The organism is Mycobacterium sp. 852002-51961_SCH5331710 (genome assembly GCF_001665535.1).
In the GTDB taxonomy this organism is placed as follows: Bacteria; Actinomycetota; Actinomycetes; order Mycobacteriales; family Mycobacteriaceae; genus Mycobacterium.
Window position 1 is genome coordinate 1 of sequence record NZ_LZSQ01000037.1, and the last position, 115,343, is coordinate 115,343.

Sequence of the window (115,343 nt, forward strand, 5' to 3'; positions counted from 1 at the left end):
ATCACCCGCGAACAAGCCACCGTCGGCGCACTCCGCAAAGCCGCCGAAGGCCACGACGTCTCCATCCAAGCCCTGTCGAAGAAGGAGAAGACCGGCGATGCGTCGGACTGGCAGGCTCAGATGAAGAAGGCCACCGCCAACGTCAGTGGCGATACCGGCGATTGACGAACGGCGGTCGACTCAACCGGCGACGGTGAGGCGGTCGGCGAGTACCCGCGGCCGACCCTCCGAACGCGCCTCCAGGGTATTGCGTTGCACCTTGCCGTTGGCGTTGAGCGGCAGGGGCTCATCCCAGAACACCAACTCCTCGGGCAGCTTGTATTTCGGCATTCCGTCCCCGACGAGGGCATCCGCCACGTCGGCGAGCGATATCTCGACGCCGTCGTCGAGCATCAAGGCAACCGCCAGCCGTTCACCGGTGGTGGCGTCCGGAACCGAGTAGGCCGCGCACTCTCGCACACCCGGGATCCGCGCCACCGCCTCCTCGACTTCCGCCGCGGGGATCTTCATTCCGTTGCGGATGACGATGTCCTTGATCCGGCCCACGATCCGCACGCGGTGTTCGCTGACCTCGGCCACGTCACCGGTCCGGAACCACTCCCCGTCGAACGCGTTCAGATCGTCCTCGGTGTCCGTGTAACCGAGGAAGGCGTGCGGGCCCTTGATACAACACTCGCCCGGGTCCCCCGCCGACCCCACCCGCACGTCGACGTCCTTCAGCGCGACACCGTCATCCGCATGACGTACCGCCCTGCTCTCGGCGCGCAGCCCCGACGTGCTGACCGGCACCTCCGACGATCCGTACGCCCGCATCACGACAATGCCGAAATCGTCTTCAACCCGTTCGACGATGCGTCTGTCGAGCATCGTGCCACCGAGATACACCGCCCGCAGCGGCACGACGCTCCCCCTGGCGACCGCTTCGTCGAGCAGCCGGTCGAGCAGCCGGTCCGGACCGCCGTACCACGTTGCGCCCGAGGACAACAGAAGGTCACACGTCGCGGCGGGATCCCACCGATCCTCGAGCACCACCGGCACGGCGAGCATGGGCCCGATGAACAGAGCCTGCAGCACGCCGGTGACCGAGGCGAGCGGGCTGATGAGGAAGATGCGGTCGTCCCGGCCGAGTCCGGCGGCGGCGATGTAGTTGGCCGATGCCTTGGTAAGGGTGCTCAGCGAATGGATGACGCCCTTGGGCCGAGACGTCGTGCCGGAGGTGTAGAGAACGAAGGACGGCTCGTCGGCGGGCCGCTGGGGCCCGTCGCTCACCGATGTCTCCGACGTGCGGAAGATGTCGATCCAGGTGCACGCGTCCCGCAAGGGTGCGTCACCCGCGGGAGGCCAGTTCGGGGCCAGGCCGAACCGGGCCCCGGTACGGGCGACGATGTCGGCGACCTGTGTCGCGCCCGCGCTGCGCGGCGCGAGCAGTACCACCGCGTCGACACGGATGGCGGCGTGCACGGCGACGACCGAACCGATGTCGTTGCCGACCACGACAACGATGGGCGTCGTCGCGCCGACGCCGGCGTCGCGAAGCGCGCGGGCCGCCCGATCGACCTGCTCATCCAGTGCTGCGTAGGTTAATTCGGCACCGCGATCGATCAGCGCCGGCCGTGCCGGATACCGCTGAGCAGCCGACCGCACGACGTCGAGCGGCCGGTCCGACCAGAAGCCGGCGGCACGGTAGCGGGCCCTGAGACCGCCCGCTCGTTCCCGCGCGTGTCGCAGCAGCTCGATGGCCGCGCTCATGGTGTCCTCCGATGCAAATACAGATTCTCGTCAACGTAAATGTAACCTCTCAAGCATGGCGTCAGATCAATACTCTTCGCGCGAGCGCTCATCGACATTGACCTTCGATGATCAGGTTGCCGTTGTCACCGGCGCGGGCGGAGGGCTCGGCCGCTGTCACGCACTCGAACTCGCCCGCCGCGGCGCCCGCGTCGTGGTCAACGATCTCGGCACCGCCGTCGACGGGCAAGGCGCCTCGATCTCGGCGGCGCAAGCGGTCGTCGACGAGATCACCGCCGCGGGCGGCACCGCGATCGCCAACGGCGACTCCGTCGCGACGGAGGACGGTGGCGCGGCGATCGTCGCGGCGGCGACGGACGCCTACGGTCGACTCGACATCCTCGTCAACAATGCGGGCATCCTCCGCGATGCAGCGTTCAAGAACATGACCGCCGAGCAGGTGGACGCGGTGATCTCGGTCCACCTGGCCGGCGCTTTCAACGTGACCCGGGCCGCGTGGCCCATCATGCGCGAGCAGAATTACGGGCGGATCGTTCAAACCACCTCTGGCACCGGTCTGTTCGGGAACTTCGGACAGGCCAATTACGGTGCGGCAAAGATGGGGCTGGTCGGGATGATGCATGTGCTGGCGATCGAGGGTGCGCGAAACGGCATCGCCATCAACGCCGTCGCGCCGATCGCTCGAACCCGGATGACCGAGGACATCATGGGTGAGGCGGGCAAGGCGATGGACCCGGAGTTGGTGACACCCGTGGTGGTCTATCTGTCCCACCGGGATTGCGATCGCACCGCGCACATCTATTCGGTGGGCGCGGGCAAGGTGTCGCGGGTGTTCATCGGTGTCACCAAGGGAATCGAGAACCGTTCACTCACAGCCGAATTGGTGGCAGAGGCGATCGACGAGATCGACGACAGCACCACCTTCACCATTCGTGGCGGTCCGGCGAACGGGTGATCGTCAGCGGCCCTGAAAGTTCGGCGGGCGGCGCTCTGCGAACGACCGCAGCCCCTCCTGCAGGTCGGCGGTCCACGACACCACCTCCTGCGCCCAGGCCTCCTGCTCAAAAGCCCGGTCGCGTCCCGATTCCGACGACACGGACAACAGGCGCTTGGTCAGTGCCAGCATGACGGTCGGGCCCGCGGCCAGGCGGCGGGCCAGTTCCTCGGCGACCGCGTCGGTCTCCCCCGGCGCCACCACTCGGTTCACCAACGTGAGTCGCTCGCAGGTCGCGGCGTCGACGGGTTCTCCGAGCATCAGGAGTTCGGTGGCCTTGCGCAGCCCCACGATCCTGGTCAGCAGATGTATCGCGCCCGAGTCCGGCAGGATGCCGCGGTGCACGAATGCCTCCACCAGGCGTGCCTCGGTGGACATGACGACCAGATCGCAGGCGAGCATTAGGCTCGCGCCGGCACCCGCAGCCACACCCTTGATCGCGGCGACCACCGGCTTGTCACAATCGAGCACCGCGGAGATCAGTCGCTGATAACCCTTCTGCAGCATTAAAGCGACGTCTCCGGGCTTCTTCTCAGCGGTGGGCTGTGCCGATTGCGGGCCCAAACCCGCACCTGAGCAGAAGTGCCGGTCCCCCGTCGCCCGCAACAACACGCTTCGCACCGAAGGATCGTCATCGGCCTTTTCGAACGCGTCCGTGAGGGCTTCACGTGCCAACGGCGACAACGAGTTTGCGGCATCGGCGCGGTCGATGGTGATCCGACAGACACCATCGGATCCGACCGCGCTCTCGATACCCGACCGCTCTTCAGTCAACTCGCTCACCCCTGCGTTAACGACGTTTCCGTTTTTCGGGTATCTTAATTTCCGCCGACGTCCCCGGGACAATTTGTGCCGAACTGAGGAGGCCCGAACTGAGGAGGCATGCGTGACCCAGTCCTCGGCAACGGGCCAAATCACGGATGAGGGTTTGGCCAGATTGCGCGCCCGCATCGGCGTCGCCGTGCCACACACTCAACCTCCGCACTACCGCCGGCCCAACGAGGACACGTTCCGGATCGTGGCGGAAAGCTACGGCGACGCGAACCCGCTGTGGTCCGATCCCGAGTACGCGACGAAGTCGGTCTGGGGTGAACCGATCGCACCGCCCGCGCTGATCGGCGGCGACACGTTGATCGGCGAGGACGAGGTCACCGAACTCTCCCAGGAGGACCGGGAACCGACCACCGGTGACCCGCTTCGCGGTGTTCACGCCTTCTACGGCGGGTCCTCGCGCGAGTGGTGGGCGCCGCTGCGCGCGAACCGGCGAGTCTTCCGGCGCAACGCCCTTGTCGCCGCGCTGGACAAAAGCAGTGAGTTCGCCGCCCGGGCTGTGCACGAATGGTCGGCACAGGTGTTCGCCGACGACGTCGGCGTCATCCTCGGCGGCCAGTACCGGAACATGATCCGCACCGAACGCAGCAAGGCCAGGGGACGCAAGAAGTACGAAGACGTGGACGTCAAGACATGGAGCGCCGACGAGATCGCCGAGATCGACTCGCGGTACGCCCGCGAGACGCCCCGAGGCGCCGAACCGCGTTGGTGGGAGGACGTCGCCGAAGGAGACGAGATCGGCCCGCTCACCAAGGGTCCGCTCACCGTCACCGACATGGTGTGCTGGCACGTCGGGATGGGCATGGGCATGTACGGCGTCCGGCCCCTGAGGCTGGCCTGGCAGAACAAGCAACGGATTCCGCGGTTCTACACACCCAACGAGCACGGAGTCCCCGACGTCCAACAGCGGGTGCACTGGGACCCGAGCGCCGCGCGCAACGCGGGCAACCCGACGACATTCGACTACGGTCGCATGCGCGAGACGTGGCTCATCCATCTGTGCACGGACTGGATGGGCGACGATGCCTGGCTGTGGAAACTGGATTGTGAGTTCCGGTTGTTCAACTACGTCGGCGATCTGCACACCATCACCGGTACCGTCACCCGCAAGTACCTGGCCGACGGGGACCGTCCGGCGGTGGACCTGGACCTTGCGGCGACCAATCACCGCGGCCAAGTGACCACGCCGGGACACGCCACCATCCTGCTGCCCAGCAGGCAGCGGGGCCCCGTCCGCCTGCCGGAACCGCCCGGCGGGGCGACCGACCTCGCCGATCTGCTGGTGGCCGTCTCAAACCGATTCACCGAACAGTGAGCCGGCCGTGACGTATCCGACCGTTCCCGGACTCCGGGCCGAACAACAGGGCCCGGTTCTGCGGCTGACCCTGGACCGGGCGGACCGCCGCAACGCGGTCAACGACACCATGCTCGACGCGATGATCGGGCACCTGTCCCGTTGCGGCACCGACGAATCGGTTCGCGTCATCCGTATCGACGCCGAAGGTCCGGACTTTTGCGCCGGCGCCGATCTGGTGGCCAACAACGCCAAGTCGGAACGCAAACCGCGCGTGGGGAGCACGCAGCGACGGCTGCCCAACAAGGCCAACAGGCTCATCCCCTTGCTGCTCGAGACCCAGGTGCCCGTCGTCGCTGTGGTTCGCGGCTGGGCGGCCGGCCTAGGTTTCCACCTCGCGTTGGCGTCCGACTTCTGCCTGGCGGCCTCGGGCGCGGTGTTCTGGGAACCCTTCATGGCGCGCGGCTTCACGCCCGACAGCGGTGCGGCCTGGTTGCTGCCTCGACTCGTCGGGATGGTTCGCACCCGCCAGCTGTTGATGCTCGGCGAGGAACTCTCCGGGACCACGGCCGCGCAGTGGGGCATCATCCACCGCGCCTGCCCTGACACTGAACTCGAGGGTGCGGCAACGGATCTCGTCAATCGGCTCGCCGCCGCACCCACGGTCGCGCTCGGCCTCACCAAGTGGCTGCTGCACAGCGGCAACGGCCTGGATCTCGATCGTCATCTCCAGAACGAGGCGATGGCCCTCGAATTATCCAGTCGCAGCGATGACTTCAAAGAAGGCCTGGCCGCATTCCGGGACAAGCGGCCCCCGGAGTTCAAGGGTCGTTGAGGCGAACATGACAGCATTACCGATCAGCGCAGAGACCCCCGCCGATGACGCCGTCGAGGTGGTGCGGCAGTGGGTCGCGGCGGAGGTGCCGGCCCAATGGCGCGCCGCGGCAGCCGAGGGCCCGGCCGCCCTGAGAGCCGCGCGGAGCCCCGCCGATTACCGGCGGTGGTACCCGACCTTTGCCCGAAGCGGCCTGGTGGCGCCGACCTGGCGCCCCGAACACGGCGGCCTCGGTATCGGTAACGACGTGGCTCGCGCGATCGAGAGCGTGCTCGCGCCGCTGCGGCTGACCCGGCTCAATCCGTTGGGCCTCAACAACGCCGCCGCTGCGCTGTTCAGCCACGGAACCGAAGAGCAACGGCGACGCTTTCTACCGCCCATCGTCCGAAACGAGGAGAAGTGGTGTCAGCTCTTCAGCGAGCCCGGCGCGGGCTCAGACCTCGCGTCGTTGGCGACCCGGGCGGTGCGCGACGGCGACCAATGGGTGATCTCCGGACAGAAAGTGTGGACGACCTGGGCGGATGAGGCGGACTTCGCGATTCTGCTCGCCCGCACCGATCCCGATCAACCGAAACACAGGGGCATCACGTACTTCCTGCTCGACATGCACCAACCCGGCGTCGAGGTACGGCCCCTGCCTCAGATCACGGGTGAGGCGGAATTCAACGAGGTCTTCCTCGACCGCGCGCGGGTGCCGGACGCCCATCGGGTCGGAGAGGTCAACGACGGATGGCGGGTCAGCGCGTCGACCCTGTCGAGTGAGCGTCAGATGGTTTCGGGCTCCGGATCGGGCGGCATGGGGAGGCTCGGCGGGTCCGGTGCGGAACGGCTGATCTCACTGGCCAGGGAAACCGGCCGATGGGACGACCCCTTGATACGCAACAGGATCATGCGGCTCTGGGCTCAAGAACAGATCCGCGGATGGACGAACGCCCGTGTGCGCGCTGCACTCTCGGCCGGTCAATCCCCCGGTGCTGCCTCTTCGATCGGCAAGGTCCACCAGGCCACACTCAACCAGCAGATCCAGGATCTCATGGTCGACCTGCTGGGCACCGCCGCAGTGGCGTGGCCTGCCACCGACGACCCGGATGCGATGCCCCGCGAGGTGCAGGGCATGATGCGCAGCCTAGCCAACGGCACCGAGGGTGGCACGACCGACATCAACAAGAACATCCTCGGCGAGCGCGTACTCGGGTTACCCAAGGAGCCGGATCCGTGGAAAGGGAAACCCTGGAAGGAGATTCCGCGCTCTTGACCGAATTTGAGCGGTTGATCGTCGAGAAGTCGGATGGCGTCGGGTGGCTCGTGTTGAATCGGCCCGAGGCCGGCAATGCGTTCGACGCGTTGATGCTGGACGAACTCGAGACCGCCTGGGCACAGCTGGATGCCGACCCCGACGTGCACGTGATCGTCAACGTCGCGAACGGCAAGGCGTTCTGTACCGGGATGGATGTGGTCCAGGTCGCGCGCGACAAGCAGGCCATGCGACGCCATTCACGCCGCACGCGCGACGCCGAGCTGAAGATCTCCTCATGGCACTGCGGTGTGTGGAAGCCGGTGATCGCCGCGGTGAACGGGGTGTGCGCGGGCGGTGGTCTGCATCTGGTCGCCGACGCGGACATCGTGATCGCTGCGCAGGAGGCGACATTCGTCGACCCGCATGTCTCGGTGGGTCAGGCGGTCGCCTACGAGGCCATCACCCTCCTGCGGAAGTCTCCCATGGAAGCCATCACGCGGATGACGTTGAGCGGCAAGGGTGAGCGGATATCGGCCCAGCGCGCATACGAGTTGGGTCTCGTCTCGCAGGTCGTGGCGGCCGGCGAGCTACGGGCGGCGGCCGCCCAGTTGGCGGCCGCGGTCGCGACCAACTCGCCCACCGCCATGCGGGCCACCAAGAAGGCGTTGTGGCATTCCCTGGAAGTCGGGCTGTCGGAGGCCAAGGCTGCTGCCGCAGAGGAGATCTGGCGGTTGCGGAACCATCCCGACCATGCCGAGGGCGTACGCGCGTGGCGGGAAAAGCGCCCGGCCGCCTGGCAACCGCTCGAACCGGTGGAGGCTTCGTGAGCTATCAGAGGTTGATCGTCGAACGGCGCGGCCCCGTCGGCTGGATCATCAACAACCGGCCCGATCGACTCAACGCCTACGACGCGCTGATGCGCAAGGAATTCCCCGCCGCATGGGCCGAGTTGGACGCCGACCCCGAGGTGCGGGTGATCGTGCACACCGGCAACGGCAGGGCGTTTCAGGTCGGCGCCGACGTCGACGATCTCGACGGCGAGGGGATCAAGCAGTACCAGGAGACCATGCAGACGCTGGACCTGAATCTGACCGGCTGGCACTGCAATGTGGGCAAGCCCGTGATCACCGCGGTCAACGGCGTGTGCGCCGGGGGCGGACTGCACTGGGTGGCCGACGCCGACATCGTCATCGCGGCGTCGGATGCCACCTTCGTCGACCCGCACGTCTCCATCGGCCAGGTCAGCGCTCTGGAGACGATCGCGCTGATGCGCAAGATGCCCGCCGAGGCGGTGTTACGGATGGCGCTGGTCGGCAGCCACGAACGCCTCACCGCGCAGCGCGCATATGAGCTCGGCATGATCAGCCAGATCGTCGACCCGCCCGACACGCTTCGCGATGTCGCCCAAGAGCTCGCCGAGAAAGTCGCCAGAAACTCACCGGCCGCGATGCGGGCCACCAAACGCGCACTCTGGGGAGCGCTCGAGCACGGGCTGACCGACGCTTGCCGTGAGGGGGCCAAGCATCTGACGTCGATGTGGGGCCATCCGGATCAGGATGAGGGTCCGAAAGCGTTCGCCGACAAGCGAACACCACGCTGGCTCCCCCTGGAGCTGGACTCGTGAGCCTCTCCGACCTGCTGGACGATCTGCCGGACATCGCGGTGCACACCCTGGCGGTCGACGTGTCTCGGGCAAACCTGATCGCGAGTGCGGACCGCCTGGCGACGGTTCTCACCGAAGGCGGGCTGATGCCCGGTCAGGTGGTCGCGGCGATGCTACCCAACGACGCCACCACGGTCGCGGCGCTGTTCGGTGTCTGGCGTTCCGGTGGTGTCTACACACCGCTCAATCCCAGGGCTGCCGACGCCGAGGTGGCCGCTGCGCTCCAAACCCTCGAACCGGTCGCGGTGATCACGACACCCGAACTGGCCCATCGCTTCGGGGGGTTCGCGCTACCGGTCGTCACCGGGTCGAGCTTGGCGTGGTCGGTAACGCCGCACTCCAAGTCGGCCGACGAGGCTCGGCGGTACGACGACGATGTGGCGCTGTTGCAGTTCACCTCGGGCACGACAGGTCCGCCGAAGCCGGTGCCGCTGCGCCACTCCACGGTGCTGGACCTGATCGACCGGCTGCTGGAGAAGCTTCGGGGGTCGAAGCGTGGCGCCCGGAACACGGCGCCGATGCCCAATCTGGTACCGCTCTCACTGTCTTTGTGGGCGGGTATCTATCAGGTGCTCTTCGCTTTTCGCGCGGGCTCCGGTGTCGTGTTGATGGACAGGTTCTCGGCCGCGGACTTCGCAGCGCTGGTGAAGCGCCACCAATTGCGATCCACGGTCTTGCCACCGGCCGCGTTGACGATGGTGCTCCACGACGATTCGGTCACCGACCTGTCCCCCCTGAAGATCGTCCGCTCGATCACCGCTCCCCTGTCTCCCGTCCACGCGGCCCGCTTCCGCGACAAGTTCGGTGTGCTCGTCCTGAACTCCTACGGCCAAACGGAACTCGGTGGCGAGGTCGTCGGATGGTCGGCCGCCGACGCCCGCGAATGGGGGGAGACGAAACTCGGTTCCGTCGGACGCCCGCTTCCTGGCATCGATGTCACGATCGAGAACGACGAGGTCATGGTCCGCACACCGACGACAGCCGCCCGCAAGATCGACCCCGCGTTCCTCGACAGGCTCACCGATGACGGGTGGTTTCACACCGGCGACCTCGGTTGGTTCGACGACGACGGATTCCTGTGGCTCGACGGGCGCGTCTCGGACATGATCAACCGCGGCGGGCTCAAGGTGTTCCCCGGCACCGTCGAAGAGGTGCTTCTGGCCGCCGACCGCGTGCGCGAGGCGGCTGTGGTCGGCGTTCCCGACGAACGACTCGGCGAGGTTCCGTGGGCATTCGTCGTGCGCGCCGATGACCGGGTGAGCGAGGATGAACTGATCACGTGGTGTCGCGAGCGCCTGACCCCCTACCGTGTTCCTGTGCGGGTGGTCTTCGTCGAACGACTGCCGCGCAACGACGTCGGCAAGGTCGTCAAGCGCGAACTTCTCACCCTCACCGACGCGTAATCCGAGGCCGGAACCGCCGACCGGCGCCTCCTTCGTCTCGGCCGGAAATAGTTCTTCTCGTTTCTGAGAACGGTGCTACTCTCTGTCGGCATTGTGCTTTGGCGGCGGACGAAGGAGCCATCGATGTGGCAGGAACTGGTCCGACTGACCGTGACCTGGGTCGTCATGTGCGGACTCGTCGCGTTCTTCTACTGGATGTTGGGCAACATCGGCACGTTCTGATCGATCGTGTTCTTGATCGAGCACTGTGAGGAGAATCATGGATGATCAGGATCGACGGCGTAAGCGCGGTTTGATCGCGTTCCAGATCTTCATCTACGGCGTACTGATCGCGATGTTCGCGATTCAGGTTCAGATGTTCTTCACCCGGGACTGGTGACCCGATGACATCGATAAGCGGAAATCAGTCGCTCACCATGGATGAGCACGAGGAACAGACGCGGGCGGCCCAACGACGCGCCGATCGATGGTGCATCGCCGGCACCGCGCTCATGGGCACCCTGGTCCTCGGCATCATCGGTCTACCCGTGTTCTGCCGTGGCATCTATCTGTTGCGCAAGGCCCAGCGCGACGGCTTGTCGGTCCGGCCGATGATGGTGACGCTCATCGGCTACGTCATCATCCTCGACGCCGCGCTCAACAGTATCGGCTGGGCTCTGGACCTGTTCGCCAACCACGCCCTGATCACGCGCACGGTCTTCACCGCGTGGGGCAACCTCATCGACGCGGGCTACTTCTGGCATTACAACGAACTCTGGATCGGCGGCGCGGGTGCACCGGGCGAGAAGGCCTGGGTGATGGTGTGTGTGCTGATCGCCTTCCCCATGCGGATCGCGGCCGCGATCGCGCTGTTGCAGATGAAACGGTGGGGCCACCAGTGGACCATCGTGACATGCTGGTTCGGGATCATCGTGTGGACCGGCTACATCCTGAACATGACGATGTACGCAGACGTCCGGTACACAGCGGTCGGACTTCCGGTCTTCGGATGGTGGGCGTTCAACATCTTCTACATCACGCCGTTCCTGGCCATCCCGTACCTGCACACCGTCAACCGCGAAATCTTCTCCGACTAGCAGCCGAGAAAGGACCGTCGTGACCAACTCCGCTGTGGAGCCGAAGGATTCGGCCGAGTCGCTACCGCTGGGCACCACCCCCACCTGGGCGCGAATGCACAAGTGGCTCAAGCGCGGCTTGCTGGTATGCCTGTTCGGCCTGGTCATCGAGGGGTCGCTGACTGTTCCGGTGATGGCGGTCTGGTACGGGTGGCCGACGTTGTCGCTGAACGAGATCTGCAGCGAGCTTTTGAAGGTGCGCTTCTCCGATGACAGTCTGGAGTGCCAACAGCCCTATCCGATCGGCGGCCCACCGTTCGGGGGCGCACCCGAAGCGGCCGGCCAACAGACCGCGCGCGACGAGTGGGGCGTCCAGCCCAAGCCGAGGTACGAAAGCATCGGGTTCCGCGAACTGGTCAGGATTCACGAAGAACGCGTCGCGTCCCAGTCGAGCCGGTGACGTGGCCTCCTCCACAGCGGTGGTGGGCTTGCCGGGTCAGCTCTCACACTCGCTCGCAACGGAACTCGACGCGGTCACCGTGGCGCCCGGAGGCGAACTACCGGCGGATACCAAGAATGCGGTCATCGTCGCGGATCCCTGTCCGCGGCCGGTCGACGCAGTAGCTCTGAGCGGCGACGATTGGAATCGTCTCGTCGACGAAGCGATGTGGCGTACGCTCACCGCCCTGCAACAGGCACGGGCCGGCTTGTCGGCCGGCGGGCGGATCGTCGTCGTCGTTCCGACGATCGGGATGGCGGGTGCGCCGGGGCTCGTCGCGTATACGACCGCGGTGGAGGGTATCCGCGCGATGGTGAAATCGGCTGCCCGGCAGTGGGCTTCGCAGGGCATCGGCGCCAATCTCGTGGCCGTGCCGCTGTCGCTGTTCTCCGGCGAGGCGACCGCGGCCGGGCATCTGACCGCCGCAGCCGTCACCGACGATTCGACCCTGATACATACCATCGCCGAGTCGGTGAAGTTCCTGTTGCGGCCCGATCTCCATCTCGCAGGAGAGACGATCGTCGCCGACGGCGGATCGGTGATGCTGCCGTGAACCTCGATGGGTTGACCGCCTTGGTCACCGGTGCCGGCGGCGGGGTGGGTCGCGGCATCGCGATGGCACTGGCCTCCGAGGGAGCCCACGTCGTCGTCGCGTCCAGGTCCGAGACCGGACAGGCGGTCGTCGACGAGATCGCCGCACGAGGGCACCACGCATCATGGGCGCATTGCGACGTGACCGACGCCGACTCGGTTGCCGAGGCCGTCGACCGCGCCGTGACGACGACCGGACGACTCGACGCGATGGTGCACAACGCCACGAGCAATCTGTCCAGCCAACCGCACCAATTGACCGACGTCGACCGCGCGCTGTGGACCCACCACTCCTCGGTGTCGCTGGGCGGTGCCCACCACTGCGCGGTCTCGGCCTTCCCCGCGCTGCGGGAGGGCGGCGGGACATTCATCGTGATGACCTCGCCGGCGGGCATGGAAGGCAGTGCGACGCTGCCGGTCTACGCCACGATGAAGGGAGCACTGCGCGGCTTCGCCAAGAGCCTGGCGCGGGAGTGGGCGCACTACGGAATAACGGTCAACATCGTTTCGCCCCTGGCCTATTCACCCGCCATGACCGCGGCGATTGAGGCCGAGCCAGCCATGGAAGAGCGGCTAGCGCGACGGATACCGCTGGGGCGCATCGGTGACCCGGAGCGCGACATCGGTGCCGCCGTCGCCTTCCTGGTCGGCCCTGCGGCGCGCTACGTCACCGGACAGACATTGGGTATCGACGGCGGGCACTTCACCAGTCTTTAGCGCGGCTGTCGTCAACTGTCCCCAGCGAGCACGAGGTCGAGTCGCTCGAGTCGACGCACCAACAGGCTCGGCAGCCAGCGGCCGATGTCTCGGGCATCGATGGTGGAGGTGCGCTGGATCAGTTGGCCGATAACGATTCTGGCCTCCAGCCGCGCCAACGACGCCCCCACGCAGAAGTGGGCGCCCTTACCGAAGGCGATGTGTCCCTTGGCGCCCACCCGGTCGAGCCGGAAGGTGTCGGGTTCGTCGAAGTGTGCCGGATCGCGATTAGCCGCACCCCACAGCAGCAACAGCCGCGATCCGGCGGGGAGCTCCGCGCCGCCCAGCTCGGTATCGCGCGCGACATGGCGATAGTGGCCGCGGAACGGGGGCTCGAAGCGAAGGACCTCCTCGAGGAACGCCCCCAGCAGTTCGGGCCGGTCTCGCAGCTGGTGTTGAATGTGCTTCTGGGTGGCGAGGATCCAGGCGGCCGACCCGATCAGTGACGCGGTCGATTCCCCGCCGGCGCTGAAGAGCGTGATCAACATGGCCAACGCCCCGGTGTGGTCCACGACCCCCTCGGCACACGCCGCGGCCAGATCGCCCAGCAGATTGTCCTGCTCGGCCGGCGAGGCCTGGCCGAACTGTTCGGTGATGTACGCGCCGAGCTCCATGACGTCCTTACCCGCTGCCGCCAATTGCTCCTCGGTCACCAACCCCTCGACGAACTGGGTGGCGGAGTAGCCCAACCGGGTGAGCATGTCGACATCGGAGTCGGGAACACCGATGATTCGGCAGACGACCATCATCGGCAGCCGGTTCGCCATGGCCGCCATCCAGTCGATCTCGCCGCCCCGAACGCAGGAGTCGAAGATGCCGGCGGACGTGTCTGCGATGAACGGCTCGAGGTCGCGAATTCGTTTGGCGGCCAGCTGAGGTAACAGCGTCTTACGGTGAATGGCGTGTGCGGGATCGTCAGCGGTCGCCAGTACCTGCATTGGCCCGCCGAGTTCACCCATCGGGAATGCGGATACCGAGCCGTTTTGAAATGTCATCGTCGCCGTCAGATTCGACGAGAAGTCGTCGCAGCGCGCGACCGCCTCGTTCACCGCATCCCAGCCACTCACGGCGAAGAATCCGGAGTCTCCGATGCGGTGGACGGGTCCGGTCTGGTGCATCCGCGCGTACAGCGACTGAGGGTCTTGGATGAACCGATCCTCGAACAGCGCGATCCCGAGCTCGCCATCCACGACATTCATGCCCCAACGCTGAGCGACGACCTCGCATCGCGTCAACGGATGAAGACCAAGTCGAAATGCGCTATCGGCGATCTTGTGCATGAATGTCTCACCGTATTGCCGCACGCTGCGAAAATGCCGAAACCGGATCCGTAGTTTGTCTCAGATCTGAGATCATGGTGGTTCACGGATGAGGAGGCTGGTGCCGGTGCCCGACGACTGGGTGATGGGCCGCGACCGCCGCACCGAGGCGGCGGACCGAATCCATGCCGCCGCCACCGAGCTGGTCATCTCCGACGGGCTCGATGCCCTCGACATCGACAAGCTCGCCACGCGGCTGCACTGTTCGCGGGCGACCGTATACCGGTACGCGGGAGGGAAGGCCGAGATCCGCGACGCGGTCCTCATGCGGCTCGCGGCAGGCGTGATCGAGACGGTCCGGCACGCGGTCGACGGACTCAGCGGTGCGGATCGCGTCACTGCCGCTATCGACGTCGCCCTCGAGCAGATCAGATCCGACCCGATTCGCAAGCTCGCGCTCCACGCACCGAAGGCGCCGGGATTGACCGACCTCCACTCGTCTCCCATGCTCGGCCAGCTCGCCGCCGACCTCACCGGCATCACCGGTGACGATCCGCTGGCGGCGCAATGGATTGTGCGCATCGTCGTGTCGTTGGCGTTCTGGCCTCCCTCAGACCCCGGCACGGAGCGGGAGATGCTCAGACGGTTCGTGGCTCCGGCCTTCACCTGAAGTAAACGGTTTCCGTCGCCGAACCAGCCCGGTGAGAATCTGTCTTCTCTTTCTGCGATAACATCGTTACCGTTGATGGATGCATGGTGCGATAGGAGCCGACGGGTGAGCGTCAAACAGTTCGAGGTGTGGGATGCCGACAACCACATGTACGAGACCATCGACGCCTACACGCGGTATCTGCCCGAGAAGTACTCAGAGGCATTGAAATTCGTTGACGTCAAGGGCCGCAAGAAGCTGCAGATCCTTGGTCAGATCACCGAAACCATCCCCAATCCGACCTACGAGGTGATCCCGACGCCGGGGGCATGGGCCGATTACTTCCGGGGCATCAATCCGGAAGGCAAGACACTGAGGGAGCTGGCCGCGCCCATCAGATGTCCCGACGAGTTCCGACGCCCCGACCTGCGCCTGGCGTTGATGGATCGCCAGGGCGTCGATGGCGCGGTGATGTTCCCGACCACGGCGGGCATGCTCGAGGAGCGCACGAAGTCGGACACCGAACTCACCCACGCGATCACACACGCGTTCAACCGCTGGCTGCTCGACGACTGGACGTTCAACTACCAGAACCGGATCTTCCCCGTCCCGGCCATCTCGCTCAACGATCCCGCGCTGGGTGTCAAAGAGCTCGAATGGTGCCTGGACAACGGCGCCAGGACGGTGCTGATCCGTCCGGCCCCGGTCCCGCGCGAAGACGGCACGTCGCGCTCGGCCGCTCTGCCCGAGTTCGATGACTTCTGGCGGCTGGTCGAGTCGTCGGGCATCTCGGTGCAGATGCACAATTCGGACTCCGGCTATGAACGCTACGTCGACGACTGGGAGGACCCGGCGGAGTTCAACGGATTCGCGCTGAGCAAGCTCCGGGGTTTCATCTACGAGGAGAGCCGGAATATCTTCGATACCCTCGCTGCCTTCATCGCTCACGGCGTGTTCGAGCGCTTCCCCGGGGTACGCATCGGGGTGATCGAGAACGGGGGCTCCTGGGCGCACCGCTTGTTAGATGTCTTCGACCGCGTGTACCACAAGCGGCCCTACGACTTCAGCGAGCATCCCAGCGACGTCTTCCGCAGGCACGTCTGGGTGAACCCGTTCCACGAGGAAGACATGTCGCACCTCATCGACATCCTCGGCGCCGACCGCGTGATGTTCGGTTCGGACTACCCGCATCCAGAAGGCCTCGCGGAGCCCGCGGACTTCGTCAAAGAACTCGAGGGTCTGCCCGCAGAGACCACGGCCCGGGTGATGGGCGCAAACCTCAAGCAATTGATCGGCGTTTAGCGGGTACGAGCGGGGCGACGGAACTCCGGGCGCCTGCCGAAGCAGTCGTTCACCGCGCGCCCGCGCCACCCTCCCGCAAGAAGTTGACCGTGTACTGCTGACTGGTCAAACCCTTGGGATCGAGCCCGATGAGTCCCAGCAACTGTTCCCACATATCGGGGTCGACGAACCAGTCCCAACGTGTGACCTCGCCCTTCTCGTTGACCCAGATGTAGTCCCACTCGCGCAGTTTCAACACCGTGCCGTCGGCGAGCGTCCCCGCGTAGGTGTCGCAGGACGAAAAGCCCCATTCTCCGGCCACACATTCGAACGGACTGACGAGGCGATAGTCCGGCATGTGCTTCCACCACATTCGCCATTCCGCTGTGAGCATGTCTCCGTCGGGCGCGTACTTTGCCATGGCCGCCGCCACCTCGTCGGAGAACATCTCGGCCGCCGTCTGGGGAGCACCATCGTTGAAATGGGGGCTCATCATCACGTAATCGGCTGCAAAGACGAACTTCTCACCAAAATTCACATGGCGGCCGCGGTCGATGGGCTTCGCATAGCCCTCCCACTTCTCGAAGGCGATCTGTTCGATGAAGGCCACGCGATCGCTGCTCATGTCTTCCTCTCCACTAGCCCAGCTCGGCGAATGTCTTCAAGTACGGCCACGCAATCGCCGGGGGTATGCCCCCGCAAAGCGGATTGATGTTGAACACCTCGCCCGCGGCGAGGCGCCTTCGCGCTTCGTCTAGCGACAGGATCACGTGAGACGTCGATTCGTGCCGCAACTCTTCGACGGTCTTGGCGGTGGTGATGTTGGCCGAGACGTTGTTGTTGGGGTTCCATTCCGAGTACGCCATCGCATCGTGGAGAAGGTACTTGCCGATCTCGTCCCAGGCGGCGTCGACATCGTCGGCGACAAAGCAATTGGTAGCCGCGTCCTTCTCGGGTATCAGCATGAATCCCGGTTCGAAACCATTCTCCCGGCAAGCACTTTCGTAGGCTTCTTGCATTCCCGGAACTCCACCATTGGCCAGCAGGCCAAGACCGTTTCGGCCTGCGCGACGCGCTGCAGCGAGGCTGGCACCGCCCCAACTCATCATCGGGCCATCTGGTGTGCGAGGTCGTGGTGTCACCTTCATCCGGCGACCCTCGTACTCGACTTCCTCACCGTCCAACAAGCGGCGCAGCATGCCGAGCTTCTGGTCCGCGATCTTTCCACGGTCGGACAACGACAGGCCGAAATGCTCGTACTCCCGCGCGCGGTAGCCGATTCCGAACACATAGGTGGCCCGTCCACCACTGATGTGGTCCAAGACCGCCATATCTTCCGCTAGCCGTGCGACGTCGTAGAACGGAAGGAGGATTACCAAGTTCAGCATGAGCTGCTTGGTCCGGGCGGCGATCGCCGAGCCCAGCAGCAAGGGCGACGGTAGATAACCGTCGTCGGCACAGTGATGTTCGCACACCACCGCCGCGACGCACCCTCGAGTCTCCGCCCATTCCGCCATGTCGCAAGCTGCGGAGTACAACTCCGTCGGGGATGCACCGATCGACGGTGCCCGCATGTCGAAGCGAAGGGTGAACATCTCGGTGGCTAGCTTCCCTGGCAGTCGTCGGTACCCATGACGTCAGTGGACATCTGCATGATCAGTCGGACCACCTCGTTGCGTGACATGGACTTGAAGAGCTCAAAGGCCATCCGGACGTCATCGCCGGTCGCGATCGTCGGACCGTTACCGAGGTTGGCGAACGCCTCGTCGACGACGCTTGCGGCGGTGACCGCGCCCTCGGGGACCTCGTCGACAGACGCCAGGCGCCCGCGCTCGAACTCCAACTTTCGCAACGCCGGGGTGTCTGTCATGCCGAGGACCAGTCCGAGCACATCAACACCCTTGTCGTGCAACTCCGCCCACAAACCCTCGGTGAACACCATGTCGAAGGCTTTGGTTCCACCGTAAGCCACCATGTTTCGGCCACCTGCCAGTGCGGCCCCCGACGTGAAGTTCACGATGCCACCTCTGCGCCGCTCGACCATCTGGCCTGCGAAGTGGTGACACAACCGCATCAATACCAGGCAATTGCGTTGCAGTAGGTCTTCGGCTGTGGACACCGGATTGGCAAGGAAGGGCTGGTAATTGGGATCACCGCCAGCGCAGTACACGAGCATGCCAATCTCGAGGTCATCGGTCGCGTCGATGATCCGTTGCGAAGCGTCAGGGTTAATGAGGTCGACGGCAAGTGTCCGCGTCTCGGCATTGGTGCGCTCGCGGATTCCCTTGGCGACCTCGTCGAGCACATGCTGACGACGAGCCACGAGCATGACATTCACACCGTCATTCGCCAGGCGCTCGGCGAACAGCGCGCCGACACCGTCGGATGCGCCGACCACCAGCGCCCACGGCCCATACTTCGCGGCGATGTCGGTCACGGTGCCGGCACCGCCGCCAGGCGAACGGACGTGTAGGAGCGACGCGCAATTCGCCAGCCGTCGGTGGTTCGCACCGCATGGTCGTCGTAATAGCCGACCGGATTCGCACCCGATCCGTCCTCGAGGAGGATCAAGGCGTCGACGTACGTACGCATCGTGGCCGTGTCGCCGTCGATGTCGACGGCCTGATTGGACACGCGGTGCATGGTGTGGGCCGCCATGACATGCGCCACCTCCATGAACTCGGCGACAGCGGCGCCGCCCGTCCAATGACCGACCTCGCCGTAATCCACCTGCGCGTCGTCGGTGAAAACCTGGGTCAGCAGCGAGTACTGCTCCGTGTCGATCGCGGTCGCATAGCGGACCGTCAACTCGGCGAGGTCGTCGCGGTCACTCACGCGTCATCTCCATTCGGGTGCACGACAATGCGTGGCGGCCCGTCGGAGCGGCGAGCTTCGTCGAGTGCATCGGGTACCTCCTCGAGGCCGATGATTCTGCCGACGCTGGGCATCGGGTCGAGGCGTCCGTCGACAACCGCATCGAGTACGCCGTACCAGTCCTCCGGCATCGGCCCACCGCCGAAACGCAGCGTCAATCCCTGGCGGGTTGCTTCGGTGATGTCCAGTGTGTCCCCCGTATACCAACCGCCCGCACAATAGATGCGGGTGTAGAACTCCGCCTCCGTGACTAGCGAGTTGATGAGGCCCGGGGCTCCCACGCATTCGAACACCACTGCCGTTCCGGACATGTGGCGTTGCCGGCGCACGTCGCGGAAGACGTCGAACACAGACCGTTCGGCGGGATCATGCAGGACGTGTGCGCCGAATCCGGAGCGCGCCACTTCGCGGCGGTCCGCCTTGTAGTCCGAGACGATGATCGGCTCGATGCCGCGAGCAGACAGCGCCGCGACCGCGGACAAGCCGATGGCGCCAGCGCCGACGACTATCGGGATCTCACCGGGTTGAACATCGGCGACACGCACGTAGTACTCGCCGACGGCGAAAGCGTCGACGAGGGCGATTGCGTCGCTGGACACGGACCCGTCGACGACTCTCGCGGTCGCCTCCGACACGACGAGAAGTTCACCGAAGCTGCCCTGCGCCTCCGGATGCTGGCCGATAATGCGCAGGCCACCGGATCCGCCGTCCACCAACCGGATTGGCATTGAGGTCACCCGCGACCCGATCGGAAACGCGTCGCCGCATCCGGGACCGTGTCCGATGACCTCGCCCACGAATTCGTGCCCCATGACGATGTCGCGGTCGGCGTCGTACAGAGAGCGCCCCGTCGGATCGTCGATCGCGAGTTCTGGACGATCCATGAAATGGACATCGGACGCGCAGATCGCTGTGCTCAGCGTCTTCAACAACAGGTCGTTCGGACCCGGGACTGGGTCGGCCGTCTCGCGCACGGTCAATTCGCCGGAACGCAATACGACTGCGCGCAATGGACGCACCCTTCGCCGACTGATAATCTCGAATATCCGAAAACAATTTTTCGGATTACAGAATCACCGTAGGATTCAGCCGAAAAGGAGTCAAGGGTGCAGGGGGCCGGATCAGCTCCGACCGAGCGGGTGCTCGACATCATCGAGATACTCAGCCGCACTGACGCTCGTGGAATGCGGTTCTCCGACGTCGTGCGACGTCTCCACCTTTCTCAGGGGACCGCTCACGCCATCCTCACGAGCCTCCAGAATCGCGGGTGGGTCACCCGCGATCCCGTCTCCAAGGAGTTCAGCCTCGGCCCAGCGATGGCCCTCATCGCGTCCCGGCTAGACGCCGAGCGTCCGACCGCCGCGGTCGCCCGCAGTGCCATCCGACGCCTCGCCGAGAAGACCGGCATGGCAGCCTCTGTCGTGGAGCGCATCGGAGACGACCTGGTCATCACAGCGTTCGAGAATCCGTCGAATTCGCCGCCGGCGGCGCTTCCGAACGATCGGATCCCGTACGCGCCACCGTTCGGTATTGCCTGTGCTGCTTGGGATTCCGTGGCCGAACAGGAGGCATGGGTTCAACGCGGCGCAGCGGGCGATGCGGCTCTGGCCGACCGCCTACGCGCCGCGTTGACCCATACCCGCAGCCGGGGCTACGACGTCGACCGGATGACTCCGGCACTCGCGGAGGCGGTGCACGCCATCGGCACGCTGTCGGATGACTCCGTACCGGGCAATCTGCGGTCGGTTGTCGACCAGCTCCGAGTCGAGTTCATCGCCACCAAGATGCTGCCCGATGAAAGCCTGCGCGGCGCGCATTCGGTCGCAACAATCTCGGCTCCCGTGCTCGACTCCAACTCCCGAGTGCGATTGATCTTGGGTGTGCACCCGCTACGCCGGATGACCATCCGCGAAACGCGCACCACGGCCGAGCCGCTGCTGCATGAGATCGCGCGCGTCAGCGCGGAGCGAAGCGCGCACGCAACTCGTTCTTGAGAACCTTGCCCGTGAGATTGCGTGGGAGCTCGTCGACGACCTCGAGCCGTTCCGGTGACTTGTGTCTACTCAAACCCGAGTCCTGACAGTGCTTTGCGAGTTCGGACAGCGTGACGTCGGTTGTTGCCACCACGACCGCGCATACCCGTTCGCCGGTACGCGGATCCGGCACTCCGATGACCGCGACGTCCTCGACAGCAGGGTGGCTGGCCAAGACGCCCTCGATCTCCAGCGCAGAGATGTTCTCCGCGTTGCGGATGATGGCGTCCTTGATGCGCCCGGTGATCGCGACGTTGCCGTCGTCGTCGATACGGCCTCGGTCGCCGCTGCGAAACCAGCCGTCGGCGTCGAAGGCATCGGCGTCCAGCGACGCGTCGACGTAGCCGAGGAAGCACTGGGGACCCTTGAGGCGCAATTCGCCTTCTTCGCCCACACCTACTTCGCGTTCGTTCTCGTCGACCACGCGTATCGACACCCCCGGCACCGGCCGTCCGACGGTGTGGTCGAGGACCTCGGGTTCGCCGTCCGGCGGCGGCGAAGTCACGACCGGAAACTCGGTCAGGCCCCACGAGTTCGCAATCCCCGCTACCGAAAGCGTCTCACGCACTTGGCGTCCCAGTTCAGGGGTGATCGGCGCACCTCCCCCGACACACCCCCGCAGATCGGGGAAGAGCGGTTCGAGACCATGTTCCCGCTGCGCAGCCATGTAGGCGACGAAGAACGGGGTCGCCGAGCCGAGCATCGTCGGACGGTGCGCGGCCACTGCCTTCGGGGTGGACACCGGATCGAAGGTGTCGAACAGGACAAGGCGCATACCGGTCAGCAGGCTGGCGGCCAACATCGCGGCGCCGCCGATGTGCGAGACCGGAAACGCGATCGGGTTGACATCGCTGTTCGAGGCGCCGAACATGCCCACCACCCCGGCCGACCCGGCGATCACCGAGCGGTCACAGTGCCGGATACCCTTCGGCGCCGCGGTTGTGCCCGACGAGTAGTACACCCACCGCGCATCCTCGGCGTCCGTCGGCGGCGCCGGCAGAAGCGCCGAATCACCCGACGGCAGCCGAAGTCCCCCGGTGAGCGGCGCGCTGTGGTCAACCACCACGACCGTCATCGGGCGTTCGCGGGTCAGCTCGTCGGCGAGCGCGACATGGTCGAATCCGCGCCACACACCGGGAACGATGAAGAACTCGGCCCCGAGCTGCGCAGTGACGAAACGGACTTCGCTTTCGCGCCAGATCGGCAACACAGGGTTCTGGACCGCGCCCAGACGGGTCAAAGACACCATCACGACCATCGTCTCCAGAGTGGTCGGCAACTGCCACGTCACCACGGTGCCTCTGGTGACCCCACGTTCGAACAACGCCGCGGCAGTGCATTCCGCCGCATCGTGCAACTGGCTGTTCGTCAGGCTGCGACCGTAGTCGTCGACGAGTACGACGCGGTCGGGGTGGTTCTGGGCCGCCGCTTGGATCAAACCCCAATAGGTTTGCGCCATTAGTGAGTCGGTAGAAGGAGCCGTCGTTTGGCCAGGATGTTGCGCATCATCTCAGAGCTGCCACCGGACACGGTGTATGCACGGGACCACAGCCAGCATTCTTTCAGACGCTGTTTGGCAAGCGCCACATCCGGATCGGCGGCGACGGTGCAGACCATCGTCGACAGCTGCGCGCCGTACGCCGAAACCCGGTGATACGTCTCGGCGAAACTGAGCTTGGCGATCGAACCGTCGCCAGTCTGCTCGGCGCCGGCCACCAGGCGTTCGACATGGTCGTCGATGAACGCTTTCGCCACCTCGACCTCGACGGCCAGCTCCGCGACGTGGTGCCGGATGTCGGCGTGTTGCAGTGCCGGCATGTCGTCGATGCGACCGTGACGGGCCACCGTGACCAGATCGTCGACGAGAAGTTCCAGGAGGATCACGTTGCCGCCGATGCCGAACCGTTCGAAGTCCAGGCCCGCCATGATGATCGACCAGCCCTGGCCGGGCTCCCCGATCAGGCTGTCGGCAGGGATCGTCACATCATCGAAGAAGACCTCGTTGACCTCGATCGCCTCGTTGATCGTGCGGATCGGCCGGATCTCGATGCCCGGTGAGGCCAACGGCACGATGAACGCGGACAGCCCGTGATGACGCGACGACGACGGGTCGGTGCGGATCAGGGCCAGGCCCATGTCGGCCCAGTGCCCGTCGGTGATCCACGTCTTCTGTCCCTCGATGACCCATGACCCGTCGGGCCGTTGCGTGCCCCTACAGCGCACGGCGGCGATATCGCTGCCCGCATCGGGCTCGCTGAGCAGCTGACACCAGACGTGCTCGCTGCTCCGGATCGGCGGCAGCAGAGTGGATTTCAGCTCATCGGAACCGAAATGCAGTAGCACGTGGGCCGCCAGGTTGACCTGATCGACGGGACGCGGCGCGCGGGCACGCAGGATCTCCTCGGAGACGATCCGATCGTGCAGTGGGTGGTGATCGGCGCGGCCGCCGTATTCGACGGGCCAGTCCGCACCGACGAATCCCGCGTCGAACAGCGAGGCGAACCATGTGCGCAGCATCGCTTCCTGCTCAGCGGTTTCCGGCGCCCGGTGTCCCTCTCGGGCCTCGAACGGTGGTGCATGTTCGGCGATGTGTGCCCTGACGCGGGCTCGGAACTCGGCGAGCTCGGCGTCTGTGGGCCGAACATGCGGGGCGCTCACCAGCCGGCCCTGTCTGCGAAGAGGGCGCGACTGGAGCGCGCCGTGCCGAGTAGACACGCGTTCGTGAACACTCGGCGCAGGTCATGATGCAGCGGGTATTCCCAGGTGAATCCGATGCCACCCGACAGTTGCATGCACTCATCGACGGCCGCTGTGGCGTTGGCCGCGATGAAGGAATGTGCAGCGACGGACAGTGTGACCGCGTCGCTCGGGGCGCTTTCGGCGGACAGCGCACGGGCGGCCTTGGTGAGGACGGCGCGGGCCTTGGCCTCGAACACCAACAGCTCCACCAAACGGTGTTGTACCGCTTGAAAACTCGCGATCGGTGCACCGAACGCGATCCGTTCCTTGAGATAGGTGACCAGCCGCTCGAAGGTGGCCGACAATGCGCCGAGCGAATCCGCACTCAGCAGAATTCTGGCCACTGCGAGTAGTTGCTCCGCTCGCTCGGGCTTACCGATGGGCACGTTCTGTGCTCCGGAGAGGTCGACGCGCCACACCGGCCGGTTGACGTCCAGCAACTCTTCGTCAGCTTCCCGGGGCAGGGTGTTGGCCGCCTCGAACAACTGAATTCCGTTGCCGCCGAACGTGACAATGATGTCCGCCGATTCGGCGCCCGACACTCGCGTGACATCAGCGGCCAAGGCGCAGGCCGCCGCACCGGTTCCATCGAGCATGGCGGGCAACCACCGGTCACGGGCCTCGGGCGGCGCCGAACTCAACGCCGCAGCAGCGAGGACGCTGCCGAGCCAGTGCGTCGAGTTTCCCGCCCGTCCGAGTTCCTCGGCGATGACCGTCGTCTCCACGGGGCGCCACCCGCTGCCGCCGAGATCCTCGTCGACCAGCAGTCCCGTCCAGTCCATCGCCGCGAGGTCTTTGAGAGTGTCGTGCGTTCCACACCCGGCCAGCAAGTCGCGCGCCGCGCCACGTACCAGTTCGATATCGACTGCATCGTCGAGGGCGGCATCTCCCTCAGTGCCCACCGGTGGTCAGCTCCGCAGCAGCAGCTGATCGGCGTTGTCGCGCATGATGCGTCGCTTCGCCGCGTCGTCGAGCGGGTCGAGGAGTTTGAGAAAGTCCGCCGGTTCGGCCAGCCCCTCGGCGTGCGGGAAGTCCGAGCCCATCACCAGCACGTCGTCGTAACCCAGGCTGGTGACGATGCCCGGGATGTCGTCCTCGGGGTACGGCACAACGCGGACGTGTTGCCGGAAGATGTTCGACGGCCGCTCGGTCAGCTTGCCTCCGATCCACGGGCCGTTGCGGCCCATGCCGCGGCTCTTGTCCATGTGCTTGAGGAAGAACGGCACCCACTCGGCGCCGTGCTCGGCGACCAACACGTTGAGTTTCGGGAAGCGGCCGAACAGGTTGTCGAAGATCAACGCCGAGAGCGTGTCCTCGATCGGCCGCTGACCGTAAATGTTCATCCACTGCCATGCCGACATGTGCCAGGACGCCGGGTCGGGGTTGTGCCCCCAGGCAGGCGAGATTGCGTTGAAGTACCAGAACGGCATGATGTGGTACACGAGGACGCAGCCGGCCTCCTGCAGCCGGGCGTACACCGGGTCGAAGTACGGATCGCCCGGCGAGCGCCCATAGGCGGGCCCGGTCGGCAGCATCACGAACTTCGCACCCTCCGCGATGATCGCCTCGGTCTCGGCGATCGCCGAATCGAGGTCGCGCAGGGACAACAGCGCGGTCGCGTAGATGCGGCCCTCGAAATCGAAGCCCCACTCGTCGTCGATCCAGCGGTTGAACGACCGCAGATTCGCGTACAGCGCCGCCGTGTCGTCGACGTAGTGTTCGGCGGCCAGGGCCATTCCACTCGGATAGATCACCATCCGCTCGACGTTCTGCTTGGCCATCACCGCGAGCCGCGCGGACCGTTCGATGTATTCCGGCTGCATGGGCTGTGGCTCGTAGGACTCCTCGGGGTTGCCCGAACCCATCTGGCGCAGCATCTCCTTGAGCGAACCGGGGCGATACGCCACGTCGAGGCCGAGGCCGCCTTCGCTGTTGAACGTCGCGACGCGGTGACCGGCGAGAATCACCTCCACACCGTCAGCGCCCCGCACCGTTGTGATCGCCCGGTCCTTGAACTCCTCGGGTAGGTACCGGGTGAAGGCGTCGCGCGTCTCATAGCAGTGCGTGTCGCAGTCGAAAATGCCGTAATCAATGGTCGTCACCGCGCCGCTCCTTCGTGCGAGAATGCTTATTCTCTCTTTCAGGAAAAGATACTATCTTCGATCGGTAATGCCTATCCGGGGTTGTCTCGAACGAGTACCGCCTCCGTCGGACCCATCGCCGCGGCGATGGTCACCGCGCCAGTGCGGAAGGAAAACATGACTGCAGCAACGGTATTCGCCGTCGTCGCAGTGGGAGGTCGGTATGTCCACCGCTGAGGCGGAGGATCACCGCGACCTGCGCCAAGCAGTCCGCGATTTCCTCACTGCTAGGTCGCCGAGCAGCGCCGTGCGAACCGCGATGGATTCTGTGCCCGGCTATGACGAGCGGGTTTGGCACGAGTTGACCGCCGACCTCGGCCTGGCCGCGATCGCCGTGCCCGAGGAGTTCGGGGGTGCGGGCGCGGGCGTGCCCGAACTCACGGTCGTCTTCGAAGAGATGGGCGCGGCCCTGGTATGCGCCCCGTTCTTCTCCACCGTGGCGCTCGCGATCCCCACGCTGCTCGCCAGCGGTGACACGGCCGCGATGCGGGACTACCTACCCGTGCTCGTCGACGGGTCGAGGACCGCCACCGTGATCTTCAACGGGAGCCTCGATCCGTGGGACCCCGACGCCGTGACGCTGTCGGCGCACAGCGACGGTCCCTCTTATCGGCTCCACGGGAACGCCGCACTCGTCGTCGACGGCCATACGGCCAATACCATTCTGGTAGCGGCGAATACAGCCGCAGGTACATCGCTTTTCGCGGTGGAGGGAGACGCCGACGGCCTGAGCCGCGAACCGTTGACGACGCTCGACCGGACGCGCAAGATCGCGAAGCTGGACTTCGAAGCCGTCCCCGCGCGGCTCATCGGGACCGACGGCACCGCCGCGCCCGCCCTCGAGCGCGCACACCGAGTCGCGGTCATCGCGCTCGCCGCCGAACAGCTCGGAGGGGCGCAGAGATGCCTGGACATGGCCGTGGGCTACGCGAAAGAACGCATCCAATTCGGCCGTGCCATCGGCAGCTTCCAGGCCGTCAAACATCGCTGCGCGGACATGCTCGTGCAGGTCGAGGGGGCGCGATCGGCCGTGCGGCACGCCGCCGGACTGCCCGACGGTGAGGACCGGGCGGTGGCGGCTTCGGTGGCCAAGATGTCCTGTTCGGAGGCGTTTCTTCAGGCGGCGCTGGACAACATGCGGATCCACGGCGGCATCGGGTTCACCTGGGAGCACGACGCACACCTCTACGTCCGTCGCGCGAAAGCCACCCAACTGATCTTCGGCACCCCCGACTACCACGCACAACGCCTGGCAGACCTCGTCACATCATCAAGCCACCAGCCGGAAGGACAACCGTGACCGTTTCATATTCGCTCGAAATCCCCACTCAGCGGGTGGAGGAGGCATCGGAATTCGTCAATGCCGAAGCGATCGCCGAGATAGCGCGCGGCGCCGAGTCCAGCGGATTCGCCGCTGTACACGTCACCGACCACCCGGCACCCGATGCCAAGTGGCTCGACCACGGCGGCCACCACGCCCTTGACCCGTTCGTCGCGCTTTCGTTCGCCGCAGCGGCCACCACCGACGTGAAGCTGCTGACCAATGTCTACATCGCCGCATATCGCAACCCCTTCCTGGGCGCAAAGTCGATTCAGAGCCTCGCCGTCCTGTCCGGCGGCCGCCTCATCCTCGGCACGGCCGCCGGCTATCTGAAACCGGAGTTCAAGGCGCTCGGAATCGATTTCGACGCTCGGGGTGCGCTGCTGGACGAGGCGCTCGACGTCCTGAGCCGGGTGATGACCGGAGATGACGTCGCCTACGAAGGGTCGTCGTTCGCCGCGCGCGGGGTGCGTCTGCGACCGGTGCCTGCGGCCCCGCCCATCTGGGTGGGGGGCAACAGCAAGCCCGCTGTGCGTCGCGCGGTGTCGCGCGCCCAGGGGTGGGCGCCGTTCAACACCTTCGGCTACGCGACGGCGTCACGAACCGCGGAGATCTCCTCCCTCGAGGACCTCGAGGCCGCGATCGTGTGGGCCAAGAAATACGCTGCTGAAGTGGGTCGAACCGAGCCGCTGGACATCTGTTTCTCGGCGGGGAACCTGCTCGACGACAGCAAGTCCGCCGACGAACGCCACGCCACCATCGCGAGGCTCGAAGCCATGGGTGTGACGTGGTTGACCATCGCCCCTCAAGGCGCCGACCGCGCCGAGGTGATCGATCAAGCGCGGGCGTTCGCCAAGGAGTTCATCGCATAAGGCCATCCATCTCGTCGGTGACGTAAACACAAGTTGCCGCTGCACGATAACGTGTGTTCTCATGCCCCAACCACGCCTGCAAGACCTCCTCAATCCCACCACGACCGCGCTGGTCACCCAGGAGTGCCAGGGTGGAGTGATCGGCCCGCAAGCCGGTCTACCGATGCTCGCAGAAGAAGCGCGCCGCGAGGCGATCCCGAACATCGCGCGACTGCTCGATGCGGCCCGCGCGGCAGGGGTGACAGTGGTGCACTGCCTGATCCAGAAGCGCCCCGACAACCGCGGTTCGAACACCAACGCCAGGCTGTTCATGGCGGGTAAGTCCTTCGCCGCAGACCTGACGCCCGGAAGTCCGGGCGCCTCCGTGTTGCCGGAACTGAATCAGGCCCCTAGCGACATCGTCCTCACCCGCCTGCATGGCGTCGGGCCCATGGCCGGCACGGATCTCGACTCCGTCCTTCGGAACCTCAACATCAAAACCATTGTGGGTGTCGGCGTTTCGGTCAACATCGCGATACCGAACTTCGTCATGGATGCCGTCAATCGGAGTTACCAGTTCGTTCTGCCACGCGACGCGGTGAGCGGGTATCCGCGGGAGTACGCGGAGGCGGTCATCGACAACTCATTGGCGCTGCTCGCGACGGTTACGACGACGGACGACGTCGTCCAAGCCTGGAAGGAAATCGGCACCTGAGCCCATATGGATGTCGCCAACGCATGGTGATAACGTCGTTCTCACCAGCCGTAAATGCTCATATCCGCTGCTCTTAGGAGGTCGACCACATGTCACCCCGGTCCCTGCCGTATCCGGTCTTCGACATCGACAACCACATGTACGAGACGACAGACGCGCTCACCAAGTATCTGCCGAAGCAGCACCGCGGCAAGGTCGGCTACGTCGAGGTCAACGGCAGACCGAAGCTTGTCGTCAAGGACCACATCAGCCACATGATCCCCAACCCCACGTTCGAACGCGTCGCTCGCCCGGGTAGCGCGGAGGACTACTTTCTGGGCAACAATCCCGAGGGGCTGAATTTCCGCGAGTTCGTCGGTGAGCCAATGGAAGTGATCCCGGCCTTCCAGGCGCCCGCACCACGGCTGGAACTGATGGACGAACTCGGCATCGACCAGTGCGTCATGTACCCCACGCTCGCCAGCCTCATCGAGGAACGCACCACCGACGACGTCGTCCTGACCCATGCGATCATCCACGCGCTCAACGAGTGGATGCACGAACACTGGACCTTCAACTACAAAGACCGAATCTTCGCCACGCCGGTGATCTGCCTGCCGCTGGTCGACGAGGCCATCAAGGAATTCCGCTGGTGCCTCGAGCGCGGGATGAAGACCTTCCTCGTGCGACCTGCCCCGGTGCCGAGCCGATTCGGGGGATCGCGCTCGATGGGCCTGCCGGAGTACGACCCGTTCTGGCAGGAGGTCGTCGACGCCGGCATTCCCGTGACATTCCACGCGGCAGACAGCGGCTACCAGAAGCACCTCATGGAATGGGAGGGCGGCGACGAGTACCTCTCCTTTAAGCCCAGCGCACTGCGCGAGGTGGTGATGGGCTTCCGGGCGATGGAGGACACCCTGGCCGCGCTGATCTGCCACGGTGCGCTCTCGCGCTTCCCCGACCTGAAGGTCCTCGTGGTAGAGAACGGCAGCGGCTGGGTGCGAAACCTTCTGCGCCTGTTGGACAAGGCCTATCGGACGATGCCCAAGGAGTTCGACGAGCATCCCGTCGAGGTGTTCAAGCGCAATGTCTACATCCACCCGTTCCTCGAGGACGACATCAAGGGGATCGTCGAGATCATGGGTGAGGATCACGTGATGTTCGGCTCCGACTTCCCTCACCCCGAGGGCATCGGCGACCCGCTCAGTTTCGTCGACCGACTGGATGGGTTGTCGGAGACGACGAAAGCGAAGATCATGGGCGGCAACGCCATCGAGCAACTGGGCCTGCAAAAGGTCCCGGCGTGAACCAGACGACCGCGTCGCCGACGGAATACGACGGGATCGCCGCGTTCGAGGAGCACGTGGGCGAACATCTGGGGTACAGCGATTGGCGCGAGGTCACCCAGAAAGAGATCGACCTGTTCGCCGAGGCCACGGGTGACCACCAGTGGATCCACGTGGACGCCGAGAAGGCGGCGAAAGGGCCCTACGGCAAGACCATTGCCCACGGCTATCTCACACTGTCGTTGGTGCCCATCCTCGTCCAACAGATCTACAAGGTGACCGGGTTGTCGATGCAGGTGAATTACGGTGTCGACAAACTACGGTTTCCGGCACCCGTGCCCGTCGACTCCCGCATCCGCGCGGGCGCAGAACTGATCAAGGTGGACCGCACCAACAACGGCGCCAGGGCCACGGTGCGGGTCACCGTCGAGGTCGAAGGATCCGAACGGCCGGCCTGCGTCGTCGACACCATCGCTGCGATGGTCGACTGAAAGCATCACTCCAGCAGGCGTTCGCCGATGACGCGTCGTTCGCGAAGAGCGGCGATCTCCTCCCCGGTCAGCCCCAGCGCGCCGAGCACCTCGTCGTTGTGTTGACCGAGAGTCGGTGAGGGGGTTCGGTGGTGGCGCGACGGTCCCGGCGTGATCCGGAACGGCCACCCGGGGTACCGCTGCCGACCGGCGATCCGATGGTCCAGGTCTTCGTAGAACCCGCGTGCATCGAGTTGGTCGACTTCGTACATCCGGTCGGCGGTCATCAGCCGCTGCGCCGGCACACCGCGTTGAAGCAACGCTTCTGCGAGTTCGTCGGCCTTCCGCGTGGCCGCGCACTCCGCGATCACCTCGTCGAACTCGTCGTAATGCTGTAACCGCGCCTCCACCGACGCGAACCTCGGATCGTCACGCAATTCGGGGCGACCGATCGCGTCGGTCACTACGGCCCAATCGGCGTCGTCGCGCACCGACAATGCCACCCAATCATCCTCTCCGGCAGCGGGATAGACGCCCTGTGCGTATCGGCGGTGCCGATTGCCCTCGCGCTCGCGCACACGTCCCGTCAACGAATACTCGATGACGGGTTCGGCCGTCACCGCCGCCCCGACCTCGATCTGCGCCACCTCGATCAGCTGGCCCTCACCGGTTCGGCGCCGGTGTTCGAGCGCTGCGAGGAGCGCCACCGTGGCGTGAACGCCTGCGATCGGGTCGGCCGGACCCTGCAGGTTGCACGGGGGGCCGTCGGCGTAGCCGGTCACCGCGGACATCCCGGCCAACTGTTCGATATTCAGGGCCCATCCGACGTAGTCCCGCCACGGGCCCTCGAGGCCGAACCCGGGCATGCGAACCATGACCACACCCGGATTGATCTGGGCCAGTGAGTCGTAGTCCAACCCGAACTGTTCGACCACTCGTGGCGAGAAGTTCTCGACCACCACGTCGGCATCGGCGGCGAGTCGCAATGCCAACTCCCGGCCGGCCTCGGTACCGAGGTCAAGGGTGATGTCGCGCTTGTTGAGGTTCGTGCCCTGCCACAACGGCCCGATCTCGTACCAGTCGTCGCTGTTGCGCAATAGCGAACCCGAGTACCGGTGCCCGTCAGGGCGCTGAATCGACTCAACCTTGACGACGTCGGCACCGAAAGCGCCGAGATAGCAGGTGAGATACGCACCGGCCCAGAACGTGCTGAGGTCGAAGACCTTCAGTCCCGCGAACGGTTGCGATGCATCGCTTTCAGCTCCGGCCTTGCGCTGCTCGGGCGCCTCCCACCGGGTGACTCCCGTCGTCCTCAAAGTCGGGGCGGGCCGCGGCGCACCCACTGGCGTCCTCGACAACCGGAACGGTGCCCCCGGCCGTCGAAACCGCGCATCCTCGGGCCCGCCGTCGACGAAGAAGCCGCGGTCGCGGTACTGCGGGCAGTCCTCGATCGACGACCCGTCGTTGATGGGGGCGGCCGGAATCCGCATGGCCTGACTCAGCTCGACGAGGTCGCCGACCGAGATCGAGTCCAGCCAGGGCTGCGCCTTCGCGAAGAACTCATCGCGTTCGGGCCCGCCCAACATGATCGCGAGCTGGTGTTCGCCGAATTCGGGGAGCCCCATCATCGCGCAGACGTCGAGCCAGTGCTGCCCGGTCAGACAGTTGATACCGATCCAGCCGTCGGCCGCGCGGACGATGCCCAGCATCGGTGCGGCCTTCGAATTCGTCGGCAGACCCATACTTTTCAGCCGCTCGGCCATCAGCATCGGGTAGGGCAGCGTGCACAACAACGACTCGAACGCCGAGACGTCGGCCTCCACGAGCCGACCCGGTTCGGCGTCCCCGATGCGCAGGGCGGTCAGCGCCGCGAGCGCCGCGTAGCCTCCCGCGATGTACTCCGGTATGCGCGCTCCGGCCTGCACAGGCGGTCGGCCGAACTCCCTCAGGTTCACCCAGCCCGACGCCGCTTGCAGCGTCAGTGACGTCGACGGCTGGCCGCGCCGGGGCCCCTCCTGCCCGTAGTCCGAGACCCTCACGACGACAAGGTCGCTGTTGATCTGTTGCAGTGAATCGCGATCGAGGCCCCAGTCGAATCGCTCGGCCGATCCGGCGGGCAGATCCTCGACCAGTAGGTCGGCCCCGGAGATCAGTTCGTGAGCTTGTTCAATGCCGGCTGCGGTGCGCAAATCCAGTGTCAGACCGCGCTTTCCGGCGTTGAGGTACTCGAACAACCCGCCGTGCTCCTGCGAGCCCCCGCGAAACGGCCCCCACGCGCGCAGCGGATCACCCGTCGGCGGCTCGATCTTGCACACCTCAGCGCCGAGATCGACGAGAAGTTTTGTGCAGTACGGTGCCGCGATGTCGCCGCCCAGTTCGACGACCCGCAGTCCGGCCAGGGCTTCGCCCGGATCGATGGTTCGCTCGCAAGCGTCGCTCACGCCTCGACTCCTCCCCGCTGCGCTCCTCGCTGCGTTCCTCGTTCCTGCGGTACTCGCTGCGATGCTCGCGCGTCGTCGCCTTCGGGGCTCACGCCGGAACCCCGATTGCCTTGGGCTCCATATATGCGCGCAGGCCCATCACGCCGCCCTCACGCCCGATCCCGCTCTGCTTGAAACCCCCGAAGGGCGCGTCGCCGGGGATGGTGCCGTTGATCGAGACCTGGCCCGTCCTGATGCGTCGTGCGATGCCGACGGCGCGTTCGACATCGACGCCCCATATCGCACCGCCGAGCCCGTACGCCGAGTTGTTCGCCACGGCCACCGCCTCGTCGTCGCCGTCATAGCGCAGGACGGTCAACACCGGCCCGAACACCTCCTCCTGCGCGATGTACGAATCGGGGCCGGTGTCGGTCAGTATCGTCGGCTCGAAATAGAACCCACCCGAGTGGTTTTCGGGACGACCGCCACCCGCCACCACCTTCGCGCCATCGGACTCGGCCCGTCGGACGAAGCCCTCCACCCGCTCGAGGTGCTCCCTGCTGATCAGGGGCCCCATGTCCACCCCGTCGTCGGCGGGATTGCCGACCGTCACGGCGCGCGCCAGGTCGGCGAGCCGGGTGACGACCTCGTCGTGCAGTGCGGAGGGCACCACGAGTCGGCTGTTGAGGATGCACGCCTGCCCCGCATGCAGCGTGCACCCCTCGAACAACAGCCGTTCCAGCAGCTCGTCGGTGACCTCGACATCGTCGAGCAGAACCGACGCCGACTTGCCGCCACATTCGAGCAGGATCCGTTTCATCGTCCTAGCCGCGCCCGCCATCACGTCGCGGCCGACCGCAGAGCTGCCGGTGAAGCTCACCATGTCCACCCGCGGGTCCAGGGTCAGCGCCTTGCTCGCATCGATGCCGGTAGGAGTGATGACGTTGACGACTCCGGGTGGGATGTCGGTCTCGCTGTCGATGATCCGTGCCAGGGCCAGTCCGGCGAGCGGGGTCAGTGGCGACGGTTTCAGCACGACGGTGTTTCCCGCGGCCAGCGCCGCACCCACTTTCATCACGTTGAGGGTGTGGGGGAAGTTCCACGGCGTCATGATCGCCACCACGCCGAGAGGTTCGTACCGCAACAGCGTGGTGCCCGCCGCCCCCCATGCGTCCATCGGCGCCTCGGCCGGCTCGAGCGCGAGCTCGGCGGAGTGCCCAGCCATGAATGCGGGACCGTCGACGTGGATCAGCCGTTCGTTTGCTGTGCAACCCCACTCGGACTGCGCGAGCGCGTAGATCTCGTCGCCGTGGGCGAGCAACGCATCGCTCAACTGCTGCAGGCACCGGGACCGCTCCTGCGGTGTGGCCATCGCCCACGGCCCGGTGTCGAACGCGGTTCGCGCGGCGGCGATCGCCTGTTCGACCTGCGCCACCCCGGGATCGGGCGCCGACGCGATCACGGCCTCGGTCGCCGGATCGATGACGTCGTATCGGCCGCCTTCCGGCTTCACCCAACTGCCGTTGATGTAGAGGTCGTAGTCGTCGACGAGGGTGGATGCGGCCATCAGATCACTGGACCTTCCTGGTTACGGCTGTGGGCCGTCGAGTCATCTCGCCGATGCCCGAAATGCCCTACATCTGCGCCTTGTGTGTACACCGGCCGTAGGCGCGTAGTCAACGTTCAAGCCTATTGTCCTGCGGCGATGTTCATTGACATGGCCGTCTCACGTGCTGTAGACACAGTTTCACCGGACATTCCTGCCTGATTTGTCCGATGCCTGATGTGTTGAGGAGAGTTTGCGTGCCCACTGAATCCACGCCCCGACCGACCTCCGCCCATCCTCTGCATTCGCCGGACTTCTACGCCGGCGATCCATACCCGGCCTACCGGGAACTGCGCGCGACGACTCCGGTGGTGTGGAACGACGTCACGAACTTCTGGGCGTTGACCAAGTACGAGGACGTGCGCTTCGTCTCCGGCCACCCGATGTTGTTCTCGTCGACGCAGGGCATCACCATTCCCGACCCCAGCCAGCCCGAGCCTGTTCAAGAAGGCAACCTGATCTTCACCGATCCGCCGCGGCACCGGCAGCTGCGAAAGCTCATCAACGCGGGTTTCACCCGGCGTCAGGTGTCGTTGCTGGAGCCCACGATCCGGCGGATCGTCGACGGCATAGTCCACGGCATCGACCCCTCCCGCGAGTACGAATTCGCCGAAGAGATCGCGGCTCCCCTACCCACCCGGATGATCGCCGAGATGCTCGGCGCCGCACCGGAAGACTGGGAGAAATTTCGCACCTGGTCCGATGCCGCCGTCGGCACCGCCGACCCCGACATCGAGCTGGATCACCTGGTGGCGCTCGGTCAGCTGTACGAATACTTCACCAAGCTGATCGAGGCCCGGCGCTCCGGCGAGGTCTCCGGACAAGACGATCTGTTGAGCATCCTGGCCGCCGCCGAAGTCGACGGGGAGCGCCTCACCGACGCCGATCTGCTCAACTTCTCCTTCCTTCTCCTGGTGGCCGGAAACGAGACCACCCGCAACCTCATCGCGCTCGGTACGGCTGTGCTGCTGGATCATCCCGATCAGTTCGCACTGCTTCGTTCGGACCCGTCGCTGCTGACCTGCGCTGTCGAGGAGATGCTGCGCTTCACCAGTCCGGTGACGCACATGGCGCGAAGGGCGACCGCCGACGTCGAGATCCGCGGGCAGAAGATTCAGGCCGGCGACACGGTGGTGATGCTGTACGGCGCGGCCAACCGCGATGAGGAGATCTTCGGACCGACAAGCGAGGAATTCGACATCACCCGGAACCCGAACCCGCACATCGCCTTCGGCGCCGGTGAACATGCGTGTCTGGGCGCTCAACTGGCACGGCTCGAGGCCAGGATCATGTTCGAGGTGCTCTTCGGTACCTATCCGAGCATCGAGCTGACCGGGGACGTGACCCGCCTGCGCGCCACCATGGTGCCGGGCGTCAAACGCATGCCGGTGCGCCTGAAAGCGAGTGTGTGATGGACTTCGACTACACCCCCGAACAGGAGCGACTCCGCGCGGAGTTCCGGGAGCGCCTCGAGGCGGTGATGACCCCCGAGCGGCGTGCGGCGGTCTCCGGCCTGATGGAGGGTGGCGCGGCGATGACCGAGTGCAGGCGCGCCCTCGGCGAGGCCGGTCTGCTCGGCGTCGCGTGGCCCGTGGAGTACGGCGGACGCGGGCTGACCGCGCTGGAGCAGTACATCTTCAGCGAGGAGGCGCGCCGTGTGCATGCACCGCTGCCGATGATCACGCTCAACACCGTCGGACCCACTCTGATCCAGTACGGCACCGAGGAACAGAAGCAGAAGTTCCTTCCCGCAATACTCAAGGGCGCCGTTGACTTCGCGATCGGTTACTCCGAGCCAGGCGCGGGAAGCGACCTCGCCTCGCTGCGGACGACCGCGGTGCGCGACGGCAATGAGTTCGTCATCAACGGCTCGAAGATGTTCACCAGCGGCGCGGAGTTCGCCGACTACATCTGGCTCGCGGCGCGCACCGATCCAGAAGCCAAGAAACACAAGGGCATCACCGTATTCATCGTGCCCACCGACTCGCCTGGGTTCTCGTGGAAGCCACTACACACCATGCCCGGCGTGTCGACCTATTACACGTTCTACGACGACGTGCGGGTACCCGAGAGCGCGATCGTGCTGGGCGAGAACCAAGGCTGGAAGCTGGTGACCAACCAGCTGAACCTGGAGCGTGCCGCGCTCGGCAACCTCGGCGCACTCGAGCCGTTGTTCGCCAAGACCGTCCAGTGGGCCAGGACCACGCCGCTGGACGGCGGACGCGTCATCGACCAGCCGTGGGTCCAACAGGCCCTCGCGCGCGTCGAGGCACAGGTCGCTGCCTACCGGTTGTTGAACCTGCGGGTCAACAGCAACATGAGCTCCGGCGCACTCGGTATGGGAGAGGCCTCCGCGGCAAAGGTTTTCGGCACTGAACTGACACAGCAGGTGGCCCGCGAGCTCCTCGACGTCGTCGGTCAGGCCGGCACCCGGAAGGGCTCCGACGCGCCTCTGAAGGGTGAACTCGAAAGCGCCTACCGCCTGGCCGTCATCAATACCTTCGGCGGCGGCGCGAACGAACTGCAGCGAGACATCATCGCCATGGCGGGCCTCGGGATGCCACGTGCACCCCGCGACATGCGAGCGTCCTGAGAAAGGAATCCAGCAGTGACCGACACAGCGAAAGACGAACTGCGAGAGCGCCTCGACGCGCTCATCGGCAAGCCCACCGACGGCGTCGGCAAGCCGGTGCGCGCGCCGGACCCGGTGAACGCCGCGATGATCCGGCACTGGGCGTATGCCCTGGGTGACATGAACCCGGCCTACCTCGACCCCGAGTTCGCGAAGAACTCCCGCTATGGCGACATCGTGTCACCGCCGGTGATGCTGCAGACCTGGACGATGCCGCCGCCGAAGCTAGAGGGTATCCACGACCGCGGCGGTGTGCCGATCGAGATGAAGGGTGAGAATCCTCTGCAGTTCCTCGCCGATGCCGGCTACACGGGCATCATCGCGACGAACTCCGAATTCGAGATCGAGCGCTACCCGCGAATCGGAGACGAGATCACCTCCGAGACGGTCTTCGACTCGATCTCCGATGAGAAGAAGACGGCCATGGGCAACGGGTTCTTCGTCACATGGGTGACCACCTACCGCGATCAGAACGGGGACGTCATCGGCCGCCAGTGGTTTCGCACCCTGCGGTTCAAGACGGGTGGGAGTGATTGATGGCCAGCAGACTCGCCCCTTCGATCAGTCCCGACACGGAGTTCTTCTGGTCCGGTCTCAAGGAGCACGAGCTCCGCATCCAGCGCTGTACCGACTGCAAGACCTTCCGCGTTCCGCCGCGACCGATGTGCGGTGGCTGCCAGTCACTCAACTGGGACTACGTCGTTTCCAGCGGACGCGGCACGGTCTACAGCTTTGTGATGCCGAAGTACCCGCCCCTTCCCTTTCTCGAATATCCCTACGTCGTCGCGCTGATCGAACTCGACGAAGGTGTTCGCATCGTGTCGAACCTCTGCGATATCGAACCCGAGGCGATCGAGGTCGGAATGCCCGTCGAGGTCTTTTACGAGATCTTCGAGGCACTGCCAAGCGGGGAAGAGCTGGTGTTGCACCAGTTTCGGCCGGCGCGCTGAACTAGAGGAAGCCACACATGGATTTCACCTTCACCGAGGAGCAGGAGACCGTCGCCAAGGTCGCCCGACAGCTCTTCGAGCACCGCGCCACACCGGAGCATCTGACCGAGCTCGAAGCCGGCGAGGTGCGGTATGACGCCGCACTGTGGGCCGAATTGGCGTCGGCCGACCTGCTCGGAATCGCGCTGCCAGAATCCGTCGGGGGTAGCGGCGGTGGTTTCCTCGAATTGGGTGTGCTGCTCAGCGAGGTCGGGTACAGCGTTGCGCCGGTCCCGGTGTACGGGACGCTCGCCCTCGGTGCCGATACCATTGCCCGGCACGGTGATTCGGAGCTTCAGCGGCGGTGGCTGCCCGGCGTGGTCGACGGCAGCACCCTGTTGACCGCGGCGCTGGCCGAACCGGGTAGCTCGGATCCGACCGCACCGCGGACCACCGCGCGGGCCGACGGGCAGGGCTGGCGGCTCACCGGCGCCAAAGAGTTGGTGCCCGCGGCGCAGATCGCGTCGGCCATCGTCGTATCGGCCACGACGGACGACGGGCCCGGCTTGTTCGTCGTCGAAACCGACGACACCGGCGTGGATGTGACGCCGGCGTCCACGACCAACGGTGAGCCCTTCGCCGACGTCGAATTGACCGATGCCATCGGGTCACGGCTGACCGAGCGAGCCGACGCCGACATCGTCCGCGCGCTGTACAGCAGAGCGCTGGTGGGGTTGTGCGCGATGCAGATCGGCGTCGCCGACCGTGCGCTGAAGCTGGCCGCGTCCTACACCAGCGAACGTGAGCAGTTCGGCCGCCCCATCGGATCATTTCAGGCCGTACAACAGCGTTTGGCCGACGCATTCATCGACACCGAAGCGATCCGCTGGACCACCTGGCATGCGGCCTGGCTGATCGCCGAAGGCAGGCCCGCCGAGCGCGAAGCGGCAATCGCCAAGTTCTGGGCCGCCGAGGCAGGAGCGCGGGTCACCGCGTCCGCGCAGCAGGTACACGGCGGCATGGGCATCGACGTCACCTACCCCCTGTCCCGCTACTTCCTGTGGGCCAAGCAGATTGAACTCGCGCTCGGATCGGCGTCACAACAGCTGTCCCGGCTCGGCAACGCATACGCGGAAGGACCAAACCAATGACCTCGACCCTGAAACGCACCACCACGCTCGCGTTCAACGACGTCAACGTCGGTGACCAGGTGACGCCGCTCGACGTTCCCGTCACCACCACGTTGATCGTCGCCGGTGCGATCGCGTCCCGTGACTACATGCCGGTGCACCACGACCGCGACTTCGCCAATTCTCAAGGCTCCAAGGACATCTTCCTCAACATCCTGACGACCAATGGGCTGTGTGTGAAGTTTCTACACGACTGGGCGGGACCCGAGGCCATGGTCAAGAAGCTGTCCATCCGGCTCGGTGTGCCCGCCTATCCGAACGACCCGCTGCGGTTCGAAGGCAGCGTCACCGACAAGTCCTCGGCCGACGGCGAGGGGCTCATCGAGGTCACCTTCAAGGGCACCAACAGCCTGGGCGATCACGTCAAGGGCACGGCGGTGCTGAGCCTGCTCGAGGGCGTTGAGGCATGACCAAGGACGGCATCGGCGGCAGGGCCGCGCTCGTCGGCATCGGTCAGACCGAATTCTCCAAGGAATCCGGGCGGACCGAGATGCAACTGGCCTGCGAAGCGGTCAAGGCGGCCATCGAAGATGCGGGCCTGAGCCCCAGGGACATCGACGGCATGGTCACGTTCTCCGTCGACGAGAACGAAGAGATCGAGGTCGCCCGCAACGTCGGTATCGAGAACCTCACCTTCTTCACCCGGGTACCGCACGGCGGCGGTGCCGCCGCGGGCACCGTGATGCAGGCCGCGATGGCGGTCGCGACGGGCGCGGCCGAGGCCGTCGTCTGCTACCGGGCCTTCAACGAGCGCTCCGGGTTTCGGTTCGGCGGCGCCGGACGCCAGCCCGGCGTTACCCCCCTGTGGATGGCCCCGTATGCCCCGTTCGGATTCATGACACCGGCGGCGTGGGTTGCCCTGCACGCTCAGCGCTACATGAGCACGTACGGCGTCACCAACGCCGACTTCGGCAAGATCTCCGTCATCGACCGCAAGCATGCGGCCAAGAATCCCGACGCCTGGTTCTACGACAAACCGATCACCCTCGAACAGCACCAGGAATCACGCTGGATCATCGAACCGGTGTTGCGCCTGCTCGACTGCTGTCAGGAGAGCGACGGCGGGGTGGCCATGGTGGTGACCAGTGTCGAGCGGGCGCGTGATCTCGCCAAGCCCCCTGCCGTGATCACGGCCGCGGCCCAGGGCGCCGCATACGACGGCGAGGTCATGACCAGTTACTACCGCGACGACATCACCGGCCTGCCCGAGATGGGCGTGGTCGGCGACAAGCTCTGGCGCAACTCCGGATTGAAGCCCGACGACATCTCGACCGCCTTCCTCTACGACCACTTCACCCCGTTCGTGTTCACGCAACTCGAGGAACTCGGATTCTGCGGCCGGGGCGAGGCCAAGGACTTCGTCTCCGTCGACGAACTCTCGCTGGGCGGCCGGATGCCCATCAACACCAACGGCGGACTGCTGGGCGAGGCTTACATCCACGGGATGAACGGCATCACCGAAGGCGTCCGCCAGGTCCGCGGCACCTCATACAACCAGGTCGAAGACGTCGAACATGTGCTGGTGACCTCGGGCACCGGCGTCCCGACCAGCGGCCTCATCCTCGCCCCGGACCGCTGAGCGGTTAATGTCGTGCGGTGGCGTCTGACATGACCCAGTCGGTGGAGCTGGACACCCGGGATGCCATCATCTCGGCCGCCTTCTCCTGCTTCCGCACACGCGGGCTGGCCAAGACGACCATCGTCGACATCGCCCGCGCCGCCGACGTGTCGCGCAGCACCTTCTACGAGTACTTCCGGGACAAGGAGACGATCGTCGAAGCGTGCGCCGAGGCGGCGTCGCAACGGTTCTACCGCAACATGGCCAAGGCCATCGACCGCCACGGGGGCAGCACGCTGGAGGGGCGGTTGACACGCGCCGCGGTCTTCGTCGCGCAGGCGCGTCGGGTGGTCGAACCCGAGGCGTACTTCGACGCAGCGGAAGTCAGCCTCATGATGACCAAGAATGCCGCCACGCTCCTGAAAGAATGCGCCGATTTTTTGACCCCGTACGTGACCGCTGCCAAGCTGACCGGCGAGGTCCGTTCGGACCTCGACGTGCCGTCGGCGTGTGAGTGGTTCGCACGAATGTTGTTCTCGCTGTTCACGACTCCGTCAGCAGTGATCGACATGCGTGACGACGACGCCGTGGCCGAATTCGTGCGCGCATACGCCGTGAACGGATTCGTCGACAGCGGTCGACGCCGGCGGTAGCGATAAGGGTTCAGCCCTTGCGGCGCACCGGGACGTTTGAGTAGCCGCACACATTGGACATCGCCACGCGCTCGAGACCGTCACGGTCGACTTCGTATTCGGGGATGAAGTCGAGCAGCGCATCGAGTGCGATACGGCTTTCCATGCGTGCCAATGCCGCCCCGAGGCAACTGTGCACGCCGTAACCGAAGGCGAGGTTGAAGCCCATCCTGCGGTCGCGGTCGATGTCGAGGCGGTCGGGGTCGTCGAACATCCGCTCGTCGCGCAGGGCGGACCCCGTCACGAGCAACACGGCGGCACCCTTCGGAATCGTGGTGCCGTAGTACGTGACATCGCGCGTCGCGGTGCGGACCTGATACTGCGACGGCGCTTCGTATCGCAGTAGTTCCTCGACCGCGGCGGGGATCTTGCTGCGGTCATCGCGAAGTTTGCGCCACTGATCGGGGAAGTCGGCGAACGCCACCATCGCATTTCCCACCAGTTTGGTGACCGTTTCGGCGCCGGCACCTCCCAGCATCGTGGCGAAGCCGGTGATGTCGACATCGGTGAGCTTCTCCACCACACCGTCGCGTTCGATCTCGGTCTCGATGAGACGGCTGATCATGTCGTCCTGCGGCGCCGCGCGGCGCTGCTGCACAAGGTCGTAGTAGTAGAGGCCGGTGTTCATCGAGGCCTCGTATCCCTCTCTGGGAACGGCGATCTCACCGGGACGCCGTTCGAGTAGGAGATCCAGCCAGCGTCGGATCTGGTCGCGGTCCTGCTTCGGCACGCCGAGCATGGTCGTGATGACCTCGTTCGGGAACAGGGCCGAAAAGTCGGCGACTGCGTCGAACTGCTCGGGGTTCAGCGCTTCGATCCGTTCGTAGACCTTCTCGCGCACCATGTCTTCCAGCGCGGCGATCGCGCGGGGGGTGAAGACGTTGCTGACTAAGCGCCTCATCTTCTGATGCTCCGGCGGATCCATCGAGATGATCACCTTCGGCACCGGGATGGCGTCGTCGTGAGCCTTGACCATGTCGAGGGTGGCGCCCTTGGCCGACGAGAAGGTCTCGTGGTCCTTCGTGGCGGGTGCCACGTCGTCGTAGCGCGTCAGCGCCCAGAAATCCCACTTTTTGCTGTAGTAGACCGGCGCCTCGTCGCGCAGGCGGCGGTAGGTGTCGTACGCGCCGTCGAAGAAGTCTTGCGAGAACGGGTCGAATTCGACGGGCCGTCCATCGACCTCGTGCGAGGGCGCATTCACAAAATGGCTCCGGATTCCTTGAGTTCTTCGATGGTGTCCCACTCGATCCCGGCGTCCATGAGGATCTCCTCGGTGTGCTGACCGTGCTCGGGCGCACCACCGGGAGTGACCGACCGCTCGTTGAACTGAACGGGATTGGTGGGCAGCGAGAACGGCACACCGTTGACGGTCTGGGTATGGGCGACATATCCGTTGGCCGTGATGGCGGGGTCGTCGCAGAGTTCACCCGGGGTCTGCACAATTCCCCACGCACCCGAGAGCGGTGCCAGCGTCTCCCGCCACTCGGCCAGGGTGCGCTTGGCGAACGCCTCGTCGAGCAAGGCGATGAGGGCGACCCGGTTCTCGAACCGTGATGCCGGGTCGGCGAATCGCGGATCGTCGATCAGTTCCGGAAGCCCGATCACGCGCATCGCTTCGGCGTAGAACTTGTCGAGTTGCAGCATCATCAACTGGACGTAGCGTCCGTCCTTCGTGCGGTACGTCCCGACGAGCGGGTTCGGTGCATCCGCATGACCGAACTTGGGAATGGCGCTGCCACCGTGGATTTGGCTCACCGCGACGTCGGGGCTGAGGTTCCAGGCCGCAAGTCCGAGCAGCGACACGTCGACGACCGATCCCTCGCCGGTCGTCGCCTTCTTGTACAGCGCCGCGGCGATACCGCCTGCGATGGTCATGCCGCCGAGGAGGTCACCGAATGCCGGGCGGGAGCGGACGAGCTCGTCCTTCTCCTCCGTCAGCGCGGTGGCGATCCCGCCGCGCGCCCAGTACGAGACGCCGTCATAGCCCGGCTTGTCTGCGTCCGGCCCCTTGGGGCCGTGGCCGGATCCCCGCACGTACACAATGCTCGGATTGACCGCCCGGATATCGTCGACGTCGATGCCGAACTTCCGGCGGCGATCGGGCAGATAGCTGGTCAGAAACACATCGCAGGTCTTGGCCAGTGCGTGCACCACATCCCGACCGCCCGGCGTGCTCAGATCGACGCCGATCGATTTCTTGCCGCGATTCGGGATCTCGATCATGTAGTTGACCGAACCACCACCCTCATCGACGATCCCCATGGTGACGAGGCCACGCTGCGGATCACCGCCGTCACGCGGTTCGACCTTGATGACCTCGGCACCCCACTCGGCGAGCACTGCACCAGCCGACGGCACAAATGTCCATGCGGCGACCTCCAGCACGCGAACTCCGTTGAGCACGTTATCGACGGAAATGTCGTCCTCCTACAAGCGTTAACGGACATTTTCAGATTTGAGAATCACACTATCTTGGGGGTTGTATGCGCGCTACGGCCGCCGGGACAGACGCTCGGGGAGCGCCGGGTCACCGCTGTCCCAGAATGCCCGCCAGGTCGGCATCCGGTGGGGCATCTGGGCGCGCAGCGGTACATCGGTGGGCCACCGGATGAATTCCGGCCCGGGCCGCTCAGTCACGTCGACGGAGTACCAGGGATGCTCGCGTCGCTTGACGAAGTACCAGGCGCCGTTACGACGCTCGTAGACGTCGTCGTAGCGCATCGTGATGACATACCACCCGTCGCCGTCCTCATGCTCGGCCCGGCAGTAGGTCGAGCCCGTCGCATGGTCAGGATCGGCGAAGTCGAATACATGCCCGCAGATCAAGTGGATGCTTCGATAGAACCTCCGCAACACGTCGTCGTACCACTGCCTGAGCGCCGCTCTACCGATGCCGTGCGACCCGGCGTGCACGTCGTCGACGAACAACGCCACCAGGGCATCGAGATCTCGCGCATCGAGCGCCATGGCGTAGCGGCTGGGCAGTTGGGCGATCTCGATGCTGGACTCGAGTCGATCCACCCGGTCGGACATCGACATGGCCGGAGTCTAATGGCCGGGGACAACCCGCGAGAACCGATATTCTCGTTTTCGGTGAGGATGGCTATCCTGTTGAGACCAGCCCGTCCCCGTCCGAGCGCAGGACCGCTAAGGAATCCACCCCGTGCCTTTTCCGACACTAACGCCCACGATCCCCGTCCTCGTCAGATCGTCTGCGGCGCAGTTCGGAGACAAGCCGTTTCTCATCTCGGATGGTCAGACGCTGACCTACGCCGACCTGGACCAGCGGTCGGCCCGGTTGGCGACGGCGTTGCTCGATGAGGGCTTCGGAAAGGGCGACCACGTCGGCATCCTGATGCCCAACAGCGTCGACTGGGCGGTCGCCTGGTTCGCGATTACGCGCATCGGCGCGGTCGCGGTGCCGTTGAACACGTTCTACAAGGCGTCTGAGCTGGCCTGGACCGCCCGCCACGCCGATCTGCGCGCAATCCTCGCCCTCTCGAGCTTCCGTGGCCACAACTTCCTCGACCGCCTCGAGGAAGCGCTGCCCGGCCTTGCCGACCAGGGCAGTCCTGGCAACCTGGCCGTCACCGGCGCGCCGTTTCTGCGCACGATCGCGGTGTGGGGACGCTGTGACCGGGCGTGGGCGACGACGCTGTCCGTCAGCGCGGATACGCGATACGGCGCCGACTTCTTGGCGGAGGTCGAGTCGTGCGTGACGCCGGCCGACGACGCGATGATCATCTACACCTCGGGTAGCACCGGAGATCCGAAAGGCCCTGTGCACACGCAGGGTACGTTGGTGCGCCACACGTACAACCTGACCTTCGACTACGGCGTCACGAACACCACCGTGATGTTCACGGCGATGCCGTTCTTCTGGGTCGGCGGCCTGATCACCGGCATCCACGCCGTGATCCACCACGGTGCGACGCTGGTGACCCAGCCCGCGTTCGACGCGGCTGACGCGCTCGAGTTGATCGAGCGTCATCGTGCGACCATCACGCTGGGTTGGCCACAACAAGGCCAGTCGTTGGCCGAGCACCCGGACTTCGCGAGGCGCGACCTCAGCTCGGTCCAGCGCACCAGCATGCCCGCCATGGTGCCCCCCGAGCGCCGGCCGAAAGGTCCCAATGCGCTCGGGATGACCGAACTCTGCGGCAATCACATCGGCGTCGACCCGTATCCACCGCAGCCGGCCGATCGCTCGGTGACGGGCGGCTATTCGATCGAGGGGTTGTCGCATGTTCTCGTCGACCCGGAGACGGGAGACCCTGTTCCCCCGGGCAGCAACGGCGAGATCTGGGTGCGTGGCTACTCGCTCATGCAGCGGCTGTACAAGCGTGAGCGTGAGGACGTGTTCACACCCGACGGCTATTACCGCACGGGTGACTGCGGAATCCAGTCCGACGACGGCTGGATCAAGTTCACCGGGAGGTTGGGCGACCTGATCAAAACCAGTGGCGGAACCAACGTCACACCGGGAGAAGTGGAATCGGCCCTGTCGAGTTGCGACGGCGTTCTCGAGGCGTATGTCATCGGTGCCGAGGACGGCCACAGCGGAACGATCGTCGCCGCGGCGGTGGTTCCGCGGGGCGACGCGCAGCTGGATGCCGAAGCGCTGCGGGCAGATGTCCGTAGCCGCCTGTCGGCATACAAGGTTCCGAAGTTCATCTGGGTCACCGACAAAGAGGCGCTGCCGTTCACTGCCACGGGCAAGGTCAAGAAGTCGGACCTCGCCAAGCAGCTCAGTGATCTCTTGTCAGAGAAGTGAGGCGGCAGCGTCGGCGTTCGGCCCGGACACCGTGGTGCGCCCGGTAGCTCTCGCGAAGATGGTTTTCCATTCTCGGAAACTTGCATTCTCACTCCGGTACATTCGCGACGAGGCATTGGAACCGGGCCACCTCCCCGATCCCCGCTCTGGGATACCGAAGGAGCTCAATCCGTGACTGACAAGCCATTACGGGTCGCCGTCATATCCACCGGTTGGATCAGCAGCCTGTCGATCCGTGCGATCGCTCGCCGGCCACACCTTGACCTGGTCGGGGTGTGGGTACACAGCACCGAGAAGGTTGGAGGCGACGCCGGCGAGATCGTCGGGTTGGGCCCGATCGGGATGATCACCACCGGTGATCTCGACGACATCATCGCCGCGAGGCCCGATTGCGTGGTCTACGGCGCGGCCAGCCCGGAGATGGACGCCGCCGCGGTGCGCGACTACCTCCGTCTGCTCAATGCCGGACTCAACGTGGTGACCACCAACACCCCGGGAATGATGTTCCCCGACAGGTGGATCCCGCAGCTGGCCGATCAGGTCCGTGCCGCCGCGTTGTCCGGAGGAGCCACGATCTACACGTCGGGTATCGAACCCGGTTTCGCCGGCGACCAACTCGCGGTGCTGCTGAGCACGCTGTCCAACACCATCCGGTCCATACGGGCGCAGGAGATCTTCGACTACTCGGCATACCCCAACCGGGACCTCATGATCGACGCCATGGGTTTCGGCAAACCCCTCGATTTCACGCCGCTCCTCGAACTCGACGGTGCCCAACAGTTCGCCTGGGGACCGCCGATCGGGTTGGTGGCCAGAGCTCTTGGTGTTGAGCTCGAGAAGGTCACCGAGTCCTACGAGCGGGTGCTCACTCCGCGAGATCTGCATGTCGCGTGTGGAACCATTCCCGCGGGAACCTGCGGCGCGGTGCGGGCCGAGACCACCGGCATCGTCGACGGCCACCCCGTGATCACCATCGACCACATCAATCGGATGGCGCCCGACCTGGCACCCGAGTGGGCCTCGGCGCCCAACGGCACCTACCGGCTGATCATCGACGGGCAACCCCACATCCGGTGTGACCTGAACCTCGGCACCGAGGACACGCCAGAGTCGGCCAACGCCAACGCGATGGAGGCGACGGCCATGCGGGTCGTCAACGCCATCCCCTACGTCGTCGACGCGGCGCCGGGAATCGCCACGTCGCTGGATCTGCCGATCACGGCCCCCCGCAACGCGCTGGACTTCGGCTAGACCGTGAACATCGGTCCGCGAGGTGCGCCCCGCACCTCATTGCCTCCGTCGATCGCGAAACTCTGGCCAGTCATCCAGCCGGATTCCGGTCCTGCCAGGTAGCGCACGCCGGGAGCGATGTCATCGGAGACACCCAGCCTGCCCAGCGGTACCCGTTCCAGGAAGCTGCTCGTCAACTCCTCGAGGTGGATGTAGCCCTGAGTAGTGGCCGCTTCCGTCAAACCCGGACGTACCGCGTTGACCCGGATACCGCGCGGGCCCAGTTCTGAGGCGGCGACACGAATGAACATCTCGAGCGCGGCCTTGCCCGCAGAGTAGTGACCCAACCCCTCCATCGGAATCTTGGCGGATGTCGACGAGATGAACACGATCGAGCCGCCGTCCGTCATCAGCGGCGCCGAATAGCGCAACGCCAGAAAGTTCGAACGCAGGTTGCCCATCACGAAATTCGTGAAGGTTTCGAGGTCCTGTTCGACGAGCGGCCCGTGCCGCCGCCGGCCACCGTGCCGACGACGATGTTCAACCGACCGTGGACATCGTGGGCGGACTGTGCCGCCGCTTTCACGGTGTCCTCGTCTTCGGGGTCCCCCTTCTGCAGCACGATCTCCGCGTCCGGCGCGGCCTCATGAATTCGGTCGCGCGTCGCTTCGAGCCGCTTCATGGATCGCCCCAGCAAGTACAACGTCGCACCGTCGATCGCCAGCAGTCTGGCTGAGGCCTGGGCGATACCCGCCGATGCACCGAGAACGAACGCCGTCTGACCGTCGAGAACACCCATGATCGGTGAAGCTATCACTTACGCAACGGACGCTCTCCAAAACCGTTAATCCGAATTCTCAGGTGCGGTAGCGTGCGCGTGTGCCAGACATGACCGACAAGGTCGCGCTCATCACCGGGGCGGCGCGCGGACAGGGCCGCGCTCATGCCGAGAGGCTCAGCGCCGATGGTGCCGACGTCATTCTCGTCGACATCGCGGGGCCGCTACCACCGAGTGTCCCCTACGATTCCGCCACACCTGACGATCTGGCCCAGACGGCGAAAATGGTTGAAGCCAATGGCCGGCGGGCGGTGACGGCGGTCGTCGACACTCGAGATCACGACGGGCTTTGCGCAGCTGTCGACAACGCGGTCGCAGAGCTCGGACGGCTCGATGTCATCGTCGCCAACGCGGGCATCTGTGTGCCGGCCGCGTGGGATCAGGTGTCGCCGCGTGACTTCCAGGACACCATCGACATCAACATCGTCGGTACCTGGAACACGGTGATGGCGGGGGCCAAACACATCATCGCCGGCGGGCGGGGTGGCTCCATCATCCTCGTCAGCTCGGCGGCCGGCCTCACAATGGAGCCGTTCATGATCGCCTACACGGCCAGCAAGCACGCTGTGACGGCGCTGGCCCGTTCGTTCGCCGCCGAACTCGGCAAATACCACATCCGAGTCAACAGCTTGCACCCCGGCTCGGTGGCGACGCCGATGGGAAGCGGTCGAATGATCGAGGCGATGGCCGAGGCGGCGAAGTCGAATCCGGCGCTGCGGCCCGGCTTCACAAAGCAACTTATGCCCGACGCGATCACCACCTGCGAGGACATCGCCAGCGCCGTCGCGTGGTTGGCATCCGACGAGGCGAGATTTGTCACGGCCGCCGCCATTCCGGTGGACGTCGGTGTGACGGGCAGCTAAGCGTTCGACTGCCGGGTGACAACCGACGGCCCAGACAGAGGGCTGGAGATCACGCCCGGTGGGGCTTCGACGACGCTCGGAATGGCGTTCACCGCCGCGAGCGCCGTGGCCGCGACACCGGGATTAACCCGGCCCTCGTCCGACTGTTCCAGATGCAGTTCGAGGTTCATGTTGGGATTGCCGTTGACGCGGAATACCATTCCGCCTTGGCCTTCACGCGCCGGTTTGGGCCAACGATCGGGCCACGGCGTGCTGCTGACCGTCGCGAAGTATTGAACCGCGACCGCGGGGCGGCCGCCCACGATCCCGGCGAGCTGCCACCGGTGCGCACAGATCGTTCCCTCCTGGATGACACCGAGCGCCGTCGCAAGGTCGGTCGGTGCGAGCAGCGTCTCCCAATCCAGCTCTATCCCATCGAGTTCGAATCCGAGGATAGCGGCGATGTAAGTCACCACCGTGCTCCAGTCCTTGTCGACCTTCCCCGACGCGATTCGAACCGGCACATGGCCGTCGGGCTTACCGAATCCCATCGACTCATGAAGGACGTCCCATATCGGGTACGCCTTGTCGAGGTCGACCGCGTATTCGTCCATCCGGTACGAGTCGACTCGGCCCGCTCCGGTCAGCAGAGCCGTGGGGATGTTCAGGCTGATGAACCCCGGTTCGCTGCCGGTGGCGTAGAACGTTGAATTGCCCTGAGCTGCAGCCTGTTCCAGGGCTTCTCGCCACGGCGCGGGTGCGGCCGGGGGATAGATCATCGGGATCAGCGAGAAGGTCACCACATTGATCCCGGCTCTGAGGTACGTGGCGATGTCCGCAATCGCCTCTTCTTCGCGTCGGACGGCGGTCGCGCAGTAGGTCACGCAGTCGGGCTTCAGCGCGAGAACAGCCGATAGGTCATCGGTCGCATGCACTCCGATCGGTGGTGCGCCGCACAGTTCTCCCGCGTCCATACCGGCCTTTTCCGGTGACGACACCTTCAGTCCGACGAGATCGAGCGAGGGGTCCTCGATGACCGCGCGCAACGCCTCCCTGCCGGTCAACCCGGTGCCGACGTGGACAACTCGATAGCGACGACCGGACAAGTCGGTCACGGTGTATTACCTCCTCACCCCTGCGGGGCAACAGTTCTCGTCATCGTGGAAGTGACCATGTCAGCGGTAGAACGGTCCTGGCTTGCCGGCTTCCTCGAGATGACCGTATGGGTCGTACAGGTTCACATCCGGATACGGGTTCTGATCGAAGGAGGGCCGCGACAGACCTGCCTCCCGCAGCCCCGCCAACACGGCCAGCGGCAGAGCGAACGACACCAGGCCTACCGTCACCGATACCAACAGCTGCCGAGTCAGGGTCACCTTTGCGCGCCCCCGCCTCGCGGGCAACCAGCGTGCGAGTCGGTTGATCAACATCAGTTCGCCACTCTCGTCCCGCACGCACATCACGGCAACCATGGCGAAGATCGGGGCGTCGTACACCGCCATGATCACGGGAAAGTGGATGTGCCCGATGTGCAGCACCGGACCGACTGCCTCTGTGTAGTAGAAGATTCCGGCTCGCATCCAGGTGAACTGGATGAGGCCGTTGATCGGGACGGCGATGATCGTCGCACCGATGAACACCCGCAGCAGCCTGTGCGGCGCCAACCAGCCGACGCGACGCATCAGCGGATCCAAGAGCCTGTCGTGCAGCTTCAAAAAGCCCAGACCGTTCAGCAGATAGTAAGCGGCGTAACCACCGAGGAATGCCAGCGCCGGTTCGAGATTCGGTGAGATGTTCACGTACGGCCAGGACAGCGGGAAGTGCAACATGCGCGGGTCGAATATTGCGAACGTCGCCCAGTTCGCCAGTGGGTCCAGCGCCCCGGTGATCAGGCCGGCGAACGCGATGATGACCGCCCAGTGCACCTTTCGCTGCCGCCACGACAACCACGCCAGTACGGCGATCAGACCGATCGCCAACGGGATCGAGCTGATGGAGACGGCCAGCGGCCAGTTGTCGAAGCCGAGAAACGGCGGATACGGATCGGGGCCGGGATTCGGGTTCACCTTCTTCGGGTCCCCGTGCAGACCTGTCTGGATGTTCGCGATCGTCACTACGGCGAACGCCAGGTAGGCGATGAAGAACAGCGACCATCCGATCCTGGCAGGCCACGGCGAGAGGTGCGCCTCGGCCGGTTCTCCGGGAGCGGAGTTGGGCGTGCGGTCAACGGTATTGGTCAACTCACACCGCCACCGGAAGCGTGGCCCACCCTCTGACGCTGGAGGTGTGAGCGCGTTTGGCCGCCCCGTAATCGACTTCCCAGTCGGGCCATCGGCTCAGCACCTCCTCGAGCGCCACCCGCGCTTGCATCCGCGCGAGCGCGGCGCCGAGGCAGAAGTGAATTCCGCGACCGAACGACAGATGAGTGGCCTGCCGGTGGATGTCGAACCGGTCCGCGTCCGGGTACTGTCGCTCGTCCCGATTCGCCGAACCGTTGATGAGCAGCATCACCGAGCCCTCGGCGACCGTCTGGCCATAGAATTCGACATCACGAGCGACATATCGTGCCTGCACAGGCGAGGGTGCCTCGTAGCGCAGCACCTCCTCGACCGCCGCGGGGATGAGGCTGAAATCCGCCGCGAGTTCGCGGCGTTGGTCCGGGTGGTCGGACAACAGTTGTCCGGCAAAGCCGATCAGCCGCGTCGTCGTTTCGTTTCCTGCGCCGACGAGTGTGCCGGCGTAGGTCAGCACCTCTCCGCGAGTCAACCGCCTACGGCTACCGTCACGTTCCTCGATCTCGGCGTTGACCAGTTCGGTCATCAGATCATCCGATGGGTGCTCGTACCGCCAGTCGATGAACTCCTCCAGCATCGAGCCTTGCCGAGTCAGCATGTCGTCGGCCGCATCGACGAGTTCGCCGTCTTTGAGTTCGAGGAGCCGGTCGGTGTTCTGACGGATGGCGATCTGCCTGTCCTCCGGTATGCCCAACAGGTATCCGATGGTGCGCATCGGCATCCATGCGCCGAGGTCGGCGATGAAATCGAACGTCTCGGCGTTCTCGAGGGGTTCCAAGGCGCGCCGGCAGAACTCTCGCGCCAGCGGTTCGATAGCCGCCATGCGCCGCGGTGTGAACACACCCGACAACAGGCGCCGATGGAAGTCGTGGATCGGGGGGTCCTCGAACAGGATGATGCCCGGCGGTACCTCGACGCCGTTGAGGATGATGTCGATGGTGGTGCCCTTGCCCGAGCGGTAGTCCTGCCAGTTGGCCAGCTCACGGGCGACGTCGGTGTACCTGCTCAGCGCGTAGAAGCCGTACTTGTCGTTGTAGTAGAGCGGCGCTTCGTCGCGGAGCCTCTTCCATACGGGGTAGGGATCGTCGTCGATGTCGAAGTCGAACGGGTCGTAATACGGCTCAACCTTCACCCTGTAGGTCACACCGTGAGAATAGGCTTTACCGGACGTCATTTTGGCGGATTTCTCCCGCCCCGGGCTCCCAATGGGCGCCGCCGAGCACCCATGTCACGGCCGCCTACCGCCAGAAACACCTGTATGAGAATATGAATTCTCACATCGCGGACCCTCGGGTGCACCTGCGTCAAACGGGATCGAAGGAGGCGGCAATGGCCCCAGCCGCCGTTCGCAGCTTCATCTTCGCCGTCGAGTTCCGGATCGCCGAATCCGAGCGTGTGGGGCCGGTACTCGCGCAGCACGAGGACAGTCTTCGCGATCTCGGCGCGCGGTATGCGTTCGTGTACGAGTCGGTGGTCGACCCCGGGAAGGTCCTGGTCGTCATCGGTATCCGAACCGAGCGGCCGCTGCTGGGCCTGCTCCGTTCGCCGCATTTCTTCGAGTGGTTCGACGCGGTCGGTATCGACGACCTTCCCGCGGTCTTCGCCGGTGAGGTCGTCGAGCGCTTCGACCTCGGCGAGCCACCCGCGCCGGGCACCGAGGTGGTGGTCGCCGCCGTCACCCGGGTCCGGAGCGTCGAGGTTTTCATGGCCCGCGTGCGCGACTCACTAGCCGACTTCGCCCGTTCGGGAATTCGCCGAACACTCGTGTACCGCGCCTTCGACACCCCGCGCGAAGTGCTTTTCCTTCATCAGTTGGCGACGGCCCGCACCGCGTTGCAGTGGGTCGCGGACTCCGACATCGCTTCGGAATGGCTGACATCGGCCGGCGTGGGCGCATATCCGCCGGTCTTCGTTGGGCGGTTCGTCCACGCGATGCGACTGGCCGAGACGGCCGGGACGGATCTGCACTGATGTATGTCTGCCTGTGTCTCGGCATAACGATCGAGGCGGTTTCCGATGCCGTCGCCTCGGGCGCCAAGACATCGCGTCAGGTGTCTGATGCCTGCGGTGCCGGATCGGACTGCGGCAGGTGCCGACGAACGATCCGCTCGATCATCAAATCCGCGGAAACGGAATCAGAATCAGGTAGGAGAAGCACGGCATGAGCGATCGACACTCCAACATCGAGGGCGCGCGGATGCTCGTGATCGGCGCATCCTCGGGCATCGGTCACGCGCTTGCGCGGGCGGCTCACACCAGGGGCGCGCGTGTCGCGCTCGCGGCCAGACGCGTCGAGCTCCTGTCCGAACTGGCCGAAGAGCTCGACGGTTCCGCGCACGAGCTCGACGTCGCCGATCCACGCGCGATCGAGCGGGTCGTAGACGAGGTGGCCACCACGTTCGGTCAGCTCGACGCGGTGGTATTCACCAGCGCCGTGGTTCCGTTCGCGTTGATCGAGGAGACCGACGTCACGACATGGCTGCACGCCTACGCCGTCAACGCGGTAGGCGCATCGCATGTGCTGCGCGCGGCGCTCCCCCACCTCGCCGACGACGCGGTTGTGCTCGTCGCGTCGAGCCATGATGTCGGCAGGCCGCGCGCCGGCGTCGGCGCTTACCACGCCAGCAAGGCCGCGCTGGACGAGATCCTGCGATCATGGCGGGCCGAGCATCCTGAACTGGCCGTCATCCGTGTCAGCGTCGGTCCGACGGAGGGCACCGAAATCCTCCGCGGGGCGGACCGCGACCTACTCGCCGATCTCTACCGGGCCTGGGCCCAGGAGGGTCAGATTCCGGCGAAGATGTCAGCCGTCAACGACGTCGCCAACGCCATGCTGTCGTTGATCGCGATGTCTCGCGCCAACCCCACGGTCGTGAGCGACATCGTGCACCTCGCCCCCCGCCTGAGCGCCGGCCGATAGATGTTGCCAGTCAAGGGATTAGAGTCGCTGCGGTCTGTTAACCAAGGGTGCGCGCGCGCAGTCTTGTACATGGGGACCGGCGTGTCGTGTACAAGACTGCGCGCTCGGCGTGTCCGGGATGCTCAGCTGTTCTTCGACATCTCTGCGGCCGCCGTGTCGGCCCATTGCGCATGGTGTCGGCCCATCGTCATGGCGCCGTTCCAACCGCCATCGGTCCACAGCACCTCACCGCCGACATAACTGAACCGTGGGCTGCCGAGACAGACCAGCGGCCAGGCTTGTTCCTCGGCAGTCGAATATCGTCCCACCGGTCCGACCGCCTGATCGACGGTGTCCTTGCCCATCAGGTCCTGGAAGGCCGGCATCATCGCCGTTTCGGTTGGGCCCGGGTTGATGCAGTTGATGCGAATGCCGCGGCGGCCCAGTTCGGGATACCACCAACCCACCCACGCGTCGATGATGTACTTCGAGTAGGCATAGCCGCTCCACGACCACAACTTCTCGTTCGCGGTCAGCCATTCGACGGCAGCCTCGAAACCCTTCGTCTCGAGCAGCCCGGTGATGACCTTGATGTGGTCCTGCCAACCGATCGCGGCCGACGATGAAATCACGCTGATGGCGGACCCTTCGGCCATCTTCGGCACGAGCTGCTCGGCTAGGTGACGCGCCCCGACGAAGTTGACGAGGATCGTGTCCCATTCGCTGAACGGCGGACCGGGCAGCCCCGCACAGCTGAAGAGCCCGTCGACAGGTCCGTCGATGGACGCCGCGACCTCTTCGATGCTCCTCGGGTCGCGCAGATCAATCTGTAGCGCCCGGGCAACGGAAACGGTCGTGGGTTTGATATCGAGGGCGGTGACTTCCGCGCCGAGATCGACGAGGATCTGCGCGGTCGCCTGCCCCATGCCCGACGCCGCACCCGTTACGACCACCGACTTGCCCCGGTACTTCAGCACATCGTCCATGGCACGCTCCTGTCGAGAATTCCATTTGCCGATTGTGAGAATCTACGTTATCACCGGTGTATCGTCGCACCGTGACGGTTTCGAAGGGGGCCGCCCCGTGACCGCCGGCAGCCGCCCATTGCGCGTCATTCAGTGGGCCACCGGCGGGGTCGGCTCCGAGATGATCACCACCATCCTCGATCACCGCCCCGACCTCGAGTTGGTCGGCGCCCGCGTGTATTCCGAGGCCAAGAACGGGGTCGACATCGGGACGCTCGTCAACAGAGCTCCCATCGGCGTCGCCGCCACCACCGATGTCGCAGCAATCCTCGCGCTGGATGCCGACCTCGTGTTGTACGCACCGTCTTTCACCGACCTCGACGATGTCTGTGCGTTGCTCGAGAGCGGCAAAAACGTGGCAACGCCGTCTTTTCTGTTCCATCCTCGGCGCATTCCCGAGGCCGACAGGGACAAGGTCCTGACGGCGTGCAAGAAGGGCAACAGCACCATCCACGGCAGTGGACTCAACCCAGGCAATTTGTCTGGTGTGCTGCCGCTGGCGCTATCGGGCATGAGCCGCACGATCGAGCGCCTGACCCTCCAGGAGCGGGCTGATTGGACGCTGTGGGAGAGCACCGGAATCACTTTCGACGGAATGTGGTTCGGCCGACCGGTCGACGAGGTGACCCCTACGGCAAACAGCTACCTGAGTTTTCTGACCAAGCTGTTCGTCGAGCAGACCTGGTTCATCTCCGACAGCTTGAACGCCGACATCGACGACGTCTCGGTGTCCCTGGAGACGGTTCCGGCGACCAAAGACCTCCAGGTCTTCGATCACGTGGTGCGGCAGGGCAGCACGGCCGGACAGCGCTGGAACTTCATCGGCCATCGCCGCGGTGAGCCGCTGATCGAATTCGAAACGCTCTGGACCGTCGGCGGCGAATATCCCGACCACTGGCCGCGACCGCTCGATGGCTGGACACTGACCATCGAGGGCGACCCGTCCATGCGCACGCACTTCTTTCCGCTGGCCAGCTTCTCGCGTGAGGCATCGATCTCAGAGCACGTCCGCGCCGGTCTCATCACGGTGGCGATGCAGGTCGTCAATGCCATCCCGGCGGTCTGCGCGGCGCCCGCGGGGTTCGCCACGATGGCGGACCTGCCACTCATTCGCAGCTACACAGGATTCGGAAACAGGAGCGACAGCTAGTCGCTGCGGTTGGTCCAGTGCGCGACGAACGGCGCGACGCCCGACAGGTCGTACAGCCCAGGCTCGGCCGCGACGACTGTGGGTATGGCGTTGATCGCGTGCATCGCGGTGGCCAAGCAGCCCTGTTCGGCGTGGTCCTCACCGGGAGAACCGATTTCGAGGTGTATCCGCATGTTCGGCTCGCCCTCGAAGGCAAGATCGTATCCGATCTCGTTCGGCCAGTGCGGAGCCAGATCGTCAGCCATGCGGGTGAGATGCTCGACCGATATCGTAGTCTCGCCGCAGTCGACGACCACGCCGAACCGCATGGCACCGACAGTGCCCGAAGGGATCTCGCCCGCGGCGACGGTCAACGCGCGCGGCGTCGTCACGACCTCGCGGAACCCTTCGACCGACCGAATGCGCAATCCGAGCGCCTGAGCAAGCACCGTCGCGCTGCCGATCCATGCGCTCGCCGCATACTCGGCGTTGGCAAGCAGTGGGGTGGTGTCATCGGGCGCGTGACCGAAGCCCATGGCATTGAAGATCAGGTCGTGACTGGCGTAGGTGGAGTAGTTGAGCACTTCGCGGACGGTGATCCGGTTCGTCTGCTGGGTGAGCCGCGACAGAAGAGGCGCGATCGACTCACCGAAGAAGCCCGGGTACAGGCCCACCCCGAGGAATGAGGATCTCCCTGCCTCACAGGCATTTTCGATGCCGTCGGCCAGCGATTCGTGCAGTGAGCGCGGATGGATGAACCTGCTGCCCGTGGCGACCACATTCTTACCCGAGGCGAGCAGGTCACAGACGTCGGCGAAGCAGCCCGGGGTGTCGATTTCGACCTTGCCCATGTAGAGCACCACATCGGCATCGGTGGCGATGATGGCGTCGCGGTCGTCGCTGGCGAGGACCCCGGCCTCGCCGACGCCGCACAGCGCGCCCGCGTCGACACCGGCTTTTGCCGGATCGTAGACACGAACGCCGACGACCGTGAGATCGGGCCGGCCGAGGATGTGGCGAAGCGCCATCGTTCCCGTCACACCGGTCGCCCACTGAATTACTCGTGTCATATGCGTGCCACCTCAATCCCACACGACGTCGAGGCGAGGGGGCGAGCGAAACATCGTCCCGGTGATGTAGGGCTCCGGCGCGTCGGGATCGAGCCGGAGTCCGGGCAATTCGTCGAACAGGGCGTTGAAGATCTTCGTGGTCTCGAGCCGAGCGAGATGCATACCCAGGCAGACGTGGGCCCCGTGCGCGAACCCGATGTGCGGCTTGCGTTCCCGGAAGATGTCGAACTTCTCCGGTTCGTTCCACCGCGTTTCATCGTGGTTCGCGCTGCCGAGACTGAGCATCATCGTCGCGCCCGCGGGTACGTGGACTCCGCCGATCTCGGTGTCGCGGGTGACCTCGCGCATGAAATTGAGCAGCGGGGTTTCCCAGCGGATGCCTTCCTCGATGGCCTGCGGCAACAGGCTGCGGTCGGCGCGAACCGCGTCGAGCTGATCGGGATGGGTCAGCAGTGCGTAGGCCAGGCTGGCGGTCGAGCGTGACGTGGTCTCGGCGCCGGCGGGCAGAAGATTGCGCATGAATCCGTAGATCTGCTCGTCGGACATCTTCACGCCGTTGACCTCTGCGGCCGCGAGAATGGACACCATGTCGTCCTTCGGCTCCTTGCGCCGGTCGGCAAGGATCCCGACGAAGTACTCCTTCATCTTCGCCGAGGCCCGCATCGCGCAGTCCATGTCGCCGCGGAAGCCCAGTAGGTCGATCGCCAGTCGGTGGAAGTGCAGGACATCGGAATCGGGAAGCCCCAGTAAGGCTGCGATCACCCGCACCGGAATGGGCATGAACACCGCGTCGACGAGATCGGCGCGCTTGGCGTCCTTGATCTTGGCAAGGGTTCGGTCCACCAGCGGGCCGACGAGTTCGGTATCCCACCGTTTCATCGATGAGCGCGCGAAGGCGAATTCGTGCAGCTTGCGGTATATAGCGTGTTCGGGATCCTGCATCTCGAGGATGGTGGGGCCCTGCAGTGGCCGCACGACGTCCTCGTAACAGCGGGTGCTGAAGGTGATGTTGTCGGTGAAGATCGCCTTGACCGTGTCGAACGTGTACGCCGTGAAAGTCGGCGGGCCGTCTCCCGAATTGCCGATCATGCCCATCTCGGGCCACCCGGCATGCACCGGCGCCTGCGCCCGCAGCTCCTTGAGGAGGGGGTACGGGCTGGCGTCACCGTCGGCGCCCATGCCCGCATTGAATTTGTCCTGAGCGTCTCGAATGCTCTGCTCGAGATCCTCGACGCTCGCCGGCTCGAACATGCGACGACTCCTCACTGCGGATCGGCCGCTATCAACATACACCCTGGTGGTTGCCGACCTCCATCATGTACGTTTGGCCGAGGCCAGGCATAGCATCAGCGAAAAGCACACCGGGAGCGTTCGATTGGCAACTCGAGTCGTCCAATGGGCCACGGGCGCCGTCGGTCGCGCTGCACTGGCCGAACTGATTGAGAACCCCGATTTTCAATTGGTCGGCGTCCTCGTGTACGACCCGGCGAAGGAGGGGCTGGACGCCGGCGCACTGTGCGGTCTGCCGCCGACGACGGGCGTGCTCGCCACCACCGACAAGGACGAGATCTTCGGACTCGGCGCCGACGTCGTCATCCATGCCGCCAGCAAGGCCCATGCCGTTGACACCAACGCCGACGACATCTGCCGACTGCTCGCGTCGGGCACGGACGTCATCACGACGACGTCCTACAACCACCTGCCCACCTACGGTGCCGAGACCGAGGCCGCATTCGTCGAAGCATCCCGGGCGGGACAGTCCCGCTTCCACGCCGCGGGCGAGAACCCAGGGTTCATGTTCGAACGGCTGGTGGCGACCGTGACGGGACTGAGCAAGTCGATCGACCGGATCGACCTCTACGAAGCGACCGATGTCTCGGCGGTCGACAGCCGGCCCATGCTCGTCGATCTGATGGGTATGGGCAGGCCGCCCGAGGACGTCAGCGTCGACTCGCCGATCATCAAGAAGCTCGACATGGCATACCGCCAGGCGCTCAACGCCACCGCCGACGTTCTCGGCGTCACGCTGTCGCACGTCGAGGTTTCCGTCGACGCCACCACGCTTCCGCACGACCTCGAGGTGCCGGCAGGCACTATCGAGGCGGGAACGGTCGTCGGCCAACGGTTCTCATGGGTCGGCCACTGGTCAGGCCGTCCGCTGCTGGCCATCCACGAGGAATGGGTCCTCACGCGGGACCTGCCCCAGTGGGGCCTCACGCCGCTTGCCCCGGGAGAGAAGGCGCCGCTGATCCGCGCCGTCATCAAGGGCGAACCGAGTTTCGAGCTCGCGCTCGACGTCGGCTGGGACGGCCAGGCACCCAGCGGGCAGCACGCGCAACCGGGGCATCTGATGATCGCGATGGGCGCGGTCCGGGCGATTCCCTACGTGAGGGCCCAGCCACCGGGGATCGTCACGGCGCCGGTGTTCGGGGCGATCCAGCTGGGAAGTCAACGCCGAAACTGATCTTCTGCAGGAGATTTCGCGTCATCGTCGCGCACAGGCTCAGTCTCGGTGGGAATTCACCGCGCGCGAGATGTTGTCGCTCGGCGCCGCGTGGAATACGTGTCCGCTTCCGTCCGGTAGCACTCGGCGCGCGATCAGGTAATCGGACCCCAGCCAACCCTGCCTGATGTAACGGCCGAACCGGAGGAACGTCCCCGGAGCTCCGCTCGCCGACGGCACGAGCTTCACCTGCTCGATTCCGTGTTTGACCCCTTCGCCGGTCAGCGGCCTCGCCGCCGCCAGGCCCCGGGCGATCACGGTCGCGACGTCGTGACACAAGCCGGGCATCGAGTGCGCCGGTCGTCGGCCGTAACGCGCCTCGAACCGGTCGAGAAAGGCCTGACCGACACGGTTGCGCTCGTCGTAGCTGTCGAGACCGATCCAGCCGCGCAGGTGGCGCATCCACTCGGCGTTGATGTGCGCCATCTCAAACGCCGTCGTGGTGTAGCGCGGCGGATCCCAGCCGGCGCTCTCGAGAGCGTCCGAGAAGCCCCACAGCCCGTGGCCAAACCCGACGTGCACCAGCGCATCGGGGCCGGCCGCCCTCAGTTCGGCGACCACCGCCGCCTTGTCCGCTTCGACCTGCGGAATGGCCGCCGTGGCCACAACCTTCAATCCCGCTGCGGAATAAGCCTTTTCGGCGAACGCGAGATACTCCTTGCCGATGAGAGAGGCCTCATACGCGATGGCGATACGCGACCTTTCATCGCCGAGCATCACCGCGGCGAGCATGACCGGCTCCTCGGGCATCGACCCGTTGTTGAGCGCGAACGTCCACTCCCCCAGCGCCTCCTCCGATCCCGACAGGATGAGATTCGGGACCTTGCCCACCCGGTTGGCGTGCGCGGACAGCGGCACTGCGTTGTCGGAGACGTACGGGCCGAAGATCACCAGGCAGCCTTCGGCGACCAGCTCGTCGTAACCGCGTTCGACGGCGTGGTACGTCCCGTTGGGCAGGCCGATGACGTCGCGGCGCACCACCTCGATCGGCCGATCGACGAGTCCCGCCGAGACCGCTTCCTCGAAGACCAGCCGCAGCGTGTCCAGCGTGTCGTCCTCGGTGCTGGACCTCGTCGGATAGTCGTTGAGCAGGCCGACTTTCAGCGGGGCGACCGATCCGTACGCGCGAACATCTTCGTCTGCCACATTCAGCAACGTACAACATGCAGGTTGTCCGCAACCGCTAACCTACACGGTGAATGTTGCTAGCATGCTCGGCATGGCCAAGCGTGGTGGCACGGACTCCGAACGACGCGCTCGCGGAGATCAAACCCGGCGTCACCTCATCGATGCCGGGCGCATGCTGTTCGTGGAGAAGGGCTACTTCAACACCAGCATCGGCGATTTGGTCACGACCTCGGGTGTCGGCACCCGCGGCGCCTTCTACCACCACTTCAAAGACAAGGCCGAACTCTTCCGCGCAGTGTTCGAGGAGGTCGAGCGGGACCTCACCTTGCGGTCGCTGTCCTCCCCACCGCGCGGAGCGGACTCGTGGGAGCGACTCTGCGCTGGTCTTCACGGCTTCCTCGAGTCAGCACTCGAACCCGAGGTGCAGCGCATCATGTTGGTCGACGGGCCTGTCGTCCTGGGCTGGCGGACACTGCGCGCGATCCAGGAGGACAACAGCATCGCGTTGATCAACGAGATGGTGCGCAATGCCATCGCAGAAGGCAGCATCGACGATCTGCCCGTTGCCGAGCTCACGCACATGCTCGTCGCATCGCTCGAGGAGGGCGCGCTTCTGGTGGCGCACGCGAAGAGCCCCGGGCGTGCACGCGGTCGTGCGGCACGGATACTCGACCGGCTTTTGCTCAGTTTCGCGACGGAGCCGCGCAAGGTAGTCAGGCGGTAGTAGTGGCTGATTCACGACTCGGAATGATGGCCTACCGTATGGAAATGTGCGTTTCCATTTTTGATTATCGTTCTTCTACCGGGCTGATAATGTTGCTTCGCCCTCGTCTCAAGGAGATCTGATGTCAGACGCGCCATCGCTGCGAGTCGCCGTAGTCGGAGCGTCTGCGGGTCTCGGCCGCTGCATCGGTATCGGGCTCGCGAAGGAGGGCGCCCGGGTCGCATTCCTCGCGCGGCGTCGTGACCGCCTCGAGAACGCCGCCAAGGAGGCGGGCAATGGTGCGGTGGCCGTCGCGTGCGACGTCACGGACGCGGACGCCTGTCAACGCGCCATGACCGACGTCGTCGACGAATTCGGCGGTCTCGACGCCCTCGTCTACACGACCGGCGTCGGCGTTCTCGCCCCGCTGACCGACGTGACGGCCGAGCAATGGGCAAATCTGTTCGCCACCAACGTCACCGGCGCCTCTCTCGTCACCGCGGCGGCTGCACCTCACCTCGCGGCCAACGCGGGCTCGGCGGTCTACCTCTCGTCCCTCAGCGCTTCCTACTCTCCCCCATGGCCCCTGCTGGGTGCCTACGCCGTATCGAAGGCGGCGTTGGACAAACTGGTCGAAGCCTGGCGCATCGAACATCCGAACATCAGCTTCACCCGGCTGGCGGTCGGCGACTGCTTCGGCGGTGAGGGAGACTCCCAGACCGAATTCAACAAGGCCTGGGATCCGCAGGCGCTCGAGAACGCCATCCGGTTCTGGATGGACAACGGTTACATGCAGGGCGGTCTCGTCGAGGCCGATCACCTCGTCGACGTCGTGCACAACGTACTTCGTTGCGGAAACAGCAGTTTCATCCCCTACCTGACATTGGCTCCCAGACCGTCGGGCGCCGTGGCCGAACTTCGACAGTGGTGAAGGACACCCGGTGACACACGAATCGCGCATGCTCATCGACGGCAAGCTCGTCGAATCCGAAACAGGCCGGCAGTTCGACAACATCAACCCCGCGACCGAGGAGGTCCTCGGGGGCACCGCCGACGGCACCCGCGCCGACATGGAACGGGCGGTGGCGGCCGCCCGCCACGCGTTCGACCACAGCGACTGGTCGCGAGACGGTGAAGCCAGGGCCGCAGGACTGCGTCAACTACAGGCGGCGCTGGAGGCCGAGCGCGAGGAGATCCGCGGCGAGCTCATCGCAGAGGCCGGCTGCCCGCTGCTGAGCACGTTCGGGCCGCAGCTCGACGTTCCGCTCAGGGAGGCCTTGACTTGGCCGGCCGACATGATCGCCCAGTTCCCCTGGAAGCGAACGCTTCCCGACAAGGATGCCTTCGGCTTGGGCACCCTCGCCGAGCGCGAAGTGTGGAAGGAACCCGTCGGGGTGGTCGGCGTCGTCACGCCGTGGAACTTCCCGGTCGAGATCATCCTCAACAAGATCGGGCCGATCCTGGCGATGGGCAACACGATGGTGCTCAAGCCCGCTCCCGATACGCCGTGGAACGCCACCCGCATCGGCCGGATCATCGCCGAGCAGACCGACATCCCGCCGGGGGTGATCAACATCGTCACCTCATCGGACCATCTGGTCGGCGAGGTGCTCTCGACCTCTCCCCTCGTGGACATGGTGGCCTTCACCGGGTCGACGGCGACCGGGCGACGCATCATGAAGGCGGCCGCCGACACCGTCAAGCCGACATTCCTCGAACTCGGCGGCAAGTCGGTGTACCTGGTGCTCGACGCCGACGGCGACATCAGTGCGACGGTGGGCGGCAGCGCGTTCATCTCCATGCATGCCGGACAAGGCTGTGCCATGCCCACCCGGTTGCTGGTGCCCAACAGTCGATACGCCGAGGCGGTCGAGATCGTCAAGGTCGCCATGGAGAAGAACAAGTACGGTGACCCCACCGACCCCTCCGTGCTGCAAGGCCCCCAGGTATCGAAGCGCCAGCAGGACAGGGTGATGGGCTACATCGAGAAGGGCAAGCAGGAAGGGGCACGGGTCGTCACCGGCGGCAACATTCCTTCACACCTCGAGAAGGGATTCTTTGTCGAGCCAACGGTTTTCGCCGACGTCGACAACCGGATGACGATCGCTCAGGAGGAGATCTTCGGCCCGGTGCTGTCGGTCATCGGATTCGACGACGACGACGATGCGGTGCGGATCGCCAACGACTCCATCTACGGGTTGTCGGGCGTGGTGTTCGCCAACGACCTGGAGCGGGCCAAGTCGGTGGCCGGCCGGATCCGTACCGGGACGCTCGGGATCAACGGCGGCCTCTGGTACGGCGCGGATGCCCCGTTCGGGGGCTACAAGCAATCCGGTATCGGACGGCAGTGCGGCATCGAAGGCCTCGAAATCTTCACCGAAACCAAGACTGTCGGCTGGCCAAAGGAGTCGTAGATGAAATCTCGAGCCGCCGTACTCCGCGGAGTCGGCATCGACTGGGAAGTGACCGAGGTCGAGCTGGACCCGCCCCGCGCCGGCGAGGTGCTGGTCAAGATGGCCTACGCCGGGATCTGCCATTCCGACGAGCATTTCTACACCGGCGACAGCGTGCCGAGTCCGGAGATGGAAGAACTGATGCGGGCCTCAGGCGTGCCGGTGCCCGAATGGTTCCCGATGCTCGGCGGCCACGAGGGCTCGGGTGTCGTCGAAGAGGTCGGCCCCGAAGTGAAGACGCTCAAACCCGGTGACCACGTGGCGATCTCGTTCCTGCCGGCGTGCGGCAACTGCCGCTGGTGCGCCAGCGGACACACGTACCTCTGCGACGTCGGCGCCGACATCTACAGCAAGGCCATGACCACCGACGGCACCTGCAGGCGCCACATCGGCGGTGAAGACCTGATGGCCATGATGCAGGTCGGCACCTTCTCCGAGTACGTGGTGGCGTCCGAGCGCTCGCTGGTCAAGATCCACGACTGGATCCCGCTCGAGGCCGCATCGCTGGTTTCATGCGGCGTGACAACCGGTTTCGGCTCAGGATCGGTAGCGGCCGGCACCCAGCCCGGCGACACCGTCGTCGTCATCGGTGTCGGCGGCATCGGCATGAACGCCGTGCAGGGCGCCAAAGTCGCCGGCGCCAGACACATCGTCGCTGTCGACCCGAACGAGTTCAAACGCGAGATCGCGCCCACCTTCGGCGCAACGCACACCGCAGTCGACGCCGGCGCGGCCCTGGAACTGGTCAAGGAGATCACCTGGGGTGTGATGGCGGACCGCGTCGTACTGACACCGGGCGTGGTGCCGGTCGACCTCGTGATGGTGGCGTTGATGCTGCTGCGCAAGGGAGGCACCTGCGTGCTCACCGGCATGGCCAAGGTCAGCGACATGATGGTCCCGCTGAGCCTGCCCGACATGGTGAGTTCCTGTAAGACCCTCAAAGGAGTGCTTTACGGCGAGATGAATCCTCGCGAAGCCATGCCACGGCTGCTGTCGATGTACGAGGCGGGCACCCTCAAACTCGACGAATTGGTCACGCAGAAGTACAAGCTGGACGACATCAACGAGGCGATGAAAGATCTGCGCGCCGGGCGCAACATCCGCGGCGTCGTCGCTTTCTGAGGAAGCGGTGCCGCGCCTTTTACAGACGACGTGGAGCCGGTGCAGGGTAGAGTCGGTTTGATCAGGGGCTGAGCCCACGCCTCCCAGCGGTTTTTCCTGTCTGCAGGGGTGTGATGCTTTCGAGTTCGGATGTCGTCTTTCACAGTGACGACTTGAGCGCGACCGAGGACTTCCTCGTGCGCAACTACGCGAAGATGTCGATCGGGGGTCAGGGCGAGCGCCCTTCGACCCGGATCAGTCGAAAGTGGCTCGGCGAGATCAATTACGACGAGGCCCAGTTCTCCTACGAGATGTCCTACGACTCCGAGCCCCTCGACAAGGTCTGCCTGTGCCGCGTCCTCGACGGGCACATCGAGGATGACATCTTCGGCCAGCCCACAGATGTGTTGGCTCCGGGCGACGTGGCGCTGGTGTCGCCCCCGCATCTGCCGTACTCCGGACGGGTCCGCGAGGCCCGATACGACTTGATCATGTTCGATCCCGAACTGCTCGGCCGCGTGGCTTGCCCCGCGTCCGGTCCGGGTGAACCGATCCGTCTTCTGAGCCATAGACCGGTCTCGGCGCAGGGCGCGCGACTCCTCGACGCGACGTTCGACTTCGTCAAGCAGGTCCTGGGGAGCGACCAGGAGGCGTCTCCCCTGGTCATGTCCACCGTTGCAATGCTGCTGGCCTCGGTCGTGGTGTCCGCGCTGCCCACCGACGCGGTGGCGGAACCGGAGGCGGCGGACGGCGCGGCCAGACCCGCGCTGCTGCGCAAGGCGATCGCCTATATCGAGGCCAATGCCGCCGACGAGGTCACGGTCACCGATATCGCCGCCGCCGTGCACGTCACCCCCCGTACCCTGCAATACATGTTCAGGCGACACCTCGACGCGTCGCCGATGGAGTACCTGCGGCGGGTCCGGTTGGATCATGCTCATGGCGATCTGACCCGTGAGGATCCCACCACGGCCTCGGTGAACGCGATTGCCCACCGGTGGGGCTTCACCCACACCGGTCGTTTCTCGAGCTTGTACCGCCAGACGTATGGACGCACACCCTCGGCCACACTGCGGAGTTGACCGATGAGCGGCGATGAATGCGTGAGAACCGAGGCACCGAATGCGGCGGCGGGGTGGCAGTCCGTTCCGCACCCGGTGCTGGTCATCGACCGCTCCGGGGTGATCCGCGGACTGAGTGCGAGCGCGCAGTCGCTGCTGGCCGACGCCGAGGTCGGACGGAGGCTGGCGGACGCGGCGCCGGAATGGCTGGTGCAGGCGCACGACAGTCTGATGCGACAGCGGTCCGGCGAGACCCGTGGTGAGCTCGGGGGGATCGCGTTCGAGGCGCGCCCCAGTTCACTGCCCGGCGGCGAAGTCGCGTGGTGGCTGATCGAGGACGCCGACCAATCGGTGCGCGACGCGCAACGGGATCTCGAGGTCCAGCGGGAGCGCGCGGCGCTGCTCGACGACGTCTCGGCCGTGTTGATGGCGTCGCTGAACGTCGAACGCTGCATGGAGGCCACGGTGCAGATGGCCGACCGCCATCTGGCCGACGCGGCTGTCGTCGTCGCCCCCGTCAGGGACGACCGGATGCCGGTGGTCTGCAGCGGTCCCGACGGTGTCGCCGAGCACCGCAGCGTCGAAGCCGACCCGACCGAGATTTCCGGCCTCAGCGAGGCGCTCCGCGGGTTCCCCCCGGTGCCGTCGCGGTGGATCGATCCGGCGTCGGTGCCCGATTGGATGATTCCGTCGCACTTCGCCGGGCCGGTGGGTTCGGTGCTCATCACGCCGCTGCCCGGCCACGGCGTTCCTGCCGGCGCGCTGGTGTTGCTGCGCCGCGACTCGCAGTCGGCGTTCACCGAGAGCGAGGAGTTGTTCGCCCGCCTCTTCGCGACGCGCGCGGGTGCCGCGTTGTCGGCCGCACGGCTGTACGCGGAGCAGTCGGCGATCACCCGTACGCTGATGCGCGACCTGCTCCCGCCTCGGCTGGCTCAGCACGGGGATTTCGAGCTCGCCGGCGGCTATCGCGCCTCGGATGACCACCAGCTGGTCGGTGGCGACTTCTACGACGTTCACCCCCCGCAGACACCGGACGGCGAAACGCTCGTGGTGCTCGGCGACGTCTGCGGCAAGGGTCTCGAGGCCGCGGTGCTCAGCGGCAAGATCCGCAACACCCTGCAGGCGTTGGCCCCGCTCGCCGATCAGCACGAGGCGGTGCTCAAGCTGCTCAACAGCGCCCTGCTGAGCCCGGACAATAGCCGCTTCGCCACCGTGGTGCTGGCCTCCATCTCACGCCGGGACGGCCAGTTGGTGGTGCGTATGACGTGCGCGGGGCATCCCCCGCCCCTCATCGTGCGCAACGACGGAACCGTCGAGCAGGCCGACACCCGGGGCATGTTGGTGGGCGCGCTGCCCCAGTTCAAGGCGCGCTCGTGCGAAACGACGCTGGCGCCCGGTGAAACGTGCCTGCTGTACACCGACGGCCTCACCGAAGCGCGCGGCGGCCCGCTCGGCGCGGAGGTGTTCGGCGACGAACGGTTGTCCGACGCGATGGCGCAATGCGCGGGGTTGCCCGCCGAGGCGGTCGTCGAGCGGATGATGATGCTGGCGTCGCAATGGGTAACCGGTCGGGACCATGACGATATGGCCGTCGTCGCCATCACGGCGCCGCGCCGGACACATCTCAGCGCCGTCGACGGCCGCACCCCAGGCAGGTACATCGCGTGAACAGTCAGAACGCCGACGCAGCGTCGGTGACCGAGCCGTCCGCCGTGCGCGACCGGTTGTGGGAGGCGGCGCTCGACGGTGACGAACAGACGGCGGTGGCCGTCGTCTTCGCGGCGGTGGACGCGGGCCTGTCACCCGAGGACGCACTGCTCGAGGTGATCGCCCCGGTCCAGCGCAAGGTCGGCACGGAGTGGGCGGCCAATCGGATCACCGTCGCGCAGGAACACGCGGCAACCGCGATCAACGACCGCGTCATCGCCGCTTTGGCACAGCACACGGCCGATCGGTCCACCGGGGATGCCGGACGCGTCACCGTCGCCTGCGTGGACGGGGAATGGCACGCGTTGCCGGCCCGCCTGCTCTCCGAAGTCCTGCGTCTGCGGGGCTGGCGGGTCGATTTCCTCGGCGCCCAGGTGCCGACGCCGCACCTGATCGCACATCTGCATCAGCACGCGCCCGACGCCGTCGCGTTGTCGTGTTCGATTCCGACCCGGCTGCCCACCGCCCATGCCGCCATCACGGCGTGCCAGGGGGCCGGCGTCTCGGTGCTCGTCGGTGGTGCGGCGTTCGGGCCGGACGGGCGCTACGCGCGGCTGCTCGGTGCCGATGCGTGGGCGCCCGACGCCCGCGCCGCGGCGCAATGCCTGAGCGAGGGCATCGGACGGCTTCGACTGACGCCGAACAGGCAGGCCCACCATGACCTGCCGCATCTGGTCGATCAGGAGTATTCGATGGTCAGCGCGTCAAAACCGCAGCTGGTCAAGACGACTGTGGCAGACCTGGAGGATCGCTTCCCCGCGATGCGGGACTACACCGACGCGCAACGCGAACGCACCACCGAGGACATCGCCCACATCGTCGACTTCCTCGCGACCGCTCTCTACACCGATGACGACGAGCTGTTCACCGGTTTCATCGTGTGGACCGCCGAAGTGCTCAGTTCCCGCGGCGTCCCGGCCACGTCACTGATTCCCGGGCTGGAGTTGTTGGCCGCTCAGCTGCAAGACTTTCCGCGGACCCAGCGCATGCTGGCCGCCGCACGCACCGCCCTCGTTCCCGACTCCACACCGATCGCATGAAACTCACCCTGAAGTCCGAGATCACGATTCCCTCGGCACGCTTCCACGTCGCCGGCGACCTCGACTACGGCCACACCGCGCCGTTGCTGGACGCCGTATCCGAGCTGATTTCCGCCAAAGCCGGCGTGCGAGAACTGCACCTGGATTTCACCGGACTCGGGTTCCTCGACTCCACTGGGCTGTCTGCCCTGTTGATCGTCCATCGCGAGGTGTCACGCTCCGGAGTGGTGCTGCATCTCGACAACCGGCCACCCCACCTCGAGCGCGTCCTCGAGATCACCGGGCTTCTGGACCATTTCACCACCGTGCCGGTCGCCGCGTCACAACGCCCGGACGAGATCGAGATCGGTTGACCGGGACGGCGGGCCGGGTGGTGGCGCTCAAGCGCTACCCGGTGAAATCGATGCTCGGCGAGACACCCCAGCGTATCCGGGTCGGGCCCACGGGTGTCGAAGGCGACCGGCGGTACGCGCTGATCGACGAGGAGACGGGGCGTGTCGCGACCGCCAAACATCCACGCCGCTGGAGTGCGCTGCTGCAGTGCGCGTCGAGTACCGAGGAGGACGGCAGCGTCGCGGTCACGCTGCCCGACGGCCGCCGCATGCCGGTCACAGAGGTGGGTGCTCCCCTGTCCGAGATGCTGGGCCGCACCGTGCATGTCGCCGATGAACGGGCCGCGGGCGCGATCCTCGAACGGTCCGATCCGCTGGAGGTGCTCGAGCACGGCATCGACGCCGAGTTCGATCCGGTGCTGCTGGAACTCGGACAGGGCGCACCGGGCGGCGCGTTCGTCGACCATTCCCCGGTGCACCTGATCACCACGGCTACGCTCGACGCGATCGGCGTCGGCTTGGATGAGGCGCTGCGGTATCGGCCGAACGTCATCATCGAAATGGCCGACGACACCGAACCTTTCGTGGAGAACGCTTGGGTCGGCTCCGAGATCGCGCTCGGCGAGATCACGCTCCGTGTCACCCTGACCACCCCGCGGTGTGCCGTGCCGACGCTCAAACACGGAGACACCGCGCGCCTTCCGGATGCCGTGCGGTACCTGCTGGACCACAATCGGGTCGAGGTGCCCGGGTCGGGAAAACTGCCCTGTGCCGGGGTGTACGCCGAGGTCGTCGCCACGGGCGCCATCAGTACCGGCGACGAGGTGAGAGTCGGTCCGCCGCAGCAGCGGTGACGGCGCCGGTGACCCGTTCGACTATCGGGCTGTCGAGCTTCCAGCACTGCCAGAACAGCGGAACGTCGAGGTGCGCCTTCGCGATCCGCACGAATGATCCGTCGTCCAGGCGCGGTCCGGCCAACGCGTCCGGGAACATCCCCCAGCCCAGTCCCGCCTCTACCGCCGCTCCGAACCCCTCCGCCGTGGGCACGAAATGCTGGGGCCGGGCGATGTCGCGGCGAAACACCCTGCGCACCAACATGTCCTGCAGCGCGTCGTCGCGGTTCCACGCCAATGACGGTGCGTGTGCGGCCGCGGCCGCGGTGAAGCCGTCGGGCAGATACCGGTCGCGATATCCAGGACTGGCCACCGGGACGTAACGCATCACCCCCAGCGGATGCACCCGGCACCCCGACACCGGTGCGCTCTCGGTCGTCACCGCGCCCATCACCACACCCTCACGCAACAGACGCGCCGAGTGGTCCTGATCTTCGATACGGATGTCGAACAGTACTTCGCCCAGGGCGGCGAACACCTCGGTGAACCACGTGGCCATTGAATCGGCGTTGACCGCCATGGCAATTCGAGGCTCGCTTCCGCTGCCGCCGGCCATCTCCGTGAGCGCCTCCGCCTCCAGCAGCGCGGTCTGTGCCGCCATGCGCAACAGCGGAACACCGGCTGCCGTTGCAGTACAGGGTTTTTCGCGGACCACCAGGACCTGACCGACCCGTTGTTCGAGGGCCTTGATGCGCTGGCTGACCGCCGACGGCGTGACATGCAACTGTGCCGCCGCCGCGTCGAACGAGCCGTGTTCGATCACCGCCGCGAACGCCGCCAGCTGCTGACCGTCGATCGCCACATTAGAAATGCTAATGCATCTGCAGAAACATTAGCTGTACTGATCCTGTCGGCGATCCTACCGTCGACCCCATGACCTCTCCCCTGGTGGTGGGCTTCCTGGCCTCGCTCGCGCTGATCGCGGCGATCGGCGCGCAGAACGCGTTCGTGCTCCGCCAGGGGATCCGCGGCGAGCATGTGCTGGCGGTCGCAACTGTGTGCACGCTGTCCGACATCGTGCTGATCGCCGCCGGCATCGCCGGGTTCGGCGTGGTGATCAACGCACATCCCGCCGCGGTCGACGTCGCCAGATTCGGCGGGGCGGCGTTCCTCATTGGTTACGGCGCGCTCGCGGCGCGGCGCGCATTGCGGCCGTCGGCGCTGACGCCCTCGGAGAAAGGCCCGGCGCGGCTGCTCGAAGTGCTCGTCACCTGCCTCGCCCTGACCTGGCTCAACCCGCACGTCTACCTCGACACCGTGGTGCTGCTCGGCACGCTGGCCAACGAGCATCGCGACGGACGCTGGCTGTTCGGCGTCGGGGCCGTCACCGCCAGCGCGATCTGGTTCTTCAGCCTCGGTCTGGGCGCACGCCGGCTCGCCGGGTGGTTCGCGACCCCGACGACGTGGCGCATCCTCGACGGCGTGATCGCGGTCGCGATGGTCGGGCTCGGGCTGTCGCTGGCGTTCACCTGACACCGCGCTGACGTCATATCCGCCGGAGCGGGTATGAAGAGGTGATGACGATGCGCTCCACCTCCCGCAAGACCGTGTTCATCACCGGCGCCGCCGCCGGCATCGGCCGCGCCACCGCGCTGACGTTCGCCCGCAACGGATACGTGGTCGGGGGATACGACATCGACGAGGTCGGGCTCAAATCACTGGCCGACGAGATCGAGCGGTCGGGCGGCGTCGCGCACACCGGCCACCTCGACGTCACCGACCCCGACGAGATGGCCACGCGGGTGCGGGAGTTCGTCGAGGCCGCTGGTGACCGCCTCGACGTGATGATCAACAACGCAGGGATCCTGCGGGCCGGCCGCTTCGAAGAGATGGACATCGCCGGCCATCACAAGGAGGTCGACATCAACGTCAAGGGTGTCGTCAACGGCCTGTACGCGGCGTTTCCCTACCTGCGCAAGACCCGGAACTCCGTCGTCGTGAACCTCTCGTCGGCGTCCGCGATCTACGGGCAGGCCGAGTTGGCCAACTACAGCGCGACGAAATTCTTCGTCCGCGGAATCACCGAGGCACTCGACATCGAATGGAATCGGTACGGCATCCGCGTCATCGCGATGTGGCCGCTGTACGTGCAGACCGCGATGACCCACGACATCAAGACCGGCACGACGGACTCGCTCGGCATCCGGCTCACGGCCCAGGACATCGCCGATGCGATCGTCGAGGCCATCGAACCGGCGCGCCTGCGACGCCTGATCCATCAGGTGCACTTCCCGGTCGGAACGCAGACCAAGGTGATGACCATCGCGTCCCGGTTCTCGCCGGGTTGGCTGACCCGGTACGCCAACAAGAAGCTGTCGCACTCTTGATGTTCGGCTGAGTTTCGATTCGCGCTGATCCCAACGGGTGACCACAGGCGGCGCCCGACGTACGTTCCGCGCATGAACGAGGACTGGCTCGCCGTCATTGTCGGCCTTTCGCTGCTCGCACTCGTCTTGGTGGGCGCGATTCCGGGAAGCGTGATCCCGTGACCGAACAGGCGACGGCCGCTCCGAAGCAGCAGACCGCCGGGGTCGGCTACGCCGTCGCCGGGGTGCTGGTGGTGCTCGCACTGGGCGCCGTGACGCGGTTCCTGGAAACACAGGTGCCGCGGTGGGCCGACGGCACCGCGTTCTTGGGCATCGCCAAGTCCATCGAATTCCCGGTCTACGCAATCGCTCTGGGCTTGCTAGGCAACTTCGTTCTGTCGCGGCTGGCCCTGCGCGATGCGCTGGCGCGTGGGTTCCGCACCGAGTTCTTCATCAAGACGGGCCTGGTTCTGCTCGGTGCGTCGATCAACCTCAAGGTGCTCGTCACCGCGGCGGGCCCGGCGATCATCCAGGCGCTGCTGCTGATCTCGATCGTGTTCGGCTTCACCTGGTGGCTCGGCGGTGTGCTGCGCCTTGAGGACAAACTGCGGGCGCTTCTCGCGTCGGCGGTGTCGATCTGCGGGGTGAGCGCGGCGATCGCAGCGGCAGGAGCCGTGCAGGCCAAGCGCGAACAGCTCGCGTACGCGGCCTCCCTGGTGATCGCGTTCGCACTGCCGTCGATCTTCCTGTTGCCCTGGCTCGCAGACGTTTTCAACCTCTCCGATGCGGTGGCCGGCGCCTGGATCGGCGGCAACATCGACACCACCGCCGCCGTCGCCGCGTCCGGGGCCATCGCCGGCGAGGACGCACTGCAGATCGCGACGATCGTCAAGACCACGCAGAACGCGTTGATCGGCATCGTCGCGATCGCGCTGACCGCCTACTTCGCGCTCAAGGTCGAACGCAAGTCGGCCGCGGAGGCCAAGCCGTCACTCGGGCAGTTCTGGGAGCGTTTCCCCAAGTTCGTGCTCGGTTTCATCGCCGCGTCGATCGTCGGCACGCTGTACCTGGCGTGGGGCGGGAACAAGTCGGCGATCAGCACGGTCAACGACCTGCGGACCTGGTTCCTGATCTTCGCGTTCGTCGCGATCGGCCTGGAGTTCTCGCTCAAGGGGCTCAAAGAGGCAGGTTGGCGCCCGGTCGCGCTGTTCGCCTCGGCGACCTTGGTGAACATCGTCGTGGCGCTCGGCCTCGCCGTCGTGTTGTTCGGGAACTTCCAGGTCGGTTAGCTACGCTCGCCGGGTGGCCAAGGGGCTGAATCGACGAGGCTTCCTGACGGTGAGCGCGGGCGCGGCGCTCGTCGTCGCCGGGTTCACGGCCGGATGCGGTTCGGACAAGCCCGGCACCGTGGCTCGAGACGGCTCGGTCACCGTCAAGCACGCCTTCGGCGAGACCAAGATCCCCGCACCCCCCAAGCGGGTGGTCAGCGCAGGACTGACCGGGCAGGACGACCTGCTCGCGCTCGGGGTCGTGCCGATCGCGGTGACCGAATGGTTCGGCGGCGAACCGTTCGCGGTATGGGCGTGGGCGCGAGCGAAACTCGGATCGGCGCAGCCGACCGTGCTCAGCCTCGCCGACGGCATCCAGGTCGATCAGATCGCGGCGCTGAAGCCGGACCTGATCGTCGCCACCAACGCCGGGTTGGACGCCGACACCTACTCGAGGCTGTCCGAGATCGCGCCGACGGTCGCGCAGTCCGGCAGGGAGGCGTTCTTCGAACCGTGGAAAGACCAGGCCACCACGATCGGCCAGGCGGTCTTCAAACACGATGAGATGCAGGCGTTGATCGCCGGCGTCGGCGACAAATTCATCGCGGTGTCCGAGGGCAATCCCGGGTTCTCAGGCAAGACGGCGGCGCTGTTGCGTGGTCAGCTGGCCGACGGGAAACCGCAGAGTTTGACGCCTGCATGGCGCGCGGAGTTCCTCACGGCGATGGGATTACAAGTCGTCGAGGGACTCGACGCCGAAGTGCTGATCTGGGCCACCGAGTCCGACGAGGAACAAGCCGCGCTGCTGGCCGACCCGCAGATCGCGGGGCGCGGCAAGGCCAACATCTTCACGGGTAAGGAGCTCGCCGGCGCGATCGCATTCGCCTCCCCGCTGTCCTATCCCCTGGTGGCCGACCAACTGCCGCCGCGCATCGTCGAAGCCCTGGCCTGACCCGCGAAGTGCCGCTCGTCGAACGTGCGCTCAGGACGAAATCTGAGCCTGCTTTTCGCGCTGAGTGCACGCTCGGCGACATTGGGACGTGGTCCTGAGAAGATTGCGCGGTGACCGCCGACATCGAGACCGAGCACCGCGGGTTCGCGACCACGGGGTCGGCGTACTACCCGACGCTGGTCGCGGTGTTCACCGGTCTGGTGCTGATCTCCAACGTGGCCGCCACCAAGGGCATCGCCTTCGGCCCGCTCATCGGGGACTGGTCGCTGATCACCGACGGCGGCTTCGTCGTCTTCCCACTGACCTACGTGATCGGCGACGTGCTGTCGGAGGTCTACGGATTCAAGGCCACCCGGCGCGCCATCTACATCGCGTTCGTGATGGAGGCGCTCGCCGCGTTCACGTTCTGGCTCACCGCCGTGCTGCCGCCCGCCGACTTCTACACCAACCAGGCGGCTTTCGAGGCGGTGATGAAGCCGTTCACGCTGTTGATCGTCGCGGGCCTGGCCGGCTTCCTCGTCGGGCAGACGCTCAATGCGTGGGTCGTCGTCAAGATCAAGATGCGGGTGGGCGAGAAACAGCTGTGGGCACGGCTGATCGGATCCACCGTCGTCGGGGAGTTCGCCGACACCCTGGTGTTCTGCAGCATCGCGGCCGCCGCCATCGGGATCAACACCTGGCGCGACTTCATCACGTATGTCGCGCTCGGGTGGGTCTACAAGACGGCGGTGGAGGTGGTCGTGCTACCCGTGACGTACCGGGTGATCGCCTTCATCAAGCGCCGCGAACCGACGTATCGGCCCGCCGCTTGAGGCATCGCTAAAACTCCTCTGGCAAGGCTCATAGAGCAGGCGTATTGCTAGCTACTCGCGGGTAATTTCGAGTCATGACCGTGACAGCCGAAAAGGAACATGACGTGCGGGGCACCGGCGCCATTCCGATCCGCGACTACGGAGACCAAGCGCTGCTGCTCGAACTCGAGACCACCGCCGAGGTACTGGCGTGGGCCGACGCGATCCGCGAGGCCGACCTGCCCGGTGTCCTCGACATCGTGCCTGCCGCCCGGACCGTGTTGCTCAAACTCGCAGGTCCCCGCTATCAGGCTCCGACCCGGCAGCGCCTGAGCGGACTGCGGACCGACGTCGACCCGGAAGCCGAACTGACGCCGCCTGCCGACGGCCGCGCCGACCTCACCATCGACGTCGTCTACGACGGGCAGGATCTCGACGAGGTGGCCCGACTGACGGGGCTCAGTCGCGACGACGTGGTCGCCGCGCACACCGGCAGCCTCTGGCGGGTCGGGTTCGGTGGGTTCGCACCGGGTTTCGCCTACCTCGTCGGCGGTGATCGTCGACTCGAGGTGCCGCGGCGCTCCGAGCCGCGCACGAAAGTCCCGACGGGCTCCGTCGGTCTGGCAGGTGAGTTCAGCGGTGTCTATCCGCGGGAGTCTCCCGGCGGCTGGCAGCTGATCGGCCGCACCTCTGCGGTGCTGTGGGACATCGAACGGGAGAATCCGGCGCTGCTGACGGCGGGCATGTGGATCCAGTTCAAGGCGGTCGAATCATGACGACGACGCTCGCGATCCTGCGTTCCGGTCCGCTCTCGCTGATCGAAGACCTGGGTCGTCCCGGCCTTGCACACATGGGCGTCGGCCGCTCCGGGGCCGCCGACCGCCGCTCGCACACACTGGCCAACCGGCTGGTGGCCAACCCCGGCGACCGGGCCACCATCGAGGTGACCTTCGGCGGGCTAGCGGCGCGTGTGCGCGGCGGCGACATCGCGATCGCCGTTACCGGCGCCGACACCGACCCGTCCGTCGACGGAGTCCTTTTCGGCACCAACAGCATTCATTACGCCCGCGACGGCGAGGTGATTTCGCTGGGCTCACCGCGCTCCGGCCTGCGGACGTACCTGGCCGTGCGCGGCGGCATCGACGTGGACCCGGTTCTCGGCTCGCGGTCCTACGACGTGATGTCGGCGATCGGCCCTCAGCCGCTGCAGCCGGGCGACGTGTTGCCGGTCGGCGAGCACACCGAGGATTTCCCCGAGCTCGACCAGGCGCCCGTGGCAGCGATCGAGGACGACGTGCTCGAGCTGACTGTGGTGCCCGGGCCCCGCGACGACTGGTTCGTCGACCCGGACGTCTTGGTTCGCACCAACTGGCAGGCCACCAACAAGAGCGACCGGGTGGGCATGCGACTGGTCGGGATGCCGCTCGAGTACCGGTGGCCGGACCGGCAGCTCTCCAGCGAGGGCGCCACGCGCGGCGCAATTCAGGTGCCGCCGAACGGTTTTCCGGTCATCCTCGGCCCCGATCACCCCGTGACGGGCGGATATCCGGTGATCGGTGTGGTGGCCGAGGAGGACATCGACAAGGTCGCGCAGGTGCGTCCCGGACAGACCGTGCGGATGCATTGGTCGCGGCCGCGCCGACCGTTCGGGGGCCGTTAGTCACACCGCGCTGGTAGAAAAGCAGTGTGCATGTTCAGGACCCTCTCGTTCCCGTCGTGCGCATCCACAGCGCACGGCTGATCCACACTTCCGACCTCGATCCGGAAACGCGCGAGGACGCCAAGCGCATGGTGATCGACGCTTTCGAGGGCGAGTTCACCGAGGTCGACTGGGAGCACTCGCTCGGCGGCATGCACGCAATGATCTTCGACCACGGCGCGCTGATCGCCCACGCGGCCGTGGTGCAACGGCGGCTGCTCTACCGCAACACCGCGCTGCGGTGCGGTTACGTCGAAGCGGTCGCGGTCCGCGAGGACTGGCGCGGGCAGGGCCTGGCCCGCGCCGTGATGGACGCGGCCGAGCAGGTGATCCGCGGGGCGTATCAGCTGGGCGCGCTCAGCGCGACCGAGGCAGGCAGACCCATCTACATCGCGCGCGGTTGGCTGCCGTGGCGCGGTCCGACGTCCGTGCTCGCGCCGGCCGGGCTGACCCGAACTCCCGACGACGACAACGCGCTGTTCGTTCTGCCGGTCAGCGTCGACCTCGACACCGCCGCCGAGATCACCTGCGATTGGCGCGAGGGCGACGTCTGGTGAGACTCACAACTCGTTCCGGCGCGAGGTGAGGTGAAGTTCACGGCGGGGTCACCGCACGGCACGCCGACGCAATAACGCCTCGTTAACGTGCGATTCATGAGTGGGTGCAGGCTGCGGGCGGTGCCGACACGCCTCCGAAATGGTCAAGTAATCGCTTGGAAACATGCGCTGCCTACACAGGTCCCATGACTGAGCCCGACTGGGCGCCGCTGACCGGATTCCGGGTGGCCGTGACCTCCGCCCGGCGCGCCGACGAGCTGAGCGCGCTGCTGCGCCGCCGCGGCGCGACGGTGACCAGCGCGGCGGCGATCCAGATGGTGCCGCTGCCCGACGATGATGAGTTGCGCGCCCACACCGAGGCCCTGATCGACGTGCCGCCGGACATCGTGATCGCCACGACAGGGATCGGATTTCGCGGCTGGGTCGCGGCGGCCGACGGGTGGGGGCTGGCCGGCGACCTGACCGCCGCGCTCGCGAAGGCGCGCGTCGTGTCCCGCGGCCCCAAGGCGACCGGTGCGCTGCGCGCGGCCGGACTGCCCGAGGAGTGGTCGCCGGACTCGGAGTCGTCCCGCGAGCTGCTGCACTACCTGGTCGAGGGCGGTATTGCCGGGCAGCGCATCGCGGTGCAGCTGCACGGAGCCACCGAGGAGTGGGACCCGTTCCCGGAGTTCCTCGACGAGTTGCGCGCCGCCGGCGCCGAGGTCGTGCCGATCCGGGTGTACCGATGGCATCCCGCGCCGCACAACGGCGATTTCGACCAGCTGGTGGCGGGCATTGCCGACGAGAAGTTCGACGCGGTGAGCTTCACCTCGGCGCCCGCGGTGGCGTCGGTGTTGTTGCGGGCCCGGGAGATGGGCCTGGAGAACCGGGTGCTCGCCGCGTTCCGCCGCGACGTCCACGCCATGTGCGTCGGCCCCGTGACGGCGCGCCCACTGGTTCGGCTGGGTGTGCCAACCTCGGCGCCCGAGCGAATGCGGTTAGGCGCCTTGGCCCGTCACATCACCGACGAATTACCGCTGCTGTGCTCGCGGACCATCCGCGTGGCCGGACACCTGCTGGAGATCCGGGGCACCTGCGTTCTGGTCGACGGGGCCGTCAAGCCCGTGTCACCGGCGGGCATGGCGACAATTCGCGCGCTCGCACACCGGCCGGGAGCGGTGGTGTCGCGCACCGACCTGCTGCGCGCGCTGCCAGGCACCGGCACCGACACCCACGCCGTCGAGACGGCAGTGCTCCGACTGCGAACGGCGTTGGGCGACAAGAACATCGTGTCGACAGTGGTGAAGCGCGGTTACCGCCTGGCCGTCGAGGACAATCTGGCGTACGCGAAATGAGCTATCTGTTGGTAGCGCACGGCACCCGCAAGCAGAGCGGTGTCGAGCTGATCGGGGGTCTCGCCGACCGGGTGTCGACGGCGCTCGGCGGCCGGGTGCATGTCGCGTTCGTCGACGTCCTCGGCCCCACGCCGAGCGAGGTGCTGCAGACGCTGCCCGACCGGACGATCCTGTTGCCGGCGTTCCTGTCGCGTGGGTATCACGTCAACACCGACATTCCCGCGCACGTCGCGGCCAGCGGGCATCCTGGCGTCACCGTGACCGAGGCGCTGGGCCCCAGCCCGCAACTGACGCGGGTGCTGATGGACCGGCTCATCGAGTGTGGTTGGCGGCCTGGCGATTCGGTGGTGCTCGCCGCGGCGGGCACGTCCGACGCGGGCGCATTGTCGGACCTGCGCCAGATGTCGGCGATGCTGTCGGCGGTGATCGGCGACCGGGTCGAGCTCGCGTACGCCGCCACCGGTGAGCCGCGCGTGGCCTCTGCGGTCGAACGGCTCCGTCGTGAGGGCGCTCGGCGAGTGGTGGTGGCCTCGTATCTGTTGGCGGAAGGGCTTTTTCAGGACCGCCTGCGCGACAGCGGCGCGGACGCGGTGGCCGACCCGCTCGGCACCCATCCCGCGATGGTGCGATTGATCGCCAACCGTTTCCGCCGCGCCCGCGTACCGCTGGCGGCCTGAGAGTTCTTCCCGCGAGCAGACGCAAAACTGCCGAATTTCGCGTGAAAAGGGGCAGTTTTGCGTCTGCTGGCGGTGAAAAAGGGACGCGGTGAAAGAGGTGAGGCTAACCGCGGACTTCGACCTGGCCGTCGGCGGTGAGGCGCGTTTCGTAGACGGGCAGTGACACGTCGGGGTCGTCGAGACACACGCCGTCGTCGAGCGCGAAGGCCTGCTTCTTGATCGGTGACTGCACGGTCGGGCGGCCGGCGCGATCGCCGACGATGCCGCGCGACATCACCGCCGCCCCGGAGAACGGGTCGATGTTGCCGACAGCATGCAGCGACCCGTCGTCCAGGCGGAACAGCGCCGCCTGGCTGCCGTCGGCGAGCAGCACGCCGACGCCGCGGTTCGGAATCAGGAAGTCGTATCGGCAGGCCGTGGTCCAGACCTGAATCTCGTTGAGCAGTGTCATTTCTGCGGCACCTTCGGCATTCCGATGGACACGGGCACCTTGCGGCCGGACCGCTCGGTGAATTCGACGGTGGGATCGGCAACGTCGGGGGCATTGACGAACGACACGAAGCGCGACAACTTGTCCGGATCCTCGAGCACGCCCTTCCATTCGCAGGCGTAGCCCTCGACGTGGCGGGCCATCGCGGCCTCGAACTCATCTGCCAGACCCAGCGAGTCGTTGCACACGACGTCGCGCAGATGGTCCAGGCCGCCATCCAGCGCCTCCAACCACGGCGCCGTGCGCTGCAAACGGTCGGCGGTGCGGATGTAGAACATCAGGAAGCGGTCGATGTAGCGGATCAGCGTCTCGTCGTCGAGGTCGCCGGCCAGCAGTTGTGCATGTCGCGGCGACATTCCGCCGTTGCCGCACACATACAGGTTCCAGCCCTGCTCGGTGGCGATGACACCGACGTCCTTGCTCTGCGCCTCGGCGCACTCGCGCGCGCATCCCGACACCGCCATCTTGATCTTGTGCGGGGCGCGCAGCCCGCGATAGCGCGACTCGATTCGGACGGCCATGTCGACGGAGTCCTGCTGTCCGTAGCGGCACCACGTGCTGCCGACGCAACTCTTCACAGTGCGCAACGCCTTGCCGTACGCGTGGCCGGACTCCATCCCGCCCTCGACGAGGCGGCGCCAGATCTCCGGTAGCTGGTCGACGCGCGCGCCGAACATGTCGATGCGCTGACCGCCGGTGATCTTCGTGTACAGCCCGAAGTCCCTGGCGATTTCGCCGATCAGGATCAGCTGCTCGGGGGTGATCTCACCGCCCGGCGAGCGTGGCACGACCGAGTAACTGCCGTTCTTCTGGATGTTGGCCAGGAAGTGGTCGTTGGAGTCCTGCAGCGACGCCTGCTCCCCGTCCAGGATGTGATCGCTGCTCGTGGAGGCCAGGATCGACGCCACCACCGGTTTGCAGATATCGCAACCCTTTCCGGTGCCGAAGCGTTCGATCAGTCCCGAGAACGTGCGGATCTCGGTGGCGCCGATGATCTCGAACAGCTCGGCGCGGGACTGGGTGAAGTGCTCGCACAGCGCCTTGGACTGTTCGACGCCTTCGGCCTCCAGCAGTTGTTTGAGCAGCGGTACACACGAACCGCACGACGTGCCCGCGAGCGTGCACTTCTTCAGACCGGGCACATCGGCGCAGCCCCCGCCGATGGCTTCCTTCAGGTCGCCCTTCGTGACGTTGTTGCACGAACAGATCTGCGCGATGTCGGGCAATGCTCCGACGCCCAAACCCGCTGCGCCCCCGTCAGATGCGGGCGCGATCAGCGAGAGCGGGTCGCCGGGTAGCTCGCTGGCGACCATCGGGCGCAGCACACCGTAGGCCGACGCGTCGCCGACAAGAATGCCGCCCAGCAGAGTCTTGGCGTCATCGGAGAGCACGAGCTTGGCGTAGGTCTGCTTGACCGGATCGTTGACCACCACGTCGAGGCAGTTGGGGGTGCGGCCCTGGGCGTCGCCGAAGCTGGCCACGTCCACGCCGAGCAGCTTGAGCTTGGTCGACATATCGGCTTCGGGGAATTCGGCCGCACCGCCGAGCAGGCGATCGGCGACCACCTCCGCGCTGGTGTAACCGGGGCCGACCAGCCCGTAGCAGCGGCCCTCGATCGCGGCGACCTCACCGATGGCATAGATGTCGGGATCGCTTGTGACGCACGACAGATCGGTCAAGACGCCGCCGCGCTGCGCGATGTCCAGTCCGGCTTCGCGCGCGAGTTCGTCGCGGGGGCGGACACCGGCGGCGAATACGACGACGCCGGTGTCGATGTGGCTTCCGTCGTTGAGCGACAACCGCACCGAGTCGTCCTGTTCGGATTTGCGCAACGGCTTGTTGCGTTGCGCCGGCGCGATGCTCTCGGTACCGACACCGGTGTGCACGTCGATGCCGAGGCTCTTGATCATCCGGCTGAGCAGCGCGCCCCCGGCTTCGTCGAGCTGTGCGGCCATCAGGTGCGGCGCCATCTCCACGACGTGGGTCTTCAATCCGAACGCGCGCAACGCGTTCGCCGCCTCCAGGCCGAGCAAGCCGCCACCGATCACGACGCCGACCGGTGTCTTGGAACCGAGCGCCGTATCGGCACCGGCCCGGATCGCGTCGAGGTCGTCGAGGGTGCGGTAGACGTGGCAGACCGGGAGGTCGCGGCCCGGCACCGGCGGCACGAACGCATACGACCCGGTCGCCAGCACCAGGACGTCGTACGGCACCCGGGCGCCGTCGGCGGTCGTCACCGTCTTCGCCGTTCGATCGATCCCGGTCACCCGCGAGCCCAGCCGCAACTCGACCAGCTCGTCGTCCGGGTAGTCGTTACCCGCGAGCGCCAACCGGCCGCGGTCCCAGTGTTCGGTGTATCCGGTGAGCCCGACCCGGTCGTAGGCGGCATCGGTTTCCTCGGCGAGGATCGTCACGCGCCATTCACCGTCGGCGTCGCGCGACCGCAGCGCCTCGACGAACCGGTGACCGACCATGCCGTGGCCGACCACCACCACGTTTCTTGTTGACCGCATGCCGCCGACGCTAAGCAGCCGATATTGCCGCAATGTCGCCTCGTGTGAAGCACCGATCACGGTGTGCTCACATCCGCCGACGCCCGCTGTGAGACCGGCGCCGGGCTTCGCTGCCAGCGAACAGCCTTCGGGAACATGAGCGTGGTTGACTCAAGTTTTATTGGGTGAGCGACCGGCAGCGGGCCGGCCCGAACAACGAGGAGGACAGTATGAGCACGTTGGCATTGCGGACTCGTCCCGCGTGGGATCTGGACCGGTGGGTACGCGACTTCTTCGGCCCCGCGACCGCAGAGAGCTGGGCCACGGGGGCGTTCACCCCCGCCGCCGAGATCGTCAAGGACGGCGATGACGCGCTCGTCCGCGTCGAGCTCCCCGGCCTCGACGTCGAGAAGGATGTGAACGTCGAGGTCGACCGCGGCTACCTCGTCATCCACGGTGAGCGTCGGGACGAGCGGTCGGAAGACAAGGACGGTCGCACGCTGCGCGAAGTGCGTTACGGGTCGTTCCGTCGATCGTTTCGCCTCCCCGAGCACGTCACCGGCGGCGACATCAAGGCCGAGTACGACGCGGGTGTGCTGACGGTGCGGATCGCCAACGCCCACAAGGGCCCCGAGACGCAGCGCATCGCGATCGAGGCCAAGAAGTAAACAGTCCGACACGGAGCCGGTGGACCCTCGAGGTCCACCGGCTTCGTCGTATCACTCCTGCGTCGGAGTCGTGGTGGGTTCCCCCGACGGCTCGGGCGTCCTGACCTCCGGCGGCGGCTCGGGCGCCCTGACCTCCGTGGTCTCCACGCTGGGCATCGTGTAACTGGGAGTGGTCGTCGTTGTGGTGGTGTACGTCAACGGAATCGAGGTGGCCGCCGGTGGCGGCACGGTCGCGGGAACCTTCGCGGCGTCGGACGTGCGCAGCACCGCGTAGATCAGGATCGCGACCAGCACGGCCGCGACCACGCCGGCGGCCATGACCAGCGACTGGTCGTCCTGCCAGTTCAGATCGTCGTCGGACACGTCGTCCCCTCTAGACCCAGCGCTGCAGCATCTCTTTGGCGTGCGCCGACAGCGCACGCTGCAGGAAGGGGCCGAAACTCACCCGCGCCACGCCGAGCGGTCCGAACGACGCGGGGTCGTCCTGATCGGGCAGGCCGATCGCATTCACGGGAAGTGATAACTCAGATGTCAACCGCTGCAGGACATCCGGTTCATGACGGCCGACCGGATAGAGCACGTCGGCGCCCGCAGCGGCCGCCTCGGTCAGCCGGGCGATCGCACGGTCTACGCGATCGGACTCCTCACCGTCCTGCCGCAGGAACAGATCGGTGCGCGCATTGATGACGACGTGCACGCCCGTCGCGTCGGCCGCTTCGCGGAGCGCGCCGACAAGTTCGGCGTGTTCGCTCGACGAACGCAGCCGGCCGTCCTCGCTGTGCACGGTGTCCTCGATGTTGAACCCGACCGCGCCGGCCTCGAGCAGACCGTCGATCAGCCGCGCGGGCGGTTGGCCGTAGCCGGATTCGAGGTCGACCGACACCGGCACGTCGACCGCCGCGGTGATCTGCTTGACACGGGCGATCACATCGTCGAACGACATCCCCTCACCGTCGGGCTTGCCCACGGAATCGGCCAGCGGATGGCTGCCGACGGTGAGCGCAGCAAATCCTTCGTCTACCGCGAGCCGAGCCGACCAGGCGTCCCAAACGGTCGGCAGAATGACCGGGTTGCCCGGTTGGTGCAATGCCAGCAGGGCGTCGGCCCGCTCTTTGAGGACCTGGTCGGGCATCGGGCCTTCTCCTTCGGTTTGACGTGATCTGTCTCACGGTGCACTGCATGATGTAGCTAGCATCGGGTGTCGTACTGTGATGCCTGACACCCTTCAGCCCAAGGAGGTCAATTGTCCAGCACTACCGAACTTGCCGAGCTGCACGAGCTAATCGGAAGGCTCCGGCGGTGCGTGACGTCGCTGGCGTCGAGGTACGGGGACACCCCGGCGACGCGTCGAATCGTCAACGACGCCGAACGCCTCCTCAACGACATCGACCGTCTCGACATTGACGCCGAAGAGCTGGAGCTGGCCCGAGGCGTGGTGCACCACCACGCCGGAGACCGCATCCCGATCCCGGACACCCAGTACGACACCGATTTCTGGCGCGGTGTCGACGACGAAGGGCTCGGCGGCGTCCGCTGACGCGGCCCACCGAGTAACCGGGACAACTCAACACCGAAAGGCAACAGTGAGCGCACCCACCGCCGACCGCAAGGCGACCGGCGTCTTTTCGCCGAGCCGTGCCGAGATTCCGCAACGCACCCTTCGCACCGACCGGTGGTGGCAGTCACCGCTGATCGTGAACCTGGGGTTCGCGGCGTTCATCATCTACGCGACGGTGCGCGCGTTCCTGCAGAACAACTACTGGGTCGCGGAGTACCACTACCTGACGCCGTTCTACTCGCCGTGCTTCGTCAAGTGGAACGAGGCGACGCAGAGCGGATGCATCCCGGAGGCCAGCCATTTCGGGCAGTTCCTGCCTGACGTGTGGTGGCTGCCCTACGCCGCGGTGTCGCTGCCGTTCCTGCTGCTGTTCCGGCTCACCTGCTACTACTACCGCGGCGCCTACTACCGGTCGGTGTGGCAGTCGCCGACGGCGTGTGCGGTGCCAGAGCCCAGGGCGCACTACACCGGCGAGACACGGCTGCCCCTGGTCATCCAGAACACACACCGCTACTTCTTCTACATCGCGGTGCTCATCTCGCTCGTCAACACGTACGACGCGATCGCGGCGTTCCGCTCGCCGTCCGGTTTCGGATTCGGTTTAGGCAATGTGATTCTCGTCGTCAACGTGTTGCTGCTGTGGACGTACACGGTGTCGTGCCACTCCTGCCGTCACGTCGTCGGCGGACGGCTCAAGCACTTCTCGAAACACCCTGTCCGGTACTGGATGTGGACCCAGGTGAGCAGGCTGAACACCCGGCACAAGACCTACGCGTGGATCACCCTCGGCACGCTGATGCTGACCGACTTCTACATCATGCTGGTGGCCAGCGGGACCATCTCTGACCTGAGATTCATTGGCTGACGCCCTAATTCGATCGGTAGTGAGGTTTATTTGATGGCGGAATCTGATGCTCTTCGCGCAAGCGGCTCATCGGAGTCTGATGCTCTTCGCGCAAGCGGCTCATCGGAGTCTGATGCTCTTCGCGCAAGCGGCTCATCGGAAATAGAACGGCACTCCTACGACGTCGTCGTCATCGGTGCCGGCGGCGCGGGATTGCGTGCGGTCATCGAGGCGCGCGAACGCGGCCTGAAGGTCGCGGTGATCACGAAATCGTTGTTCGGCAAGGCCCACACGGTGATGGCCGAGGGCGGCTGCGCCGCGGCGATGGGTAACGCGAACCCGAAGGACAACTGGCAGGTCCACTTCAAGGACACCATGCGCGGCGGGAAGTTCCTCAACAACTGGCGCATGGCCGAGTTGCACGCCAAGGAAGCGCCGGACCGGGTGTGGGAGCTCGAGACCTACGGCGCGCTGTTCGACCGCACCAAGGACGGTCGGATCAGCCAGCGCAACTTCGGCGGCCACACCTATCCGCGACTGGCCCACGTCGGTGACCGCACCGGTTTGGAGATCATCCGGACGCTGCAGCAGAAGATCGTCTCGCTGCAGCAGGAGGACAAAGAGGAGTTCGGCGACTACGAGGCGCGTATCCGGGTCTTCCACGAAACGACGATCACCGACCTCATCAAGGATGGCGACCGCATCGCGGGGGCGTTCGGCTACTACCGCGAGGGCGGCAACTTCGTCCTGTTCGAGACGCCCGCGGTGGTGCTGGCCACCGGCGGCATCGGCAAGTCCTACAAGGTGACGTCGAACTCCTGGGAGTACACCGGAGACGGTCACGCGCTGGCGCTGCGGGCGGGCGCGACGCTGATCAACATGGAGTTCGTCCAGTTCCACCCGACCGGCATGGTCTGGCCGCCCAGCGTCAAGGGCATCCTGGTCACCGAGGGTGTGCGCGGCGACGGCGGAGTGCTGAAGAACTCCGAGGGCAAGCGCTTCATGTTCGACTACATCCCCGCGGTGTTCAAAGGCCAGTACGCCGAGAGCATCGAGGAAGCCGATCAGTGGCTCAAGGACAACGACTCGGCGCGCCGCACCCCGGACCTGCTGCCCCGCGATGAGGTGGCCCGCGCGATCAACTCCGAGGTGAAGGCCGACCGAGGCACCCCGCACGGCGGCGTCTACCTCGACATCGCGTCGCGCCTGCCCGCCGAGGAGATCAAGCGCCGGCTGCCGTCGATGTATCACCAGTTCATGGAGCTGGCCGAGGTCGACATCACCAAGGAGCCCATGGAGGTCGGGCCGACGTGCCATTACGTCATGGGCGGCATCGAGGTCGACCCGGACACGGGTGCGGCCAAGACGCCGGGACTGTTCGCCGCGGGTGAGTGCTCCGGCGGCATGCACGGCTCCAACCGGCTGGGCGGCAACTCGCTGTCGGACCTGCTGGTGTTCGGCAGGCGCGCGGGAATGGGCGCGGCGGACTACGTGCGCGCGCTCGGTGACCGGCCGAAGGTGTCCGACACCGCGGTCGACGAGTCGACCAAGCTGGCGCTGCACCCGTTCGAGGGACCGTCCAACGGCGATGCCGCCGAGAACCCGTACACCCTGCAGCTGGATCTACAGGACACGATGAACAGCTTGGTCGGCATCATCCGCAAGTCCGAAGAGGTCACCGAGGCCATCGACAAGCTCAAGGAGCTGCGCGAGCGGTACAAGAAGGTGCGGGTCGAGGGTGGCCGGCACTTCAACCCCGGCTGGCATCTGGCGCTCGACCTGCGCAACATGATCCTGGTCAGCGAGTGCATCGCCAAGGCGGCGCTGGAGCGCACCGAGAGCCGTGGCGGGCACACCCGCGACGACTATCCGTCGATGGATTCGAAGTGGCGCAAGACGCTGCTGGTGTGCCGGGCTGAAGGCGAGACCGTGGTCCCCGACATCAGCATCACCCCGCAGGATCAGGTACCCATGCGCGACGACCTGCTGGAGCTGATCGACATCGAAGAGTTGGAGAAGTACTTCACCTCCGAAGAACTCGCCAACCACTCGTCTAGGAGGGGCGCATGAGCTACCAGGCAAAGATGCGGGTGTGGCGTGGCGACGACAACGACGGCGCGCTGCAGGACTTCTCGGTAGAGGTCAACGAGGGCGAGGTGGTCCTCGACATCATCCACCGGCTGCAGCAGACCCAGGCCGGCGATCTGGCCGTGCGGTGGAACTGCAAGGCGGGCAAGTGCGGGTCCTGCTCGGCGGAGATCAACGGCAGGCCCCGGCTGCTGTGCATGACGCGGATGTCGACCTTCGACGAGAACGAGGTCATCACCGTCACCCCGTTGCGCACCTTCCCGGTGATCCGCGACCTGGTCACCGACGTGTCGTTCAACTATCAGAAGGCCAGGGAGATCCCGGCGTTCACGCCGCCGAAGGATCTGCAGCCCGGCGAGTACCGGATGGCGCAGGAAGACGTCAACCGGTCACAGGAGTTCCGCAAGTGCATCGAGTGCTTCCTGTGCCAGAACGTCTGCCACGTGATCCGTGATCACGAGGAGAACAAAGAGGCGTTCGCCGGTCCGCGGTTCCTGATGCGTCAGGCCGAGCTGGACATGCATCCGCTCGACGTGCACGCGCGGCGCGCGGAGGACGCGCAGGAAGTGCACGGCCTGGGCTACTGCAACATCACCAAGTGCTGCACCGAGGTCTGCCCCGAACACATCAAGATCACCGACAATGCGTTGATCCCGATGAAGGAGCGGGCCGCAGATCGCAAGTACGACCCGGTGGTGTGGCTCGGCGACAAGCTCTTCCGGCGACGGTAGGAGCCGGCACAAACAGCCTGAGCCGGCGACGGTAGGAGCCGGAACAAACAGCCTGAGCCGGCGACGGTAGGAGCCGGAACAAACAGCCTGAGCCGGCGACGGTAGTCGTCCCGGCGTCTCACGACACCCCACGCACACGATTCCGCAGGTACCCTGCGGGTAAGCGGCCAATCAACGACGAAAGGTTGCAATCGTGACACTTCGACACCCGCACAGCATCAACGACATTCGTACCGCGATCCGCGAGCTCAGCACCCGCGCGGCTCTGGCCCGCAAGGAAGGCCGCGCCGCCGACGCCGACGAACTAGAGCGACGGGTGGCCAGGTATCGCGACGAGCTCAGCGAGCGGCCCTGATCTAACGGCTTGGGTGCGCTTCCGCTCGCCGAGCGACCGGTTGCGCACCGAAATCACCCGTTGCCGAGGCGGCGGAACGTGCTGCGGTGGAACACGATCGGTGCGACGTCGGCGTGCACCGTGATGTCACAGACCCGGAGGATCACGATCGTGTGATCGCCCGCGGGAACCAGCTGCTCGATCGCGCTCTCCAGCCATACCGCGGTGCCGTCGATGAAGACCGCACCCGATTCGCGCGACACCGTCGCCAGGCCGGCGAACCGATCGCCGGTCTTGGCGGCCAGGGTGCGCGCGGCGTCGTCGTGGGCCTCCCCCAGCACGCTGATCCCGAGCGACGGAAGATCCTTGAGCTTGGGCCAGGTCTCGGAGGTGTTCTGCACGCAGAACGACACCAGCGGCGGGTCGAGCGAGACCGGGACGAACGTGCTGGCCGCCAGCCCGACCCTGGTGCCCTCCACCTCCGCGGCGATAGCGATGACACCGGACGGGAAGTGCCCGAACGCTTCGCGCAGTGTCGCCGGGCTGAGATCAGTTGCGCTCATATCCCGTCCATCTTCACACGCGCCCGCGATCGGGGGCCACGTGCGGACCACCCAGCGGACCGCCATCGACCGTGGCCGCAGCGGGGGTGAGGGTCGGAATCGTCGTGAACGCAACCGGTAACCTGACGCCCATGCTCGAGCCGCCCGCGGATGACCGGTAGGCCGAGGACCGACGAAATCCATGTGGATGCCGCTCCTGGTGATGGCCGTTGCCGTCAGCCTCGAGCCGTTTCGCGTCGGCATGACGGTCCTGATGCTGAACCGCCCGCAGCCGACCCGTCAGCTCCTGGCCTTTCTCGCCGGCGGATTCGCGATGGGAACGGTCGTGGGCGTCGTCGTGCTGTTCGTGCTGCGTCCTGCGTTGGGGTCGGCCCGGTTCACCCTGCCGAAGGTGCAGATCGTGGTCGGCGCCGTCCTGCTGCTCAACGCGGTCCTGGTGGTCACGGGCGTGTGGGCACGCGGGCGTGAGGTAGCGAGCGTGGCGGAGGCCAGGGTCGGAACGCTCGCGGGTCGCGCCCGGCGGATGCTCGAGGGCCGGTCGCTGTGGACGGCGGGTGCCGCGGGCCTGGCTATCGCACTGCCGTCGGTCGACTACCTCGCCGCGCTCGCGCTGATCGTCGCCTCCGGCGCCGCCACCGCGACCCAGCTGAGCGCGTTGGTGCTGTTCAACGTCGTGGCGTTCGCGCTCGTCGAGATCCCCCTGCTGTGCTACCTGGTGGCCCCCGACCGCACCCGCGCCGCCCTGACATCGCTGTACGACTGGCTGCGTGCGCAAGGCCGTCGCGGGGTCGGCGCGCTGCTCGCCGTCATCGGGTGCGTGCTGCTCGGTGTCGGGTTCGCCGGGCTATGAGTGTTCAGGGTTTGGGCTGGTTGTTCAGCACGTACTGGAGCCCGGAGAGCAGCTGCGACACCGGGTCGGCGGCACCGCCGAAGGCGGCCTGGGTGGCGGGCGCCGTGACCGCCGCGGGGTCGTAGCCGTTCACCGGGTCCACCGTGATGGGCGCGGTCAACGGATTGTCGTTGCGTGAGTAGCCCGCGTCTACGTACGGCTTGAGAACCCCGTCCAGTTTGATCAGCGTGTCCTTGTCCACTCCGAGGTACTTGAACGGCAGCACCAGCGGCAGATGCTCCTCGGGGATCATGAACGTCGTCGTCTTCGCCCCGCGGGAGTTGACGGTGGTGCGGATGTTCTGCGGCGGCACCATGCTGGGGTCGGTGAACGCGACCGCCGTGTGCCCGGTCGCGAGCCCGACGATCGCGTTGGCGACGGACATCCAGTTGTCCGGCCGATCCGGCCAGTCGGCGATGCTGTCGTAGGCCGAGATGAACTGATAGGTGTCGTACTGGCTTTCGACCGGCGGCGGGATGCGGTAGTCGAGCGACGGCACGACGCTGCCGACGGGGAACATCTGCGTCAGGAAGCTCTCGCCGAAGGCGTGCCGCGCCACCGGGTCGCCGTAGGTCGCGAAGCTCAGCTCATTCGGTGGCGGCGCGGCCGGGTCGTACGCCAGGCGCGCTTTCACGTCGTTGAGCACCATGGCGCCCTCCGACAGGCCGATCGCGGTTCCCGAACCACCCGCCTTGATGGCCTCGATCACGTTGGGCGCCCCGACGTCGACGGACTCGCCGACGCTGGGCCCGTCGATTCCCAGACCTGGGAAGTCGTCGTCCAACCGGCCGATGCCGGGGAACAACCGCTCCAAGGTGTGGCCCTGGACCTGCCCGGCGGGGTAGTCGACGATCTGGCGGTCCAATCCGGGGAACCAGTCGGCGCCCGTGCGCATGATGTATTCGTCGTACGGGATGCCCAGCACGTGCGCGCCGCCCAGGGCGTACGCGCGCCCGGGTGTGCCCAGCGGCGGCGGACCGTCGCCGGACGGGGCCGGCTTCGGCGGCGGTGGCGGCTCGTCGGCCACCGCGATCCCGAGCCCCAAACAGCCTGTCGCGCCGAGTGTCGTCAGCGCAGCGCCGAATGCGAGGAACCGCTTCATTGCACGTCCAATCGCGTGAACCGACCCTGTTGATAGTGCTCGACACAGGCGGCGCGGCGGATCTTGCCGCTCGTCGTCGTGGGGATCGAACCGGCGGGCACCAGCACGATGTCCTCGACACTGACCCCGTGTTTATTCGAAATCGCCGCGGTCACATCGGCTTTGGTCGTGGTGAGCCGGCGCATTGTATCCTCGTCGAGGTCGGCAGGTTTCTTGAGTTCGATGACGGTGACCAGCCGCTCACTACCGTTCACCGGGACCGCGATCGCCGCGACCCGTCCTCGGGCGACCTCCTGCACCGTCGCCTCGATGTCCTCGGGATAGTGGTTACGGCCCCGGATGATCAGCAGGTCCTTGATGCGACCGACGATGAACAGCTCGCCGCCGTGGACGAAACCGAGATCGCCGGTGCGCAACCACGGGCCGCCCGGTGTGCCCGGCGACGGGTCGACAAGCGTTGCGCCGAAACAGCTCTGCGCATCGCGAGGTCTCCCCCAGTAGCCGTCGGCGACGTTCTCCCCGTGCAACCAGATCTCGCCGACCTCCCCGGGCGGGCAGTCCCGGCATGTGTCGCTGTCGACGATGCGCAGCGACGGCGATTGCGGCACGCGGTATTTCACCAACGCCATGCCTTCGCCTGCGCCACAGGGCCGGACCTTTCCCGCACCGAGTTCGTCGGCGTCGAAGTGGACGGCGGGCGACGCCTCGTCCCATGTTCCCGTCGCGACGAAGACCGTCGCCTCCGCCAGCCCGTAGGCGGGTCGCATCATGTGATCGCGGAAGTCGAAGTGCGCAAACCGGTCGACGAAGCGGTGCAGCGTCGCGGGCTCGACCCGTTCGGCGCCGCTGATGATGCCGACCACCCCGCCGAGATCGAGTCCGGCCAAGTCGTTGTCGGTCGTCTTGCGGGCGGCCAGGTCGAATGCGAAGTTCGGCGCCGACGACCATGCATGCGGGTTCTCGGCCAGCGCGCGCACCCAGCGGGCGGGCTTCTCGAGGAACGCGACCGGGCTCATCAGCTCCGCGCGGCGACCGCACAGGATCGGCGCACAGACCCCCAGCACCAGTCCCATGTCGTGGTAGAACGGCAGCCACGACACCAGCGTAGCGTCCTGGGGCAGCGGCGACTGGGCGAAGAACTCCCGCATCAGCTGCTCGAAGTTCGCCGTGAGATTGCGGTGGGAGATCTTCACTCCCGTCGGCAATCTCGTTGAGCCCGAGCTGTATTGCAGATACGCGACGTCGGGCAGATCGACGGGCTGGGGAGCCATGTCCGCGTCGGCGTCCAGGTTGAGCGCGTCGATCTCGATGAGCTTGGGCACGATGTCCAGGCGCGACCGGTCGATGAAGTCGCCGACGTCACCCGCGGCGGCAGAGGTCGTGAGGACGACGGCGGGCTGGGTGTCAGCGAGCACCGAACTCACGCGCTCGTGGCCCGAGCCGGGATGGGGCAGCGGCAGCGGGACCGCGATCAGGCCCGCCTGCATCGAGCCCAGGAACGCCAGGATGTACTCCAACCCCTGCGGGGCGAGCATCACCGCCCTATCACCGATCGAGCCGTGGCGCCGAAGCGCGCGCGCGACATTGACGGTGCGTCGTGCCAGTTGCGACCAGGTGAGGGTTTCCCGCACGCCCGCCGAGTCGCGCGAGTATTCGGTGAAGGTGAAGGCGACGTCGTCGGGACGCAGGCTGGCGCGACCGTGAAGCATCGACAGGATCGAGGAATCCGACGGGCTCATGGGTTATCCGTTTCCACTCCGCTTGACGACATGGCCGGGTTGCGTCGCCGCGGAACCGCCACTCGTGATGGCCACCAGTTTGCCCGCCCGACCAGTGCGGCGACCGCGGGCACGGTGATGGTGCGAACCACAAAGGTGTCCAGCAAGATTCCGACGCCGATCACGAAGCCGCCCTGGATGACGATCCCGATGCTGGAGAACAGCAGGCCGGCCATCGACGCGGCGAAGATCAGGCCGGCCGCAGTGATGACACCTCCGGTCGAACCCAGCGTCCGGATCACGCCGTACCGCACACTGTGCGGTGACTCGTCGCGCAACCGCGACACGAACAACATGTTGTAGTCGGCGCCCACGGCGATCAGCACCACGAACGCCAAAGGCGGCACGCTCCAATGCAAATCCTGGCCGAGGAGCAGCTGGAACGTGAGCACCCCGATGCCCATCGCCGCGAAGTACGACACCACCACCGACCCGACCAGATACAGCGGCGCGACGATCGCGCGCAGCAGCACCATCAACGTCAGCAGTACGACGATCAACGTCGCGGCGATGATGAACCGGATGTCCTGCTGGTAATAGTCGCGGGTGTCGCGCAGCGCTGCCGGGAAGCCGCCCATGGAGATCGTGGCGTCGGACAGCGCGGTATTGGGTTGGGCACCCCGGGCCACGTCGTAGATCTGGTTCACCTGATCCATCGCCTCGGGGCTGAACGGATTCAGCTGGGTCTGGATCAGGTAGCGAACCGACCGTCCGTCGGGTGAGATGTACGCCGCAGCAGCCTTTTTGAAGTCCGGGAGGTTCAGCACCTCCGGTGGGATGTTGAATCCGGCTTGCGAGGGATCCGAGGCGTTACTCCGCATGGTCAGCAGGAAGGTCGACGCCTCGTTCAATCCCGCGGCGATCACCTTGACCTGTTTGACGAGGTCGTCCACCCCGCCGGCGACCTCCCGGCTTCCCGTGGCGAGGCGGTTGGCGCCGCGCTGCAAGTCGGTCATGCTGCGCTGCACGCCGCCCGGTTGATCCAGTCCCATCGTGCTGACCGCCTTGGCGACGCTCGCCATCGCTGCGTTGAGGTTGGCCACGGCCTGGTTGAGGGTCTGACGGTCCTCGACACCTTGAAGCTCCTGAGCCAGGCCGTTGATCTCGTCGAGGCTTCCGTCCTCGCGCGCGGAGACCAGCTTCTGGAACTGCATGCGGGTGTCGACACACGAGGGGTTGGCGTCGCACACCGCGTTGCCCTGCAGCGCGGTCAGGACGGGGCCGATCCAGGCGAAAAGGTCTTTGACCGCTCGGAAGTTCAAGCCCATCGAGTTGCCGAGCGCGTTGATGCTCGCGACGAGTTTGGCCGTGATCTCGACGTCGCGCACCAGCTTGTCGCCACCGTATTCAGTGCGTACCGAGGAGAACGTGTCGACGAGGCTTTGGATGCTGGGTGCTATCGCGTTGATCTGCCCGCGCACGTCGGCCAGGCTGTCGGCGAGCGTGTCGGCCCCGTCCCTGAGCTTGTTCAGATCCCCCGTCCGTTGACCGATCTGCGCGGAGCCGTCCGCCAGCCGGTCACCGACGATGCCCGCCTGGAACGTCGCCCGGAACTCCTGCGGCACCTCGCCGAGCGGGCGGGTGATGCCGCTGACCAGACCGATGTCCTTGAGTTGGGTGATCCGCGACGCCAGCTGTTCGAGGTCGGCGAGAGCCCGCGGGTTGCGCAGATCGTGCGGCGACTGGATCAGGACGTACTCGGGAATTGACTGATTGATCGGGAAGTGGCGTTCCAGCGCGGCGTACCCGACCGAACTCGGCGCCTCGGCCGGCAGCACCTTGCGGTCGTCGTAGTTGTAGTCGGCGAACACCGCGATGCCGGCCAGCAGCGCCAGCACGAGCAGGCTGGCGACGAGGTGGGGCACCGGCCTGCGCACGATGCGGATGCCGGAGCGCCGCCAGAACCGGGCGGTCAGTTCCCGCCGCGGTTTGACCCAGCCGCGGGGCCCGGCCACCACCAGGATCGCCGGGAGCAGGGTCATTCCCGCGAGGTAGGCGATGCCGATCCCGATCGCCGACGAGACACCGACGGTCCGGAACACCCCCATCTGCGCGAAGCTCAACAGAAGGAACGTCACGCCGACCGTCGCGGCGGACGCGGTGATGACCTTGCCGATCGAGATCAGCGCCGCTTTGACCGCCTCGTCGAAACCGTGGCCCGAGCGCAGGTAGTCGTGATAGCGGCTGATCAGGAACACCGCATAGTCTGTTCCGGCACCTGCCATGATCGCGCTGAGGAACACGATGGACTGGTTCGAGACACCCGCGCCGGTCAGTTCCGAGAATCCGGCGACGGCGGCCTGCGCGATCAGCAACGACGATCCGATCGTCGCCAGCGGCAGCAGCATCGTGACCACGTTGCGGTACACCAACAGCAGCACGCCGAGCACCAGCGCCGCGATCGCCGCCTCGATCGGCAGACGATCGTTTTCACCGGCGACTGTGAGGTCGGCGGCGGTGGCCGCAGGCCCAGTCAGGTACGCGGTGGCCGGACCGTCCGCGACATTCTGCTCGATCAGGTCCGCTACGCGGTTGAAGGAATCGAAGGCCCGCGGTGTGCCCAACTCCCCCTCGAGGCTGACCGGCAACACCCACGTCGTCTTGTCCTGACTGGTCAAGAAGGGCCGCAGCTGTGGTGTGCCGATGAAGTCCTGCACAGACTCGACGTCGGTGACGTCGTCGCGCAGTACGTCCACCAGCTTGCGATAGGTGGCCTCGTCCGCGGGGGTGAGGCCGTCCTCGTTGATCAGCGCCACCAGCAGCAGGTCGTCGTTGCCGGATTCGCCGAACGCCTCGGCCATCTTCGTGGCGGTGACGCTCGACGGTGCGTCGGCGGGCAGGATCGCGAGCGGATGCTTCTGGGCCATCTCACCCAGCGATGGAACGGTGAACGGGAGAGCGACGAGCATCGCCACCCAGACGCCGATGACCACCCACGGCCACCGCACCACGAGATCGGCTAGCCGCCGCATATCGTCCTCATCTCGACCGGCCCCACGCTATGCGACGCGCCCCCACTGACCGGTGTCGGCGACGCGTTCGGCCACCGATCTCATCGTGTTCATGTAGCGTGCAACGGATTTGCTAGCGACAGCATTATCGGGATGCATGATCGCCATGACGGTGCCTTCGCCGTAGCGGAATATGTAGACGGTCAGCTGATAGGAGAATCGGCCGTCGGGGTAGATCCCGATATTGTCTGCAAGGCCCATATCCGCGGCCGCCAGAACCGCGTTCAGCGGTGCGGCGCCGGCGTGGAAGAAATTGGATACGGGAAAGTTCGGTCGCGGCCAATGCAACGACGGCGCTAATTCGAGCACGCGGTAAAACGGCACCTTGGCCATGTTCAGATTCGAGTCGAATGAGGTCTGCGCCGACCACGCGGCCTCGGCGAACGAGGCGGCTCCGATCGGCACGGTGATCGGGATGAGTCCGGTGAACCAGCCCTGGGTCATGAAATTGTCGGTGGCCGTACGGGAATCGCGCGGAGTGAGGCCGTAATAGGTGAGTGCACCAGTCAGTTCGTGCTCGACCTGGGCGAGGCAGGCAAATAATCCGCCGACGAACCGCGCGCCGACCGCGGAGCACGCGGCCTCAAACCGCTCGGTCTGTGCGGGATTCATCAACACTTCCGACGTCATGTCGCTGCTGGTCGCCTCGCGCGGGTTACCGAGAGGCAATGGGAATTCGGGAAAGCCGCCGCCGTTGCTTTCGGCGAATTCGACCCATGCGGCCACTTCGGGCGTATCGAGGGTCAATTCCGAGGTGCGCTCCCTCTCGCGGATACAGAATTCATCGAAGCTGCCCGGGTCGGGCAACTCAAGCGGCTTACCGCCCCCGCTCAATGCCGAATACATCCCGTTGGCTTCCAACATCGTCGTGCCGATCAATGTGGCGTCGCCGTGAATGTGATCCATCGCCGCGAAGAACGTGAAATGGTCCTCGTGCTGGATAAGTCCGAAGGTGAAACAGCCCCATTCCAACGGGCTCGGTATGCCGACGACGTGACCGCGGATATCGTCGGCCGTCATTCTGCCGTGATCGATCGGCACGAATTCGATGTCCGATGGATTCTCGACCGCGCGACGGATGAACTCACCGTTCTCGGTGTGCTCGAACCAGCTGCGAAATGTGTCGTGCCGACGCAGATAGGAATTCACGGCCTGATCCATGGCCGCGATGTCGCATTCGCCGGAGACCTCGCAGCTCGCAATGATCTGCCTGGAGAAGTTCAATCCCGCCGCGCTCCGTTCGCAATAGTTCCGGAGGTGCTGGCGTTGCATATAGCTGATCGGCACCGAACTGACGGGCGCCCGTCGCGCCGCCTCGGCGGCCGCGGCAGTCGGATGCCAGGACGTGACGGAACCCGGTTTGAGGGACCATTCATCAAGCGCCCCAATCGTAATCTTGCCGATGCGCAATCCGACTCGTCCTCCCAGCTCGGCCGCCTTGGGCCGGCATCGCTCGTGTGGGATCCCGAAAGTGGGAACCGCACGGCCATCGTTACACGTGCAATAGTGTTCGTCGACGCCGATCTCGGGATGGTGCAACTGCAGCAGCCCAGAGTGTGAATGTCACCGTCAACGCACGGAAGGACGGTATGGGACCCGCTGAGCCGCGAACCGACCCGACGCCCCGCTTCGCCATCGTCGGTTACGCGGGACGATTCCCCGGAGCCCGCGACGCCGGCGAGTTCTGGGACCTGCTCCGCGAAGGCCGCGACGCGATCTCCGAGGTGCCGGCCGAACGCTGGAACGCCGACGATTTCTTCGACCCCGACCCCGGGGCGCCGGGCAAAGTGGTGACCCGCAGAGCGGGCTTCATCGACGATGCGACGGGCTTCGACGCGCCGTTCTTCGGGATGTCCGCGCGCGAGGCCAGGATGATGGACCCGCAGCACCGGCTCCTACTCGAGACGGCGTGGCGGGCGGTGGAGCACTCGGGCATTTCGCCGACGGCGCTGAGCGAAACCAACACCGGCGTGTTCATGGGGCTGTCCACCCACGACTACCTCGGCATGGCCTCCGACGAGCTGACGTACTCCGAGATCGAGGCGTACATGGCGATCGGGACGTCTAACGCCGCAGCGGCGGGCCGCATCAGCTACCGGCTGGGCTTGCAGGGTCCTGCCGTGGCCGTCGACACCGCGTGCAGCTCGTCGCTGGTAGCCATTCACCAGGCGTGCCAGGCGCTGCGTCTGAGCGAATGCGACTTCGCGTTGGCGGGCGGGGTGAACCTTCTGCTGACGCCCGCGACGATGATCACGTTCTCCAACGCCCGAATGCTCGCCCCTGACGGGCGATGCAAAACCTTCGACGCGGCGGCCGACGGCTACGTGCGCGGTGAGGGCTGCGGCGTGGTCGCCCTCAAACGCCTCGAGGACGCGGTGCGCGACGGCGATCGGATCCGGGCCGTGATCCGCGGTAGCGCAGTCAACCAAGACGGCGCATCAGGCGGATTGACGGTGCCGAACGGCGTTGCGCAACAGCGGGTCATCACCGATGCACTTCAGCGCGCAGGCGTACGCCCCGGCGACGTCGGCTACCTAGAGGCGCACGGCACTGGCACCTCGCTGGGCGACCCGATCGAGGCGCAGGCGGCTGGAGCGGCGTACGGCGCCGGACGCGACGCCGGACGCCCGCTGCTGATCGGTTCGGCGAAGACCAACATCGGTCACCTGGAGGCGGCCGCGGGCATCGCGGGCGTCATCAAAGTCGTGCTGGCGCTCGAACACGAGGCGCTGCCCAAGCACCTCAACTTCGAGAACCCCTCGCCGCACATTCCGTGGGGCCGGCTCCCGGTCGAGGTCGTCACCGAGACGCTCCCGTGGGAACGCGGCGACCGGCCACGCATCGCCGGTGTGAGCTCGTTCGGGTTCGCCGGCACCAACGCGCACGTCATCCTCGAAGAGGCCCCCGAGGTTGCCGCCGCGGTTTCGCAGCCGGACGCCTCCTCGCGGTTCAGCGTGCTTCCGCTCTCGGCGCGCACCCCCGCTGCACTGAGCCAGACCGCCGAGCGTTACCGCACCTGGATGACCGAGCATCCGGACGCCGCACTGGCCGATGTGTGCTTCAGCGCGGGCGCGGGACGCGCCCACCTGGAGCATCGCGCAGCACTCGTGGTCAACTCGACCCAGTCTGCCGCGGACCTTCTCGGGGCGCTCGCCGAGGACCGCCCCGCGCCGGGCTTGGTCCGCGGGGAGTGCCATGAACCGCCGAAGACGGCCTGGCTGTTCACCGGCCAGGGCAGCCAGTACCCCGGCATGGCGCGCGAACTGTTCGACACTGAGCCGGTCTTCGCCGAGACCATGCGACGATGCGCCGCAGCGGTCGCCGATGTCCTCGAACGGCCTTTGCTCGACGCCGTTTTCGACGTCGACAGCCCGACGGCCGACGAGACGCTGCGACAGACGTCGTACGCGCAGCCCGCGCTGTTCGCGGTGGAGATGGGCCTCGCCCGCCTCTGGCAATCGTGGGGTTTCGAACCCGACGTCGTGCTTGGCCACAGCGTCGGCCAGTACGCGGCGGCCTGCGTCGCGGGTGTGTTCGATCTCGAGGAAGGCGCGCGGCTGATCGCCGAGCGCGGACGGCTGTTCGGCAGCCTGCCGGCGGGTGGGCGGATGGCCGCCGTGTTCGCCGCAGCCGAGCGGGTCGAGGACCTGACCAATGACTTTCCGAGCTTGTCGGTGGCCGCCTACAACGGTGCCAACACCGTACTATCCGGTCCCGCAACCGATTTGGAGGCAGCGGTCGCGCGTCTGGCGGGTGACGGTGTGCGGTGCGAATGGCTCGACACCAGCCACGCCTTTCACTCGGCGCTGCTAGACCCGATTCTCGACGAGTTCGAGTCGTACGCAGATCAGTTTACTTTCGCCGCGCCGCAACGGATCCTGATCGACAACCGAACGGGAGCCGCGCTCGGTAGGAGCACCAAGCTCGACGGTGCCTATTGGCGTCGGCACGCGCGTCAGCCGGTGGAGTTCGCCAAGAGCGTGCGCACTCTCGCCGAGATCAATTGCAAGGCGCTGCTCGAGATCGGACCCCGACCGGTGCTCGCCGCCGCCGCGCTGGCGGCCTGGCCCGATCCCGCGACAGCGCCGAAGGTGATCGCGTCACTGCGGCCGAACGTCGCCGACCACCGGCAGATCTCCGAAGCGCTCGCCGACGCTTACGTGTTGGGCCATCTGCCCGCATTCGATGCTTTGCGGCGGCCGGATGCGCGGAAGGTGGATCTGCCGGGCTACCCGTTCGAACACCGCGAGTACTGGTTCCGCGACGACCGGCGGCCCGCGGGGCAGAGCGTCGCCGACTCACTGCCACCCCAGCGTGTCGTCGACGCGACCGCCGACGATCGCTACGAAATCCGGTGGCACAAAGTCGATGTGCCGTCTCACAGCGATGGCCAGAAATACGAGTGGATCGTCGTCGCCGACGACGCCGATGCCGTCCGGCCGCTGACCGACGCGCTCGCGAACCGGGGCGACACGTACCGGATCGTCGGGCTTCCTACCACCGATGCCGACGGGGACGCGCTGGCGGATGTATTGCGCGCCGCGAGCGTGCCTCGCATCGTGCACGCCGCGGCGATGGAATCCCCTGCGGCGCCGTCCATGCGGTCGCTGCTGCGCATGCAGCACAGGGTGTTGGGCGGCACCCGGCGCCTCCTGCACGCGGCGGCGGCCGCCGAACAGCGGGCATCAGTCTGGATCGTCACCCGCGGCGCGCAACGGGTCACCGACGCCGACGGCGTGAAGCCCGATCAGGGCTGCCTGTGGGGGTTCGGCCGGGCCGCGGCGCTGGAACTGTCGCAGGCGTGGGGCGGCCTGGCCGACCTGGCAGAGTGCACCGTCGACGAATGGTCTCACCTGCTCGACCGGATCACCGCCTCAGCGGGGTCCGGCGCTAGGGACGACCAACTCGCGGTGCGCGGCGCGAACGTCTACGTACCGCGTTTGACTCGCCGACCGGGCCGTACCACATCGCTGCATGTGCGCTCCGACGCAACGTATCTGGTGACGGGCGGGCTCGGCGCGATCGGTATGGAGATCGCCGCGTCCTTGGCTGCGCAGGGTGCCGAACACCTGGTATTGACCAGCCGCCGGACACCCGACGACGACACCCGACAGCGCATCGACGAGCTGGCCACACAGCATGGCGTCGACGTGCGTGTCATCGCCGCCGATGTCGCCGATGCACACGACGTCGCCCGCCTGCTGGCCACCGTCGAGGCCGAGCTACCGCCGCTGGCGGGCATCGTCCACGCCGCCGGCGAGATCGGCACCACCCCGCTGAGCAGCCTCGACGACGCCGAGGTGGACCGGGTGTTCGCTGGGAAGGTCTGGGGTGCATGGCATCTGAGCGAGGCGGCGGCCGACCTGAGCCTCGACTTCTTCGCCTTCACCTCGTCCATCGCGTCGGTGTGGGGCGGGTTCGGACAGACCGCCTACGGCGCCGCCAACGCGTTTCTCGACGGGCTTGCCTGGCGGCTGCGCGAACAGGGCGTCCCCGCGGTCAGCGTCAACTTCGGACCGTGGTCGGCGGGCATGGCCGACGCCGAATCTCGCGCGCGACTCGAACAGCGTGGGGTGCAGGCGCTTTCGCCCGCAGAGGCGCTGACAGGGCTGGCCGATGTCGTGTCGGCGTCCACGCCACAGGGCGTCGTGGCCCGGATAGACTGGACCCGTTTCCTGCCGCTCTATCAGCAGGCGGGACGGCGCGGATTCCTGGCCGAGCTCGAACGCGAACTGCCCACCGCACCCTCGGCCGCAGGGCCCGCGACGCCGTCGGGGCCCACCGAACTGGTCGAGCGCCTCTCCAAGGCGCCCATGCAACAGCGCAAGCGACTGCTGACCAATTACCTGCGCGACGCGGTCGCGGAGGTAACGCGCGTCGATGCGGCGGAAATCCGCGAGGACGCAGGTTTTTTCGACCTGGGCATGGACTCACTGATGGCCGTCGAGCTCCGACGGCGCCTCGAGCAGGGTGTCGGCCGGGAGATTCCGGTCACGTTGGTGATGGACCATCCCCGGCTCTCCGACGCCGCGGACTATCTGCTCGGCGAAGTTCTGGGACTGACCATGCAGTCCGGTGCGGAGCCTCGACCGACGACGGCCACCGCGCTACCGCGTACGGACGAACCGATCGCGGTCGTCGCGGTGTCGTGCCGCTTCCCCGGCGCACCGAACCCGGAGGCGTTCTGGGAATTGCTCTCCGGCGGCGTCGACGCGATCCGGGAAGTTCCCGAGGACCGGTTCGACATCGACGAGTTCTACGATCCCGATCCCGAGGTCGCCGGTAAGACCTACACGCGCTTCGGCGGATTCCTCGACGGCATCGACGGATTCGATCCCGAGTTCTTCGGGATCTCACCGCGTGAGGCCGTCTGGATAGAGCCGCAGCAACGGCTGATGCTCGAGACGGTCTGGGAGGGTCTCGAGAGGGCGGGGTACTCCCCTGCGAACCTTCGCGGCAGCCGGACCGGCGTCTTCGCCGGCGTCGCCGCCAACGAGTACGCGCACCTGCTGTCCTCGGAGTCGGTCGACAAGATCGAGCCGTACTTCATCACCGGCAATGCGCTCAACGCGATCTCCGGCCGGGTGGCGTTCGCCCTCGGGCTGGAAGGACCCGCGGTCGCGGTCGACACCGCATGCAGTTCGGCGCTGGTGGCCGTTCATCAGGCCGTCCAGGCGTTGCGCACGGGCGATTGCGATATGGCGCTCGCCGGCGGGGTGAACGTCCTGCTCAGCCCGGTCACTGTGATCGCCGCATCCCGCGCGAGGATGCTGTCCCCCGTCGGGCGGTGCAAGACCTTCGACGCCTCCGCGGACGGCTACGTTCGCAGCGAGGGCTGCGGCATCCTCGTGCTCAAGAGGCTGAGTGACGCCGAGCGCGACGGCGATCGGATCTGCGCGGTCATCCCCAGCAGCGCGGTCAACCAGGACGGCGCGTCGAGCGGCCTGACCGTGCCGAACGGTGGTGCACAACAACGGCTTATCAACACCGCGCTGACCCGGGCGGGTCTGTCCGGCACCGATGTCGACTATCTCGAGGCGCACGGGACCGGCACCCCGCTGGGTGATCCGATCGAGGTGCAGGCGGCAGCGGCGACTTACGGTGCCTCGCGCGATCCGGACCACCCGTTGCTGATGGGCTCGGTGAAGACGAACATCGGCCACACCGAGTCGGCGTCGGGAGCGGCGGGCCTGATCAAGGTCGTATTGTCGCTGCAGCACGAGGCGATCCCGCCGAGCCTGCACTTCCGGGAGCCCAACCCGCACGTCCCCTGGGAGGCGCTCCCGGTGCGCGTCGTCGACGAGGCCAGGCCCTGGCAGACCAACGGCAGACCGCGCCGAGCGGGCGTGAGCTCCTTCGGTTTCACCGGCACCAACGCCCACGTGATCGTCGAGGAAGCGCCCCCGTCGGCTACCGCGGACGAATACTCATCGGACGGTGCCTCGCTCGAACCCGGCGATCTCCGAGAACCGTTGCACGTGTTGCCGCTTTCGGCGCGCTCGCCCGAGGCGCTGGTCGAACTCGCGCAGCGGTACGGCGACTGGCTGGACGCCAACCCAAAGGTCGACATCGCCGATCTCTGCCACACGGCCGGTGTCGGCCGTTCGCACTTCGAGCATCGCGGCGCACTGGTGGTCGACTCGGTGCAGGGCGCCCGCGAGCTGCTGACCGACCTGGCCGACAACCGCCTCCGACCGGGCGTGGTACGCGGCGAATCCACCGACGCGCCGACGACCGCTTGGCTGTTCACCGGCCAGGGCAGTCAGTACCCGGGGATGGCACGCGAATTGTTCGACTGCGAACCGGTTTTCGCCGACACCGTCACGAGGTGCGCCGAAGCGGTCGATTCGATGTTGCCACGGCCCCTGCTCGACGTGGTGTTCGCGGTCGACCGAGAGACGGGGTCGGCCCTGCGGCACACGTCGTACGCGCAGCCTGCGCTGTTCGCCGTCGAGATGGGACTGGCCCGGCTGTGGCAGTCGTGGGGCATCGAACCCGACGTCGTGCTGGGGCACAGCGTCGGCCAGTACGCCGCGGCCTGCGTGGCGGGGGTGTTCAGCCTCGAAGACGGGGCCCGGTTGATCGCCGAGCGCGGACGGTTGTTCGGCAGCCTGCCCGACGGCGGGAAGATGGCCGCGGTATTCGCCGATGCGAAGCAGGTCGAGGACGTCGTCGGCGAATTCCCGCGGGTGTCGATCGCGGCTTACAACGGTCCGAACACGGTGGTGTCGGGTCCCGCCGAAGAGGTCGAACGGATCGTCGAGCGATTCACCGATGAGGGTGTCCGCTGCACCGCGCTGGAGACCAGCCATGCCTTCCACTCCGAACTGCTGGATCCCGTGCTCGATGAGTTCGAGTCGTACGCATCCCAATTCGAGTTCGCTGCGCCGACGATTCCGCTGGTGTGCAACCGCACAGGCGCCGTGCTCACCGGCCACGCCAACCTGGACGCCCAGTACTGGCGGCGCCATTCGCGCCAGCCGGTGCAATTCGCCGAGAGCGTGCGCACGGCGGCGGCGCTGGGTTGCTCGGTGCTGATGGAGATCGGCCCGCAACCGGTTCTGACCGGAGCCGCCGTGCAGGTGTGGCCAGAGCACGTGACGGCGCCGCGGACGATCGTCTCGCTCCGTAAGGGCGTCGCAGATCGCCGCCAGATCGCCGACGCGCTGGCCGCGGCATACGTCGGTGGCCTGCGACCCGCTTTCGCTGCGCTGCACCCGAAGCCGCGTCGCCGGCTGGAATTGCCTACCTATCCCTTCCAGCGGCGCCGCTTCTGGCCCAAGACCGCCGCCATCGCCATCGACGGGACGGGCAGCGCCGCGTCCTCCGGGCTTCTCGGCAGTGCGAAGGATCTGGCTTCGGGCGACACCGTCTACACCAGCAGGCTGTCGGTGAGATCACAGCCGTGGTTGGCCGACCATGTCATCTACGGGACCGTTGTCGTCCCCGGGGCGACGTATGCCGCCATGGCCCTCACTGCGGTCGGTGCACCGGCGCAGGTGCGCGACGTCATCTTCTACGAACCGATCATCCTGCCCGAGAGAGCTTCTCGCGAGGTCCAGCTCACCTTGCGGCCGCAGGGCGATAGTGACGAATGGCGCTTTCAGGTGCACAGTCGTCCGTTCGGGGAACGCGGTGGCGATTGGTCGCTCAACGCCGAGGGAACGGTCGCGAGCGGGGTCAGTGACCATTCGGGGCCGGAGGATCCGATCGACGAGGCGATCGTGCGGTGCAACCGAATGCGCCCGCAGGACCTGTTCGAGACATTCGCGGACATGGAGTTGGCTTGGGGACCAACCTGGTCCGGTTCTCTGAAGTCGCTGTGGTTCGCCGACGGTGAAGCCATCGGCGACCTGTTCGTCGGTGAAGAGCTGACCGATCAACTCGGCGACGAGCCGATGCACCCGGTGCTGATGGATCTGTGCACCGGCGTCACCTTCCCCGCGTTTCCATCGGAACTGGCCCTAGAACAAGGCGTCAACGACCTGTTCCTGCCGCTGCGCTACGGGCAGGTGACGCTGCACGAGAAGATGCCCCGACGCTTCTACTGCCGCGCTCGATGGCGTACCGGTGAAATCGACAGCGAGACACATGCTTTCGACCTCGACTTCATCAGCCGGGACGGGCGGCCGCTCGGCGGCATCCGAGAGTTCACCGTCAAACGCGCGCCTCGCGAGGCGCTGCTACGAGGCCTAGGCGGGGACGCCACCCGGCTGCTGTACACGCTCGGGTGGCACGAGGTACCGCTGCCCGACACCGATGCGGCGGGACCCGACGGCACCTGGCTAGTCGCCGGATTCGACGAGCTGGCCGAGAACTTGCCTGGCTGTATCGCCCACGACCGTCTAACCGATGCATTGCCATTGGGCCGACAGCTGGCCGACGCGCACGGGCGCGGAGTTCCCTTCTCTGGTGCGGTATGGCGCCCAACCCCGGGGCGACCTGGAGAGTCGAACTCCGAAGCGGTCATGCGGATCGAAGCCGACATCGCCGACCTTCTCGACGCGGTGCACACCATTCAGCGCGGTGAAGCGAAATTGCCGAACGGCCTGTGGATCGTCACCGAACGAGCGGTGGCCACTGAGTCCGGTGAACCCGTCGACCCGGCGCAGGCGGCACTGTGGGGATTCGGGCGCACAACGATCAACGAGGAGCCGGCGCTACGTTGCATGCTCGTCGACTGTGACGGCACGCCGGAAGCGGTTCGCGCGGTGGCCGGCCTCTTGGCAGCACCGGTTGGCGAACCCGAGCTCGCTGTGCGTCAAGGGAAGTTACTGGCGCCCCGACTCTTGCCCTGGGCGCGAAGCGGCCACCTCACAGTGCCGCCGTCATCGGATTATGTCCTTGCGCCCACCGAACGCGGTGCGATTGACAATCTGCGTCTATCCGAAACCGAGCTGTCCCCGCCGGCTGAGGGTTATGTGCAGGTTCGTGTGCAGGCCGCTGGACTGAATTTCCGCGACGTGCTGAACGTTCTCGGCCTGTACCCCGGCGACCCGGGGCCAATCGGTGGCGACTTCGCCGGTGTGGTCACGCACGTGGGCGACGGTGTGACCGGCCTTGAGGTGGGCCAACACGTCTACGGCTTTATGCAAGGCGCATTCGCGAGCCGGTTCAACGTGCCGGCCCAACTAGTCGCGCCAGTGCCCGACGGGCTCAGCCCCGTTGCTGCTGCGACGATTCCCGCCGCGGCGCTGACGGTTCGCCTCGCATTCGATTGGGCGCAGTTGCGGGCCGGCGACCGTGTTCTTATCCACGCCGCCAGCGGCGGCGTCGGACTGTATGCGGTCCAGATGGCGCAGCAGCGCGGCGCAATCGTCTTCGCAACTGCCAGCCAATACAAGCGTGACACGCTGCGCAAGATGGGCGTGGAGCATGTCTACGATTCGCGCACAACGGATTTCGCGGATCAAATCCTGGATGATACCGATGGGGCCGGCGTTGACGTCGTGCTCAACAGCTTGACCAACGAAGGTTTCGTGGAAGCCACCGTACGGGCCACCGCCCAGAACGGTCGCTTCGCCGAAATCGCCAAGCGCGACATTTGGACACCCGAGCAGATGGCGGCCGCCCGACCCGATATCGCCTACGAGATCGTCGCGCTAGATCTCACAGCTCTGCAGAATCCCGACCACGTCAAGCGGTTGCTGATCGAAGTCTCGGACGGCATGGCCAGCCGCGAGTGGAAGCCGCTGCCCGCCGAGATCTACCCGATCACCGAGGCAAGGGCGGCGTTCCGCCGCATGCAGCAGGCGCGCCACATCGGCAAGATCGTGCTGCAGATTCCGAACCCGTTGCACCCGAAGCCCGATCGGAGCTATCTGATCACCGGTGGTCTCGGGGCGATCGGCCTGCACACCGCCGCATACCTGGCGCAGCTGGGGGCCGGCCACGTCGTGCTGACCAGCCGTCGCGATCCCGACGCGGATGCTCAGCGCGCGATCGACCAGATCGCCGAGCGCTACAAGTGCCGGATCCACACCTTCTCTGCCGATGTCGGCGACGAGGCCGAAGTATCGCGGTTACTCGAACGGATCCGCGCAGAGTTACCGCCACTTGCCGGCGTCGCGCACCTGGCCGGCGTGCTCGACGATGCCCTGCTGTCCCAGCAGGATCTCGACCGCTTTCGGACCACGTTGCGGCCCAAGGCTTTCGGTGCCTACCACCTCGACCGACTCACGCGGGACGACGAGCTCGACTTCTTCATCGTCTCGTCGTCGGTGTCGAGCGTCTTCGGCTCGCCCGGCCAGGCGAACTACGCGACGGCCAATGCGCTGCTCGACGGCCTAATCGCGCGGCGTCGTGCGCAGGGCCTGCCCGCGACAGGCGTGAACTTCGGGCCGTGGGCCGACGGCGGGATGGCATCGTCGGAAGCCGTGCGCGCTAACCTCAATGCGCAAGGCCTCGTGCCGCTGGAGCCGTCGACGGCGCTCAGTGCGCTCTCCGAGGTGATCGCGAACGGCACCGGACAGGCGACCGTCGTCAAGGCCAACTGGCAGCGGGCCGCGAAGTTGTTGGGCGCGGCACGGCCGCCGATCCTCGATCTCGTGCTGCCGCGCCCCGAGGGTGAAGTGACCGGCGACAGTGAGCTGCTTCGCCAGTTGCAGGAGATCCCGGTGCCGCAGCGCGCCGGGTTCGTCACCGAGTTCCTTCAGCGCGAGGTGCAGAACTTCCTGCGGCTCGCGCAGCCGCCCGCCGCGACGAGTCGCTTCCTGGACCTCGGAACCGATTCGCTGATGGCGATCGAGCTGCGCAACCGGTTGCACAGCCAGTTCGGCGGCGCGTTCACGATCAACGCGACTGCGGTGTTCGACTATCCGACCATCGGCGGGCTCGCCGAGTATCTCGTCGGCCAGCTACCCGACGCCGAGGGCGCGGAACCCCCTGCGGAGCAACCTGTTTCGGAGGCCGACTGATCGCGCCGGGCTAGGCCCAGCGCTGGGCCTGCACCTCGGGCGGCAACGTCGTCTGCAGTGGCACGTCAAGCCCGTCGTAGATGCCAGGCTTCTGCTCGACCAGCCATGCCAGCGCGCCGAGCAGCCGGTTCGCGGCAGTCGTGTTGCCGCCGTCGGCACGGGTACCACCGGGCACGTCGGCGCGGGTGGTGATCGTCAGCCGCGGGTCGCCGTCGATGATCACGCGGTGATCGCCGACGCCCTCGTCGGGATACGGCCAGTCCGGTGCGCAAGATGCGTGGATGCGAGTGATGTGGTCGATGACGATGCGCTCGCGTCCACCCGACTTGCCGATCACTTTCAACCAGAACGCACCCTGGGTGCCCTTCTCGAAGGTGCCCATCACCGTCTCGACGGATTCCTCCAGCGGGCGCCGTTCGACCTCTTCGGCGATCTCGTCGATGTCCATTCCGAGAGTGCGACCGACCAGGCGAATGTTGCCGCCCCACACCATGGTCGGGATCGACGGCAGCAACATCATCGGTGTCTCGTCCATGGAACCGCCGAACCCACACGACACCTTCACCGCGAAGGGCTGGTTGTAGGTGGAGTAGTCGAAGATCTCCTGACAGTGGATGGTCTTGATCCTGGTGCACAGCCCGGCGGCGATCACCGCGAGCGCGTCGTTGCCCCAGCCCGGGTCGACGCCGCTGACGAGCAGCGTCGAGTTGCCCTCCTCGGCGGCGCGGGTGAGCCGGTCGACCCACTCGGGCGGCGCCGAGCGTGGGTCGTAGAGGGAATACAGCGACGGCGTCACCACATGCCTGCCCGCGCGCAGGCAGCGTTCGATGTCGGCGACCGCGTCGTCGGGCCGAATATCCCCGGACGCCATGTAAGCGACGGCATCGCAGCCGGCCAACGCGGCGTCGACATCGGTGGTGGCGGACACGCCGAAAGGGCCGTCGAGCGCTGCGAACTCGGCTGCGTCCCTACCCGCCTTGTCCTGCGAAGACGTGATGACGCCCGCCAGTTCCAAGCCCGGAAAAGCGGTCGTCGAGCGGATGGCCGACGACCCCATGTTGCCCGTCCCCCAGACCGCGACGCGAAGCATCGCAACACCCTATCCGGCACCGCGTGACGATTCTCACATCGGGTCGAAATGCCCGGTCAGACACCTGTCAACTGCGGATTTCATCCCCCCGACCAACCAGGCGGTTAGTTAGTCAGAGGAAATTGTTTTGAGGTGGTTTGAGTTGAAGTTACTGATGGGTATAGTTCAGCCAGTTACTGGTGGGTAACTTAAGCAAGAAGTACCCAACCAAAGTGGCCGTCTCACCGAGGAGGAACTGTGAGCCACTACAAGAGCAACGTTCGTGACCAGGTATTCAACCTGTTCGAGGTCTTCGGGGTCGACAAGGCGCTGGGCGAAGGTGACTACACCGACCTCGACGTCGACACCGCCCGCGAGATGCTCGGCGAGATCGCCCGGTTGGCTGAGGGCCCGCTCGCAGAGTCGTTCTCCGACGCGGACCGCAACCCCCCGACGTTCGACCCCAACACCCATGCGGTGACGCTCCCCGACTCGTTCAAGAAGTCGATGCGCGCGCTGCTCGAGGGTGGCTGGGACAAGGTCGGCCTCGCCGAGGAGCTTGGCGGCATGCCGATGCCCCGCGCGCTGCAGTGGGCGCTGATCGAGCATGTTCTCGGCGCCAACCCCGCCGCCTACATGTACGCGATGGGCGCGGGCATGTGCGAGATCTTCTACAACAACGGCACCGACGAGCAGAAGAAGTGGGCCGTGCTGGCCGCCGAGCGCGGCTGGGGCGCCACGATGGTGCTGACCGAGCCCGACGCGGGCTCCGACGTCGGCGCCGGCCGCACCAAGGCTGTTCAGCAGCCGGACGGCACCTGGCACATCGACGGCGTCAAGCGCTTCATCACCTCGGGTGATTCCGACGACCTGTTCGAGAACATCATGCATCTGGTGCTGGCCCGCCCCGAGGGCGCCGGCCCGGGCACCAAGGGTCTTTCGTTGTTCTTCGTGCCGAAGTACCACTTCGACCCGGAAACCGGTGAGCCCGGTGAGCGCAACGGTGTGTTCGTCACCAACGTCGAACACAAGATGGGCCTGAAGGTCTCGGCCACCTGTGAGCTGTCCCTTGGTCAGCACGGCACCCCCGCCGTTGGCTGGCTGGTCGGCGAGGTGCACGACGGCATCGCGCAGATGTTCGACGTCATCGAGCAGGCCCGAATGATGGTGGGCACCAAGGCAATCGCCACGCTGTCGACCGGTTACCTGAACGCGCTCGAGTACGCCAAGGAACGTGTGCAGGGCGCCGATATGACCCAAATGACCGACAAGACGGCGCCGCGCGTCACCATCACGCACCACCCCGACGTGCGTCGTTCGCTGATGACCCAGAAGGCTTACGCCGAGGGTCTGCGTGCGCTGTACCTGTACACGGCGACCTACCAGGACGCCCCGGTGGCCAAGGCCGTGCACGATGTGGACGCCGAGCTGGCCGCGCGGGTCAACGACCTGATGCTGCCGATCGTCAAGGGTGTCGGCTCGGAGCAGGCGTACGCCAAGCTCACCGAGAGCCTGCAGACCTTCGGTGGCTCGGGCTTCCTGCAGGACTACCCGATCGAGCAGTACATCCGCGACGCAAAGATCGACTCGCTCTACGAGGGCACCACCGCCATCCAGGCGCAGGACTTCTTCTTCCGCAAGATCGTCCGCGACAAGGGTGTGGCGCTGGCTCACGTGGCCGGGCAGATCGAGCAGTTCGTCAAGAACGAGTCGGGCAACGGCCGGCTGAAGGCCGAGCGCGCGCTTCTGGCCACTGCGCTGGAGGATGTCCAGGCCATGGCCGCGTCGCTCACCGGCTATCTGATGGCGGCGCAGGAGAACTCGTCCGAGCTGTACAAGGTCGGCCTGGGCTCCGTGCGCTTCCTGATGAGCGTCGGCGATCTGGTCATCGGCTGGCTGCTGCAGCAGCACGCCGCGGTGGCCATCGACAAGCTCGACGCGGGTGTCAGCGGTGACGATCGCGCCTTCTACGAGGGCAAGGTCGCGGTGGCGTCGTTCTTCGCGAAGAACTTCCTGCCGATGCTCACCAGCACGCGCCAGATCATCGAAAACCTCGACAACGAGGTGATGGAACTCGACGAGGCGGCCTTCTAAGCCTCTTCTGCCGCTTCGCAACCAAAACCGCCCCCGGTCTCTTCCCGGGGGCGTTTTTGGTTGTGCGCTACGTCTTCAGGTACGAGAGTACGGCCAGCACGCGGCGGTGATGCGCATCCGACGGCGGCAGGCGGAGCTTGGTGAAGATGGCCGAGATGTGCTTCTCGACGGCACGTTCGGTGATCGAGAGGGTGTGCGCCAGAGCGCTGTTCGAGTGGCCCTCGGCCATCAGCGCGAGCACCTCGCGTTCGCGTGGTGTCAGGCTCGCCAAGGCATCGGGGCTGCGCCGGCCGAACAGCTGGCGCACCACCTCCGGGTCCAGCGCCGTGCCGCCGGCCGCGACGCGGCGTACAGCAGCATCGAACTCGGCGATGTCGGTCACTCGATCCTTGAGAAGGTAGCCGACGCCCTCCGGGGTGCCCGCGAGAAGCTCGGTCGCATAACGGGTTTCCACCCACTGGGAGAACACCAGCACGCCGGTGTCGGGCTGTGAACGACGCAGCGACACCGCCGCCACCAGTCCCTCGTCGGTGTACGACGGCGGCATACGGATGTCGACGATCGCCACGTCCGGTCTCAGATCGTCCACGGCGCTGAGCAATTCGTCGGCGGTGCTCACCTTGGCAACCACATCGTGACCGCGTTCGAGGAGCAGCTGGGCCAGACCGTCGCGCAGGATGGCGTTGTCTTCGGCGATGACGAGCCTGCTCACTGGTCGACTCCCGGTGGCACGACGGCGGTGACGACGGTCGGGCCGCCGTCGGGGCTGTCGACGGTCAGCCGGCCGTCCAGCATCGCCAGCCGGTCGTTCAGGCCGGTCAGGCCCGACCCGTTGCCGATCTGGACGCCGCCAGACCCGTTGTCGCGCACGGTGATCCGGAGTTCATGCTCGTCGCTGCGAAGCGCCACGGCGGCATGATCGGCGCCCGAGTGTCGCGACACGTTGGCCAGCAGTTCCGCCACGCAGAAGTACGCCATCGTCTCGACCCCGAGCGAGGGCCGAACGGCGAGGTCTGCCGAGACGTCGACCGGCAACGGGTTGCGCGCAGCCAGTGTGCGCACGGCGGACTCGAGACCCAAATCGAGTGCGGGCGGTCGGATGCCGCGCACGATCTCGCGCAGCTCGGCCAACGTGTCCTTGGTGTTGGCCAGCGCATCGGCAACCAGCGTGCGGCCGCGGTTCACGTCGGCCGAGGCGAAATGTTCCTCCGCGCGGGCCAGCGCCATCGCCGTCGTGATGAGCCGCGCCTGGGTGCCGTCGTGCAGATCACGCTCCACCCGCTGCAGGGTGGCCGCGGATTCGTCGACCACATCGGCGCGGGCGCGCTCCAACTGCCCGACCCGACGGTCGCGGTCGGTGGCGCCCAGAAGTCCGCGGGCCAGCGACACGTCGAGGCGGGTGACGCCGATCATCACCCAGCCCAACAGGTAGAGGCCGACAAGTCCGGCGACCGACAACGCCAGGTACACGGCGAGTGAATCAATCGGCTCGCCGAGTGTCATGAACGGTTCACCGGTCAGCAGGTACACCACCGGCGAGGCGACCGCCGAGGCGCACACCGAGATGCCGATGATGACGGCGTAGCCGACGAGGGTCATGAGCACCGAGTGCAGGGCGACGAACCCTAGGCTGCGCCAGCCGACAGCGTCGGTCAACGCTTCGGCCACCGCACGGACTCTCCCCGGGGCCGGGGCGAACGGCGGCGGCGGTTCGATTTCGGCACCGACGAGGCGGGCCAACGACCGATACAGCCGGTTCCACGCCCGCCCGCTCAACACGACGACCGCCAGCAGCGGGATGCCGACCAGCGTCACCAGCAGGAGCCCGGATGCCAGACCGGCGGCGAACAGGAACGCCACCCCGACCACCGCCAGCACGCTGGCCAGCACGAAGTACAGGTAGATGCGCCAGGATTCGGGCCGCAGCGGTCGCCGAAGATATCCGAGTGGGGCGGCAATGTCCGGAGTCGTCACGCATTCCATCGTGACGTGCAGCGGTCATCGGAAGCCATCGTGCTGGCCGGTGAATCGACGGTGTTGCCAGCCGTACCCTCACACGAAAGGGCGGGTTCGGGAGGACACCAGGTGCGTCACATCAGTCTCGCGCGGTCGGCTTTCAACCCTTGCCGACTCTTCGGAATTGTCACTCCCGAACCCGTCGTGCGACCGATCGTACGCCGGTGACGCGGATCACACCAGGGCGAATTTTCGGCGGTCAGGCGTCCTTGGAACGCAACAGCGCGCGGGTGCGCGCACGGGCCTCGGGGTCGGCGTCGAAAACGCTGGCGACGAACTCATCGACCCCGGAAGCACCCAGTTCGTCGAGCCGCTGCGACACCGTTTCCTCGTCGCCGATGATCGCCGCGTCCGCCGGACCGGTGAAGCCCTCGCGGTCGAGCATCGCCCGATACGACGGCAGTTGGCCGTAGATCGCGAACTCTTCGGCGGCTTTGGCCCTCGCCGCGTCGACGTCGTCGGTGACGCTGATCGGCAGTGAGGCCACGACGCGCACCGAGCCCTCGTCGCGGCCCGCCTCGGCGGCGGCCTCACGCAAAGTCGGGACGACGTGGTTGGCCAGCGTCTGAGGTCCCGTCATCCACGTCATCGTCCCGGCGCTGCGCCGACCGGCCAGGCGCAGCATCTGCGGTCCGAGCGCCGCGAGGTAGACGTCCGGCCGCGGTGCGCCGGGCACCTTCAACGAGCCGCGCGTCGTCCAGAACTCGCCGGACGCGTCCGCGGGCTCGCCGTTCAGCAGCGGCTGCAGCGCGTCGAGGTACTCGCGCATCTGCCGCACCGGCTTGTCATACGAGATGCCCCACACTCCTTCGGTCACCATGCGGTGACTCAACCCGATCCCCAGGGTGAAGCGCCCGCCCGCGATGGTGTTCAGCGTCAGCGCGCGCTGGGCCAATTGCGTGGGGTGCTGGACCTGGATCGGGATCACACCCGAGGCCACCTCGATGGTGTCGATCTCGCGGAACGCGACGGCCAGGATCGTCAGCAGGTCGGGGTCGTAGGGCAGCTGCGCCATCCACACCCGGCGAAAGCCCTCGTCCCGCAGCGACCTCAGCTTGTCCA

Annotated in this window: 101 protein-coding genes and 2 pseudogenes (1 of these 103 running past the window's edge); 64 read left to right on the forward strand and 39 right to left on the reverse strand. The window is 66.2% G+C overall.

Translation table 11 applies throughout. The features are described 5' to 3' along the window. Nucleotides 1-165: pseudogene (locus A5752_RS27400) on the forward strand (amidohydrolase family protein); the annotation flags it as partial. 15 nt (nt 166-180) lie between these two features. Here A5752_RS27400 and A5752_RS05680 read toward each other — a convergent pair. Next, the gene (locus A5752_RS05680; RefSeq protein ID WP_067083204.1) at nt 181-1,749 is read right to left on the reverse strand and encodes a class I adenylate-forming enzyme family protein; all 1,569 of its coding nucleotides are present in this window, start codon (nt 1,747-1,749) and stop codon (nt 181-183) included. Nucleotides 1,750-1,804: 55 nt separating this feature from the next. Between A5752_RS05680 and A5752_RS05685 the strand changes: the two genes are divergently transcribed. Continuing rightward, nucleotides 1,805-2,704, forward strand: a complete 900-nt coding sequence (locus tag A5752_RS05685) for an SDR family NAD(P)-dependent oxidoreductase (RefSeq protein WP_067083205.1) — start codon at nt 1,805-1,807, stop codon at nt 2,702-2,704. Nucleotides 2,705-2,707: 3 nt separating this feature from the next. On the opposite strand, the gene A5752_RS05690 is transcribed toward A5752_RS05685, so the two are convergent. Beyond that, on the reverse strand, nt 2,708-3,526 hold the full coding sequence (locus A5752_RS05690; RefSeq protein ID WP_067083207.1) for an enoyl-CoA hydratase/isomerase family protein: 819 nt from the start codon (nt 3,524-3,526) through the stop codon (nt 2,708-2,710). Nucleotides 3,527-3,629: 103 nt separating this feature from the next. Between A5752_RS05690 and A5752_RS05695 the strand changes: the two genes are divergently transcribed. The 10 genes from A5752_RS05695 to A5752_RS05740 all read left to right on the forward strand — a co-directional run bounded on the left by A5752_RS05695 (nt 3,630) and on the right by A5752_RS05740 (nt 12,868). Beyond that, nucleotides 3,630-4,889 (forward strand): hotdog family protein, encoded by a 1,260-nt coding sequence (locus tag A5752_RS05695; protein ID WP_067083209.1) that lies wholly within the window; start codon nt 3,630-3,632, stop codon nt 4,887-4,889. 7 nt (nt 4,890-4,896) lie between these two features. Continuing rightward, nucleotides 4,897-5,703, forward strand: a complete 807-nt coding sequence (locus A5752_RS05700) for an enoyl-CoA hydratase/isomerase family protein (RefSeq protein WP_067083210.1) — start codon at nt 4,897-4,899, stop codon at nt 5,701-5,703. A gap of 7 nt (nt 5,704-5,710) precedes the next feature. After that, nucleotides 5,711-6,958, forward strand: a complete 1,248-nt coding sequence (locus A5752_RS05705) for an acyl-CoA dehydrogenase family protein (protein ID WP_067083212.1) — start codon at nt 5,711-5,713, stop codon at nt 6,956-6,958. After that, nucleotides 6,955-7,767: an enoyl-CoA hydratase/isomerase family protein gene (locus A5752_RS05710; protein ID WP_067083214.1), complete on the forward strand. Its 813-nt coding sequence runs from the start codon at nt 6,955-6,957 to the stop codon at nt 7,765-7,767. The genes A5752_RS05705 and A5752_RS05710 overlap by 4 nt, the downstream gene beginning before the upstream one ends. After that, complete coding sequence (locus A5752_RS05715) at nt 7,764-8,564, forward strand: enoyl-CoA hydratase/isomerase family protein (protein WP_067083216.1); 801 nt, start codon at nt 7,764-7,766, stop codon at nt 8,562-8,564. The genes A5752_RS05710 and A5752_RS05715 overlap by 4 nt, the downstream gene beginning before the upstream one ends. Beyond that, nucleotides 8,561-10,006 carry a class I adenylate-forming enzyme family protein gene (locus A5752_RS05720; RefSeq protein ID WP_067083218.1) on the forward strand — a complete coding sequence of 482 codons (1,446 nt, stop codon included), beginning with the start codon at nt 8,561-8,563 and terminating at the stop codon, nt 10,004-10,006. Before A5752_RS05715 ends, A5752_RS05720 begins: the two co-directional genes overlap by 4 nt. 416 nt (nt 10,007-10,422) lie before the next feature. Beyond that, entirely contained in the window at nt 10,423-11,082 is a 660-nt protein-coding gene (locus A5752_RS05725; RefSeq protein ID WP_067083220.1) for a hypothetical protein, read from the forward strand. Nucleotides 11,083-11,176: 94 nt separating this feature from the next. Further along, nucleotides 11,177-11,521, forward strand: coding sequence for a hypothetical protein (locus A5752_RS05730; RefSeq protein WP_067083383.1), 345 nt, complete (start codon nt 11,177-11,179; stop codon nt 11,519-11,521). Nucleotide 11,522: 1 nt separating this feature from the next. Then, on the forward strand, nt 11,523-12,113 hold the full coding sequence (locus A5752_RS05735) for an SDR family oxidoreductase (RefSeq protein ID WP_067083221.1): 591 nt from the start codon (nt 11,523-11,525) through the stop codon (nt 12,111-12,113). Beyond that, nucleotides 12,110-12,868: an SDR family NAD(P)-dependent oxidoreductase gene (locus tag A5752_RS05740; RefSeq protein ID WP_067083223.1), complete on the forward strand. Its 759-nt coding sequence runs from the start codon at nt 12,110-12,112 to the stop codon at nt 12,866-12,868. The genes A5752_RS05735 and A5752_RS05740 overlap by 4 nt, the downstream gene beginning before the upstream one ends. A gap of 11 nt (nt 12,869-12,879) precedes the next feature. On the opposite strand, the gene A5752_RS05745 is transcribed toward A5752_RS05740, so the two are convergent. Further along, entirely contained in the window at nt 12,880-14,106 is a 1,227-nt protein-coding gene (locus A5752_RS05745) for a cytochrome P450 (protein ID WP_067083225.1), read from the reverse strand. Between the two features lie 169 nt (nt 14,107-14,275). Between A5752_RS05745 and A5752_RS05750 the strand changes: the two genes are divergently transcribed. Both A5752_RS05750 and A5752_RS05755 read left to right on the forward strand, forming a co-directional pair. After that, nucleotides 14,276-14,836 (forward strand): TetR/AcrR family transcriptional regulator, encoded by a 561-nt coding sequence (locus A5752_RS05750; RefSeq protein WP_067083226.1) that lies wholly within the window; start codon nt 14,276-14,278, stop codon nt 14,834-14,836. Between the two features lie 147 nt (nt 14,837-14,983). Beyond that, entirely contained in the window at nt 14,984-16,117 is a 1,134-nt protein-coding gene (locus A5752_RS05755) for an amidohydrolase family protein (RefSeq protein ID WP_231983336.1), read from the forward strand. Nucleotides 16,118-16,166: 49 nt separating this feature from the next. Here A5752_RS05755 and A5752_RS05760 read toward each other — a convergent pair whose 3' ends face one another. The 5 genes from A5752_RS05760 to A5752_RS05780 are packed head-to-tail and all read right to left on the reverse strand — an operon-like array spanning nt 16,167 to nt 19,980. Next, nucleotides 16,167-16,706, reverse strand: a complete 540-nt coding sequence (locus A5752_RS05760) for a hypothetical protein (protein ID WP_231983331.1) — start codon at nt 16,704-16,706, stop codon at nt 16,167-16,169. Between the two features lie 28 nt (nt 16,707-16,734). After that, nucleotides 16,735-17,691, reverse strand: a complete 957-nt coding sequence (locus tag A5752_RS05765; protein WP_067083231.1) for an LLM class flavin-dependent oxidoreductase — start codon at nt 17,689-17,691, stop codon at nt 16,735-16,737. A gap of 8 nt (nt 17,692-17,699) precedes the next feature. Then, nucleotides 17,700-18,533 carry an SDR family NAD(P)-dependent oxidoreductase gene (locus tag A5752_RS05770; RefSeq protein ID WP_082963761.1) on the reverse strand — a complete coding sequence of 278 codons (834 nt, stop codon included), beginning with the start codon at nt 18,531-18,533 and terminating at the stop codon, nt 17,700-17,702. Then, entirely contained in the window at nt 18,530-18,931 is a 402-nt protein-coding gene (locus A5752_RS05775) for a nuclear transport factor 2 family protein (RefSeq protein ID WP_067083232.1), read from the reverse strand. Before A5752_RS05775 ends, A5752_RS05770 begins: the two co-directional genes overlap by 4 nt. Further along, nucleotides 18,928-19,980, reverse strand: a complete 1,053-nt coding sequence (locus tag A5752_RS05780; RefSeq protein ID WP_067083386.1) for a zinc-binding dehydrogenase — start codon at nt 19,978-19,980, stop codon at nt 18,928-18,930. The genes A5752_RS05775 and A5752_RS05780 overlap by 4 nt, the downstream gene beginning before the upstream one ends. A gap of 96 nt (nt 19,981-20,076) precedes the next feature. Between A5752_RS05780 and A5752_RS05785 the strand changes: the two genes are divergently transcribed. Beyond that, nucleotides 20,077-20,964: a helix-turn-helix domain-containing protein gene (locus A5752_RS05785; RefSeq protein WP_067083234.1), complete on the forward strand. Its 888-nt coding sequence runs from the start codon at nt 20,077-20,079 to the stop codon at nt 20,962-20,964. On the opposite strand, the gene A5752_RS05790 is transcribed toward A5752_RS05785, so the two are convergent. From A5752_RS05790 to A5752_RS05805, 4 genes are read right to left on the reverse strand one after another with little or no spacing between them, the layout of a single operon-like run. Then, a complete protein-coding gene (locus A5752_RS05790) occupies nt 20,927-22,462 on the reverse strand; it encodes a class I adenylate-forming enzyme family protein (RefSeq protein ID WP_067083236.1) in 1,536 nt (511 codons plus the stop codon). The two genes, A5752_RS05785 and A5752_RS05790, sit on opposite strands and share 38 nt — an antisense overlap. Continuing rightward, complete coding sequence (locus A5752_RS05795; protein WP_067083238.1) at nt 22,462-23,661, reverse strand: acyl-CoA dehydrogenase family protein; 1,200 nt, start codon at nt 23,659-23,661, stop codon at nt 22,462-22,464. The genes A5752_RS05790 and A5752_RS05795 overlap by 1 nt, the downstream gene beginning before the upstream one ends. Further along, nucleotides 23,658-24,644, reverse strand: coding sequence for an acyl-CoA dehydrogenase family protein (locus A5752_RS05800; protein ID WP_067083239.1), 987 nt, complete (start codon nt 24,642-24,644; stop codon nt 23,658-23,660). Before A5752_RS05800 ends, A5752_RS05795 begins: the two co-directional genes overlap by 4 nt. A 6-nt stretch (nt 24,645-24,650) precedes the next feature. Further along, a complete protein-coding gene (locus tag A5752_RS05805; RefSeq protein ID WP_067083241.1) occupies nt 24,651-25,844 on the reverse strand; it encodes an amidohydrolase family protein in 1,194 nt (397 codons plus the stop codon). A gap of 202 nt (nt 25,845-26,046) precedes the next feature. On the opposite strand from A5752_RS05805, the gene A5752_RS05810 reads away from it, so the two are divergent. The 5 genes from A5752_RS05810 to A5752_RS05830 all read left to right on the forward strand — a co-directional run bounded on the left by A5752_RS05810 (nt 26,047) and on the right by A5752_RS05830 (nt 30,526). Continuing rightward, the gene (locus tag A5752_RS05810; protein ID WP_067083243.1) at nt 26,047-27,183 is read left to right on the forward strand and encodes an acyl-CoA dehydrogenase family protein; all 1,137 of its coding nucleotides are present in this window, start codon (nt 26,047-26,049) and stop codon (nt 27,181-27,183) included. Further along, nucleotides 27,180-28,076, forward strand: coding sequence for a TIGR03619 family F420-dependent LLM class oxidoreductase (locus tag A5752_RS05815; RefSeq protein ID WP_067083245.1), 897 nt, complete (start codon nt 27,180-27,182; stop codon nt 28,074-28,076). The genes A5752_RS05810 and A5752_RS05815 overlap by 4 nt, the downstream gene beginning before the upstream one ends. 61 nt (nt 28,077-28,137) lie before the next feature. Beyond that, a complete protein-coding gene (locus A5752_RS05820) occupies nt 28,138-28,770 on the forward strand; it encodes a cysteine hydrolase family protein (RefSeq protein ID WP_067083247.1) in 633 nt (210 codons plus the stop codon). A gap of 89 nt (nt 28,771-28,859) precedes the next feature. Next, entirely contained in the window at nt 28,860-30,056 is a 1,197-nt protein-coding gene (locus tag A5752_RS05825) for an amidohydrolase family protein (RefSeq protein ID WP_067083249.1), read from the forward strand. Next, nucleotides 30,053-30,526, forward strand: coding sequence for a MaoC family dehydratase (locus A5752_RS05830; protein ID WP_067083251.1), 474 nt, complete (start codon nt 30,053-30,055; stop codon nt 30,524-30,526). Before A5752_RS05825 ends, A5752_RS05830 begins: the two co-directional genes overlap by 4 nt. Before the next feature lie 5 nt (nt 30,527-30,531). Here the strand turns inward: A5752_RS05830 and A5752_RS05835 are convergent, their stop codons facing one another. Both A5752_RS05835 and A5752_RS05840 read right to left on the reverse strand, forming a co-directional pair. Continuing rightward, nucleotides 30,532-32,895 (reverse strand): CaiB/BaiF CoA transferase family protein, encoded by a 2,364-nt coding sequence (locus tag A5752_RS05835; RefSeq protein WP_067083387.1) that lies wholly within the window; start codon nt 32,893-32,895, stop codon nt 30,532-30,534. A 139-nt stretch (nt 32,896-33,034) separates the two neighbouring features. Next, a complete protein-coding gene (locus A5752_RS05840) occupies nt 33,035-34,492 on the reverse strand; it encodes an aldehyde dehydrogenase family protein (protein WP_067083253.1) in 1,458 nt (485 codons plus the stop codon). 278 nt (nt 34,493-34,770) lie between these two features. On the opposite strand from A5752_RS05840, the gene A5752_RS05845 reads away from it, so the two are divergent. From A5752_RS05845 to A5752_RS05880, 8 genes are read left to right on the forward strand one after another with little or no spacing between them, the layout of a single operon-like run. Next, nucleotides 34,771-35,943, forward strand: a complete 1,173-nt coding sequence (locus A5752_RS05845; RefSeq protein WP_067083389.1) for a cytochrome P450 — start codon at nt 34,771-34,773, stop codon at nt 35,941-35,943. Then, complete coding sequence (locus tag A5752_RS05850; protein WP_067083255.1) at nt 35,943-37,124, forward strand: acyl-CoA dehydrogenase family protein; 1,182 nt, start codon at nt 35,943-35,945, stop codon at nt 37,122-37,124. The genes A5752_RS05845 and A5752_RS05850 overlap by 1 nt, the downstream gene beginning before the upstream one ends. A gap of 15 nt (nt 37,125-37,139) precedes the next feature. Further along, nucleotides 37,140-37,700 carry an FAS1-like dehydratase domain-containing protein gene (locus tag A5752_RS05855; RefSeq protein WP_067083257.1) on the forward strand — a complete coding sequence of 187 codons (561 nt, stop codon included), beginning with the start codon at nt 37,140-37,142 and terminating at the stop codon, nt 37,698-37,700. Then, on the forward strand, nt 37,700-38,113 hold the full coding sequence (locus A5752_RS05860) for a Zn-ribbon domain-containing OB-fold protein (protein ID WP_067083259.1): 414 nt from the start codon (nt 37,700-37,702) through the stop codon (nt 38,111-38,113). Before A5752_RS05855 ends, A5752_RS05860 begins: the two co-directional genes overlap by 1 nt. A 17-nt stretch (nt 38,114-38,130) precedes the next feature. Beyond that, nucleotides 38,131-39,243 (forward strand): acyl-CoA dehydrogenase family protein, encoded by a 1,113-nt coding sequence (locus A5752_RS05865; protein ID WP_067083260.1) that lies wholly within the window; start codon nt 38,131-38,133, stop codon nt 39,241-39,243. After that, nucleotides 39,240-39,692, forward strand: coding sequence for a MaoC family dehydratase (locus A5752_RS05870; protein WP_067083262.1), 453 nt, complete (start codon nt 39,240-39,242; stop codon nt 39,690-39,692). Before A5752_RS05865 ends, A5752_RS05870 begins: the two co-directional genes overlap by 4 nt. Further along, nucleotides 39,689-40,861, forward strand: a complete 1,173-nt coding sequence (locus tag A5752_RS05875; protein WP_067083264.1) for a lipid-transfer protein — start codon at nt 39,689-39,691, stop codon at nt 40,859-40,861. Before A5752_RS05870 ends, A5752_RS05875 begins: the two co-directional genes overlap by 4 nt. 29 nt (nt 40,862-40,890) lie before the next feature. Further along, on the forward strand, nt 40,891-41,493 hold the full coding sequence (locus A5752_RS05880) for a TetR/AcrR family transcriptional regulator (protein ID WP_067083265.1): 603 nt from the start codon (nt 40,891-40,893) through the stop codon (nt 41,491-41,493). A 10-nt stretch (nt 41,494-41,503) separates the two neighbouring features. On the opposite strand, the gene A5752_RS05885 is transcribed toward A5752_RS05880, so the two are convergent. The 3 genes from A5752_RS05885 to A5752_RS05895 form a co-directional block, all read right to left on the reverse strand. After that, complete coding sequence (locus A5752_RS05885; protein ID WP_067083267.1) at nt 41,504-42,733, reverse strand: cytochrome P450; 1,230 nt, start codon at nt 42,731-42,733, stop codon at nt 41,504-41,506. Further along, nucleotides 42,730-43,950, reverse strand: coding sequence for a CaiB/BaiF CoA transferase family protein (locus A5752_RS05890; protein ID WP_067083269.1), 1,221 nt, complete (start codon nt 43,948-43,950; stop codon nt 42,730-42,732). Before A5752_RS05890 ends, A5752_RS05885 begins: the two co-directional genes overlap by 4 nt. A 72-nt stretch (nt 43,951-44,022) precedes the next feature. Then, nucleotides 44,023-44,553 (reverse strand): nuclear transport factor 2 family protein, encoded by a 531-nt coding sequence (locus tag A5752_RS05895; protein ID WP_067083390.1) that lies wholly within the window; start codon nt 44,551-44,553, stop codon nt 44,023-44,025. Nucleotides 44,554-44,695: 142 nt separating this feature from the next. Between A5752_RS05895 and A5752_RS05900 the strand changes: the two genes are divergently transcribed. Together A5752_RS05900 and A5752_RS05905 are read left to right on the forward strand one after the other, a co-directional pair. Next, nucleotides 44,696-46,306, forward strand: coding sequence for a class I adenylate-forming enzyme family protein (locus tag A5752_RS05900; RefSeq protein WP_067083271.1), 1,611 nt, complete (start codon nt 44,696-44,698; stop codon nt 46,304-46,306). A 171-nt stretch (nt 46,307-46,477) separates the two neighbouring features. After that, entirely contained in the window at nt 46,478-47,557 is a 1,080-nt protein-coding gene (locus tag A5752_RS05905) for an NAD(P)H-dependent amine dehydrogenase family protein (protein WP_067083273.1), read from the forward strand. Here A5752_RS05905 and A5752_RS28205 read toward each other — a convergent pair. After that, nucleotides 47,554-48,335 (reverse strand): annotated as a pseudogene (locus A5752_RS28205) (SDR family NAD(P)-dependent oxidoreductase). The gene A5752_RS05905 and the pseudogene A5752_RS28205 sit on opposite strands and share 4 nt — an antisense overlap. 89 nt (nt 48,336-48,424) lie before the next feature. Between A5752_RS28205 and A5752_RS05920 the strand changes: the two are divergent. After that, nucleotides 48,425-49,237, forward strand: a complete 813-nt coding sequence (locus A5752_RS05920; protein ID WP_067083278.1) for a mycofactocin-coupled SDR family oxidoreductase — start codon at nt 48,425-48,427, stop codon at nt 49,235-49,237. Here the strand turns inward: A5752_RS05920 and A5752_RS05925 are convergent. The 3 genes from A5752_RS05925 to A5752_RS05935 all read right to left on the reverse strand — a co-directional run bounded on the left by A5752_RS05925 (nt 49,234) and on the right by A5752_RS05935 (nt 52,684). Then, complete coding sequence (locus A5752_RS05925) at nt 49,234-50,151, reverse strand: dihydrodipicolinate reductase (RefSeq protein WP_067083392.1); 918 nt, start codon at nt 50,149-50,151, stop codon at nt 49,234-49,236. The genes A5752_RS05920 and A5752_RS05925 overlap by 4 nt on opposite strands. A gap of 240 nt (nt 50,152-50,391) precedes the next feature. Further along, the gene (locus A5752_RS05930; RefSeq protein WP_067083279.1) at nt 50,392-51,456 is read right to left on the reverse strand and encodes a spirocyclase AveC family protein; all 1,065 of its coding nucleotides are present in this window, start codon (nt 51,454-51,456) and stop codon (nt 50,392-50,394) included. 1 nt (nt 51,457) lies between these two features. Then, complete coding sequence (locus A5752_RS05935; RefSeq protein ID WP_067083281.1) at nt 51,458-52,684, reverse strand: cytochrome P450; 1,227 nt, start codon at nt 52,682-52,684, stop codon at nt 51,458-51,460. A gap of 155 nt (nt 52,685-52,839) precedes the next feature. Between A5752_RS05935 and A5752_RS05940 the strand changes: the two genes are divergently transcribed. The 3 genes from A5752_RS05940 to A5752_RS05945 are packed head-to-tail and all read left to right on the forward strand — an operon-like array spanning nt 52,840 to nt 54,430. Next, nucleotides 52,840-53,481: a hypothetical protein gene (locus A5752_RS05940; RefSeq protein WP_067083283.1), complete on the forward strand. Its 642-nt coding sequence runs from the start codon at nt 52,840-52,842 to the stop codon at nt 53,479-53,481. Beyond that, nucleotides 53,481-53,675 (forward strand): (2Fe-2S)-binding protein, encoded by a 195-nt coding sequence (locus tag A5752_RS27020; RefSeq protein WP_082963763.1) that lies wholly within the window; start codon nt 53,481-53,483, stop codon nt 53,673-53,675. The genes A5752_RS05940 and A5752_RS27020 overlap by 1 nt, the downstream gene beginning before the upstream one ends. Next, on the forward strand, nt 53,672-54,430 hold the full coding sequence (locus A5752_RS05945) for an SDR family oxidoreductase (protein ID WP_067083284.1): 759 nt from the start codon (nt 53,672-53,674) through the stop codon (nt 54,428-54,430). Before A5752_RS27020 ends, A5752_RS05945 begins: the two co-directional genes overlap by 4 nt. Nucleotides 54,431-54,552: 122 nt before the next feature. On the opposite strand, the gene A5752_RS05950 is transcribed toward A5752_RS05945, so the two are convergent. Continuing rightward, the gene (locus tag A5752_RS05950) at nt 54,553-55,395 is read right to left on the reverse strand and encodes an SDR family oxidoreductase (protein WP_067083286.1); all 843 of its coding nucleotides are present in this window, start codon (nt 55,393-55,395) and stop codon (nt 54,553-54,555) included. Nucleotides 55,396-55,555: 160 nt separating this feature from the next. On the opposite strand from A5752_RS05950, the gene A5752_RS05955 reads away from it, so the two are divergent. After that, nucleotides 55,556-56,584 (forward strand): NAD(P)H-dependent amine dehydrogenase family protein, encoded by a 1,029-nt coding sequence (locus tag A5752_RS05955; protein WP_067083394.1) that lies wholly within the window; start codon nt 55,556-55,558, stop codon nt 56,582-56,584. Here the strand turns inward: A5752_RS05955 and A5752_RS05960 are convergent. Beyond that, nucleotides 56,581-57,633 (reverse strand): NAD(P)H-dependent amine dehydrogenase family protein, encoded by a 1,053-nt coding sequence (locus A5752_RS05960; protein ID WP_067083287.1) that lies wholly within the window; start codon nt 57,631-57,633, stop codon nt 56,581-56,583. The genes A5752_RS05955 and A5752_RS05960 overlap by 4 nt on opposite strands. 12 nt (nt 57,634-57,645) lie before the next feature. Further along, nucleotides 57,646-58,884, reverse strand: coding sequence for a cytochrome P450 (locus tag A5752_RS05965; RefSeq protein ID WP_067083290.1), 1,239 nt, complete (start codon nt 58,882-58,884; stop codon nt 57,646-57,648). A 124-nt stretch (nt 58,885-59,008) separates the two neighbouring features. Here A5752_RS05965 and A5752_RS05970 point away from each other — a divergent pair, with 124 nt between their 5' ends. Next, on the forward strand, nt 59,009-60,097 hold the full coding sequence (locus tag A5752_RS05970) for an NAD(P)H-dependent amine dehydrogenase family protein (protein WP_067083291.1): 1,089 nt from the start codon (nt 59,009-59,011) through the stop codon (nt 60,095-60,097). A gap of 39 nt (nt 60,098-60,136) precedes the next feature. Here A5752_RS05970 and A5752_RS05975 read toward each other — a convergent pair whose 3' ends face one another. After that, complete coding sequence (locus A5752_RS05975; RefSeq protein WP_067083293.1) at nt 60,137-61,282, reverse strand: ABC transporter substrate-binding protein; 1,146 nt, start codon at nt 61,280-61,282, stop codon at nt 60,137-60,139. Nucleotides 61,283-61,355: 73 nt separating this feature from the next. On the opposite strand from A5752_RS05975, the gene A5752_RS05980 reads away from it, so the two are divergent. The 9 genes from A5752_RS05980 to A5752_RS06020 all read left to right on the forward strand — a co-directional run bounded on the left by A5752_RS05980 (nt 61,356) and on the right by A5752_RS06020 (nt 70,515). Continuing rightward, complete coding sequence (locus tag A5752_RS05980) at nt 61,356-61,988, forward strand: TetR/AcrR family transcriptional regulator (protein ID WP_067083395.1); 633 nt, start codon at nt 61,356-61,358, stop codon at nt 61,986-61,988. Between the two features lie 121 nt (nt 61,989-62,109). Continuing rightward, a complete protein-coding gene (locus tag A5752_RS05985) occupies nt 62,110-62,898 on the forward strand; it encodes an SDR family oxidoreductase (RefSeq protein WP_067083295.1) in 789 nt (262 codons plus the stop codon). 28 nt (nt 62,899-62,926) lie between these two features. Beyond that, nucleotides 62,927-64,381: an aldehyde dehydrogenase family protein gene (locus A5752_RS05990; protein WP_067083397.1), complete on the forward strand. Its 1,455-nt coding sequence runs from the start codon at nt 62,927-62,929 to the stop codon at nt 64,379-64,381. Further along, nucleotides 64,382-65,542, forward strand: coding sequence for an NDMA-dependent alcohol dehydrogenase (locus A5752_RS05995; protein WP_067083296.1), 1,161 nt, complete (start codon nt 64,382-64,384; stop codon nt 65,540-65,542). 152 nt (nt 65,543-65,694) lie between these two features. Continuing rightward, nucleotides 65,695-66,603 carry a helix-turn-helix transcriptional regulator gene (locus A5752_RS06000; protein ID WP_231983333.1) on the forward strand — a complete coding sequence of 303 codons (909 nt, stop codon included), beginning with the start codon at nt 65,695-65,697 and terminating at the stop codon, nt 66,601-66,603. Nucleotides 66,604-66,624: 21 nt separating this feature from the next. Next, nucleotides 66,625-68,250 carry a PP2C family protein-serine/threonine phosphatase gene (locus A5752_RS06005; protein WP_502686675.1) on the forward strand — a complete coding sequence of 542 codons (1,626 nt, stop codon included), beginning with the start codon at nt 66,625-66,627 and terminating at the stop codon, nt 68,248-68,250. 26 nt (nt 68,251-68,276) lie between these two features. Continuing rightward, a complete protein-coding gene (locus A5752_RS06010) occupies nt 68,277-69,329 on the forward strand; it encodes a cobalamin B12-binding domain-containing protein (protein WP_197500553.1) in 1,053 nt (350 codons plus the stop codon). Beyond that, nucleotides 69,326-69,682, forward strand: a complete 357-nt coding sequence (locus A5752_RS06015; protein WP_067083302.1) for an STAS domain-containing protein — start codon at nt 69,326-69,328, stop codon at nt 69,680-69,682. Before A5752_RS06010 ends, A5752_RS06015 begins: the two co-directional genes overlap by 4 nt. Further along, nucleotides 69,679-70,515: an MOSC domain-containing protein gene (locus tag A5752_RS06020; protein WP_067083303.1), complete on the forward strand. Its 837-nt coding sequence runs from the start codon at nt 69,679-69,681 to the stop codon at nt 70,513-70,515. Before A5752_RS06015 ends, A5752_RS06020 begins: the two co-directional genes overlap by 4 nt. Here the strand turns inward: A5752_RS06020 and A5752_RS06025 are convergent. Continuing rightward, nucleotides 70,469-71,356, reverse strand: a complete 888-nt coding sequence (locus tag A5752_RS06025) for a LysR family transcriptional regulator ArgP (RefSeq protein WP_067083305.1) — start codon at nt 71,354-71,356, stop codon at nt 70,469-70,471. The genes A5752_RS06020 and A5752_RS06025 overlap by 47 nt on opposite strands. 71 nt (nt 71,357-71,427) lie before the next feature. Between A5752_RS06025 and lysE the strand changes: the two genes are divergently transcribed. The 10 genes from lysE (at nt 71,428) to A5752_RS06075 (ending at nt 80,138) form a co-directional block, all read left to right on the forward strand. Next, complete coding sequence (gene lysE / locus A5752_RS06030; protein ID WP_067083306.1) at nt 71,428-72,027, forward strand: L-lysine exporter; 600 nt, start codon at nt 71,428-71,430, stop codon at nt 72,025-72,027. Nucleotides 72,028-72,077: 50 nt separating this feature from the next. Then, nucleotides 72,078-72,881 carry an SDR family oxidoreductase gene (locus tag A5752_RS06035; RefSeq protein ID WP_197500550.1) on the forward strand — a complete coding sequence of 268 codons (804 nt, stop codon included), beginning with the start codon at nt 72,078-72,080 and terminating at the stop codon, nt 72,879-72,881. A 158-nt stretch (nt 72,882-73,039) separates the two neighbouring features. After that, the gene (locus A5752_RS06040) at nt 73,040-74,149 is read left to right on the forward strand and encodes a YeiH family protein (protein WP_067083310.1); all 1,110 of its coding nucleotides are present in this window, start codon (nt 73,040-73,042) and stop codon (nt 74,147-74,149) included. A 13-nt stretch (nt 74,150-74,162) separates the two neighbouring features. After that, nucleotides 74,163-75,080, forward strand: coding sequence for an ABC transporter substrate-binding protein (locus tag A5752_RS06045; RefSeq protein ID WP_067083312.1), 918 nt, complete (start codon nt 74,163-74,165; stop codon nt 75,078-75,080). Between the two features lie 110 nt (nt 75,081-75,190). Then, complete coding sequence (locus A5752_RS06050; RefSeq protein WP_067083313.1) at nt 75,191-75,892, forward strand: queuosine precursor transporter; 702 nt, start codon at nt 75,191-75,193, stop codon at nt 75,890-75,892. Nucleotides 75,893-75,966: 74 nt separating this feature from the next. After that, nucleotides 75,967-76,647, forward strand: a complete 681-nt coding sequence (locus A5752_RS06055) for a 5-oxoprolinase subunit B family protein (protein ID WP_067083315.1) — start codon at nt 75,967-75,969, stop codon at nt 76,645-76,647. Beyond that, the gene (locus tag A5752_RS06060; protein WP_067083317.1) at nt 76,644-77,531 is read left to right on the forward strand and encodes a 5-oxoprolinase/urea amidolyase family protein; all 888 of its coding nucleotides are present in this window, start codon (nt 76,644-76,646) and stop codon (nt 77,529-77,531) included. The genes A5752_RS06055 and A5752_RS06060 overlap by 4 nt, the downstream gene beginning before the upstream one ends. 26 nt (nt 77,532-77,557) lie before the next feature. After that, complete coding sequence (locus A5752_RS06065) at nt 77,558-78,127, forward strand: GNAT family N-acetyltransferase (protein ID WP_067083319.1); 570 nt, start codon at nt 77,558-77,560, stop codon at nt 78,125-78,127. A gap of 185 nt (nt 78,128-78,312) precedes the next feature. Continuing rightward, nucleotides 78,313-79,461, forward strand: a complete 1,149-nt coding sequence (locus A5752_RS06070; RefSeq protein WP_067083321.1) for a uroporphyrinogen-III synthase — start codon at nt 78,313-78,315, stop codon at nt 79,459-79,461. Then, nucleotides 79,458-80,138: a sirohydrochlorin chelatase gene (locus tag A5752_RS06075; protein ID WP_067083323.1), complete on the forward strand. Its 681-nt coding sequence runs from the start codon at nt 79,458-79,460 to the stop codon at nt 80,136-80,138. The genes A5752_RS06070 and A5752_RS06075 overlap by 4 nt, the downstream gene beginning before the upstream one ends. Before the next feature lie 103 nt (nt 80,139-80,241). Here A5752_RS06075 and nirD read toward each other — a convergent pair whose 3' ends face one another. Together nirD and nirB are read right to left on the reverse strand one after the other, a co-directional pair. Beyond that, entirely contained in the window at nt 80,242-80,589 is a 348-nt protein-coding gene (nirD, locus tag A5752_RS06080) for a nitrite reductase small subunit NirD (RefSeq protein WP_067083324.1), read from the reverse strand. Beyond that, entirely contained in the window at nt 80,586-83,141 is a 2,556-nt protein-coding gene (gene nirB / locus A5752_RS06085; RefSeq protein ID WP_067083326.1) for a nitrite reductase large subunit NirB, read from the reverse strand. Before nirB ends, nirD begins: the two co-directional genes overlap by 4 nt. Nucleotides 83,142-83,350: 209 nt before the next feature. On the opposite strand from nirB, the gene A5752_RS06090 reads away from it, so the two are divergent. Continuing rightward, complete coding sequence (locus A5752_RS06090) at nt 83,351-83,788, forward strand: Hsp20/alpha crystallin family protein (protein WP_067083400.1); 438 nt, start codon at nt 83,351-83,353, stop codon at nt 83,786-83,788. Between the two features lie 51 nt (nt 83,789-83,839). Here the strand turns inward: A5752_RS06090 and A5752_RS06095 are convergent, their stop codons facing one another. Both A5752_RS06095 and A5752_RS06100 read right to left on the reverse strand, forming a co-directional pair. Further along, a complete protein-coding gene (locus tag A5752_RS06095) occupies nt 83,840-84,151 on the reverse strand; it encodes a hypothetical protein (protein WP_067083327.1) in 312 nt (103 codons plus the stop codon). A 10-nt stretch (nt 84,152-84,161) separates the two neighbouring features. Then, the gene (locus tag A5752_RS06100) at nt 84,162-84,920 is read right to left on the reverse strand and encodes an isocitrate lyase/PEP mutase family protein (protein WP_067083329.1); all 759 of its coding nucleotides are present in this window, start codon (nt 84,918-84,920) and stop codon (nt 84,162-84,164) included. Nucleotides 84,921-85,031: 111 nt separating this feature from the next. Between A5752_RS06100 and A5752_RS06105 the strand changes: the two genes are divergently transcribed. The 5 genes from A5752_RS06105 (at nt 85,032) to A5752_RS27685 (ending at nt 89,364) form a co-directional block, all read left to right on the forward strand. After that, on the forward strand, nt 85,032-85,325 hold the full coding sequence (locus tag A5752_RS06105) for an Rv0250c family protein (protein WP_067083331.1): 294 nt from the start codon (nt 85,032-85,034) through the stop codon (nt 85,323-85,325). Between the two features lie 46 nt (nt 85,326-85,371). Continuing rightward, nucleotides 85,372-86,211, forward strand: coding sequence for a succinate dehydrogenase subunit SdhC (sdhC, locus tag A5752_RS06110; RefSeq protein ID WP_067083332.1), 840 nt, complete (start codon nt 85,372-85,374; stop codon nt 86,209-86,211). 33 nt (nt 86,212-86,244) lie between these two features. Continuing rightward, nucleotides 86,245-88,260 carry a fumarate reductase/succinate dehydrogenase flavoprotein subunit gene (locus A5752_RS06115; RefSeq protein ID WP_231983334.1) on the forward strand — a complete coding sequence of 672 codons (2,016 nt, stop codon included), beginning with the start codon at nt 86,245-86,247 and terminating at the stop codon, nt 88,258-88,260. Then, on the forward strand, nt 88,257-89,009 hold the full coding sequence (locus A5752_RS06120) for a succinate dehydrogenase/fumarate reductase iron-sulfur subunit (protein WP_067083334.1): 753 nt from the start codon (nt 88,257-88,259) through the stop codon (nt 89,007-89,009). The genes A5752_RS06115 and A5752_RS06120 overlap by 4 nt, the downstream gene beginning before the upstream one ends. Before the next feature lie 193 nt (nt 89,010-89,202). Then, a complete protein-coding gene (locus A5752_RS27685; RefSeq protein ID WP_090277640.1) occupies nt 89,203-89,364 on the forward strand; it encodes a hypothetical protein in 162 nt (53 codons plus the stop codon). Nucleotides 89,365-89,417: 53 nt separating this feature from the next. Here A5752_RS27685 and A5752_RS06125 read toward each other — a convergent pair whose 3' ends face one another. Beyond that, nucleotides 89,418-89,906, reverse strand: a complete 489-nt coding sequence (locus A5752_RS06125; RefSeq protein ID WP_067083403.1) for a flavin reductase family protein — start codon at nt 89,904-89,906, stop codon at nt 89,418-89,420. A gap of 181 nt (nt 89,907-90,087) precedes the next feature. Between A5752_RS06125 and A5752_RS06130 the strand changes: the two genes are divergently transcribed. Beyond that, nucleotides 90,088-90,756, forward strand: a complete 669-nt coding sequence (locus A5752_RS06130; RefSeq protein ID WP_067083335.1) for a GAP family protein — start codon at nt 90,088-90,090, stop codon at nt 90,754-90,756. 4 nt (nt 90,757-90,760) lie between these two features. Here the strand turns inward: A5752_RS06130 and pe are convergent, their stop codons facing one another. Genes pe through A5752_RS06150 form a run of 4 tightly spaced genes read right to left on the reverse strand, consistent with a single transcriptional unit; the run spans nt 90,761 to nt 98,096 of the window. Further along, the gene (pe, locus tag A5752_RS06135) at nt 90,761-91,897 is read right to left on the reverse strand and encodes an acyltransferase PE (protein ID WP_067083337.1); all 1,137 of its coding nucleotides are present in this window, start codon (nt 91,895-91,897) and stop codon (nt 90,761-90,763) included. Next, nucleotides 91,894-93,636 (reverse strand): AMP-binding protein, encoded by a 1,743-nt coding sequence (locus A5752_RS06140; RefSeq protein WP_082963764.1) that lies wholly within the window; start codon nt 93,634-93,636, stop codon nt 91,894-91,896. Before A5752_RS06140 ends, pe begins: the two co-directional genes overlap by 4 nt. Further along, on the reverse strand, nt 93,633-96,647 hold the full coding sequence (locus tag A5752_RS06145) for an MMPL/RND family transporter (RefSeq protein ID WP_067083338.1): 3,015 nt from the start codon (nt 96,645-96,647) through the stop codon (nt 93,633-93,635). Before A5752_RS06145 ends, A5752_RS06140 begins: the two co-directional genes overlap by 4 nt. 27 nt (nt 96,648-96,674) lie before the next feature. Next, nucleotides 96,675-98,096 (reverse strand): condensation domain-containing protein, encoded by a 1,422-nt coding sequence (locus A5752_RS06150; RefSeq protein ID WP_067083406.1) that lies wholly within the window; start codon nt 98,094-98,096, stop codon nt 96,675-96,677. 179 nt (nt 98,097-98,275) lie between these two features. Here A5752_RS06150 and A5752_RS06155 point away from each other — a divergent pair, with 179 nt between their 5' ends. Beyond that, nucleotides 98,276-109,102 (forward strand): type I polyketide synthase, encoded by a 10,827-nt coding sequence (locus tag A5752_RS06155; protein WP_067083408.1) that lies wholly within the window; start codon nt 98,276-98,278, stop codon nt 109,100-109,102. A gap of 10 nt (nt 109,103-109,112) precedes the next feature. On the opposite strand, the gene A5752_RS06160 is transcribed toward A5752_RS06155, so the two are convergent. Then, nucleotides 109,113-110,192 (reverse strand): NAD(P)H-dependent amine dehydrogenase family protein, encoded by a 1,080-nt coding sequence (locus tag A5752_RS06160; RefSeq protein ID WP_067083340.1) that lies wholly within the window; start codon nt 110,190-110,192, stop codon nt 109,113-109,115. Between the two features lie 237 nt (nt 110,193-110,429). On the opposite strand from A5752_RS06160, the gene A5752_RS06165 reads away from it, so the two are divergent. After that, a complete protein-coding gene (locus tag A5752_RS06165) occupies nt 110,430-112,265 on the forward strand; it encodes an acyl-CoA dehydrogenase (RefSeq protein ID WP_067083342.1) in 1,836 nt (611 codons plus the stop codon). Nucleotides 112,266-112,332: 67 nt separating this feature from the next. Here the strand turns inward: A5752_RS06165 and A5752_RS06170 are convergent, their stop codons facing one another. The 3 genes from A5752_RS06170 to A5752_RS06180 form a co-directional block, all read right to left on the reverse strand. Next, nucleotides 112,333-112,977, reverse strand: coding sequence for a response regulator transcription factor (locus A5752_RS06170; RefSeq protein WP_067083343.1), 645 nt, complete (start codon nt 112,975-112,977; stop codon nt 112,333-112,335). Next, nucleotides 112,974-114,239: a sensor histidine kinase gene (locus tag A5752_RS06175; protein ID WP_231983335.1), complete on the reverse strand. Its 1,266-nt coding sequence runs from the start codon at nt 114,237-114,239 to the stop codon at nt 112,974-112,976. The genes A5752_RS06170 and A5752_RS06175 overlap by 4 nt, the downstream gene beginning before the upstream one ends. Before the next feature lie 241 nt (nt 114,240-114,480). Beyond that, nucleotides 114,481-115,343, reverse strand: partial view of a TIGR03564 family F420-dependent LLM class oxidoreductase gene (locus tag A5752_RS06180; RefSeq protein ID WP_067083347.1) — the 3' portion only. 64 nt of this gene lie beyond the right edge of the window; 863 of the gene's 927 nt are visible here — the last part of the coding sequence; the start codon falls outside the window, past its right edge; the stop codon is at nt 114,481-114,483.

Excerpts from the sequence above, each read along its gene's own strand:
- A5752_RS05680 (WP_067083204.1), bottom strand. The coding sequence starts at position 1,749 with ATGAGCGCGGCCATCGAGCTGCTGCGACACGCGCGGGAACGAGCGGGC.
- A5752_RS05685 (WP_067083205.1), top strand. The coding sequence starts at position 1,805 with ATGGCGTCAGATCAATACTCTTCGCGCGAGCGCTCATCGACATTGACC.
- A5752_RS05705 (WP_067083212.1), top strand. The coding sequence starts at position 5,711 with ATGACAGCATTACCGATCAGCGCAGAGACCCCCGCCGATGACGCCGTC.
- A5752_RS05725 (WP_067083220.1), top strand. The coding sequence starts at position 10,423 with ATGGATGAGCACGAGGAACAGACGCGGGCGGCCCAACGACGCGCCGAT.
- A5752_RS05730 (WP_067083383.1), top strand. The coding sequence starts at position 11,177 with ATGCACAAGTGGCTCAAGCGCGGCTTGCTGGTATGCCTGTTCGGCCTG.
- A5752_RS05745 (WP_067083225.1), bottom strand. The coding sequence starts at position 14,106 with ATGAATGTCGTGGATGGCGAGCTCGGGATCGCGCTGTTCGAGGATCGG.
- A5752_RS05750 (WP_067083226.1), top strand. The coding sequence starts at position 14,276 with ATGAGGAGGCTGGTGCCGGTGCCCGACGACTGGGTGATGGGCCGCGAC.
- A5752_RS05755 (WP_231983336.1), top strand. The coding sequence starts at position 14,984 with ATGTACGAGACCATCGACGCCTACACGCGGTATCTGCCCGAGAAGTAC.
- A5752_RS05765 (WP_067083231.1), bottom strand. The coding sequence starts at position 17,691 with ATGTTCACCCTTCGCTTCGACATGCGGGCACCGTCGATCGGTGCATCC.
- A5752_RS05790 (WP_067083236.1), bottom strand. The coding sequence starts at position 22,462 with ATGGCGCAAACCTATTGGGGTTTGATCCAAGCGGCGGCCCAGAACCAC.
- A5752_RS05810 (WP_067083243.1), top strand. The coding sequence starts at position 26,047 with ATGTCCACCGCTGAGGCGGAGGATCACCGCGACCTGCGCCAAGCAGTC.
- A5752_RS05820 (WP_067083247.1), top strand. The coding sequence starts at position 28,138 with ATGCCCCAACCACGCCTGCAAGACCTCCTCAATCCCACCACGACCGCG.
- A5752_RS05825 (WP_067083249.1), top strand. The coding sequence starts at position 28,860 with ATGTCACCCCGGTCCCTGCCGTATCCGGTCTTCGACATCGACAACCAC.
- A5752_RS05840 (WP_067083253.1), bottom strand. The coding sequence starts at position 34,492 with ATGGCCGCATCCACCCTCGTCGACGACTACGACCTCTACATCAACGGC.
- A5752_RS05850 (WP_067083255.1), top strand. The coding sequence starts at position 35,943 with ATGGACTTCGACTACACCCCCGAACAGGAGCGACTCCGCGCGGAGTTC.
- A5752_RS05860 (WP_067083259.1), top strand. The coding sequence starts at position 37,700 with ATGGCCAGCAGACTCGCCCCTTCGATCAGTCCCGACACGGAGTTCTTC.
- A5752_RS05865 (WP_067083260.1), top strand. The coding sequence starts at position 38,131 with ATGGATTTCACCTTCACCGAGGAGCAGGAGACCGTCGCCAAGGTCGCC.
- A5752_RS05870 (WP_067083262.1), top strand. The coding sequence starts at position 39,240 with ATGACCTCGACCCTGAAACGCACCACCACGCTCGCGTTCAACGACGTC.
- A5752_RS05875 (WP_067083264.1), top strand. The coding sequence starts at position 39,689 with ATGACCAAGGACGGCATCGGCGGCAGGGCCGCGCTCGTCGGCATCGGT.
- A5752_RS05880 (WP_067083265.1), top strand. The coding sequence starts at position 40,891 with ATGACCCAGTCGGTGGAGCTGGACACCCGGGATGCCATCATCTCGGCC.
- A5752_RS05920 (WP_067083278.1), top strand. The coding sequence starts at position 48,425 with ATGACCGACAAGGTCGCGCTCATCACCGGGGCGGCGCGCGGACAGGGC.
- A5752_RS05935 (WP_067083281.1), bottom strand. The coding sequence starts at position 52,684 with ATGACGTCCGGTAAAGCCTATTCTCACGGTGTGACCTACAGGGTGAAG.
- A5752_RS05940 (WP_067083283.1), top strand. The coding sequence starts at position 52,840 with ATGGCCCCAGCCGCCGTTCGCAGCTTCATCTTCGCCGTCGAGTTCCGG.
- A5752_RS27020 (WP_082963763.1), top strand. The coding sequence starts at position 53,481 with ATGTATGTCTGCCTGTGTCTCGGCATAACGATCGAGGCGGTTTCCGAT.
- A5752_RS05945 (WP_067083284.1), top strand. The coding sequence starts at position 53,672 with ATGAGCGATCGACACTCCAACATCGAGGGCGCGCGGATGCTCGTGATC.
- A5752_RS05950 (WP_067083286.1), bottom strand. The coding sequence starts at position 55,395 with ATGGACGATGTGCTGAAGTACCGGGGCAAGTCGGTGGTCGTAACGGGT.
- A5752_RS05955 (WP_067083394.1), top strand. The coding sequence starts at position 55,556 with ATGATCACCACCATCCTCGATCACCGCCCCGACCTCGAGTTGGTCGGC.
- A5752_RS05960 (WP_067083287.1), bottom strand. The coding sequence starts at position 57,633 with ATGACACGAGTAATTCAGTGGGCGACCGGTGTGACGGGAACGATGGCG.
- A5752_RS05965 (WP_067083290.1), bottom strand. The coding sequence starts at position 58,884 with ATGTTCGAGCCGGCGAGCGTCGAGGATCTCGAGCAGAGCATTCGAGAC.
- A5752_RS05980 (WP_067083395.1), top strand. The coding sequence starts at position 61,356 with ATGGCCAAGCGTGGTGGCACGGACTCCGAACGACGCGCTCGCGGAGAT.
- A5752_RS05985 (WP_067083295.1), top strand. The coding sequence starts at position 62,110 with ATGTCAGACGCGCCATCGCTGCGAGTCGCCGTAGTCGGAGCGTCTGCG.
- A5752_RS05990 (WP_067083397.1), top strand. The coding sequence starts at position 62,927 with ATGCTCATCGACGGCAAGCTCGTCGAATCCGAAACAGGCCGGCAGTTC.
- A5752_RS05995 (WP_067083296.1), top strand. The coding sequence starts at position 64,382 with ATGAAATCTCGAGCCGCCGTACTCCGCGGAGTCGGCATCGACTGGGAA.
- A5752_RS06015 (WP_067083302.1), top strand. The coding sequence starts at position 69,326 with ATGAAACTCACCCTGAAGTCCGAGATCACGATTCCCTCGGCACGCTTC.
- lysE (WP_067083306.1), top strand. The coding sequence starts at position 71,428 with ATGACCTCTCCCCTGGTGGTGGGCTTCCTGGCCTCGCTCGCGCTGATC.
- A5752_RS06035 (WP_197500550.1), top strand. The coding sequence starts at position 72,078 with ATGCGCTCCACCTCCCGCAAGACCGTGTTCATCACCGGCGCCGCCGCC.
- A5752_RS06055 (WP_067083315.1), top strand. The coding sequence starts at position 75,967 with ATGACCGTGACAGCCGAAAAGGAACATGACGTGCGGGGCACCGGCGCC.
- A5752_RS06060 (WP_067083317.1), top strand. The coding sequence starts at position 76,644 with ATGACGACGACGCTCGCGATCCTGCGTTCCGGTCCGCTCTCGCTGATC.
- A5752_RS06070 (WP_067083321.1), top strand. The coding sequence starts at position 78,313 with ATGACTGAGCCCGACTGGGCGCCGCTGACCGGATTCCGGGTGGCCGTG.
- A5752_RS06075 (WP_067083323.1), top strand. The coding sequence starts at position 79,458 with ATGAGCTATCTGTTGGTAGCGCACGGCACCCGCAAGCAGAGCGGTGTC.
- nirD (WP_067083324.1), bottom strand. The coding sequence starts at position 80,589 with ATGACACTGCTCAACGAGATTCAGGTCTGGACCACGGCCTGCCGATAC.
- nirB (WP_067083326.1), bottom strand. The coding sequence starts at position 83,141 with ATGCGGTCAACAAGAAACGTGGTGGTGGTCGGCCACGGCATGGTCGGT.
- A5752_RS06090 (WP_067083400.1), top strand. The coding sequence starts at position 83,351 with ATGAGCACGTTGGCATTGCGGACTCGTCCCGCGTGGGATCTGGACCGG.
- A5752_RS06100 (WP_067083329.1), bottom strand. The coding sequence starts at position 84,920 with ATGCCCGACCAGGTCCTCAAAGAGCGGGCCGACGCCCTGCTGGCATTG.
- A5752_RS06115 (WP_231983334.1), top strand. The coding sequence starts at position 86,245 with ATGGCGGAATCTGATGCTCTTCGCGCAAGCGGCTCATCGGAGTCTGAT.
- A5752_RS06120 (WP_067083334.1), top strand. The coding sequence starts at position 88,257 with ATGAGCTACCAGGCAAAGATGCGGGTGTGGCGTGGCGACGACAACGAC.
- A5752_RS06125 (WP_067083403.1), bottom strand. The coding sequence starts at position 89,906 with ATGAGCGCAACTGATCTCAGCCCGGCGACACTGCGCGAAGCGTTCGGG.
- A5752_RS06130 (WP_067083335.1), top strand. The coding sequence starts at position 90,088 with ATGTGGATGCCGCTCCTGGTGATGGCCGTTGCCGTCAGCCTCGAGCCG.
- pe (WP_067083337.1), bottom strand. The coding sequence starts at position 91,897 with ATGAAGCGGTTCCTCGCATTCGGCGCTGCGCTGACGACACTCGGCGCG.
- A5752_RS06140 (WP_082963764.1), bottom strand. The coding sequence starts at position 93,636 with ATGAGCCCGTCGGATTCCTCGATCCTGTCGATGCTTCACGGTCGCGCC.
- A5752_RS06145 (WP_067083338.1), bottom strand. The coding sequence starts at position 96,647 with ATGCGGCGGCTAGCCGATCTCGTGGTGCGGTGGCCGTGGGTGGTCATC.
- A5752_RS06155 (WP_067083408.1), top strand. The coding sequence starts at position 98,276 with ATGGGACCCGCTGAGCCGCGAACCGACCCGACGCCCCGCTTCGCCATC.
- A5752_RS06160 (WP_067083340.1), bottom strand. The coding sequence starts at position 110,192 with ATGCTTCGCGTCGCGGTCTGGGGGACGGGCAACATGGGGTCGTCGGCC.